Genomic DNA, 115,343 nt, shown 5'->3' with positions numbered 1-115,343 from the left:
TCGATCCACGTCCGGGCCAGTCGATCAATACTGGCGAACCTGAATACGTTATTCCTGATGTGCTGGTCCGTAAAATTGCGACGCGCTGGACGGTAGAACTCAATACCGACAGTCTGCCGCGGCTTAAAATCAACCAGCACTATGCCGCCATGGGCGGTGCTGCGCGTAATGACAGTGACAGTCAGTTTATCCGCAGTAATTTGCAGGAGGCGCGCTGGCTGATCAAAAGTCTGGAAAGTCGCAATGAGACGCTGTTAAAAGTCTCACGCTGCATTGTTGAACAGCAACAGGCCTTTTTTGAGCAGGGCGAAGAGTTTATGCGTCCGATGGTGCTGGCCGATATTGCCCAGGCGGTGGATATGCATGAATCCACGATTTCCCGCGTCACCACGCAAAAATATCTTCACAGCCCGCGTGGCATTTTTGAACTGAAGTATTTTTTCTCCAGTCATGTTAATACTGAAGGAGGAGGCGAAGCCTCATCTACTGCGATACGGGCACTGGTAAAAAAATTAATCTCGGCGGAAAATCCCGCTAAGCCCTTGAGTGACAGTAAACTGACCTCCATGTTATCTGATCAAGGGATCATAGTGGCACGTCGTACCGTTGCAAAATATCGAGAGTCTTTGTCCATACCGCCTTCAAACCAACGTAAGCAGTTGGTTTAACAGAGAGAAGGAAGACCTATGCAGCTGAACCTTACCGGGCAAAATGTTGAAATCACCGAGCCACTGCGTGAATTCGTCACGGCGAAATTTGCCAAACTGGAACACTACTTTGATCATATCAATCAGGTATATGTTGTCCTGAACGTTGAGAAGGTGACACAGGTTGCTGATGCCACATTGCACGTGAACGGGGGCGAGCTGCACGCCACATCGGAAGCGGAAGATATGTATGCGGCAATTGACGGGCTGATTGACAAGCTGGCCCGTCAACTGACCAAATATAAAGACAAGTTAAAAAAACACTAACCTTCACGCTGGCAGGCGCGCCGGGCGCGCAGAGCTGAAAGGATGGGGCGGATTAACCGCCCCGTTTTGTCATCTGTGCCAGCGCCATGATTCCGCTACGTGATTACCGCGTACCGGTTTACTGGCTAAGTGAACTCGCAAGTGAAACGAAAATGAACAATGATTTAACACTGGAACTGAGCACAGTGCTTTCGCCAGACTGCACCCGCAGCAGCGTACACTGCCAAAGCAAAAAACGGGCGCTGGAAATTATCAGTGAACTGGCCGCTAAGCAGCTCAACCTGCCGCATCAAACGCTGTTTGAAGCGATACTGACCCGCGAGCGCATGGGAAGTACCGGTATTGGCAACGGTATTGCCATCCCGCATGGCAAGCTGGAGGAGGATACGTTACGTGCCGTCGGTGTCTTTATCAGCCTTGAGCAACCCATCGCATTTGATGCCGTGGATAATCAGCCTGTCGATCTCCTTTTTGCGCTCCTCGTGCCCGCGGACCAGTGTAAAACTCACTTACATACACTGTCGTTAGTCGCCAAACGGCTGGCGGATAAAACGGTTTGCCGCCGTCTGCGTGCTGCGCAGAGCGATGAAGAGCTGTATGCCATCATTACCGAAGAACAAACAGAGCAATAAAGCGCGTGATTTACCGGCGTGAGCCGGCTTTAAAACGGGAGAGAAGGTCATGGTGCTGATGATCGTCAGCGGTCGGTCAGGCTCAGGAAAATCAGTGGCGCTGCGCGCGCTGGAAGACATGGGTTTTTACTGCGTGGATAACCTGCCGGTCGTGTTGTTGCCTCAGCTGGCAGAATCACTGGTTGAGCGCAATATCTCAGCGGCGGTGAGTATCGATGTGCGTAACATGCCTGAGTCGCCTGAAATTTTTGAAACCGCGCTCAATAATCTGCCTTCCGGATTCTCGCCCCAGTTGCTGTTTCTTGATGCCGACCGCAATACGCTGATCCGCCGTTACAGTGATACGCGTCGCCTCCATCCCCTGTCCAGCAAAAATCTGTCGCTGGAAAGCGCGATTGATGAAGAGAGTGACCTGCTTGAGCCGCTGCGCTCGCGTGCCGATTTGATCATTGATACGTCAGAGATGTCGGTGCATGAACTGGCTGAGATGTTGCGTACCCGCTTACTGGGTAAACGCGAGCGGGAGCTGACTATGGTGTTTGAGTCGTTTGGCTTCAAACATGGTATTCCCATTGATGCGGACTACGTCTTTGACGTGCGTTTCCTGCCCAATCCACACTGGGATCCCAAACTGCGCCCGATGACGGGGCTGGATCGTCCCGTCGCGGCTTTTCTGGATCGTCATACCGAAGTCCATAACTTCATTTATCAGACACGCAGTTATCTGGAACTCTGGCTGCCCATGCTGGAAACGAACAACCGCAGCTATCTCACCGTGGCGATTGGTTGCACCGGTGGCAAACACCGCTCGGTGTATATTGCAGAACAGCTCGCTGATTATTTCCGCTCACGGGGTAAAAATGTACAGTCCCGTCATCGCACACTGGAAAAACGTAAATCATGACCGTCAAGCAAACCGTGGAAATCAGAAACAAGCTGGGCATGCATGCACGCCCCGCCATGAAGCTGTTTGAACTGGTGCAAAGTTTCGATGCCGAAGTGCTGTTACGCAACGAGGCCGGCACAGAAGCCGAAGCCAGCAGCGTTATCGCGTTGCTGATGCTGGATTCCGCCAAGGGCGGCCATATTGAGATCGAAGCCAGCGGCCCCCAGGAAACTGACGCGCTGGCCGCCGTCATTGAACTCTTCGAAGCCGGTTTCGACGAAGAGTAACGTCAGTCCAGATGATTGCGCTGCAGGAAGCCCTCTCCTCCCAGTTGGCGCATCTGTCGGAGTATCCATTGCTGGCGCTGACGCACATAGCCTGACGGCGCGTCGGCACGAAAGCGCAGCGGGTTAGGTAAAACGGCCGCCAGTAACGCCGCTTCTGACATGGTTAAGCGACTGGCAGGCTTGTTGAAAAAACGCCGGGACGCCGCCTCAACACCAAAGGTCCCTTTACCAAACTCCGCGATATTCAGGTAAACCGTTAAGATCCGGCGTTTAGTCCAAACGGTTTCCAGGCCGACCGTCAGACCCGCTTCCAGTCCTTTACGCATCCAGCTACGTCCATCCCACAAAAACAGATTTTTAGCCGTTTGCTGTGACAGCGTTGACGCACCGCGCATCCGGTTATCATCGCTGTCCAGTACAGACTGAATGGCTGCCACATCAAAGCCCCAGTGGTGAGGAAAGTTTTGATCTTCCGACGCGATAACGGCCAGCCTTATCCAGGGCGACATCGCCTGTGTCCCCACCCAATCCGAATGTGAGACATAGCTGAAATCGCCACGCAACCAGGCACCGATTTGGCGTTCAGCCATCACGGCAGAGAAAGGCACCGGGAGAAAGGAAAAAAGTAAAATACCTGCCAGCCACAGCCCTGCCCAAATCAGCAGAATGCGCAGCACAATGCGCTTTACACTCTGCCAAAGCTTCCCTTTATGCTTACTCATACAATCGTCTCATCATTATGTCGTTTTTTAATTAATTTCAGGTGTAATCACCCCTGATGATAAAAAGCGTTCCTGAAAAATTCGCCGTCCGGGCCTGTCACCTTTATGATATGGCAAAGAAAATGCATCTGCGATGCAACAATAGTATGAATGAGTTCAATAAGTTCCCTTAAAAAGGAATCGGTTCCATTTACGAAGTCTCATACCATTCCTTGCAGGGCGATGAGACTAATTCGTGATAATTGCAGCCATCAATGTTTCATAAAACTTATATTTTATTTCGGGCGCGCCTGAACACAAGTTGCAGCAATGCGGCAGGCATTAACGTACTTATGGCATTTCTTCACCGCAATACATTTTTTTTTATTAATATATTTCCCCAAACATTACAAACTTTTCTATTGGTAAAACCTTTTAAGCGCCAGGGCGGATGACGTTTTCCGAAACGTTTTGGACCTTCCTGACCCGATCCTTTCATTATTCTTTATTATCATAAGCTTATAGCCAATTTAGTTCGCATCAGTGACGAATCATTTGTGTTAAGAGGCTTAACACAGGCTTTGTTAACAAATTTGGGTTAAACCCGTACAAAAAACAGAACTTTTGTTCAAAAAACAACCAATGTAACGGTAAAATTGATTCCTTTCTTGACTATGTTGGCAAATTAATGTTTCCTGTATTTAAACGCTGTTCAACATCACAAATTTTAATGAATCTTGTCACAAGCTAATTCGAATTTGATAAGGTGTTGCATGTGTTAACCAATACCCGTTGTTGCCTTGAAAAACACTAAGCATAGCAGCAGCGACTTTTTCCCTGGTGTTGGCGCAGTATTAGCGCACCCCGGCCTCGGCTGGGGTCATTTTTTTTGGATCACCGCTGTTTCTCAGCCACCCACTCGCGCAATATCTGCACATCGTGCCGCCATTCACGCTTCAGCTCTTCCACCCATTCGCCCACGTTATCCCACCAGGCCGGTAATTCTGGGCTTTGAATTTGTTTCGCGATCTGTTGCAGATGCTGCAGACCGACAGAACCCGCCGCTCCCTTAATTTTGTGGCCCTCTTCAGCAATGCCTTTTTCGTCGCGTGCCATCAGGTTGGAGTCCAGTACCTCGAGGTAGCCCGGCATCATCTGTTCGAAGATGGTCAGGCTTTGCGTAATCAGACCGGGTCCCACCAGCTCCAGATACTGTTCAAGCATTGGAATGTCCAGCAAGGTATCGGACTGACGACTGCCCGGCGTCATAACGGCCTGATCATCGTTTCCGGGTTGGTCATCCCAAAACTTTTTGATGATGGCCGTTAGCGCAGGTACGGCAAGCGGTTTACTGAGCACATCGTCCATGCCCGCATCAAAATACTCTTTTTTATCTTTCAATACGTTGGCGGTTAAGGCAACCAGCGGCGGCAAATGCGCATCAGGATACCGTTGACGAATGGCACGCGACACGTCCATGCCGGTCATATCCGGTAACTGAATATCCAGTAGCACCAAATCGAACTCCAGCGGGTCAAACATCTCAAGCGCTGCTTGCCCCGTCATGGCAACGTCAACGCTGCATCCCAGTTTTTCCAGAACCGAGCGTGCCACAATGACGTTCAGCTCAATGTCTTCCACCAACAGCACGTGCAGGGCCGGAAGCGGCAGCGTATCGTCAACGCCTTCATCTTCTACTTCCTCGGCAATACGCGGCGCTTTAATCACCACGGTAAAACAGGAGCCCTGGCCCGGTGCACTACTGACGCTGATATCCCCGCCCATCGCCTGCGCCAGACGGCGGGAGACCGCCAGGCCGATACCGGTTCCGGTTGCCGGTTTGCCGCCATGCTGATCGGTAACCTGATAATACATGGCAAAAATTTTGTCCTGCTCTTCCTCGCGAATGCCCTGCCCGGAATCCTGTACCTCAAAGCGCAGCGTTTCATCCTGTTCATAGGCGATACGCACGATGATTTCACCCTGCTGAGTAAACTTCACGGCATTGCCGATCAGGTTCCACAGGATCTGCCGTAGTCGTGTACCATCCGTTGAGATTTTATGAGGCAGCGGTAACTGCGGGGCCATGACAAACTTCAGGCCTTTTGGCTGCGCCAGCAAGCCAGAGAGATTCTCCAGATCGGCCAGGAAACTGGTGAAATCCAGCGGCTGGTTGTCCAGCTGTACCTTGCGTCGCTCGATTTTGTCCACTTCGATGACGTCGTTAAAGATATTGCCCAGGGTGATGGCAGAGACATGGATGGTTTTCAGGTACTTGAGCTGCTCCTGATTCAGATCGGTATCCAGCAAAATGCGGCTCAGACCGACAATGCCGTTAAGCGGCGTACGAAGCTCGTGGCTGATCGTAGAGATAAAGGTGGTCTTTTCCCGGCTCGCGTTCTCCAGCGCGTCCTGATAGCGTTTACGTTCGGTTATATCGCGGCCAAAGCCCATCAGGCCGCTGCGCTTACCGACCCGGTCATAATAAGGCACTTTACGAATTTCAAAACAGGCTTTCCGCCCATCGGGATACTGCAGCCACTGCTCATAGGTGAGCGAGACGTTATGACGAAAGACTTTTTCATCGGTTTCCAACACTTTAGTCGCCGTGTCATTGTCATAAATATCATGTGGCGTGAGCCCGATAAGCTGTTTTTCACTTTTACCGGTCAGCAGCTCCATGGCGCGGTTACAGCCTGAGAACTGCTTGTCGATATTGCGATAAAAGACCAGATCTGGTGATGCATCCAGAAAAGAGCGCAGGAAAGACGACTGTTGTTCCAGCTCTATTTGCGCCTGCTCGCGCCGCGCCACCTCTTCGCGTAGCTTAGCCATGACCTGCTCACGTGCCTGCTCCGCTTTTTTACGATCGGCAATTTCCTGATTGAGTCGGGAAATGGTCTCTTTCATCTGCTGATTCAGCTCAAGATCGCGCGTACGCATTTCTTCCAGCTTATCCACCAGCCTGGCAAGACGCTGGCGTGACTCTTCCAGCTGATCGACCACCACGGAAAGAAAATAAACCGCCCATGGCGTGATCAACAGACCGAAAAAGACCGATCGCACCATATCAATACTTTCGACATGGCCACGCAGTACCATGGTCACCGCCATCTGCACAATCATGGCCAGCACGACCAGTGCAGACGCCAGCAGCAGCGAAAAACGGATCAGGCCAAGCTTGACCATTAAATCAACATAATATTGCGCCAGCAGGCGAATCTGTTTCATAAACACTCCCTGGGTGAGAACAGCCACATGATAGCGTATTTACGTCACCGTCGTCTTAGTGCATCCGGCGAGATCGCGACCGTCATGCACTTATATGGTGCAAAACGCCGTTGCTTCGCCGACGTTTGCCCCATTATTGCTAAAACCCTTGACTAATTGTGCTAACTCAATGAATCTGTAGGGCAGTCTGCTAAACAGGCGCGCGTATCCAACCTCTTCTTTTCCGTCTGACAAGGCTTTATTGTCACGACGCCCTTTTTTTCATGCATAGTCATTCACATTATTCGAAGTTTTAAGCAACGCGACCTGATTAATTTTACTAATCACATGCCCCTTATTGATTCAAATTTGCTGCTATAAGAAAAACAGATACATCCTGCGCTTCCACTGCCTGTAGCAGCATTTGATGCTGTTTAGTACCCTGTCGCCAGCATACTTCAGCGATTTCACGCCACTGGCACAGTGATAGAGTTCACATTTCCCTCTCAGTCGCTTAATGAAAAACTGACACAATTTAGACACTAAAGCATAATAAATTCATTTGGTTATCGACATAAAGACGTGATTAAACTGTGTCAGGCTCGCTATTTGACCTTGATTCGCTTTCCCGATAAGTTGGAATTCCGCTGAAAGCTTTCATGATGGGCAAGCGTCACGGCATATCTATGCAACATGACGCCCGCATGGTTTGAGTCATCTCCTTTCGAGAACGGAAACACCACGCGCTACACATCCACGGACTTATCCTCCTGCCGATGAAAAGTGCGTAAAACGAAATCGCGCAGGCTGTCAGGCGCGGGAATAAAAGAATGCGCGCTGGGAAGAGTGTTTAACCAGGCTCAGTGCCTGAAACAATGCAGGTAATGTCAAAAGCAGTTTAAGGAGACCCTCAATGTCCACTAAAAAACCTGAATCCTATGGCTTATATAACCCAGCAGCAGGAAGTGACAGCTGTGGTGTAGGTTTCATTACCCGTAAGGACGGCGAGCAGACCCACGACATTCTGCGTATGGCGCACAGTGCACTCTGCACGGTTCCGCACCGTGGTGGCATGTCCGCTGAAGGCGTGGGTGATGGCGCGGGTGTCAACGTCGATCTTTCACTGCACTTTTTCCGTAAAATTACCGGTCAGGCGCTGGAAGCCGGTCGCTTTGGCGTGGGTAACTTCTTTGTTCCTAAAGATGCTGAACTGCGTGCCAATGCGGAGCGCCTGGTAGAAGAGACGCTGCGTCATTTTAATCTGCCGGTGATCATGAAACGCGAAATGCCGCTGGATAACAGCGTGACGCGTCCAGCCGCTGTCCAGTTTCAGTTGCCCATCGTGCAATGGATTTTTGCTGCGCCTCAGGATGTCAGCCACCAGAACGATTTTGAAAAACGGATTTATCGCGCCCTGCTGGCGATTGAGGCAGAGGCCTTTACGAAAAGTGAGTTTGGCGGTTTGTATCCGCTGTCGCTTTCGTCCCGTACCCAGGTATTCAAAGCCCGTCTGAATTCCAATGAGGTCATTCCTTATTTCAAAGATCTGACCGATCCCGATCATCAGGTCCGTGGGCTGTTTTTCCATACCCGCTTCTCAACCAATACCGATCCGCACACCACTATGGCGCAACCTTTCCGGTTAATGGCCCATAACGGTGAGCTGAATACCGATCGTAAAAACCGGATTGCTGAATCCGCGCTGGCCTCTGCGCGTGGAAAAACTATCGTTCGCCCGAAAGGTCAGTCAGACAGTTCCCGTCTTGACCAGAGCATTCACAGCCGCCTGATGGAAGACGATCTCGACTTAATTACCGCCGTGGTGTCGATGATGCCACCTGCATGGGAAAATGACACCGCGCTCTCTCCGGCGGTGCGTGACATGCTGGAATATTTCTCACTCTATGAAGAGAAGAACGACGGCCCTGCGGCGTTGATCTTTGGTAATGGGGAAGTGATTGGCGCACGTCTTGACCGTCTGGGTCTTCGTCCACTGCGTTCGGTAGAAACCGCCGAGTATATTGGTGCCATGTCGGAAGCCGGCCAGATTGCCTTTCCCCCGGAAAGCGTACTGCGCCGTGGTCGTATCGAAGCCGGCGGCATGCTCTATTTTGATCATCGCGAAAAACGCAGCTATACCACGCATGAAGCGCTGGAAAAGCTGGCTGCGGAAAAAGATTACGCTGCACTGCTCGGCAAATCTCGCGTCGATCTCAAGGAGTTGCCTGTCATCCCTGCTGAGAAACAAGGGTCGCCTCTGCGCTATCGCGGCGATCTGAAAACCTATCAGCGCTTTGTGGCTTACTACTATAACCAGGAAAGCTTCAAATTCATGATGGACCCGATGCTGAACACCGGGGCCGAGAAAATCTCTGCTATGGGTTACGGCAACGCGATCAATGGTCTGTCCGATCACGAAGGCGGCATGGCGCACTACTTTTCGCAGCGTTTTGCACAGGTCACTAACCCACCGCTGGACTCCATCCGTGAAGCGGACGGTATGACGCTGCGCGTGGCACTGGGAGCCAAACCGCACCTGGGACGCAGTAAAGGCCGTCAGATTATTGTGCCGACGCCTATTCTGACGCACCTGGACATGCTACAGCTGCGCGAACAGAACGTCGCACCTTATGCCCGTTTTGACATGCTGTACGAACCTGTCACCGGCAAAGACCTGCTCAGCCGTACGGCCAACGCCACTGCGCTGGAGAAGGCGATTGACGATCTGGCTCAGCAGGTCGTGGATTTCGCGCGTTCCCAGGGCGGGATCGCCGTCCTGACCGACCGCCACATCTCGTCCACCCATGCCGCCCTGCCCATGCTGTTGGTGGTTTCTGCGGTGAACCAGCGCCTGGTCCAGGAAGGATTACGTCTTGACGTGTCTCTGGTGGTGGAGAGTGGGCAGATTATCTCGTCGCATCATATTGCCGCGACGCTGGGCTTTGGTGCCTCTGCTGTCTATCCGCTCGGCGTACAGATGCGTGCCGAGGAGAAATTCGGTGAAGGTGAAGAAGGCAATAAAGCCTTTAAACGCTATGCCAAAGCCGCCGAAAAGGCCCTGATGAAGACCATGGGTAAAGTAGGCCTGTGTACCGTTGAAAGCTACAGTAGCGGTGAGTTCTTTGAACCTAACTTCCTTAACACTGACGATCCGGTACTGAAGAAGTATTTCCCGAATATCAAAACGCCTGTTGGTGGCGCGGGCTTTGCCACCATCGCGCAAATGGCAGTGGACTGGCATCAAAGCGCGCTGAAAATTCAGGGCGAATCAGAAGTGCCATTACTGGGGCTGTTTAAAGAGCGCGCAGAGGGCGCAGGCCACTCCTACGGCACCATTGCCGTGCGTACCTTTATTGATATGACGGAAGAGCCGATTCGCTTTGCGGACAAAGCGCGCGAAGAGGACAATTTCATTCGTCTGATGACGCTGGCCCGTTTGGATAATGCGTTTGGCATCAAGCCTGACACGTTCAAGGACAGCAGCTTTGAGCGCATTCCTGATGACGTGATGAATAACTTTGCCATCACAGCCGATTACCGTCAGTTCTCCAGCCTGATGTATGAAGAGCGTAAACGCCGCCCTGCTGCGCTGCGTGACATTCTGGCCTTCCCGGCCGATCTGACGCATATCGACAGCGAAGCGGAATTCCGCCGTAAACTGGGCCGTTATTCGCTGACCAACAACGGATTTGCTACTCGCGGCCTGGAATGCGAGGCCATCGAAGGCAGCCCGAACACCTTTATGCTGCGGCTGACCGATGCCATCGCTGGGCTGAAGCCGGAAAGCGAACGTCTGCTGAATCTGTCACGGGCTCTGAAAGCCCGCTTCAGTGACGAAATCGAATCGGCGGACGTGGTCGCAGGCGGCCTGAAAATCACCGCCGTAGGTAAAGCTGCCGACTATCTGTCGCGCATTTTTACTGCGCTGCCCTCACTGCCGTTAAGCGAAATTCAGCCTGCCTGTGAAATCACTCGTACTTTCGCCTCCGGGGCGATGAGTCACGGCGCGCTGGTGGCACCGGCACATGAAGCTGTCGCACATGGCACCAACATGGTCGGCGGCATGAGCAACTGCGGGGAAGGCGGCGAGCACTATTCCCGTCATGGCACTATCCGTGCGTCCCGTATCAAGCAGCTGGCGTCAGGTCGTTTCGGCGTCTGGGCGGCGTACCTGGCCGATCCGATGCTGGAAGAGCTGGAGATCAAAATTGGTCAGGGTGCAAAACCTGGCGAAGGTGGCCAGTTGCCTGCGGCGAAAGTCACCGTCGAAATCGCGGCGGCACGTGGCGGCACACCGGGCGTTGAGCTGGTCTCGCCACCACCGCACCACGACACCTACTCTATCGAAGATTTGGCCCAGCTGATTCACGACTGCAAAGCGGCGCGTGTTCGCGTCATTGTGAAGCTGGTGTCCTCTGAAGGGATTGGCACCATTGCCGTGGGCGTAGCGAAAGCCGGTGCTGACGTTATTAACGTCGCCGGTAACACGGGCGGTACGGGCGCCGCCTCGGTGACCAGTCTGAAATATACCGGTCGCGTCGCGGAAATCGGCATTGCCGAAGTTCATCAGGCGCTGTGTGCGAACGGCCTGCGCGACAAAGTCCTGCTGCGCTGTTCAGGTGCACAGCAGACAGGCAGCGACGTGGTGAAATCCGCGCTGCTGGGCGGTGACAGCTTTGAATTCGGTACGACTGCGCTGATGATGCTGAAATGCGTGATGGCGAAGAACTGTAACGTCAAATGCCCCGCAGGGTTAACCACGAATGCTGAAGCCTTTGATGGCGATCCGCGTCAGCTCGCACAGTATTTCCTGAATGTGGCACACGAAGTCCGCGAAATCCTGGCGCGTATGGGCCTGCGCTCGCTGCGTGAGGCCCGTGGGCGCGCTGACCTGCTCCATTTGATGGATCACCCGCTGGAAGTCGGCAAGCTGGATCTGCGCGCCATGCTCACCGTGGTGCCAGAGCTGAAAATCGACAAGCCGGTTTATCTGGAAAAAGATTTTGAGCTGGATGATGGCTGGGTGGAAGAACTCAACCAGCAACTGGTGACAGCGGGCAAGACATCGCTGCATTTAGGTCACGACGTCGTCCTGAACAACCGCAATAAAAGCGTGGGCGGTCAGTTGGCGATCGATATCGAGCGCATGCTGAATCATACCCTGACAGCAGAGCAACTGCAGGCGATGCCCTCTGTGCTGCAGGACGATCGCGGTCGTCGCTATCTGGCGCCGGCCACGGTGCATATTACGACCACCGGCTCAGCCGGTCAGTCCTTCGGTGCCTTCTGCAATGACGGCATGCTGATGCAACATCGTGGCACCTGCAACGATGGGGTGGGCAAAGGCCAGTGCGGCGGCGAGCTGGTGGTGTTATCACCGGGCGGCGGCGCACAGGACAGCGATGGCAACGTCCTGATCGGTAACTTTGCTCTGTTTGGCGCAACGGGCGGCCGCCTGTTCGTGCAGGGCCAGGCCGGTGACCGCTTCGCAGTGCGTAACTCTGGCGCCACTGCGGTAGTGGAAGGCGTCGGTGACTTCTGTTGCGAATACATGACCAACGGTGCCGTGTTGAACCTGGGCACCTTTGGTAAAGGCTTCGGTAACGGCATGAGCGGCGGCTTTGCTTACCAGTACGATCCCTACGGCTCCCTGGCTAACCATGCAGCGGGCGATTCCGTTCTGTTTGGTTCCATTGCCGATGCCGATGAGCTGGCACAGATTCATAAGCAGGCCGTGCTGACCATGCTGAACTGGCATCTGGACGCCACGCATTCACCACGTGCGGCCTGGCTGCTGGAGCACTGGGAAACCGAATGTCAGCACTTCGTGTATGTAATGCCGCGCTCTCTGCTGCTGTATCAGGATGGCGGTGAAATCCTGAAGGCGAAATCCCGTAAGGATTTGCTGGAAGAACTCTCAACCGCGCTGGCAGCGCATCAGGTCGCAAAATTCAAAGCCGCGTGGCGTGAGGGCAAAACCATTGCAGACGGTGCCGTACCGGCTTATGGCGCGACAGATACGGTCGAGATGTTTGTATTGCTCAATAACTACACCGTATTGAGCATCGCGCAGCAGCTGGCTCTCGGCAAGTTACCGAAAGGCACCCACGTTGAGGATCCGGCGGTCGAGAAAGCGGTTCGTAATTTACTGATGACAGAGGACTTTTCGCTGGTCAGTAAACTGCAGCGCCATGCGCGGGCAGCTATTGAGAACTACAGCGACAGCGAATTAGCCAGCCTGATCGGTTCAAAACGCATGTCCGATTACAAAGCGGCACTGACGCAACGCAACATCCGTTCCATGGACAGCCTGGCCACCTATGGCTGGATCATGTATCAGGATGCCTGCAACCGTGAAATCCTTGGTCGTCTGCCTGATTTTGAAGAGTTGTTTGCACGTGCGGCATTACCTGAAATTGCGGCGGCGGTAGGGAAACTGGCCTGACAGCCGCGTCTGTAAACTGAACTGTGTTTAATCATGATTACCCGGAGGGTTTCGCGGTACCGGGCGGAGGTCAATCCCGAGCCTCTCTGTGGCAGACGGCCGCTGAGAGGACGGGTTTCGCCATACTCACGGCGGTGCGAAACATGATGGTTAAGAGCGGGATTGAGTAAAGGTATCCATGAAAATTCCATACATTCCTGAAGATGCACCTTTCAATGGTGATCAGAAATACTGGCTGGCGGGCTTTCTGGCTGGCCTGCACTCCCGTTTGCTGGTGTTAGAAGACAAACAGCAACCTGCCGCGGGCAACGCCGCCGCTGCAACGACCCAACTGCACATTCTTTATGGTTCGCAGACCGGTAACGCTGAAGCTCTGGCCCAGTCTGCGGCCAAATCGGCCCGTGCTAAAGGCCTGGTGCCTGTCGTTCAGGCGCTGGGCGATGTGGATCTCGACGTGTTTGCCACAATGCGCCACGTGCTGATCGTCACCTCGACCTACGGTGAAGGTGAAATGCCGGACAATGCCCAGTTATTCTGGGACGCCATCTCCGCCAGTACCGCACCGCGTCTGGAGCAGATGCACTTTGCCGTTCTGGCTATCGGCGACACCGGCTATGACGGTTTCTGCCAGGCCGGTAAATTCCTGGATATGCGCCTGGAACAGCTGGGTGCCAAACGTGTTGTTGATCGTATTGACTGCGATATTGATTATGAAGAGCCTTCGCATGCATGGCTGAACAGCACGATGCCACAGTTCGCCAGCAGCGCAGGCAGCAGCGGCACGGTTCTGGAGAGCGCACCGGAAGCCCCGGTCATCCCCGGCAGCAACAAATCCAATCCCTATGCCGCAGCCCTCATCACCAACAAGCGCCTGTCGAGTGAGCAGTCTGCGAAAGACATTCGCCATTTCGAATTTGATCTGACTGACAGCGGTCTGAAGTACGAAGCGGGCGATGCGCTGGGTGTGATCCCGGTGAACGAACCGTCGCTGGTCAGCCTGCTGCTGACACAGCTGAACGCCGATTATCAGACGCCCGTCCCCGGCTTCGACAGAAGTCTTGGCGATCTGCTGACCTACCAGTTTGAAATTTCTGAGCCTTCACGCAAGCTGATTGAGTGGGTTGGACAGAACACCACGAACCAGGAACTGCGTCACGTACTTCAGCACGATGATAAAGATGCCCTGGGTGTCTGGCTGTGGGGCAAAGATACGCTGGACCTGCTGCAACTTGAGCTGACCCGCAGCCTGAGCGTGCCTGAGTTCGTCGCCCTGCTGCGTCCGCTGCAGCACCGTGCCTACTCCATTTCGTCCAGTTCCAAAGCGCATCCTAACCAGGTTCACCTGACGATTGCGGCTGTGCGCTATCACAGTGGCGGCCGCAACCGTAGCGGAGTCTGTTCAACCTACCTGGCCGAGCGCGTGCGTCGTGGCGAAAAGCCGGCGATCTTTATCTCGCCGAATAAATCTTTCCGGGTCCCGGCCAACGGCAATGCGCCCATGATCATGGTCGGCCCGGGTACCGGCATCGCCCCTTTCCGTGCGTTCCTGCAGGAACGTCAGGTGACCGGTGCGCAAGGCAAAAACTGGCTGTTCTTTGGCGATCAGCATCAGGAGCATGACTTCATTTACCGTGAAGAACTGACGGCCTGGCATGAGAGCGGTTTGCTGACGCGTCTCGATCTGGCGTTCTCACGCGACCAGGACAAAAAAGTCTACGTGCAAAACCGTATGCTGGAACAGGGCGCAGAACTGTACGCCTGGTTGCAGGAAGGTGGGTATTTCTACGTCTGTGGTGATGCCTCACGCATGGCGAAAGACGTGGATAATGCACTGTATGAAATCGTACGCCAGTTTGGTGGTCTGTCCAGCGAGCGCGCGGCGGACTACATCGATCAGTTGAAGAAAGAAAAACGCTACCTGCGCGACGTGTACTAATCTCAGCCGCAGAAAGCAAAAATCCGGGTACGCTGTGCGCCCGGATTTTTTTTCGCTCATCATTCTGACGATCAAAAAAATGCCTGTCGGCTGACAGGCATTCTGAGTTATTTCACCACACGCAGTGCAGGACGACCGCCGCGCGGTGGCGGATCGTCATCAGGTGAGTTGTCGTCATCGCTGGCATCGTCAGGGCGATCGCCATCAATCACTGACATGACCGTCTCTTCCTGATTTTCCGGGAATGCCTGGGATGCCCCTTCATAAGCCGGTTCAGGCTCAAACATGGTCCCCGCACCGTTTTCACGCGCATAGATGGCCAGAATGGCCGCCATCGGCACGTTGACCTGGCGCGGCACGCCACCAAAGCGGGCATTAAACGAGACTTCCTCGTTACCCAGCTCAAGATTGCCTACAGCGCGCGGCGCAATGTTGAGGACGATCTGACCGTCCCGGGCATATTCCAGCGGAACCTGAACGCCCGGCAGGTTGATATCGACCACCAGATGCGGCGTCAGCTGGTTATCCAGGAGCCAGTCATAAAAAGCCCGCAGCAAATAGGGGCGACGGGCCGTAAGTTGCGACATTTCCATAAATCAGCCCCGGGCTTGCAGGCGCATTTCACGTTCAGCTTCAGTCAGTGAAGCAAGGAAGGAGTCACGTTCAAATACGCGGTTCATATAGCCTTTCAGCTCTTTTGAGCCCGATCCCAGCAGATCGATGCCCATTGACGGTAAGCGCCACAGCAGCGGTGCCAGGTAGCAGTCAACCAGGCTGAACTCGTCGCTCATAAAGAAAGGTGAACGTCCAAACAGGGGGGCAATCGCCAGTAACTCTTCACGCAGCTGCTTACGCGCCGCTTCGGCTTCCTGACCGCTGCTGTTCTCGACCTTTCTCATCAGGCTGTACCAGTCTTGCTCGATACGGTGCATCATCAAACGGCTTTCGCCACGCGCAACCGGATAAACCGGCATCAAAGGCGGGTGTGGGAAACGCTCATCAAGGTATTCCATGATGATGCGTGATTCATACAGTGTCAGTTCGCGATCCACCAGCGTCGGCACAGTACGGTACGGATTGAGGTCAATCAGATCCTGCGGCAGGTTATCCATTTCGACCTGCTCGATCTCTACGCTGACACCTTTCTCGGCCAGCACAATACGCACCTGATGGCTAAAAATGTCAGTAGGACCAGAAAACAGCGTCATTACCGAACGTTTGTTGGCAGCGACAGCCATAAAAACCTCCCAGTTTGTTCACAAAAAGTTACTGCGAATGGCCAACCACACGGCGACTCACCTGCTCATAGAACTCGCTCGCAATCCGCGCTAACCACTCCCGACTGATGCCAGGCGCATAACGCGCCAGCTTGCGGGCGCAAAGTGGCAGGGAGTTTACCAGATTTTAGGCAGCTTGTGGGCGGGGGAATGCATTTTTGCGGGTAAAATGCGAACAGCATTGTTGTTTTCTGTGACTGCGCCGCCTGGCATGAAAAGCAAAAAACCCGCCGAAGCGGGTTTTTTGTGCCAACTGTGACTGCCGAAGCAGCAACAATTAACGTTTGGAGAACTGAGGACGACGACGTGCTTTACGCAGGCCGACTTTCTTACGTTCAACCTGACGAGCATCGCGAGTAACGAAGCCTGCTTTACGCAGTTCGCCACGCAGTGACTCATCATACTCCATCAGAGCGCGGGTGATACCATGACGGATCGCGCCTGCCTGACCAGAGATACCACCACCTTTAACGGTGATGTACAGGTCCAGTTTGCCAACCATATCAACCAGTTCCAGAGGCTGACGCACGACCATGCGTGCAGTCTCACGACCGAAATACTGCTCCAGAGAGCGTTGGTTGATGACGATGTTACCGCTACCCGGCTTGATGAAGACGCGTGCGGATGAGCTTTTGCGGCGACCAGTGCCGTAGTTTTGAGTTTCAGCCATTGCCTTTAATCCCGATTAAATGTCAAGAACTTGCGGTTGCTGTGCCGCATGGTTGTGCTCGTTACCTGCGTAAACTTTCAGTTTACGGTACATAGCACGACCCAGCGGGCCCTTCGGCAGCATGCCTTTAACCGCGATCTCAATCACGCGCTCAGGACGGCGAGCAATCATCTCTTCAAAGGTCGCCTGTTTGATACCACCGATGTGACCAGTGTGGTGATAGTAAATCTTGTCAGAACGCTTGTTGCCGGTGACAGCAACTTTCTCAGCGTTCAGAACGACGATGTAATCACCTGTATCAACGTGCGGAGTGTATTCCGCTTTATGCTTACCACGCAGACGGCGTGCCAGTTCAGTCGCCAGGCGACCCAAGGTTTTGCCAGTTGCGTCAACAACATACCAGTCACGTTGGACGGTTTCTGGTTTAGCTGTAAAAGTTTTCATCGAAAAGCTTACCCAAATTAAGTTACACGTTGGTGAAATCCCAAACGCTTAAGTAAACGAATGAGGCTCACACGACCATTTTGACCAGCAAGCCACCCCTTCGGATAGCGTTACCGGCGCGCAGAGGATTTGGGAAAAAAATCCAGTGCCGTAACGTGGGGTCGCAAGATTATAGAGAAGTCGATTACAAAAATCGAACTCTATTTTCATTTATTACCCGGAATCTCAGGGTAAATGCGCCAGCCGCAGATACTCTTCGCTCTGCATTTCCTGCAAACGCGACAGGCAGCGCTGGTATTCAAATTTCAGGCGCGTGCCCTGATAAATTTCGAACAGCGAGGTTTCCGCGGCGACGACCAGTTTGACATGGCGCTCGTAAAACTCATCCACCAGCGCCAGAAAACGCCGCGCCTGATCTTCCGTTTTATAAATCATGACCGGCACATCAAACAGCAGCACGCTGTGAAAGCGGCGCGACAGTTCGATGTAATCGTGCTGGCTGCGCCCTTCCCCACACAGGGTTTTGAAGTCGATTGCCACCACGCCTTCACTGACACCCAGCGTGGGCATTTTGCGATGGTTGATCTCCAGCACCGGTGCGCTGTCGCGTTTTTCCCCTGACAGCGCCTGGAACATGCGATCCATATCGGCGTAGGTTTCTGGCCCTAAAGGAGACTTCCACAGATGCGCCGACGTCAGCGTGCGCAGACGGTAATCAATGCCCGCATCAACGTTCATGACGTCACAATGTTGCTTGATCTGCTCAATGGCCGGCAGGAAACGCGCGCGCTGTAAACCGTTTTTATAGAGGTTATCGGGCGGAATATTCGAGGTGGCGACCAGGCTGATGCCCCGTTCGAACAACGCTTCCATTAACGTGCCCAGCAACATGGCATCCGTAATATCGGACACAAAAAATTCGTCAAAGCACAAAATATCGGTTTCGGCTTTGAAGCGATCGGCGATGATCAGCAGCGGATCGCTGTGCCCCTGCAGTTCGGTCAGCTCTTCGTGCACGCGCAGCATAAAGCGGTGAAAGTGTAAGCGCAGCTTGCGGTTGCCAGGAATAGACTGAAAAAACAGATCCATGACCCAGGTTTTCCCGCGCCCCACGCCGCCCCACATATACAAGCCACGTACCGGCGTTTTGACCTGGGATTTCTCTTTACCCATCAGCTTCGACAGACGACCAAACAACCCCTGCGAGGCAGGTTCAGTCGTCTGCTGGCGGGCGATGAGCCCTTGCTGGATAGCATCTAAGCGGGTGATCGCTTCACGTTGTACATCGTCGGGCTTAAAATCGCCCTGCGATAGCGCCTGCTCATAGCGGGCAAGCGGAGATGAGGTTTGCATGGTTCGCTCAGTGTCCCTGAATGTTGTCTTATTCACACATCGTTTGTCGAAAAAAAGGCCGCTCTACACTAAGGCATGGCGCTCCAGAGTTCCACATCCATAAGATTAACGGGTATAGTGACTATTATTAAGTGGTGCAACGCCCTACGGAACAACGGAAATAACACGGGAGTCATTATGACCTGGGAATACGGGCTAATTGGTTTAGTGGTAGGTATCATTGTCGGCGCAGTAGCTATGCGTTTTGGCAACAGGAAACTGCGCGAGCAGCGCAGCATGCAGTATGAGCTGGATAAAACGAAAGCCGAACTGGCTGATTATCGTGAAGAGCTGACCAACCACTTTGCGCAAAGCGCCGAGCTGCTTGACAACATGGCACGCGATTACCGTCAGCTTTACCAGCATATGGCGAAAGGATCTAATGACCTGCTGCCAAACATGCCTGGCGACAAAAATCCCTTTGCCTGGCAACTGACCGAAGCGGAAGCCGATAACGATCAGGCACCGGTTCAGATGCCACGCGATTACTCAGAAGGCGCTTCCGGTTTACTGCGCGGTGAACGCGCCGTGCGCGACTAAGCGTATCGGGCACAGCCACGCTGTGCCCGCTGTTTTTGCGAACCCCGGCCGCAAACGGCTGTCTCACTGATTTATTCCCCCCACTTTTTGCAGCGAGAGCGTTGTAGCAATGAAAAAACAAGCACGACTGTTAAGCGCGTTAGCCTTGAGTATTGGAATGAGTCTTGCCGCTGCGCCCGGCGCAATGGCGACGCTACCTGCACAGATTCAGGGGCAGCCACTGCCCAGCCTGGCACCGATGCTGGAAAAAGTGTTACCTGCCGTGGTCAGTGTCCATGTTGAAGGCACGCAGTCTGATTCACAGGCCCAGGATATTCCTGAACCCTTAAAGCGTTTCTTTGGCCAACTGCCTGGCGGCGGTCAGTCTCAGCCGCAACCGTTTGAAGGACTGGGTTCCGGCGTCATTATCGACGCCGCGAAGGGCTACGTGTTAACGAACAACCACGTGGTCAACGGCGCCGATAAAATCAATGTCCAGTTGGGCGACGGCAGTGAATATGACGCCAAACTCATCGGTCACGATGAACAAACGGATATTGCCCTGATTCAGATCCAGGGCGCTAAGAACCTGACGCAGATTAAAGTCGCGGATTCCGACCAACTTAAGGTGGGCGATTTTGCCGTCGCTATTGGTAATCCCTTTGGGCTGGGCCAGACGGCTACGTCCGGGATTATTTCGGCACTGGGCCGCAGCGGACTGAATCTTGAGGGGCTGGAGAACTTTATCCAGACGGATGCCGCCATCAACCGCGGTAACTCCGGCGGTGCGCTGGTGAATTTAAACGGCGAACTGATTGGTATTAACACCGCCATCCTCGCCTCCAGCGGCGGTAATATCGGCATTGGCTTTGCGATTCCAAGCGATATGGCAATCAACCTGGCCGATCAGTTGATTAAGTATGGCGAAGTCAAACGCGGTCAGCTTGGCATTAAAGGCACGGAAATGACTGCGGATATGGCCAAGGCGTTTAACGTCGATGCCCAGCGCGGTGCTTTCGTGTCTGAAGTTCTGCCGCAGTCGGCGGCACAGAAAGCCGGTATTAAGTCGGGAGATATCATTGTTTCTGTGAATGATAAACCCATTACCAGTTTTGCTGAGTTGCGCGTAAAAATCGGCACCACGGCACCCGGCGAGAAAGTGAAGCTGGGCCTGCTGCGTGAAGGCAAACCCGTCAGCGTTGAGGTCACTCTTGAGCAGAGTGCTCAGACAACCGCCAACGCACAACTGCTGTCACCGGCTCTTCAGGGTGCCACGCTGAGCGATGGTCAGACGAAAACCGGTGATAAAGGCGTGAAGATTGACGGCATCGAAAAAGGCACGCCGGCTGAACAAGTGGGCCTGCAAAAAGATGATGTGATCATTGGCGTTAACCGCACGCGCGTTCAGAATATTGCCGAAATGCGCAAAGTGCTGGAAGCCAAACCACCAGTGCTGGCGCTGAATGTCGTGCGCGGTCAGGAAAGCATCTATCTGTTATTGAGATAAACCACGCATAATGGCGGACACAAGCACGTGTGTGTCCGCCTCGCGCATGGTATTCTCCCCAACGTTCTCCCCTGACGTGATTTAACACCATGTTTCTTAAACTTTTGCGTTCAGTGGTGTTGGGACTGATTGTTGCGGGCATCTTGCTCGCAGCGTTGCCCGCACTGCGTTTGGGCGGTGCTGCCCTCTATAGTCAAAATGACAGTAACGATGAAACGCCCTTTGGCTTCAATCAAGGGGTGCGCCGCGCTGTGCCTGCCGTGGTCAACGTTTATAACCGCAGTACGCAAGGGAACAATAACCGTGGTATCACCACGCTGGGTTCCGGCGTGATCATGAATGCCAAAGGCTATATTCTGACCAACAAGCACGTCATTAATAATGCCGATCAAATCATCGTCGCCCTGCAGGATGGCCGCTTCTTCGAGGCGACGCTGGTTGGGTCGGATGCGATGACCGATTTAGCGGTGCTGAAAATCACCGCGCCGAATCTGCCGGTGATCCCCATTAATCCCAAACGTGTCGCACACATTGGCGATGTCGTGATGGCCATTGGTAACCCCTATAACCTTGGGCAAACGGTCACGCAGGGCATTATCAGCGCAACGGGTCGGGTCGGGCTGAGCTCGTCAGGCCGCCAGAATTTCCTGCAGACCGATGCCTCCATTAACCAGGGCAACTCCGGTGGCGCGTTAATCAATTCGCTGGGCGAGCTGATGGGAATTAACACCCTGACCTTCGACAAAAGCAGCGACGGTGAAACGCCCGAGGGAATCGGTTTTGCCATTCCCACCGCACTCGCGTCGAAAATCATGGATAAGCTGATTCGCGATGGCCGGGTTATACGTGGCTACATCGGTATCACAGGGCGCGAAGTGCCCCCGCTGCACGGTCAGGGAAACAGTCTGGACAGAGTTCAGGGGATTATCGTCAGCGTCGTTACGCCCGGCGGTCCGGCGGATAAAGCCGGTATTGAGCCTAACGATGTGTTGCTGAGCGTAAACGGAAAACCGGCTATATCGGCACAGGAAACCATGGACCAGGTTGCCGAAATCCGTCCCGGCTCAGTGATTGATGTCCAGGTGCTGCGTAATGATAAGAAGCTGACCCTGCCGGTGACGATTCAGGAGTTTCCGGACAACAGTCAGTAGGCAAAACATTTTGACGGGAACGCCCGTCCCACGGAAAAAAACAGACAAGGCCGCGCGTTGCGCGGCCTTGTCTGTTTCTGGCTCAGGTCAGTAGGCTTCTCAGCGTAAGCTGGCGCGAAGCCTTGACTAGCAGCGGTCTACCGGAAAGGCGATAACCTCACTCAGCGAGTCGGCCTTCAGTGCCAGCATAATCAACCGATCTATGCCCAGCGCTACGCCTGAACAGGCTGGTATGCCATGTTCCAGCGCCGCCAGCAGGTAATGATCAATCGGGTGCTGCGGCAGCCCGCGTGCTGCACGGCGGCGATTATCCTGTTCAAAACGCTGACGCTGTTCACGGCTGTCCGTCAGTTCACGGAAGCCGTTCGCCAGTTCAATGCCCTTGTAATAAACCTCAAAGCGTTCGGCAACGCGATGGTCTTCTGTGCTGATCTCCGCCAGTGCCGCCTGGCTGGCCGGAAAGTGATAGACAAAACAGGGCTTATCCTGACCAATTTTGGGTTCCACGCCCAACATAAACAGCAGCATCAGCAAGGTATCGCGATCCTCTTCCCGATTCGCCAGCTCGCCCTCACCCAGCTTTTCTGCGGCCTCCCGCAATTGCGTTTTATCTGCAGAAAGCGGGTCCAGATCAAGATGACGAATAAACGCCTGCTGATATGAGAGGGATTCCGCGCTGTCGCACTCCAGCACCTGCTGAAGCAAATCGTCCACTTCGTTCATCAGCCGGTACATATCATAATGGGGGCGATACCACTCCAGCATGGTGAATTCAGGATTGTGGTGCCGTCCGGCCTCTTCATTGCGGAAACAACGTCCCATCTGATAAATCGGCCCGCTACCGGCTGCCAGCAGGCGTTTCATATGGTATTCCGGGCTGGTCATCAGCCAGAGGTCGCATCCGTCGGACATGCCGGGGCCGACAAACCGCGTCTGGAAAGGCACCAGATGGATATCGGTGACGGTCGCCTGACTCATGGCTGGCGTATCCACTTCCAGTACGCCACGATCGGCAAAGAAACGACGCACTTCAGCCACAATGCCTGCGCGTTTAATTAAATTGGCAATGGACGCGCCCGGTTGCCAGCTTGCCGTTTCACTCATGGTGATGACTCCTGATACAAATAAGGGTGGGAAGTCTACTCGCAATGGCGGTGCCAGACAATCATGGCGCAAAACTGTCCAATAAACTGGCCGGGTTCTATAATTAACAGGTTAAATAACAAAGGAATCTTTTTATGTCTCCATGGAAAACACTGGTCGCCAGCCTGAGTACCTTCTTGTCCGTTGCCTGCTCAACCACACCGCCGAAGAATGTTACCGTCGTTGAACACTTCGACAGTGAGCGTTATCTCGGTCAATGGTATGAGATTGCCCGGCTGAATCACGGCTTTGAACGCGGTCTTGAACAGGTGACGGCAAACTACAGTCCTCGGGAAGATGGCGGCCTTAAGGTGGTTAACCGCGGCTATAACTCGAAAAAGCAGCGCTGGCAGGAGAGCGTGGGCAAAGCTTACTTTACCGGCGACAAACAGCGCGCCGCGCTCAAAGTTTCTTTCTTTGGCCCCTTTTACGGTGGCTATAACGTTATCGCGCTGGATCCCGACTACCGCTATGCGCTGGTCTGCGGACCTAACCGCCACTATTTATGGATTCTGTCCCGCACGCCGCAGCTGGACAACGACGTGAAGCAAAAGCTGGTACAGCAGGCACGTCAGGCCGGTTTCCCGGTAGATGAGTTGATTTGGGTAAAACAGGGATAGAAGAGAAAATAAAGCCGGTACGAAAGACGTTCGTACCGGTTTTTGGAGCTTACTGCGCGCTACGTTGAATCGCCTGACCGCCTGCTTCAACGTCTTCGCCAACGCCACGCGTGGTATTACAGCCTGACAACAATGCTGATAACATCACCACAGAAAAAATCGCAACAATACTTTTCTTTAACATAAGCCAGTTCCTTTTTTACGTTGCATTAAAAGTACAGCTTTTAAAGCATAGACCGATTACGCCACGCTGCGAGCCTAACCCGCTGAAAAAAGGAAATTCTGCCGTGTTACTTCGCGGCGCGAGAAATAGCCCCACCCAGGTGAGAGACATCCTCGCCAAAACCGTGAAAGGTATTACAGGCGCTCAGTCCAGAAGAGACCAGCAACGCCAGCGCGATAAGTTTTGCCAGTTTTTTCATTGTTGAAACTCACATAAAAAAGGCGCATCACAGGATGCGCCTCTCAGGATTATTTTACGCGTGAAACGTATTCGCCAGAGCGGGTGTCCACTTTCACCACCTCGCCAATCTGAACGAATAAAGGCACTTTAATGACGGCGCCGGTAGACAGCGTGGCAGGCTTGCCGCCTGTACCCGCGGTATCGCCTTTCAGGCCTGGGTCAGTTTCAATCACTTCCGCTTCGATAAAGTTCGGTGGCTGAACTGCAATCGGTTTATCGTTCCACAAGGTTACGATACACTCCGCATTGTCCTGCAACCACTTCTGTACTTCATCCAGCACTTTAGCTTCAACCTGGTACTGCTCAAAGCTTTCCGGGTGCATGAAGTAGTAGAAATCGCCGTCGTTGTAAGAGTACTGCAGCGTCATATCCTTCACGTCTGCGCCTTCGGCAGAATCGGTTGATTTGAAGGTTTTCTCAACGCGTGAACCAGTCAGCAGACGACGCATTTTTACACGTGCAAACGCCTGACCTTTACCCGGCTTAACAAACTCGCTTGATTCGATGGCATAAGGTTCGCCTTCGAACATGATTTTAAGACCGGTACGGAAATCGTTGCTAAGATAAGTCGCCATAAAGGCCCTCTGTAGATATTAACTGGTAATAGCCAAAAAAATGGCACACATTGTAACCCTAAATTCCCCTTCCAGAGAAGATTGGTTGCAGCAACTTGCTGATGTTGTCACTGATCCTCATGAATTACTGCAACTTTTAGCGCTCGATCATCTTCCGGATCTGGCTGCTGGCAGCGATGCACGTCGGCTTTTTGCCCTGCGCGTGCCGCGCGCATTTATCCAGCGGATGAAAAAAGGCGATGCGCAGGATCCCCTTTTGCTTCAGGTATTGACCAGCCGCCAGGAATTCATTGAAGCGCCAGGTTATAGCACCGATCCGTTAGATGAGCAAAACAGCGTGGTGCCGGGATTACTGCACAAATACCAAAACCGGGCCCTGCTGCTGGTCAAAGGTGGCTGCGCCGTGAATTGCCGTTACTGCTTCCGCCGTCATTTTCCTTATCAGGATAATCAGGGCAATAAGCGTAACTGGCAGGCAGCGCTTGATTATATTGCCGATCACCCTGAACTGGATGAGATCATCTTTTCTGGCGGCGATCCGTTAATGGCGAAAGATCATGAACTCGCCTGGCTGATTGAGGCGCTGGCTGCCATTCCCCATCTGAAACGGTTACGCATTCACAGCCGACTGCCGGTGGTGATCCCTGCGCGCATTACGCAGGCGCTCTGTCAGACGCTGGCGGAAACGCGCCTGCAGGTTCTGATGGTCACCCACATCAATCATGCCAACGAGATCGATGACGCCCTCTGCGACGCCATGACGCGCCTTAAGCGCGCTGGCGTAACGCTACTCAATCAGAGCGTGTTACTGCGCGGCGTGAACGATCGGGCGCAATGCCTTGCGGCATTGAGCAACGCACTGTTTGATGCGGGCATTCTGCCCTACTACCTGCACGTACTGGATAAAGTGCAGGGCGCGGCGCATTTCTATGTTTCGGATCAGGACGCGCGTGCCCTGATGCGCGATCTGCTGCCTTTGGTCTCCGGTTATCTGGTACCGAAGCTGGCGCGCGAAATCGGGGGTGAGCCCAGTAAAACCCCCCTGGATCTGCAACTTCGGCAGGAATAATCCGGCCCCGACAAGCCGTGTTTCGGCACTGAAGCAAAGCCTCGCGGAACGGTTGCACTTCAAGCAAATACAGCCTCTTACATTTCATCCACGCATAAAAAAACGACCGGCACGCGGGCCGGTCGTCTCAGAAATCTTGCCAGTTCATTGCCCGATCAGTTAGGGCACTTATAAACCTGGCCGGTCATTTTACTGTCGAGTGGTGCAAACGCTGAAAGCAGGTTTTGTGTCGGGCTGGTCGCACCGTAAATCACGTTACCGCCCATTTCTGCTGCACGGTTACGCAGATCGTTAGCCGCACCACGCAGTGCGCTGGTTTCACCACCGGCTCCGCTTAACCAGTTACTTTGTGAGCCGGTCAGGGTGCCCAGAAGCTGACACTGTTTGCCAGGCTGCTGATCGGTAAAGGTGACGCGCTGACCTGCAGAAGAGAGTTCGGTTGAGCTGCTGCAGCCCGCAAGCAATAACGCGCCAGCCGTCAGACCGAGCAAGAGGTTAATCCGCATTATAATCCCCATTTATTATCATCAGAGTCGGATGGCAGCGTAGCAGAAAAACACGCATTTTTTCTGCACATTCATTGCCCTAATCCGTGCCAACGTAACCGTTGCGCCACTACTTATACCTTTTCCTCAGCAAAAGAAAAACCCCCGACCGTTTCCGATCGGGGGTTCCTGTGACGCAAGGGTCAGGGGGCAATTACATCATGCCGCCCATTCCGCCCATGCCACCCATACCGCCAGCGCCTGCACCTAAATCTGGCGCATCGCTTTTCGGCAGGTCAGTGACCATACATTCGGTGGTGATCATCAGGCCAGCAACCGACGCCGCGTACTGCAGTGCAGAACGGGTCACTTTGGTTGGGTCCAGAATACCGAAGTCGATCATGTTGCCGTATTCTTCAGTCTGCGCGTTGTAACCGTAGTTACCGTCGCCCGCTTTCACGTTGTTGGCAACAACAGAAGGCTCTTCACCGGCGTTAGAAACGATTTGACGCAGCGGAGCTTCCATTGCGCGCAGCGCAACTTTGATACCCACGTTCTGGTCTTCATTCTGGCCACGCAGTTCTGACAGCTGTGCTGCCACACGAACCAGCGCCACACCACCACCAGCAACCACGCCTTCCTCAACCGCAGCACGGGTTGCGTGCAGGGCATCTTCAACGCGCGCTTTCTTCTCTTTCATTTCAACTTCAGTCGCTGCGCCTACTTTCAGTACGGCTACGCCGCCTGCCAGTTTAGCCACACGCTCCTGCAGTTTTTCTTTGTCGTAGTCAGAGGTCGCTTCTTCGATCTGCTGACGAATCTGGGTAACGCGGCCCTGGATGGTGCTTTCTTCACCCACGCCATCGATGATAGTGGTGGTGTCTTTGTTGATAACCACACGCTTCGCCTGACCCAGATCTTCCAGCGCAGCTTTTTCCAGCTCCATGCCGATCTCTTCAGAGATAACGGTACCGCCAGTCAGGATAGCGATATCCTGCAGCATCGCTTTACGACGATCGCCGAAGCCAGGTGCTTTAACCGCAGCCACTTTCACGATACCACGCATGGTGTTCACCACCAGGGTAGCCAGCGCTTCGCCTTCTACGTCTTCCGCGATGATCAGCAGCGGTTTGCCTGCTTTCGCAACGGCTTCCAGCACTGGCAGCATTTCGCGAATGTTAGAAATTTTCTTGTCAGCCAGCAGGATGAACGGGGATTCCAGTTCTACTGCGCCTGTTTCTGGCTTGTTGATGAAGTACGGAGACAGGTAACCGCGGTCGAACTGCATACCTTCAACCACGTCCAGCTCGTCTTGCAGACCGGTGCCTTCTTCAACGGTGATAACGCCTTCTTTACCCACTTTTTCCATCGCCTGCGCGATCAGGGTACCGACGGTTTCATCAGAGTTTGCAGAGATGGTACCCACCTGCGCAATCGCTTTAGAGTCTGAGCAAGGCACAGACAGTTTTTTCAGTTCTTCAACTGCAGCAACAACCGCCTGGTCGATACCGCGCTTCAGATCCATCGGGTTCATGCCCGCCGCAACGGCCTTCAGGCCTTCGGTGATGATGGACTGCGCCAGTACGGTTGCCGTGGTGGTACCGTCGCCCGCCGCATCGTTGGCTTTAGAGGCAACTTCTTTCACCATCTGCGCACCCATGTTTTCGAACTTGTCTTCCAGCTCGATTTCACGCGCAACAGAAACACCATCTTTCGTGATGGTCGGTGCACCAAAAGATTTATCCAGAACTACGTTACGGCCTTTAGGACCCAGGGTAACTTTTACTGCATCTGCCAGTACGTTTACGCCACGCAACATTTTTACGCGTGCGTCATTACCGAATTTTACGTCTTTAGCTGCCATTTCAAATTTCCCTTAAATTCGTTTCGTTCAGTGAATTACGCGTAAAACTTACGCTTCAACAATCGCCAGAATGTCGCTTTCAGAGATGATCAGGACTTCTTCATTGTCGATTTTCTCAGTTTTGGCACCGTAGCCTTCGCTGAAAATCACAACGTCACCCACTTTCACATCCAGCGGCTTCACTTCGCCACTTTCAAGAATACGGCCTTTACCCACAGCCAGCACTTTACCGCGCGTGGATTTGCCTGCAGCAGAACCGGTCAGCACGATGCCACCCGCTGACTTAGCTTCCACTTCTTTACGCTTCACGATTACGCGATCGTGTAATGGACGAATTTTCATTTGATAGCTCTCCTTTGAGAAGTCCAATCATTCATTTTTGGGTTGAATACCGGGCTGTGTGGCTTCCGGCCTCGTGACCAGAGAGATAGGGCCGCGCTTTCCCTCTTTCAAGGGGGGAACCTACAAATTTTTTTTGCCTGATGATGCGACTGATGACTTTTTGAACAAAGGTGGCAAACGGGCGGGCGAACAAACAAAAAGCGCGACCCGACGTCGCGCAGGGTGGGAATTAACGATCCTTAGGATCGTCATGGTGTTCAAGACGATCGGTATCTTTACGTTCGTACTCGCCATCCATGGTATAGCCACTGTCCGGGCCCGCTCCCGGCCCGCGCCAGACGCGCAAATGCGGCATCAGCTTCAGCGTGAGGTGCTTTTGCACCGGTGGCAGCAGCAGAAGCAGCCCCAGCATATCGGTAAAGAAACCAGGCAGCAGCAGCAGGAAACCGGCAATGATCAGCGAAACGCTTTTGATCATCTCCTGTGCCGGGCTTTCATTACGTGCCAGCTTCTCCTGCATCAGCATAAAGTTTTTCATGCCCTGATTTTTGACTAAAGACACGCCAATGCAGGAGGTGAAAACCACCAGCAGCATGGTGAGCAGCACGCCCAGGACGTGTGCAACCTGAATGAAAAGTGAGATCTCAATCCAGGCCAGTACGAAAAAGATCACTAACGGTAACCAGCGCACCGGATTCTCCTGTGAGTCAGGCTGCCCGGTCGTTAACCCGACAGCGTGGAATATGAATGTGAAAAAGGTAAAAAACAGAGATGGTTATTCTGATCGTCAATTTCAACCGCACCCGGCAAATTTTTGCTTACGGGTTATTTTTGTGAGCGATTTCACATATTGTTAACGTAACGCGGCCAGACAGGTGAACTCTGTTCGCGCTTTGCGTCTCTGTCAGAATAGGATCGTGCTCACCTGCCTGAATACGGATAAAATAGCGGTTCTGGCGCTTCCCCACAAAACAAACACATCATCTGCGATGGTTAGCAGTGACAACAAGAAGGTTATCATGGCGAACAACATTCGTATCGAAGAAGACCTGTTAGGCATGCGTGAAGTTCCGGCGGATGCTTACTATGGCGTTCATACTTTGCGTGCGATTGAAAACTTTTACATCAGCAACAGCAAAATCAGTGACATTCCTGAGTTTGTTCGCGGCATGGTGATGGTGAAAAAAGCCGCGGCGATGGCAAACAAAGAGCTACAAACCTTACCGCGTGATATCGCCAACACCATTATTCAGGCCTGCGATGAAGTGCTGAACAACGGTCGCTGCATGGATCAGTTTCCGGTTGATGTTTATCAGGGCGGCGCAGGCACCTCGGTGAATATGAATACCAATGAGGTACTGGCGAATATTGGTCTGGAACTGATGGGGCATCAAAAAGGCGAATATCAGTATCTGAACCCGAACGACCACGTGAATAAATGCCAGTCCACTAACGATGCCTATCCGACGGGTTTTCGTATTGCCGTTTACAGCTCACTGCTGAAACTGCTCGACGGTATCAGTCAGTTAGCGGACGGGTTTCAGCGTAAAGCCGATGAATTCCAGACCATTTTAAAAATGGGCCGTACCCAGCTACAGGATGCGGTGCCGATGACGCTGGGCCAGGAGTTCCATGCCTACAGCGTTCTGCTGAATGAAGAGACGAAAAGCATTTTGCGCACTGGCGAACTGCTGCTGGAAGTGAACCTGGGCGCAACCGCTATCGGTACGCGCCTGAACACGCCGGACGGTTACCAGCAGCTGGCGGTGCAGAAACTGGCGGAAGTCAGCAACCTCGCGGTAGTGCCCGCCGAAGACCTGATCGAAGCCACTTCAGACTGCGGCGCCTATGTCATGGTGCATTCATCACTCAAACGCCTGGCTGTCAAACTGTCGAAGATCTGTAATGACCTGCGCCTGCTTTCTTCCGGTCCACGCGCGGGCCTGAACGAGATTAACCTGCCGGAGCTGCAAGCCGGTTCCTCCATCATGCCTGCCAAAGTGAATCCGGTGGTGCCTGAAGTCGTTAATCAGGTGTGCTTTAAGGTGATTGGTAACGATACGACGGTCACGATGGCGTCGGAAGCCGGCCAGCTTCAGCTCAACGTCATGGAGCCGGTCATCGGTCAGGCGCTGTTTGAATCGATCAGCATTCTGACCAACGCCTGCTATAACCTGCTGGAAAAATGCGTCAACGGTATCACGGCGAACAAAGCGGTCTGCGAAGCCTACGTGTTTAACTCCATTGGGATTGTGACCTATCTGAACCCCTATATCGGCCACCACAATGGTGACATCGTCGGTAAAATTTGCGCCGAAACCGGCAAAAGCGTGCGCGAGGTGGTGCTGGAGCGCGGCCTGCTGACCGAAAGCGAGCTGGATGATATTTTCTCTGTGCAAAACCTGATGTATCCGGTTTACAAGGCGAAACGCTATACCGATGAAAACGAACAGTAAGGCGTAATTGCGCTTACTGGTGTAAAAGGCACATCGTAATCAAAACGATGTGCCTTTTTGTTTGTTAAAAGGATGGGTTTGCTTTTCGGCTCATCATCATTTCGGGAGTGGCACATGTTCCTGGTTGAACTGTTTATCGTGGTACTGGCGATCTGGCTGGGCGCGCGTCTTGGCGGGATCGGGATTGGCTTTGCGGGCGGCATGGGCGTGCTCATCCTGACGCTTGGCTTTGGTATGAAACCAGGTGCCATTCCGTTTGATGTGATTGAAATCATCATGGCGGTCATCGCGGCGATTGCGGCCATGCAGGTTGCTGGCGGCATGGACTACCTGGTCAGCCTTGCCGAACGCCTGCTGCGTCGTCATCCCCGTTATGTCACCTTTCTTGCCCCGCTGGTCACCTATGTGATGACGCTGCTGGCGGGCACCGGTCATACCGCCTTCTCTACCCTGCCGGTCATCGCCGAGGTGGCGAAAGAGCAAGGCGTGCGTCCTTCTCGTCCGCTGTCGATGGCGGTTGTCGCATCTCAGGTTGCCATTACCGCCTCGCCAATCTCGGCGGCGGTCGTCTTCTTTGCCACGCTGCTCGAACCGCGCGGCGTAAGCTATATCATGCTGCTGGCCATAGCCATTCCGGCTACCATGGTTGGGCTGTTTCTTGCCGCGCTGGTCACTAACTTCCTGGGAAAAGAGCTGAAAGATGACGCCGTTTATCAGGCTCGCCTGGCGAAAGGCGACGTGGCCCTGCGTGGGGAAACCGTCTATCACGCCAGACCTGGCGCCAGAAAGTCTGTCCTGCTGTTCCTGGTCGGGATTGCTGCCGTGGTGATCTATGCGACCATTACCAGCGAAAGCGTAAACCTGATCGTCAATCCGCCCCTGCCGCGCAACGAAGCGATTGTGGTATTTATGCTCACTATTGCCACGTTGATTAGTCTGACCTGTAATATTGACAGCGGCGCGATTCTGAGCGCCAGTACGTTTAAATCCGGTATGAGTGCCTGCGTCTGCGTCATGGGCGTAGCCTGGCTCGGCGATACCTTCGTCAAAGCCCATCTGGCGGATATCCAGATGCTGGCGGGGGATACCTTAAAGACCTATCCGTGGATGCTGGCGCTGGTATTGTTCTTTTCTTCGATGCTGCTCTATTCTCAGGCAGCAACCGCGAAAGCCCTGCTGCCTGCGGCGTTAGCCCTTGGCGTCACCCCTTTGACAGCTATCGCTTCTTTTGCTGCCGTGTCAGCGCTGTTTGTGTTACCGACCTATCCCACACTGTTAGCCGCCGTTGAGATGGATGACACTGGCTCGACCCGAATCGGTAAGTTCGTGTTCAACCATGCCTTTATCATTCCCGGCGTGCTGGCCATCACCCTGTCTGTCGTGTTCGGCTTTATTTTTGGTGGGCTGCTGCTGTAGTCCCGGCCGCACAGTGAACGTGCTATCATCGACGCGATTTTCAACAGGAGCCTCATGATGAATGCCGTTGTCATCCTCTGCACCGCCCCTGACCAGGCGTGCGCGCAGCAGCTTGCCACCCAGGCGCTGAAGGCCAGACTGGCCGCCTGTGTCACCCTTTTACCGGGTGCCACCTCGTACTACGTCTGGCAGGGCCAGTTGGAGCAGGCCAGCGAAGTTCAGATGTTACTCAAATGCGATACAGCTCATCAGCAGGCATTGCTCGATCTGCTTAAGCGCTCACATCCTTATGACGTACCAGAACTGCTGGTGCTTCCGGTTCAACATGGAGACAGTGAATACTTGTCATGGCTGCACGCATCGCTCGCTTAATTACCCTGATACTGGCCCTGTTTATCTGCCTGCAGGCGCAGGCTGACCTGTTTGCCCCCAAAACCACCAGCCGCTTTTTGCCCGTCGACCAGGCTTTTGCTTTTGATTTCGACCAACAGGGCGCACAGCTCAATCTGCACTGGAAGGTTAAAGACGGCTACTATCTCTACCGCCAGCAAATCAGGGTCGTCGCCAACAATGCGCGTATCGCGCCTGTGGCCTTGCCAGCGGGTCAGCCACACGAAGATGAATTTTTTGGTAAGAGCGAGATTTATCCGCAGAACCTGAACGTGCCCGTCACGCTGCAACAGGCCGCCAGGGGCAGTACGCTGAGCGTGACGTATCAGGGCTGTGCTGCCGCTGGCTTCTGTTATCCACCTGAAACGCGCAGCATTCCACTCACGCCCGTTGTCGCCAGCGCGGATGCAGACTCAGGGGAGCGCCCGCCCGCCACCGCCAGCCCGCTCCCCTTTTCGCCATTGTGGGCGTTGCTGATTGGTATCGGTGTGGCATTTACGCCCTGCGTCTTACCGATGTATCCCCTGATTTCGGGCATTATTCTTGGCGGTAAGCGTAACAACTCGCTGGGTCGCCTGTTCGCGCTGGCCCTGGTTTATGTGCAAGGAATGGCGCTTACCTATACCTTGCTCGGCGTGACAGTCGCCGCGGCTGGCCTGCGTTTTCAGGCGGCCTTACAGCATCCCTATGTCCTGATCGGTTTATCCGTGCTGTTTGTAGTGCTGGCCATGTCGATGTTTGGCCTGTTTTCGCTACAGTTACCCGCCAGCGTACAAACCCGTCTGACGCTGTGGAGCAACCGTCAGCAGGGCGGCTCACTGCCCGGCGTTTTCCTGATGGGCGCGCTGGCAGGTTTAATTTGTTCCCCCTGCACCACCGCGCCGCTCAGTGCCATCCTGCTCTATATCGCACAGAGCGGTAACCTGCTGGCGGGCGCCGGTACATTGTGGCTGTATGCCATCGGTATGGGCTTACCGCTGATTGCCGTGACGCTGTTCGGTAGCCGCTTCCTGCCTAAAAGCGGCCCCTGGATGCAGACCGTCAAGGAAGGGTTTGGGTTCGTTATTCTCGCGCTGCCGGTTTTCCTGCTGGAACGGGTGCTGGGTGAGCTGTGGGGCGAGCGCTTATGGAGCCTGCTGGGCGTCGCCTTTTTTGCCTGGGCCTTCAGTGTCAGCCTGCGCGCCAGCGGCGGCAAATGGCGCATCGTGCAAATGCTCATGCTGATCGCCGCCCTGATCAGCGCTCGCCCTTTGCAGGACTGGGCGTTTGGCAATGACGCGCCACAGCAAACTGTCGCGCACCTTCCCTTTCAGTCTGTTCAAACGGTTAGCCAGTTAGATCAGGCGCTGCAACACACACAGGGCCGCATGACGATGGTGGATTTGTACGCGGACTGGTGCGTGGCCTGTAAAGAGTTTGAGAAGTACACCTTTAGCGACAGTGCGGTACGTGCCAGTCTTAAGGATGTCCAGCTGTTACAGGCTAATGTCACAGCCAACACGGCCACCGATAATGCGCTGTTGCAGCATCTTCACGTGCTGGGGCTGCCCACGATTTTATTCTTTGATGCTCAGGGAAAAGAAATTCCCGATTCACGTATCACCGGTTTCCTGAAGCCAAAGGATTTTGACGAACATTTGCAGAAACTGCGTGAGTAAACAACACTGGAACCTGGACACAGCCCGTTGACCTGAACGGGCCTGCATCGCAGAGGAGAACGGTTTGCAACGTGAACAGATACTTGACCATGCATTAAACGTGCTTGAACAAAATGGCTTAGCGTCCACCTCGTCGCTGAAAATCCTGGCCGAAGAGATGCGACTCAGCGAGCAGCAACTTGAGCAGTTCTGGGCTGACCGCGACGCACTGCTCTACGACGCATTGCAGTTTCATGCCCAGCAAATCGACAACTGGCGACAAGAGGTATTACAAAACAGCGCACTGCGACCCGAACAGAAGTTAATGGCGCGCTACGAAGGGTTAAATGAGCATGTCACCAAGGGACGCTTTCCCGGCTGCCTGTTTATCGCCGCCTGCAGCTTCTATCCGCATCCCGATCAACCCATTCATCAACTGGCAGAAAAACAGAAGCGCGCCTCCTGGGAATTTACCCACACTATTTTAAATGCGCTGGGTCTGGATAACCCGAGTATGGTGGCTGATCAAATGGAGCTGGTGCTGGAAGGCTGCTTAAGCAAGCTGCTGATCAAGCGCAATGTGCAGGATGTGGATGTCGCTAAACGTCTGGCGGAAGATATATTAAGCATTGCCCTGTGCCGTAAAAATGGCGCACTGGCGTGAGTTTCAACGCCTTTGACTGAAATTCAGGCAATCAGTCACATTTTGCAGGGTTTTTTCATGAAAGCCGTTGACGGCCTGCGGCCTTTACGGTTTAATGCGCCCCGTTGCCCGAATAGCTCAGTCGGTAGAGCAGGGGATTGAAAATCCCCGTGTCCCTGGTTCGATTCCGGGTTCGGGCACCACTCTTCAGAGCCTGTTCGTTAAGAGTTGAGATCCTTAACGGGCAAGACAGAGGGTCCCCTTCAGCCAAAAGTTGGTAAATATGCCTTACCGAACCTTTGTTGAACACGGGACTTTAAAGTCCGGAGGATGTTCCACCATCCTCTGGACTTCTCACATCCATTAAAAACACTCCAGCAACGTATTTACCTGTTCTTCAGCCTCTCTGTCAAGATAATGTAAATAAATACTTCGTATTTTTTCCATATTTCAAATCAGTCAGTTAGATTTGACTTAAGATTAATCTTACGCCACATCCAGCTCCTCAATCACGCTTCTTACCCTCTCAATATCACTTTCCACGTACTGCAGCGTTACCGCCGGTGTCGAATGACCCAGAAGATCCTGTGCCATCTTGAGGTTGCGATCGGGAAGCCTCATCAGGTTCGTCGCTATCGTGTGCCGGAAGCGGTGCGGGCTGACCACGAACCCGCACTCTTTAGAAAGCCGTCTGAAAAAAGCACGGAGTGGCGGATTGTCCATGTTCTCACTGACCTCATTTCTCCGGCCGTCAAACCGTGAGAGGTTGAAAAGCTGATCTTCCATTTTGGCACCCCTTTCAAGTGAAAGGTTATACAGCCTTTCGAGGCGCGGGCGCAGCTGGCTGGTTACCGGAACCCTGTGCTCGCGATGATTTTTTGCACCTTCTGGCCTGAGGCTGATCCAGTTATGAGTGAGATTCACATCGCACAGCCTGATGTGCAGAAGTTGGTTCTGACGCATGCCTGTCCGGCGTAACGCATCCAGCACTGTCAGCCAGAACCAGCATGGCCGGAGAGCATTTTTACGTACCTGACCTACGCCAATGAATTCATCCTGTTCACGGGCCTCCATGATGAGATAGATTTTTTTTATCTGGGCATCTGTCAGCGTTTTTTTCCGCTTAACATCGGGTCTGGCAATGGCCCCGTTAAACGGATTTTCATGGGGAGAGATATACCCCTTATGAATGGCAAAATTGAAAATTGCCCGCATATGAGTCAGTTTATTATTCCAGGTTATTTTGGACAGTTTCTCATCCGCGATGACTTTCCTTCTCCAGGTCAGTACCATATGATTCGTAACCTTTTCAGGAACTATATCCGCCCCTGCAAACTGAACGAATGTTTTTACGACTTTGCGGTAACTCCATTCTGTAGCCTCACGGAGTGATTTACTGAAGAAATAATCATTCAGTAAGTCATCGAATGTTATGTTATCAGACATGGTAACCTCGTTTTTTATTAACCCTGTAATTACTCTTTTTTGGGAAAGAGCCATTTGCTTTCTGAAAGACAGTTTCCTTTCTTTAAAATAATGTCAGACTTAATCATATAGCCCGACAGTTTGGTGAAATGACCGCTTTTATCCGGCGAGTCATATTTATGGTAAGAGTAAAGACCCTTACCATTTCGTGAGTGATGAAGGCCCAGTGATTCAAAGTTTTTCTGCAGCTTGTTTTTTTCGTATTTATTTTCTGGCTGCGAGGAAATAAACCGGAAAAACACATCGGGCGATATCATAAAAATAAATCCGGACAATACATGCAGAAGACTGTCGGACTCATTGACGGTAATTTTTCCAGCCTCCACGCTCTCCCGCAGCCAGTCCAGAAAAACGGTGCCCTCAGAGGGTTCACTGTCGCCCGCCGGCTTCCCGTCTTCCGTTTGCTCCTGCTTCGTTGACTCAGCAGTTTGTCCGGCTGATAAGACGGGTGCCTCCCCTTTAGCCATCAGGTCCAGTACCGAAAGTAAATCCACTCTCTGTTTAATTTCTGAATCTTCCTTTTCATTTTCACTATCTGAACCATACTCAGTCGCTTCGCTCCCGCTGAGGGCAGACTGCAGCGCGGAGCTCAGTACCGGTAACTCAGCTGTTTCTGTTCCGGGAGCGGTCTCCTCTCCGGCTGCCTGTGTGGAAGTATACGTTACCGCTTCGCTTTCAATTGGCTCTGAAACATTTGCTGAAATGATGTGACTCGACAAAAGGACAGGTGCGTTATCTGCTAATTTTGGTGCATTATCAGCATGTTGCATTTCCGGTGCCGGTTTTACAGAAGACGTGCCAGTAATATCTGAAAGACCACCCGTTTCCAGACCCGCCCCCTCCCGCGCCTGCATGATGATGCTGTAAAGCACACCGGCACCGGCACGCTCACCCGACAGAAACTGAAGAAGGCAGCGTGACGCTTCCGGCCACTGGTGAAGCCACAGCATGCCGGTCTCAGGCAGCAGCTTTGCCGCCATGTACTGACCTGTCAGGGCCGGAGCCCGGGCAGTCTTTGCGGGCCGGACCCGCCACGGACTGTCCGGCTTGTGCAGCCCCGGATACCAGATTTTTCCGGACTGCGTCGCGCCTTCCACCTGCGTCAGCCAGGGCAGATGATGAAACAGGCCTGCCCAGAACACCGCGCAGACCCAGCCCGGGGCCTGTGCCGACTGCTCTTCAGGTGTGGCGCCGGGCGGCAGCATCATTCCCCTGACGAGCCTGACCGCCCGCACTGCCACGCCGAGGCTCAGGTCACCAAATCCCCCCGGTGACGAATAGGCACCCTTCCATGCGGCCGGGCAGTCCTGCACACGCTCAAGCATCGTCTGCGCGGGCTTCAGCCACCACGCATCGGTGACGGACTGTGAAAGCGGGCTGTTATCTGCCAGCATTCTGACAAGCCTGCGGCGCTCCTCCGTCTGCATGAGCAAGCTGCCCTCCAGAACCGGGCGAAACGCCACCTCCCTGACGACCGTACCCGCCGGCTGCCCGGCAGGCCTGCTGTTTCCCCGCCCCGTCAGCCACTTCATCACCCGCTCCATCGACACCCACTCTTTATCTGAAATGACGTAACGCTAAGAGACGGGGCGACATTTGCAACGTTAATCCTGGATTCAGCGCAGAGAGATATTCTGCTTGCGTTAATTTTCAGGAACGGATTCAGGATTAACGGCGGACGGCTTTAACCTCCCGTGCTTTTCTTGCGCAACCTTCCTTTAATTAATCTGAACTCACTCATGCAGCAACGTCTGGTAGCGCTGTACCTTCTTCTGTGGCTGACTCTGTCCGGCAGCATCAGCCTTTTTATTTCATCCGGCCGCGATGCATTCTTTTTTATGTGGCTGCTTACGGCTCTATCTCCGCTTCTGCTCAGACCCCTCGACTGGCTGACCCGTCAGCTGTTCAGGAAGCCCTGCATGCTGAGCCGCAAAAAACGCATCACCGTTCATCTGTCCCCCTGGCAGCCCACTGTGGGGCTCACGTCTGAGCGGGTGAACTGGTTCTGGTCAGGGGTGTTTGAGTCAGTTGAAGCCGCATTAGCCGGGGGAAAAACCGTCGTGGTTGCTTCGCACCTTCTGACGCCTGCCCGTGCGGCCAGACTCAGGAACTACCTGCAGGCGCGGGACTGGTCCTACCGCAGCAGGCTGACCAGCGTCCCTTTCAGAGATTCAGCCCGCGCGCTGATGCAGCTGGAAATCCTCTTCCGGCAGTGGCACTGGTGCTGTCCGTCCCGGACCCGGTGGCCGGTGATGCTGCTGAAAAAAACTTCTGAACCGGAAAAATAATTTCGGGTGTTAAGTCACAAAGGGAATGTTCACACTGATTACACACATGTATTCGATCTGAACGATAGAAATATCGCGTTATACAAGACACGGTTTTGCCAGGTAGTGTATTCACACCGAATACAGAAAAGATTAACAAAATATATTCTCATTCAGCCAACACCAGGGCCTTTAAGAAACGCATAAACCTGACAGGGATTCTTTCCCGAGTCGCCTATACTTGATAAAGTCTTTACAGCATTGCGTTCTCAGGGAATAAAGCGAAGTAAAGTTTTCGAGCAGTTAAGGCTGCCGGCGGATGAAATAAGCGCAATCACTTTTAGTAATATATTTTCATGGAAGCTCATGACGGAGGTCGGTCATCGCTGACAAACACCAGTAATACTTCAGACAGGTTATATCTGGTGAAATTGACTGGCTTGATGCGAAGCAACGTCTGAGGGCACGGCGCAAGTCCCTATACCAGCATGGATCGTGATACTGTCTAAACGGATGAAACTTATCTGTCGGAGCGCAGGCATTCCGGCTCAACCTGCCGAGCACTAGCGTGGGCAGTTCTTGAAGTGAACACATGCATCAGCCAGAATTTGACCATGACCATGACCATGACCATGACCATGACCATGACCATGACCATGACCATGACCATGAGCATTTAGGCTGGCTGATCGGATGCGCTGCGCGGCGGCGAGACCCATGGCTACTAAAGTTTGGTGGATCTCGGCAGTGTCGTTCCGTTAGTAGAGAATCATGAACTCCGGGCGGAATTACCCGGTGTCATCATGTATTTTATATCGCGTGCAGATCCCGAGCAGAAGCTTACTTGAGAAGTATAATAAACTTATTATCCTGCTGAATTGTTTTATACTGAAGCGAGTAAATCAAGGAAATCGAATAGGACATTTCATTAAAAAATCCACTAACTCAACTGATTTCATGTATTATTGATAACGATTCGATTTTATAACCCATGGTTTTAATCTCTCCTAAGGATACTGGCTCGTAAAGTTTTTTTGGATAATAATGAAACGGGTTTATCTGCTTTATTTATGTGTGGCAATATATACATTATTTTACTATGGCTAGATAGGTAAACATAGAATATAGCCGCATAAAAAACAAACACTATAAGTGATCCTATCATGACAGCTTTAATTTCGAAGCTGAAATCAAAGTATATTCCATGTGTGAGTGACAAAGCAAAAGAAAGGCCTGACATTAACCATACTAGAAAAAGAATTGCGAGTGTTCCCTTTTTTTCCTTTTTGGGTATGATCTGTCCATTATTGATCTCATAGGCTCCCCTCATACTAAATATTGAGTTGCAATATTTATAATCAAACTTATTATTGATGTAATGTAATATCACTTTTCTTGAAACTATAATGTCGTCGGCAAATCCATAGCCTCTCAATTTCAGATGCTGGCAATGCCTTATAACAGGTTGCTCAGAAAGTCTCTCATTAAAAAGCCACTCAAGCGCTTCAGCTTGTCTCAGCGGCGTCAGTTTAAAATAGTTTTTCTTAAAAAATAATTTTGAAATGTAATAAGGGACTATTTTAATAATGCTTATAACTCCACCTAATAAATCCATTTCATCCTCTCATCATTAATTATGTTGTATTGTTTCTCCGACTAACAGAAAAATTGAATATCATGTGCCATTACTAAATACAAGAAAATTTAATGCGTTTTTTTTCGAAACTTGTCAAGGTCAGCACAACTACTCCCCATTTTCGTCAGAATGAAAGAATCCGGACTGAAATTTTTATCTGGGCGTGGAGGCTGTAAGAGATGAAATCGAAATGTTTTGCACTACCTGATACACATTACCACGATCAACATCCTGTGTTGGCTTCTTCATTTTTAAACTATTCGGGATAGCGCTTACCTCTCATGGCACCTCTCTTAAAGTTATCTGTAATGACTTTGAAGTATCTGTTAAACCCTGATGATTCAAACGGTAAGAAGAGAGATAAGATGTTCGAAATTTAAAACGTTTATCAAGTATGCACTGAAAAAAGTGAGCAGCCTCCATGCTGCCAACATTCTATTCAGCCTGAAAATAGTGGCTTCAACCGTGGGCAGAAATCTATTATAGTTGTGCCAGTACAAGGCGAACGCCATGGCATGTTTTTAAATCTCTGATGCTATCGATGCGCGTCATGATTTGCAATATTTCTGTAATCCGTATCATTTATAATTTTATAAGATAGAACTGTTTATTGAATAAGGATAAAGTATGAGTGAATTTATCTCTGGATATGAGAAAGAATTTCACGATGCGATAGAACGGACGGACTCATGGGGGATGTGTGCACCGTACTTTAAGCCATCGACAAAACGATATATTGATGAAAAGGCACTTCAAAAAATCACTGAATACCTTGAGATTTTCATTGAGGGTCGCGATATAAAACTTATATCTCAACAGTGTTTTGCAGTTAATTTATTTATGCAGAAAAAGTTAGAGAGAATTTTAGGAACGTCTCTCATGTATACGCTAGGATATGTTGAACATAATCATCATAAAGTATTTTACACTCCGGAAGAACAGCTCCGGAAACGACTATCTGCTCCACCGTCATTGCATCCTTCCGACCTTCACGCCTGGCTGACTTCACCTTCTTATGAAATTATCGATCTCACTTTTTTTACAACTTATGGTGTTGCCTGTGATCTTCCCCTCTGTATAGGCGGGGTGGCGGCTCAACATCATTCACTATTTAACGAAGCTTTAATCCACCACCCTCAAATTGTCGGAATCGAATTTTTGGATACGATCGGTGTATGGATGAAATTTGATGAGAGTTAAATCTGAATATTACTGTCTAGTATCCCTAACAACCCGATGTTGAATTTGAGTTCGGTATAGCTGGTTATTAGCAGGCAGATAAATGAATCACCTTGCTCTGGCTGGACTGAAGTGTCCAGAAAATGGGCAGGAAATGACAGGCTAACGATTAAGGTTCGTCGCACGCCAGAGGGAGCTGGCATCTCCGGTCACAAGGCAGGAAGCGTTGTTAAGTCAACCTATATCCCATCTGATCCTAAGCACGTCACTGATGTCTGGGGAAGACGTCTCTTCAGCCAGACTCATGCATCAGCACGTGGTGAAGCTGATTAAGTCTTTTTTCAGGCACCGGAGTATCCGGTGCCTGAAAACTATAAATGAGCACGCTGACTATTCAGAGCACGCTCAGTCAATCCCTGCTGTTCGTACGAGCGTGACCTGCTCCCAGTTGACTCACACAGAATGCTGTTAGCTATGTCCGTAGATCGCTCACAGCGGACGATTGACACAGAATGTCCGCTCCGTGCCAGAAGCGGACCCCGCTAAAGCGGCCTGTACTAAATTGAGGGGCAGCACAATAACAATGCCACCATCTTAATTAACCGCTAAAATTAACTTTCGCTTTTTCTTGAAAAATATTCTTCTATCAAAGGGAGGTAATGGCTTATTGGTCAAATTTTATCCAACATAATGCAGCATAAAAATTAACATCATGTTAAACCATTTATCATCATACAACTCATTGTTTTATATTTAAAAGAATAAAAATTATGCATATTTGTGTTCACATACTGTTGAATACTGTTTAAGGATGGTTAATATAACTCAGAGTTACTTGACGAGGACACTAGTTTGGATTTTAAAAAAAATGACTTTAATGAAATATATAACCAGCCTACACCTGACAGTTACATCTCACAGCTTGGCAGACTGAATTATCGGAATGATGATTTTGTTTATGGTCCGCTTTTAAAGCAAATTGAATTCTATACGAAGCAGCGTGGAGAGTGCAAAATCATTGATGTAGCTTGTAGTTATGGATTCAATGGCAGGATAGCTAAATATAGAGTTCCATACGGTAATTGGGATGAAAAATTATCTCCTTTTACTAACACTATATGTGATGTAATCGGTATTGATGTCTCAGACAGGGCCCTGGCATATGCGTTAAAAGAGAATTATATAGATTATCTCATATGCCAGAATCTCGAAGAGGAAGAACTTAAAGAGGAGAATTTTAATCTTCTGTCAAACACGGATCTAATTGTTGCTTCCGGTGCATTTAGTTATGTTGGTGTTAAAACTTTTTCTAAAATTTACTCCCACCCTGAAAACAAAGCTGATTTTATTGGTTGGCCAACTTGTAGCTTCGATAAGAACGAACTATTGTCTTTTCTTGAAAAAGAATTTGATCGCGTAGAAATTCATCCTGAAGTTTTTCCTATGCGAAATTTTGCGTCAAATCATGAACGTGATTCATACTTTGAAAATTTAAAAATTCACAATCCTGAATATATTAATAAGAGTCATAACGCATTGTCCGTTTTTCAAATTAATGCATATGGTAAAAGATGATGAAAAAAATACTGCCCCCTATTGGAATTAGTCATACTACCCATAGGATAGAAGATTTATACAATGAAAAACTCAAAGGGAAAAGTCAGCTTGTATTTCATCCGGCAGCTCAGCCAAATAGTTACCCTCACTTTGGGACAGTTACTTCGTTAATTAGCACTTTCGCACTTGCTAAAAAGCTTAAAGAAAATTGTGGTACAGAGTCCAAGGTTCTTTTTTGGGAGCTTGAGAACGCACCGAGTGACACGTGCGAAATTGATGGTTCTATTTTCTACAGAACGCTGGGTAAATCTCCTAGTAATAACTATGACTCTAAGTCCGAAAAACATTTGAAAGAATTTCGCAATCTTCTAAAGATTTTTTCTGATATTTCAGGTATTCCATATAACTCTTGGAGTTATAACGACTTCCAGTCTACCCCTGAAGTAAGAGAAATAATTATTAACTTGATTGAGCGGGAAGATGAGTTAGCTACACTTCTCTGCCCTTCAGAAAAGAAATTTAAAGTAAGATTCGCCTGTCCAGTATGCGATTTCGCCGAAAAGACAGGTGGAAAGTATGCAGGTAAAAGTACAGATGGTGGCCGTATTTATGAATGCTCGTGCCCTTTACATGGTAGTTATGAAGGTCTTTTGTCTGTAAACAATACTGATCTTTTCGATATAAATACTCCTGTTAGAGCACTCGCTCGCGAAATTTATTATATATACAAGATGAAAAAGGCTGATGGACAAAACATGATGAGTGATGGTGCTGACTGGGTTCAGTACGCCACCCTAAACATGGAGGCGTTAATACGTTATGGTATTCCAGTAGAAGATCACCCGCTCCGTTTTTTTTCACCAGTAATATTAGATGAGTTTGGCGCAAAATTGGCAAAATCTGCTCAGATAGGTAGTGACCGTTATGCACACCTTCCCAAATATAACGTTGACTCCACCTGTCTTGAGCACACATTTGGAAGTGATATCTACTATCAGCTATGGAAAGAAGTCTCGGGTTGGTTAGAACATCCGCGTAAAGTTTTTAGGAATTACACCGTGAAATATTTCGAGGAATTACTGGGCCACTAATATGAATATATGTGTATTTTGTAGTTCAGGGAATGGTATCAATCCACTTTTGAGTTATGCAGCCTACGAGACAGGTAACCGTCTGGCAAGGCGAGGTGATACAATCATACATGGAGGTTCTCGAAGCGGATTAATGGGAAAGCTTACCGAAGGAGCAGAAGCTGCCGGAGGTAAAGTGATAGGCGTAACTTGTCCACAGGTTCGCCCCTCTGAACCTTTACCAGAGAGTTCACTTGAAATAATAGAAACCGACTCACTTAGCTTGAGAAAAATAGCGATGATAAATATAGCTGATGAGTTTCTCATTCTTCCAGGTGGTTTTGGGACATTGGATGAGACGTGCGAAGTCATCACACAAAAACAGCTAGGGCTGATTAAGCAGGCTGTAAGCTTTATAAATATCAATAATTATTGGGATAAGTTTTTTGAATTTATTAAAATAGCTGAGCGTGAAGAGATGATCATTACTGAAGGAAGAGATACATTCAGAAAATACGCCTCGCTTGATGAGTACTTCACAAAATTATGATTAATTATCTCCTTAATGGTACACTAATACTGCTATTAGGCCTTTTATGGGCATCTGAATCAGTACTTGGTAAGTTACTGTTAACAGATGGGGCAGGTATTTTTGATTTTCCCATAGTTCTGAACTTTGGAACTGTCATCGCCATTCTTATATTGGCATTTTTAAAGAGAAATGTGAGGGTTTTGACAGATGTGAACATTAAGTCCTGCATTTGGTTGCTTAGTACAGCATTGACTTTAGTGTTCTTTCCATACTGCATTCTTTACTTTTCCTTGCAGCAAATGAGTCCTGCCGAAACCTCTCTTATAACAAGCTTAACGCCAGTATTTTCAATGATACTAGGCCTTATGCTCAGACAGATGAGGCTTAGTGCTTTATCTATAGTGGCACTAGTCTCTGGTGTTTTTGGGGCATCTCTATTGATAGTGCCTCAGTTAGATAGTAGCTCTGGCAATGCTTCTTCATTCTATTATGTTATCATGCTTTTAGTGCCACTTTCATACGCGGCTAGCGGCTATTTTCTTAAAGCTTCTTTTCGCGCCGGAATAACGTACAACCAACTCCTTCTTGCTACAAATCTTGTTTCTGGATGCTTGTTTTTAATTTTAAATGACGGATTTCCCAGCAATATACAGATTAGTAGCACAAGTATTTATTTAACAGGTGTTGTATTTAATATTGCGGCAATAGCACTAATGCTTTTTATATCGGGCCGAAGCACACCGTTTTCATTAAGTTTTTCAAATCACGCAACACTTGTTTTTTCTTTTATTTTCTCTGCTTTATTCTTTAACCAAGAAATGAACTTCGCTATATTCTTATCAGTTATCCTTATAGTTTTTAGCTCCGTCCTAACACAGGTAAAAAAATGATGATTCATTTTATTACAGGCAATTCAGAAAAATTCAACGATGCACGGCGACATTTTGATTCCTGTGGAATTAACTTAAAACAGACCATAATGTTTGTTCCTGAGATACAGGCTGAACATGCAAATGAAGTTTGCAAAAAAAAAGCAGAGTATGTATCAGGGAAAATTAATCTCCCCTTTTTTGTGGAAGACAGTAGTTTTCATATTCCTGCCCTAAAAGAGTTTCCTGGGGTTTATGTAAAATATGTTTTAGAAACTCTTGGCACGGAAGGCTTACTCAAAGTAATGAGTGGAATAAAGAATCGTGAATGCTATTTCAGAAGTTGCATTTGCTATTACAATGAAAAAAAAGAAAAGCATGAGTTTACGTTTATCAGAGATAATCTTTATCTCACTGAAAAACCATATAGAAGCATACATGGCTGGTCACAGCTTTGGAATATAATCGGCTTAAGCGATTATGGTAAACATTTTAGTGAACTCAATCCATTGCAGGCTTCAGCACTGGAAGATAAGTGGAGAAAAGAAACTCCTTTCACCCAGCTTACTGATTTTATAAGAGAAGTTAATCAAGATGACGTATAATCAAAAATATATATAAGCCAATAAATTTACAATTTTCAGTTAACACTTACTTTAGCTGAAGCAAACGTCCACTTCTCGCTCATAGCGGACATCTGGGGAGATGGGCTGTCCGCTTCGTGCCAGGAGCGGACGTTGGCGTGTTATGACGATTTCAGGATTACTCATAGAATGGCTTTGTAGTTGAGATTAACGTGATCGGAATATTATTCCGCTGTATCCTGGCTAAATTTTTTTTCATATCACTAACGCAAAATGTTTTGCGTCATTGAAAAGAAGGAATTCGTATAATATGTCTCAAATTAAATTTGAACTGAGTCTTGGAAGCGACATATTACGTGATGGCATGTTTCTGGAATTATCTGTCAGCGAGACATCTCCTTTACGGCAAATTGCTGAAGTTTTCTATTCGGATGTTACACACGAATTCTTTTTGACCTGCTACGAAGAGAATATCCCTCTGGAAGCAGTGGAAAAGCTGATTTCGGAGGCGAGGATATCTCTCCCGCCAGTGAAGCAAGAACAATCCACATAGCACAGACCACATATCAATGTCCGCTCCTAGCTCATAGCGGACCTTCAGCTCAGTCAGCCTGTCCGCACTGACGCTCCTGTAAATGCATACTTCCGTTATCTGCCAGTCGGTACAGGGCTTGTGTGTGACAGGGTACCAACCCCGTACGCTGCAGGTTACGTGACCTGCCCCCAGTATTAGATACAACCTTCAGTTAGTAATGTCGGTGGGTTTTTCTTCATGTTTCCCGTTTCGCCAGCCTGCTGCAAATTCAGATGGCGTCTGATAATTAAGCGATGAATGAGGTCTGGACTCGTTATAGTCCTGCCGCCAGTCATTAATGATTTTCCGGGCATGAAGAACATCGCTGAACCAGTGCTCATTCAGGCATTCATCCCGAAAGCGACCGTTAAAACTCTCAATAAATCCGTTTTGAGTTGGCTTGCCTGGCTGGATTAAACGCAGCTCAACACTATGTTCAAAGGCCCATTGATCCAGCGCGTGGCAGGTAAATTCCGGGCCATGATCGGTTCTTATCGTCGCAGGATATCCACGAAACAGCGCAATGCTGTCCAGAATAAGCACGACCTGAACGCCTGAAATCCCGAAAGCGGCGGTGATCGTTAGACACTCTTTCGTGAAATCATCCACACAGGTCAGGCACTTAATCCGGCGGCCGCTGGCAAGTGCATCCATGACAAAATCCATTGACCATGTCATGTTCGGCGCCTCCGGGCGGAGAAGCGGAAGCCGTTCAGTCGCCAGACCCTTACGTCGGCACCTGCGTTTTACACACAGACCGTTAAGGTGACAGATGCGGTAAACCCGCTTGTGGTTGATGTGAAGGCCCTCCCGGCGCAATAACTGCCAGATCCGTCGGTAACCAAATCGCCGGCGTTCAAGTGCCAGCTCTGTGATGTGTAGAGACAGTTGCGCGTCAGCAGCCGGACGCTGGGCCGAATAACGGCAGGTTGAAAGTGACAGACCGGCCAGACTGCAGGCACGGCGTTGCGACAGACCCATTGCCTCACACATGACCTCCACGGCTTCCCGCTTCTGGTCTGTCGTCAGTACTTTCGCCCCAGAGCCACCTGAAGTGCCTCCTTATCCAGCATGGCTTCGGCGAGTAGCTTCTTGAGGCGGGCGTTCTCCTCTTCAAGCGACTTGAGCCGCTTCACTTCGGGAACTTCCATGCCGCCGAACTTCTTGCGCCAGGAGTAAAAGGTAGCGTCTGAAATAGCATGTTTACGGCAGAGTTCCCGGGCTGAAACCCCGGCTTCTGCCTCGCGGAGAATACTGATGATCTGTTCGTCGGAAAATCGCTTCTTCATGGGGATGTCCTCATGTGGCTTATGAAGACATTACTAACATCACGGTGTATTAATCAACGGGGAGCAGGTCAGTCGGGTCGGTCTGGTTCAGCGCCATGGTGACGGTTCCCTGCTGAGCCAGCGCCTTCAGCATCAACTGCGATCCGGAAAACTTCGCTGCACCGCCGCTTGCTGTATCCAGGATGGAAATACCGGCGCTGCCGGCATTGGTTGGTGCGCCGGCAAATGTGCTGCCAAGTGTTGCGCCAAAGCCGGTAACGCTTTTCACGATAAGACCCCAGTCCAGGCCTCTGTCGACATTACTGGTCTGGGTAACCCGGACAATCTGCACGTTAAGCTGAACCTGCCTGCTCAGGACTTTATTCTGGTAATCGATGTAGCGACCGACACGGTCCAGCACCTCCGGAGTGTCAGTCACGCTGAGCGTGCCCGTGGCGTCGGACAGCCAGTAGCGGCCGCTTTTAGGCGTCAGGATCTGCTCAACAGTTTTGCGGATATCGTTGTACAGGTCACTGTTCATGCCGTAGTCCGTTTTCTGATTCGAGCTCACGTCGCCTTTAGTGCCGCCGGTGCCGCCTTCTGAACCCAGTTGTGTACCTGCACCGGACGTTATCGACGCGGTGCTGTTGACTTTGGTATTGAGGATGGCGAGCTGGAAGGTGCGTGTGTCCTGAATATAAAAATCCACGCGGCCCGCTGAGCGCCTTACGGACAGACCCAGCGTGCTCGCTGCGATGTTAAGCGCCTCCTGCGCATCGCCCTGAAAGCGTGTTCCCTGGAAGAGAAGAGGTTCAGACGACGACATGGCAGTTGGCTGTGCTGGCATGCCCATCTGCGCCAGCGGAACGCGACCATTGTCGTCCGGCGCAGGAAGGCGGCCATTCATCTGGGAAGTGACGATGCCGCCACCTGGCGTCTGCAGCAGCGCAGCGGACACCTCCGGCGATATGTAAACCCGGAACCCACAGATGGCATTAATGCGGCTCGCTATCTGCGGCAGCGTCAGCCCTTCGGGGTTATTCAGAAATACCGGACAGGGCGGCAGCTTTACGCCGTCCGGTGCCGATATCACTGGCTGTATCGGTCTGAGATTGACCCATGGCTTATCCGACCACACCACAGCCGGCTGAGTAATCTCCTGGCGACTCTTCAGCACGCGCTGAGTTGTGTCAGCCTGCGCCTTATTCTCTTTTTCGATGGTTGAGACGTCTCTGACTGAGCACGAAGACAACATCACCGCAGCGGCCAGCAGCGTCAGTTTTAATGGGGTGCGCGACATCCGCTGCTCCTCAGTTAAGGTAAACAATGCTCCCTTCCGTCACGCCGGACGGAAGGGAAAGATTCATGTCGGTGCCGTCGTACATACGCAGCCGGCCACCGGAAACGGTCAGCGCCAGCGCAGAGGATGTCGACTGATTACGGAGCGCGGCATAAACCCCCGGCGTGTCAGCGACCCAGACCCACAGCCTGCCGTTCTGGATGACGCTCTGAATCCGCTCATCAGGGGGCGGCATCATGCCGGTCGCTGCCGGCGAAACGGGTCCGTCACCCACTGAGCGGCCATGCCGCCAGTCGTTCACCGCATCTGCCGTTCGCAGCATGTCGGTGGCAAGCCGCGAGGGCGCGGCCACGGTCACTGACTGCGTGACAACGTCAGAATTACGTCGCTGGGCGTCACTGGCCAACAGCCCGAAGAACATGGCCAGCGCGATTATCGGCAGGGCAAAACCCATTTCAGCGCCCTCCGGGCGTGGGGGTGTCGCTGACGGACACCAGGCACTGAATGCGGTTGGCTTCGGCAAACAGCGGCTTTTCAGCGTGGCGGTATAAGTCAAATACCTGCACCAGAACCGACTCGAAATTGCCGTGAAACACCAAGGGGGCATCGATGCGGTAATCCAGCGCAACGGGCCAGATCAGGACCCAGTTGCCGCCGTTCGCGCAGGGCGCTTTTGCCGTCCAGGCGGTGAGCGCTTCTTTAAGCGTGGTGCCCGGCTCAGCCCGCCAGGTCTGACCCGTGGCAGGCGGCGTTACCGGTGTACCCGTCGAATAAGTGGGTACGATGCGGCTGTCCGCAGCGGGTGCCGGTGTGACAGCCGTGGACGGCTGCTGATGCACGACGGCAGAGGCTTTTGGTGCGGCATTCACTGTAGTCAGGGGGGCAGTTTTGGTTTTGACGGCTGTCGGAGTAATGACGGTATGATTCTGCTGTGCCGTGGTGCGCGCAGCAGCTGCGGTTCCCGCTGAAACTAAAGAGGCTGGCTTTTGAGAATCGGCCGTTAAATTTCCGGAGGTTACTGACGACTGACTCTGCTGCAGTACCGGTGAGGGTACGCTGAGGCTCTGCGGTTTAAGCCCTGAGGGCGTGACCACATCGCCGGTGAAAGGGTTTCTGGCAAGTCCGGATGCAGGTGTCTGAACTGATACGGCTTTAGTCTGCACAACCGGAGCTGCGTATGGCCTGGTGACCGGGGCGCTGACCGCAGGGCGAATGGCCGGAAGACTCGCAGCCGGCGCTGAAAAGCTGCGGTACTGGTCACGGAGCTCGAAGCAGACTTCACGGTTTACTTCGTCCACCTTCAGGCGCCAGGCGGGACCTGCGACAACCTGAAGCGCTTCGCTGAGCTTCAGCGGGCCGATGGTGCGCTGAACGGCGGGCAGCGGACGGCTGAGCAGTTCAGAAAACGCAGCGCTCGTTGCTGAACACAGTGAATAGCCTGACTCCAGCAGCAGATAACGGAATCCCTCGCCGACCGTGCTCACCAGTTGCGCCGGCATGGTGATATCGACAACCTGATTCAGCGGGTCCAGCTGCGCATCGGCAGGGCGGGTGCTGACAAGGGTATAGCGATCGTAGCGCACCACCTCAGGCGAGCGGTTGCGGTAGATATCATCAAACCGGGCCGGCGTGCGGCTGCGGGAATACACCGACGCGGTGTCTGTCGCGGCTGTATTCACACAGCCTGCCAGCATCACAGTGCAGGCAATGATGCCGGCACGTTTAGCGGCCTGTCCGGAAGGTACTGCCATCAGGTTCCACCCCAGGAATAGTCTTAATCAGGACTGCTATTCTGGCTGCGGTATAAAACCGGACAATTCAAAACTCTGACCGGGAAAATAACAAAAAAACGGAGGCCGGTGATGATGTGAAATGGGAATTGATTCGCCGCTTACGCTTGCATTCCGTCACGAGAAAAACCATGCTGTGAGAGTTCTCCGCAAAGAACACTCCACCCTTAGCGATGGAGATTCAGCCGCCTACGGGCGGTTTTTTCCATTTGAATGGCTGAACAGGCACTTAACTCATCACCTCCTGAAGGCAATTAAGATAAAGCCAAAGGTACAGGTCTAAGGCCGTATGTGCTGCTATAAATCAGAGAAACACTGTTTTGCTGATTACCGCCAGGGAGGGCATATAGAAGCCTGGGAACTTAGCGTTTTGATAATCTTACGAATATAGACAGTGCCATTTAAAGTTATAAGTTTCGGGGATTAGGGTGTAGATTAAAAATCAAACAAAAAGAAATGCCGCTCCAGAGCAATACCGCTTGTCCGCCGAAATGGACTTTTACTGCCAGGAAACAGGAAGGTTTACATGTTCAGAAGTGACGAAGAAATGATCAACATTGTTATTGGAGAAGCATTGTTATCACTGCTGGATGATGACGCTGAAGTTTGTAATGAAACGCTTTCGGCCAGGCTAAAGAGGATGCTTAAGACCGAGACCTGCGATAAGCGTCGTCAGGCTATAAAGGATGCCATACGAGAGACCGGGGGGTATTTAAACAGTGCGGTAAACGCGGAGTTTAACATCGCCAGAGTAAACCCTGCTAATGGCAAGAACTTCACAGGACAGCTCAGCTCACAATGACAGCGCTCGACCATTTGCTCGTTTACAGAGCAGGTGATGATTAACATAAGTCAGTTCATCCTGTGCCTCATCATCTTCACAGCCTTTTCACAACTGACCCGCACCGCCCAGTCGCTGGTTTCATGGCTGAGGCGGTTTAACGCGGAAATTATATCTTCTTTCATTATTTTATCTTTTCCGCTGAGTAACTGCCTGGTAACAAAACCTGTCAACTCCAGCGCTTTTTCGTCGGTATCCTCTCTGGAACCCATTAAGCCTCCCTAAGGCAAATAACATTACAGTATAGCATCCTGAGCGAAGCGGCCCGGCAGTGCCTTATCTGTAATGAATGTGTCCGTAAGGTTGATCAACTTAAACCTGTATTTTTGTTTTCTCTGGCATTCCGTCTGCCTCACTGACCAGTGGCGCAGACCAGAAAATTATTCATCATCGCAATGGCCCGCCCCGTGGCAATCAGGTCAGCGGCAAGCAAAAGGTCCTCACGGAGGAGTAACGCCATCACGCCCGGCATCACCATCCGGGCCTGCACGGGCTCAAAGGCCCGGTTCAGGTGAAGCAGGTTGCTGGCAAAGGTGGAGGTCGTCAGGTAATTCCCCTCAGTCAGCTGGTTTACCATGAGGTCCACGCCCTCCTTCAGGGCACGGACTGACTTATACATCTGCACGGCTTCCCGCTGGCTGTCTGCGTCGTGACTTATACCTTAAAGGTCTCCACCATGGTGCGCAGGGCGTGGGCCTGCTCAGACAGGGATTGCGAGGCCGATGAGGACTCCTCAACCAGCGCCGCATTGTTCTGGGTCACGCCGTCCATCTGACTGACGGCAATGCTGACCTGCGAGATACCCTGCATCTGTTCAGAGGACGCCAGGGAAAGCTCGTCCATGGACTCGGCCAGTTCGCCGACCATGCCGACAATTTTCAGGATGCTCTGGCCGGTCGACGAGGCCACAGTGACGCCGCTTTCTACCTGGGTGACGGCCTGCTCAATGAGCACTTTGATGTCGCGCGCTGCCGTGGCGCTGCGCTGAGCCAGCGTGCGTACCTCACCTGCCACCACCGCAAAACCACGTCCGTCTTCTCCCGCCCGCGCCGCTTCCACGGCGGCGTTCAGCGCCAGGATGTTGGTCTGGAAAGCGATACTCTCAATGACGGAGGTGATGTCGCGTACCTTTGTGGCGCTGACGGAAATTTCGTTCATGGTATCCGACATGCGCTTAACGTCGGACTCGCCGCTGCGGGCCAGCTGTGCGGTCTCACGGGCGGACTCTGCAGTCTGCCGGGCCCCCGCCGCGTTACTTTTTACTGTGGCAGAGAGCTGCTCCATACTGGCTGCCGTTTCCTGCAGCGCGGCAGCCTGCTGTTCAGTGCGCGAGGACAGTTCGGTGTTGCCCTGCGAAATCTCATCGGCGGCCAGCGCCACGGAGGCAGATGAATCTTTAATCTGCGACACGAGGCCGCGCAGGTTGGCCTGCATACCGTCCAGCGAGGCCAGCAGGCTGGTCGTGTCATTGCGGCGCAGCGTGACCGGTGCGGTCAGGTCACCGGCGGCAATTGCGGCAGCCAGCGCCTGCGCCTGAACCGGCTCACCGCCCAGCTGGCGCATCAGGCTGCGGCTGACAATCATGCAGCCCGCGACCGCAGTCAGTACGGACAGCAGTACAAGGATAATCAGCACCGTCCTTGCACGTGAGACCGTTTCACCGGTTTCACTGACCGTGTCCACGGTCTGCTGTTTCTGAATGTCGGTGAGCTGGCTCAGGGCACTGAGCAACCTTCGCTGCACCGGACGAACGGTTTTCATAAGGTAGACGGTTGCTTCCTGCTGACGGTTGTCCATACCCATTTTTCCGGCTGCCATCAGCGCCTGTATTGTTCCGTCCTCCATGGCCAGAATGTCATTCAGCACATCCTTACCTTTTGCGCTGACGCTGTGGGACATGCTGTCAACCAGTTGCTCACGCTCGCTGATGTATTTCTGACGACCGTTCTGCAGCCGATCCCATTCGGGCTGCATTTCTTTGGGGTCACTCAGCAGTGCCAGGTTACGTGCTGCAATCGCCATGTCGCGGATATCGCCGCGCATGTCCAGAACAAGCCCAAACCTTTTCATTTTATTGTTTACGGCATCATTCATGCCGCGCTGCGCGTCGGTCAGCGCGTGCAGGGCCACCCCCGTACAGATAACCAGAAGCAGAACCAGTAAACCGAAGCCTATGGCGAGACGTGTGGATACCTTCATTATGTTTTTCCCGATGACTGGTGATTTTCAGGTCTATCGGCTCCGGCAACTGAGTTCTTCACCCCCTTTACAAAATAAATTTAACACGATTTAATTGAGTGCAGCCTTATTGCTTTCGTAACGGTGGGGCATTGCCCAATGCAATCGCTGACGCCCGTGATATTATTTGCCTCCGGTGCCCTGATGTATGTCACTCATCCAGATCGTCTGAGGCTTGCCGGCTATTAACCACAACAGGAATACCGGCATGATTAACAATGATGACCAGCGTGACACTTCGCCTCAGAGTCTGGACCAATTCCTCTGCTTCGCGCTTTACTCCGCCTCACTGGCGATGACACGCCTTTATCACCCTTACCTTAAACCTCTCGGACTGACCTATCCGCAGTATCTGGCACTGCTGGTACTCTGGGAGCGTGACGGCATTACAGTATCTGAGGTGGGGCAGCGCGTTCATCTTGATTCCGGTACGCTCAGCCACCTGCTTAAGCGACTTGAACAGGCGGGTTTCATCAGCCGCACGCGGGATACAGATCATGATGAACGAAGGGTCATTCTCCAGCTCACAGACGCAGGGCGTGAGCTGCAGCAACGGGCAGCCAATGTACCTGCGAAGATCATTGGCGAAATAGGCATTCCTTTTGAGACGCTGGCTGACATTCGCGATGGCGTAATGAACGTTCAGCAGAGACTTATCGGGGCAGTGCCTGGGGCGCGTAAAGCCACAGGCTGAGTCGCTGACATTATCAGCTCCCGCTTTACATTTAATTTTGTATGAGTCCGGGCATTCAGCTTAAAAAATCCCGGCAGCTAAGCCTGCCTCAGGAGAGCAGGGACGGTTTTCAGAGTTCAGGCGGTTGAAGTGAATATCTGAACGGATAATGTGTGGTTTTGTTCAGTGAGTACAAAAATGAAAAACGTTGTATTGAGCATGCTGGCCAAAATTTCGAAGATTGATGCAGGCATGAAGCAGTTAACGGCCCGGGTCGAGGCGCAGTCACTGCTTATAAGTGCACTCGTTCTCGCTGTAAGTAGAGAGGGCGGCGTGACACAGATGATTGAAAGCGCAAACAAGGCCATAAACACCGTGATCGACTCCGCGGAGTGCGATGAACTGCTCAGGTCTGATGCCGCCTTACTGCTCAGTGAGTTTCAGAACCTTCTGGCCATTTCCCGCGCTGTAGACGGTGCGGATGAAGAAATTAATCAGGAAGGTATAGTGATGCTCAAAGGCTTATCCCACTCGCCAGATTAGTATTTATCGAGAAGAAACTGAGCGGGGTTCAGCATCTGTTATTAGTGATCTACGTCTCAGGGTTCAACCTGAAAAAGATCAATTTTTCTTCTCACGCTAAAGTTTTAGCCAGATGAGACGATAAGTTTTTGTAGAAGGTCAGCACCAGGAAATTTTATAATAAAATCAAGTAAGAAAATTAGCTGTGTGTGGGCCTCCCGGCCCCTTTTTTTGCAGCAGAAAATCAATTCATACTCAGATGCGTGCATTGACATTATTCAACTATTTCAAAAATGAATCCGTATTATTTTAAGCGTCCGGAAATTAACAGACAATTTACGAGACTTTTTATCAGGCGTCACTGTCTGGTGACACAGAGTCTGGAATTTTTTTTCATCGCCAAAAAAGCAGAACCCTGAGGCACCGGCAATGACAACCGCGTTTCTGCCCTCTCTTTTGGCAACGTAAAGAGCCTGGTCAGCCAGACGCAACATATCATCAAGACTGTCGCTTTTGGCCCCTAGCGACGCGACCCCTGCCGAGACTGTAATTTGTCCTGCGAACGGAAACCGTGTATCAGTAACAGCCTTACGGATTCGCTCAGCAGTCCTTGCTGCGTCTGAAAGCGTTGTCTGAGGGAGTAAAATAGCAAACCTTCACCACCAAAACGACTAATCAGATCGCGGGTACGACATGTCTGACGCATCAGTGTGGCCAGTTTTACGAGTACTGCGTCTCCGGCATCGTGCCCGAACCTGTCGTTTATTCTTTTAAAATGATCAATATCTATAGTAACAACGCTCTGAGTTATCTCACCATTATGCTTCTCGGCCAGAATATCAAATCCTCGCCTGTTGTTGAGCCTGGTCAGGGGATCGGTCATGGCTTCATCACTGAGTTTCGCAATGCGTTCGGCAACAATTATGCGGTACTCCTGTACTGCTTTTTTCAGACTGTCAGCTTCGTGATACCAGGCCTGTATCGACTGAACCGATGCGAGACGGGCATCATTTCCTGCGCTACGGACCATATCAGCCAGCTTTCCCAACGGAGATGCTATACGCCCGGCCAGAACGGCAACCGTGACTGCTGTCAGGATATTAACGGCCAGCAGAAACCAGAGTGACCCTCTGAGGGCGCGAAACAGAATCTGGCTGACCGTTTCAGAGGTGCCTGACATAAAAATGTTCCAGTTGGTCTGACTCAGACTTGCGTACCCCGTTAGAAACTCCTGACCATGCTTTTCAATGCTAAAATGCCCATAGTCTGTTGTGCTTAATTGTTTTTTTAGTTGCGCACTCAAGTCCATTTTAGTTCCAACCAGTGTCGGGTCGTGGCTCAGGATAATATCGCCATCATTGCTGACAATACTCACAACTGAATTTCGGGAATAGAAATGCTGGCTCAAAATATCGCTGAGCATGCTCTTTTTTTTGAGATAAATGGTGCCGCCAATATATCCAAGATAGTCTCCGTCAGGATTAAAAAGCGGGTGAGAGACAAACACAACATAGTTACCTGCTGCTGAAATATAGGGTTGAGAAATAAAAGGTTTGCGTATTGAAATAGCCTGTTGACTGGCGAGAGAGCTTAGTTTCACACCCAGAAGTTTAAGACTTTCCGGCGATGTGGCAGCAATCACAGCCTGCCGGTTTACTACAACTACTGTGTTAAAAAAGCCGGACTGCCTCCTCAACCGGTTTGTCTCCTTTACGAGAAGACCCTGATCGTTTAGTCCCTTTATTTCAGCCGCGCTCCAGGCAAGCTCATTTGCTGCTGTTTCAAAATAGCGGTCAGTGATGTCAGCGAGTTTACGGGCATAAGCAATGTTATCTTCAAGCAGGCTGTTCTCTATGTTGCTCTTTTGGAACAACAGCAATCCCACCAGAAGAAGAGTTGATGTGAGAAAGACACCTCCGACTGAAAGCAACGTTAGAAGCGTTCGGAGACGTAATTTTCTCAATAACATGGTAATGAAATTCCATTCATAAATTTTAGGATTTCTTCCAGTATCGGGGAGTTTCTCACCGAAGAAAAGCAAATGGATCTGTAGGAAGCGTCTGGAGTTTAAAATTGGGGATAGCCTTTTTGATGCTTAAGAAGCATTCAGACGACGATTCTTTTTTTCTTTCTCAATATGGTGCCAGAGTGGTTTTTATTTTCGTACAATGCTGAACTTTTAACTAACAAATCATGTCTTTACGCACACATCTATTAACATAACGATTTCAGCAACGCCGGCTTCCGATGGTGAGGGATGGTCGGTGCCTGTGGTCAGTTCAGAGCAATAAGCGGACGCTTAATCACGGGCTGGGATTGACAACACAGTTCCGCATCATTAAGACAATATACTTTTTCTTGTCAGCCATAATCGAAGGAAAAAGGGCCTTCACAGGCCCTTTTTTTAATCCGAAATCGGTTAACCCGGTTTTCAGAAACTTTGCCAGTTGTCATTGCCTGCGGTTGTAGCAGCAGGAACCGGACGCAGGGCAGCGGCGGCCGGCACAGGGCGTTCAGCCGGGCGGGTTGCTGCCGGGGATGCTGAGAGCGTAAACGTGTTTACCAACTGGTTGAGCGCTGCGGCCTGCTCCATCAGAGAGCGTGAGGCTGCAGAGGCCTCTTCAACCAGCGCGGCGTTCTGCTGTGTCACGTCGTCCATCTGATTGACGGCCTGATGCACCTGTCCTATCCCCTGAGACTGCTCACTGGCCGCCACGGATATTTCATCCACCAGGTCGGTGACCTGCCGTACGGCATCGTTCATTCTGGACATGTTTTCTCCCACCCCTTCAGCCTGAGCGGAGCCGGCTTCGACGAAGCCCATTGACGACTCGATGAGTTCCTTGATTTCCCGGGCCGAAGACGATGAGCGCTGTGCAAGATTGCGCACTTCACCGGCCACAACGGCAAAACCACGCCCCTGCTCTCCGGCACGGGCCGCTTCAACCGCCGCGTTCAGGGCCAGAATATTGGTCTGGAATGCAATCCCTTCAATCAGTGCGATGATGTCGGTGATTTTCGCTGAGCTTCCTCTGATATCGCCCATTGTGGACAGCAGCGTGCGGACACGACCGGCACTGTCTTCGGAGATTTCATGTGCGTTCTTCGCCAGCTGGCTGGCCAGACGGGTGTTTTCAGCTGTCTGGCGAACGGTTTCACTCAGCTCAGACATGCTTGCAGCGGTCTGCTCCAGAGAGGCGGCCTGCTCCTCGGTGCGCGATGAGAGGTCTTCATTACCCGCTGATATCTGTGCCGACGCAGAGCTGACTGACTGCGCTGACGCCTCAACTTTTGACAGTGACAGAGAGACGTTTTCAACCAGATGGTTGAATGCCCGGGCCGTCATGCCGATTTCATCCCGGCGGGACGCGTCAACCCGGAGTGTCAGGTCAAGCTTTTCACTGGCACTTTCCATTGTTTCACGCATACCGTTCAGCTGACTCCGGATGCCAAAGATGGTTCTGAGTGTGAAGAAAGCGAGAATGATGATGGCCAGCGCTGAACCGCCTGTCAGACTCCATACTGTCGTTTTATAGGTTCTGTCATTTTCTTTACGCAGGCTGTTGCCGATGTCTACGTTGAGCTTCAGCTGCTTCTGATAACCCGCAATCAGCTGACGTGCAGCTTCACCAATGCCGTCATTTCCCTGAAGCGCACCCAGAGCAACCGCATCATTCTGAGCCCGTGAGCCTGCCAGGAATGCCGGAAGCGTGGATTCAATCCGCTTAATGGTGGTGAAGGCCGACTCCGTCATCTTGCGGTCTTCTTCATTCGAAACGTCGTTTTTCAGGTAGTACTCGTTAAGTGAAGTAATGTTGCTGATAACGCCGTTAATTTGCTTCTCAACTTCGGCCTGCCGCCGGGGGTCTGTTGCGCTCTGGTGACGGTAGAGCCAGATAATCAGGGAGTTACTCCCGTCGACCATTTTGCCGAGGTCCAGAACTGACGGAATGGTGTTCTCCTGCACGTACTGAAAGCGGGACTGAAATCCTCCTGCAACGGCCACGATGACCATCGTGACCAGTGCTGCAGAGAGGAGCGAAAAGGTAAGCAGTAGTCGCTGTGTAATCGTCATCTGAATTTTCCGCCATTGTAATTGATTGATATGATTTAAAGTTTTGCATAAATCAAACTTTCAGCATATTTATCGGCAGAAAAAAGAATTTAATTATAAAAAAAGTGAAGCTGTCATTCTGCTGGCATGTAAACGTTCAGAAACTAATGAATTTTCGATTTTTGTCCGGCGACAAATCATCTGAAACGCTGCTGACTCAGTAACTGAAAGCGCGATTCATAAAAAATGTCCGCAGGCGGGCAAAGGAAAGTTAAGCCATCTCACGGCCGACACAATAGTCAGCAGTTGATGAAGTATAGTTGCGTACAGGAAAACGACAGCAACGGTCTGCCGATTGTTCTGAAAGATTAAAACATAGAGCCTGAGCTAAAGACGCGGGAAGATAAGCCGATAAATCTCAGTGATAAATGCCAGTCGCTAACGCTGTTAATAATCAATCTGCATTCCACCTGAGTATTTGGGGCTCCGGCCCCTTTTTTTATCCACAAAGTCCATTAATACCCTGTGCCACTTATGAACTAAGCACGGATTCAGGAACATCCGCTTCTGGCACAGAGCAGACTGTCAGATTAAATTCAGCTGTGCGGCATAACCGAGTCAGGCCGAATCAGCGGAGTCGGTATAAAAAAGCCAGCATAAGCTGGCTATGTTAATCAGTAACGGTGAGGGTCGTCAGTCCTGTTCTGGATAGAATTCCAGGGAAAGGATCTGCCCCATATCCCAGATACAGTCTTCGGGAAACACATCAAGTTGCGTTTCCTGAGCGGCTGAAGAGACAGCATCGGCCCAGACGGTCGCAATCCAGTCTGGATCGGCAAGGGCCACTTTCAGACTCGGCGTACCTTTTATATGCAACGCCAGAGCTTTACGCTGCTCTTTAATGGTACGTTGCCAGCTTGATCCACGACGTCCAGGCTGGAACTTCCATTTGAGAAGATGTGCAAGCAGAACCGCCATACGACTGGCTAATTCACGCTTTTCGCTTTTGCCCACGTCTTCGATCTCCTCGGCGATATTAGCAATATCAATCTCAGAGAAACGACCCGCACGCAGTAAAGCCGCCTGCTCCTGTGCCCAGGCAACAACATCGGCTTCATATCGTGTATTCATGGTTGATCTCCAGTGACATTCCTGATTTATGAATATCATTATAGAATAAAAAAGCGCCAGAAAAAACTGGCGCCGCGAGGGTGTAATTTAATGAATCCTTTACGAAATTGCGTAGATGGCCTTACGACAGACGCCATAGCCGTGTCCGAGGAACGGTATGTCATCGTCAAAGTCCATTGGCGGCTCGTTCGCCGGATTACTCGGAGCCGTTTGTTGTGCCTGAGAGGGCTGAGGCTGTTGTGGCTGCCCCCATCCGTTCTGCTGGCCTGACGGCTTATTGTTTCCACTGGTGTTGGTGCTGCTTTTAGCCCCGCACAGCATCTGCATTGTTCCGTTTACATCAACCACGATTTCGGTCGTATAGCGTTTAGTACCTTCGCTATCCTGCCATTCCCGTGTTCTGAGTTTGCCTTCGATATAGACCTGTGAACCCTTACGCAGGTATTCACCGGCAATTTCAGCCAGCTTTCCAAACAGAACGACACGATGCCATTCGGTTTTTTCCCGGTTTTCACCGGTCTGTTTGTCACGCCAGGTTTCTGAGGTGGCCAGAGAAAGACTGGTCACTGCAGTTCCGTTTGGCATGTAACGAACATCAGGGTCCTGACCGAGGTTGCCGACCAGGATAACTTTGTTGACGCCGCGTGCGGACATAATGAATTCCTCTTAGAAATGGGGTTGAGAGGAACACACCCGCCGGGATGTGTTCCGGCGGTGTGTCCGTGACGCTTAGAAAGATTCCGGATCGTAAGCCTTTTGAGTGGCCGGACCGGTTTCTGGCGTCTGGGAAGCGTTAGGAGCCTTGTAAACAATGTCCTGCCCCTTTTTGATGAACTCGACCTTTATCAGGCGAGCCTTCAGGGAGGGACGTGATTCACCGGCGTGCTCACCGCTTTGCAGGGTAAACACATCGGCTTTCAGGCCACTGAGTACAAATCCAATCAGGACTTTTTCCTCTTCATCAACGGCTTTCTGGCAGCGGTTGATGAGGGAGGTTGCCTCTTTACCCGATACAGTAATGTCGAAGCGGGTATAGGATGCACTGTCAGTTGGTCCGGTCAGGGCATTGATTACGGCGCAGGTAAATTCACCTTTTTGCCCCTCAAGACGACGAATCGAACTGAGGTAGCCGATACCACTGACGTTGAGGTTGAAATACTCTTTCTGATTGTTGCCGGTAGTGGCAGAACCAGCAGAGGCAGCGTTGTTTGAAGCAGGGGTGTTTGCAGTTGCAGTCATGATGTTATCTCCGGAGTAAAACGAAACAGGGTGCGGAGAAACATCAGTCCCGTGCGGGAGAGAGTTTCCCGCAGGGGGTCAGCAGATAACTGCCGACAGGCTGAATTGGTGAAGAGGACCTTAACCTGGTATTCAGGTCCCTGTTTGCAAAGGTTAACAGGTTTGAACCGCCCGAAAGCGCCATCTCTCAGGTTGTGATGGCATTGGCATGTGATTACCCGAAGGCGTCCCTCTCAAATCACCGGAACATTGGCAGTTGTCGGAAGGACAACGTTTAGCCTCTTTATCTTTCACGTACACGCGGCGCTTGTCAATCTGGCCACGTATAAAAATTCATCAGTGCGCGGATAACAAAAAGCGGCACCTCACGGCACCGCCATTGGGGTCTGCACCATCGACCTTTTGTTAACCTGCCTGGGGCAGTTGCTCCGCTGGCGTGTTCAGCTCCCGGCACGGATTTCACGGAGTTTTCGTGCCTTGACGCCTCCCGCACAGGTAGTAGGGGGCGACCAGACTGTACTCCGGCAGCACATGCATTAGATGCTGACGGAGCCCGCAGTCACGGGGTGCGGCTTCAGAGCCGGCGTCACAATAACAAAGGCGCTACCCGCCCGCAATCGGATAAGACGGGTTAATTCTTTTTTGTTTTTGGCGACTTAGCGCGGGCGGGGCTTTTACGCCTGCCAGTATCCAGACTGATGATGCCTTTGCATTCCGGGTAGTGCGTACAGCTGCGGAATTCTCCTTTAGGGCTCCTGCGCAGGGCGGTTTTGCTGCCGCAGAGCGGGCACGGAGGCGAAGGCGGCACCCGGATGCTGATGCGCTGCTGCATTCCCTGACTGACCAGCGTCGAGGTCCAGGCGGTCTGACGCTGCAGAAAGTCGTTCAGGTTCATACGACCGGCGGCCACTTCATCAAGCGCCTGCTCCCAGAGTGCAGTCATACCCGGGTCGGTCAGCTGCGCTGGTAGGGCATCGATGACGTCCGCCCCCAGGTCTGTTGCCAGCAGTTTGCTGCCTTTGAGCGCTATGAAACGGCGGCTCAGCAGCTGCTCGATGATGCCGGCCCGCGTTGCTTCAGTGCCGAGCCCGGCGTTTTCTTTGAGGATTTTACGCAGCTGAAGGTCCGTGACATAAGCAGCGGCGTTCATCATTGCACCAATCAGCGTGTCAAAGCTGTAGTGCGCAGGCGGCTGGGTCATCAGCTGCTTAACCTCCGCGCCGGTAACGCCGCACTGTGACCCTTTGCTGAGCGGTGGCAGGGCTCCTGCGCTCTCTTCGTCATTAACTTTCTTATCCTCTTCATCCTTTGTAAACAGCAGTTTCCAGCCCTTTAAGACTTAAGTGCGGCCAGTTGTGCGGAACAGCTGGCCACCGATATCAAAGGAAATACGCGTTGCGTCCGATTCACTGAGTGGAAGGAACTGGGCAAGGTAGTTGCGGCGGATAAGCAGGTAAACCTGACGCTCAGTCTCAGTCAGGGTGGACAGCTGAACGGCATTGCGTGTGGGGATAATGCCGTGGTGCGCCGTGATTTTTTTATCGTTCCAGATGCGGGAAACAAATCCTCTGTCCAGCTGTGAAAGCAGGGATGCGAACTCAGGTGAGGGGTCAGTCCGCGCCATGGCATCAAACACGGCCGGGATTTCTTCCCGCATTGATTCCGGCATCCAGCCGCAGTCTGTGCGGGGATAGGTCGTGGCTTTGTGCTTTTCATACAGGCTCTGAGCAGTGTCCAGCACCTGCTGTGGCGACATATTCCACATCTTGCCGCAGGCCCGTTGCAGCGTTCCCAGTGAAAAAGCCAGCGGGGCGGCCTCTTTCTCGCGTTTTGTTTCGTACTCCGTCACCGTAGCGACACCCGCCTGCCGGCAGAGCTGCGCCACCTGCTGAGCAATATTCTGGTGAATACAGCGCTTTTCCTCATCCGTATAGACGGCGGCCGGCACCCACGATGCCTGAAAACTGACACCTGAAGCACTGAGCACAGCCTTAACCTGCCAGAAAGGTTTCGGCACGAACGCAGCTATCTCACGGTCGCGACGAACAACCAGTGCCAGCGTGGGCGTCTGTACCCGCCCGACTGAGACCACGCCCTCAAAACCTGCTTCGGCCGCCCGGAGGGTATACAGCCGGGACAGGTTCATGCCGACCAGCCAGTCCGCGCGTGAACGACCCAGCCCGGCATGGTACATCCCGACCGAAGCTTGTCCCGGACGCAGGTCGCTCAGAGCAGCCCGGACGCTGAGCTCGTCCAGGGCCGAGAACCACAGGCGCAGAATTTTCCCCTCCCAGCCGCAGTAGTCCAGCAGTTCGCGGGCGATGACTTCACCTTCGCGATCGGCGTCGGTGGCAATCACCACTTCATCTGCCACCCTGAGCAGTTTCTCAATGACTTTGAACTGATCCTGCGTGTCCTTTTTAACGACAACCTGCCACGCTGAAGGGAGGATTGGCAGCGCAGACAGCGACCAGGGCTTGCCGTACTGCTGGCCATAGACCTCTGGGGGCGCGGTCTCCAGCAGATGGCCTACCGCCCAGGTGACCGTCACGCCGTTTCCCGTTATAAAACCGTCACCGCGTCGGGTCGCGCCCAGTACGGAGGCGAGGTCACGCCCCTGAGAAGGCTTTTCGCACAAGAATAACCGCATCACCGGCCCCCGCTACTGACCGGCTTTATAACGCAGGCGCAGAAGATTCACGCTGGCCTCGTTAATCGGCGGAGAAAATGCCGAGCGTTTCTCACCGAGCAGAACCGCGCGATCGGGTTCACCTGCCGCCTCGCAGGCAATGCGCCATGTCTCGTTATCTTCAGCAGCGTCAAGACGGGTTGCGCCTACTTTTCGATAGCGTAAAACAGAACCATAAATCTCTCTCAGCAGACGGCTTCCGCTCCCCAGCATGTCATAACGTTGACTGCGGGAGATGACACCATAATGGGCGGCCTGCAAAACCCTTTTTGCATACTGATCAAATCCCATCAGTAAAAAAACGCACCGGTAACCGAGGGGGGTGCCACTGAATACCGTCAGATCCAGCGTTTCAGCTGCCTGTGCATCCGTAATACTGACGCCCGCAGGCACGAAACTCATCTGCTTATCCAGTGAGGCGATAAGTTCATTCATCTGCTGACTGGCATGCTCAATCTTTTCTTCAAGGGTCAGCATGGCCATATCAGCCCATGGTTCGTTTTGTTGAGAATCGCGGTTGATTTGTGTGGCACGATGAAGGAACTGGGGCATCCCCATAATCGGCTGCTTTCCCTTTTTACCGTCGTCACGCTTCTCCGCTTTGCGCCCTTCCCATAAACCAATCGCATAATTAGTGTGCAGTTCAATTCGTAGTTCAGACTGCAGCGCACCGGCCCTGTTTTTCTTCTCTGCCATCGTTAATACCTGCATTCAGTTACATTCAGTTAAGATGAACCGGCATCATCCTGAAAGCGCAGTTTTAACAACAGCCTGAAACTCATAATCCCGTTCGCCTAATTACAGGCTGTTCAATTTTTGGCCTTGTTGCGGGGCGCAACAAGGTTGTTTTTTAACCAGTTGCGGGCTTGTCAGGTATGGATCGCCATTAGCATCACCCTGCTGGTTGTTTTTTAATCTTGTTGCGCCCCGCAACAAGGCTGTTTTTTAACCAGTTGTGGGCTTGTCTGGTATGGACCGTCATTAACATTACCCTGCTGGTTGTTTTTTAATCTTGTTGCGCCCCGCAACAAGGTTGTTTTTTAACCAGTTTCGGGCTAATCAGGTTTGGCCCGCCATTAACATTACCCTGTTGGTTGTTTTTTAATCTTGTTGCGCCCCGCAACAAGGTTGTTTTTCATACAATGTTATTATGGCGCCTTGGTAAACTGCTGCCTGATAGCGGCAATGGCCGCATTAACCTGTTCAGCCGACGCCCGGTTCTCAGGCAGCACCGCTACAGCGATGGACGAGGCGGAATACTGTGCAGGCCTGTCTGCAGCATCGCTGACAGGCCCCGATCCTCCCTGGAATGCGTTTGTGCCCGGAGCGTCAGACTGCCGGAATTCGCCCTGTCTGGCGCGTTTCAGCATGGTGAACATCCAGCCGGCAGGATTCGCCAGGCGGCCTTTGCGCAGCTGCGCCTGCAGCAGGCCGCTCAGCCCGGTTGCCACCGACACCGGCAGCGCACAAAACTGCTCGCTGACCATCTGACGGTCTTCACCGCTCAGGCTGGCCAGAAAGCTCTCTGGCAGAACTGGCCGATCAGCAACGTACGTTTCTTTAATCACACTCTGTGTGAAAGAACGTACGTTACGGTTCGAATTTCGAACTCTGTTGTAAGTGACTGTTTTATTACTTAGTTCGGATTCCGTACTCAGTGATTTTTGACCCTGCGCATGACTGAGTTCGGATTCCGAACTCAGTGTTTCAGGGGGTTTTTCAGCAGCTTTCTGACTGAGTTCGTTTTTCGAACCCGGTTGTGCCGCGCCGTTTTTACGCATCATGGCCAGCGGCGTTGACGGAGCATTAAGGCGACTTTCAATCAGCGCCAGGCGGCTATGGCGATGGCGCATACTCTTGTCCAGAAGAATGTCGTTAACAATGGCCAGCGCTGTCATGCGCACGGACTTGTTCTTACTCTGGCAGCTCTGCTCAACCAACGTCAGCCAGCCCGGGTCGAAGGTCTCCGCATCACGGTAGCCCAGCGGTTCATCGTGCTGGGCATAGATGTTGCCGCGCACCCGGCCGCCCTCGTCGCGCACCTTTTTGCACAGGCTTATCCAGCCCGTGAGCCGCAGCATCAGCAGCGTGCGGCTCACCGTTTCCCGCGAGGCCCTGTCGGAATGCGCCGAGGCCAGCTGCGCCTGCAGCTCGTCATAGGTCGGAAACACCGCCCCCTCATTCTGCTGGGCATAAAGGCGTATCATCACCCAGGCGGTTTTATCGAGCGGCGACAGGCGCGTGTCGAGAAATAAACGGCGGGGAAATGCGTCGTGGACGTTGCCCATAAACAGCAGGCCGCTCCGTTCCTGACCGGCATCGCCGTTAACAGCCCTGCGCTCAAGGCTTTTCTCCATACGTGACAGCGTGTGCGCCACAATGCTGTCGGCGGGTAAGTTCATTTTTTGTTCCCCTTTTTTACCTGAGACAGCACAGTGCCGGGATTAACCCGGCACTGTCTGGTCTTCGCTGGTCGTCCGTTACCGGCGTATTTCACGGTTGTACGTCTCATGATCCATCAGCCACCACTGCCGGCCACCGTCCTTACTGAGCATTCGCCAGTATGGGCCGACATCAATTTTGAGGTAGCCATTGAGGGCCAGCCGCCGGAACACCTTTTTACCGCTGCAGACCGCCAGGAACAGCTGCTGAGCCCGGCGGCGCACAGATGGGGAGACCTGCTGACGTCGGGTGAAGTCGCTTAATCTCATCAGGTCTCCTTACGCAGCAAAGGTAAAGAGGCAACCCGCTGTGATGCCTCCCGGCACCACTGGCAGACCTTCGTCCACACGGCGGTCAGCGACAGGCCGTGAAGCTCTGCTGCCAGCATCATCGCCTCCAGCGCCTTGTGCGAGTCCGGCGACTCAAGACCGGCGTTTTTCCACTCGTCCCACAGGAGCGCATCCTGCTCCTCGGTCAGAGACTGCGTCCGGCCCTGACGGCTCTCGATGCCCATCAGCCGGCGACGGCTGCTCACGTCGGAGGGTGACATGCCAAAGTATTTGTCCATCAGCTCCATAGAACCACCCAGCTCAAGGGCGCGGTCGATCATCAGCATACGGGCCTGCTCGTTGCGGGCCTGGTTGAGTATCAGCCAGAAGTTTTCGTGGTTGAATTTGACGTCCAGGACGGATACCTTCGACTGACCGATATAGTGCAGCTCGTCAAGGCTGAGGCCGCTGAGCGCCCGGATTTCCTCAACCGACAGGCCCAGCGATTCGCAGCGGCGGATATTGCCGCTCTTGAGGTCCATCAGCAGCGAGCTCAGAATGCTGGCTGTCGCGCCGGGAAGGTTTTGCTGGTTCACAGACCACCTCCCGCACTGACCTGGCTGGTCAGCTGGATTGCATCAAAGAGCCAGCCCGACAGGCAGGCCCCCAGTAAGAGTGTGTTAATCATTGCGCGTGTCTCCTGCCGTAAGCTGTTTATTAGCCTGCGCCCCTGCCAGGCCGTGGCTGAGTTCGGCCTGACGGCCTGCAAACCATCCCGCCGTGCGTGCCGACATGTCGCCGCGACAACTTTTCGCCTCGCGCGTGACAAGCGCGGAGAAAGCCTGTCCCGAATGCCGCTGCGCCAGCCAGCGCTGCAGCACCTGATTCTCACCGTCAGGCGTACTGAAAGACTGCAGAACCTGCCAGACGCCGGAGACCCAGCCTTCACGAAACTGGTCGGCGCGGCCGCGCAGCGTGCTCCTGAGAATGCGGCGCTTGCGGTAAGTAGACATATGGCTGTCGGTTGCCGCCCGCAGCTTGCGCTGCAGGACGGTATAGATGTAAAGGGCCAGCTCGGGGCGCTCGCCGAAGCCGTAAAAATGAAGTGACCGGCGTATCATGCGCAGTCCGCCCGAATTCACATAGCCGTACCAGCTAAACCAGCACCGGCAGCCCGTGGCCATGCACACCACCGTGGCCAGCGAGTGCATCCAGGCGGGCACTTTCTCGGCGTTGCTGGTCAGCTGTTCGCAGACCGATTCACCTATCTCACTCAGCGTAATCTGGTCGTCATTCAGGCCGTGACGGCGCATGAGGCGCTGGGCCAGCGCAACCGCCCGGGCGGCTTCATGATCGTTGCTGTTCTGCGTCCCCAGCGCCATCAGGCGACGGATACGCCGGGTGAGTTTTGACTTATCTGCCATGATGAGCCCCCCGGTAACCGCCAGCCATGTGTAGGGCCTTTTTCTCCTTCACGTACTGACAGCCGGCGCAGAGTTTCACACCCGGCATCGCACGCTGGCGGCCTGCTGGAATGTCAGCACCGCAGCACTCACAGAACTCGTTTGACGGCTCATTGGCACGGAGCTGCGACCGGGCGGCATCAATGCCGCGCTGAATGAATAAGGCCGTACAGGCCTGTGCCATTTCGTCGTTCAAATCATCAGACATTTTCTCCCCCTTTTGCGGCAAGGCGCTGCAGCTCACGCAGGCGGCGAATGATACGGATAAGGCGCATCATTTTGACCACCATGACGTCGTCAAATACCGGCGTATCAGCCGGTTCCTGTGAACCAAAAAAATTCAGGCAGAACATGAACATGTTGCACTGATGACTGGGCAGACGGCCGGACAGGCCCGCAAGGAACAGGCTGAACTCGCGACTGCCGCCGGATACGGAAAAGCCGGCAGACTCAGGGCTTTTGTCCTCACTGATGTCGCTTACACAGCCCATCCCCTCGGCAATTTCGTAGGCCAGCCGGTAGGCCATATCCTGAAGATGCTCAACATCATCCTGCATAGCCGGGATCAGCCAGATGTCGCTGACGGGTTCAAGGCCGGTTTCGGCAAAGCTCACTGACCCGGTGGATACCGGTGCCGTGTCGTCATGCTCGCTGAACGCAGAAACAAGGGAATGGCTGCCTGAAGAAACCAGATCGGCGGCGTGCTCACTGTTTGTGCTAACGGCATTACCGGTAATAACAGGACGGCCACCAAACAGATCATTATGGATTTCACTTCTGGGCATGCTGCCGACGCTGATGCCAGTGCTGTCAGGCAGCACTGTAAGGCCAACTGGCTCAGGAGCCGGTTCGGGGCGGGTTGAACCCGTGAGGGTGCCTGAGCGCAGGCCAGTGACGGGCGTGACGGCGGTCGGGTCATCCGGCAGAACGGTGACAGGGGGAGCCTTCCCGCCGGAGCCTTCCGACAGGCGAGTGAGCGTCAGCGGCGGCATGGTCGGCGGCTCCCCAAACTGTTCGCGGCGTTTCTGTTCTTTAGGATCGAGCTCAATCAGCCAGCGGTCATAGTTGAGACTGGGGTGTGGCAGAGCCTTCATCAGTTGCCCGATAAACTCATCCCTGAAAACTTCGAGGGAATAACTGTCCGGCTCATCAAATACGCGGCAGGTTTCTCCAAAAACTTCATCGAGAGTAACGCTGGGGTTGACGTCGCCGCAGAAAGATTTCCAGACTTTAAAAGCGGATGATCGCAGGCTGAGCAGAGGCATAACCTGCCCCCGACTCATACCGCTTTCAAGCATTCGTGGCATGTAGGGGTAGAGATAATCAAGCGTGTCTTCCATTCGACTAATGCTTGAACTGTCAATTGGATAACCCTCTCTCCCCAGAATATCTGAAAGCTCACGTAATGTTACGCTACGTGAAAGCTGTTCCTCGTATATAACCCGCGCTTTATGTACGCCTAAGGCTTTATCTATATATGTAAGGTCACCCCTGACCTCATTCTCAGCAAGATGACCTACCAGGCATTTAAGCCGACCCGGCCAGGGTTTAAAGATGGTGTGAACACGATAAAAGCGATCATCCCCCGTCTCTTGCCAGAGTTCACACAGTATTTGATAGCGGGTATTCCCCCCATCGCTGAATATATAGACGCCATCACCGTCCGGATCTAATGTGACTTTAGGTACAGAGTCCAGACCACGCGCGCGTATAGAAGCCTTTATATCCTCGTAACGGGGATTTTTTGCATTTCGGGGGTTGTCTGGATTAGGCCTGAGCTGATCAAGTGTCAGCACCATGGCCATTTCGCTGATCGGTACGTGAGGCGAGGCTGCATTGTCACTCTGCTGTACAGGCGATTTACCCCGCTGTAGCATCGCAGTGCCCAGGTTCAGGTTGCGCACGTTACTCATACAGACCTCCTGGCTTGGACCTGGAGATTTTCGAAGCGGGTGTATCTGCCCTCAAAGCGTAGACGCAGGGTGCCCGTTGGCCCCTGACGCTGCTTGCCGATGATGAGCTCAGCCAGGCCCCTGTCCGGGGAGTTTTCGTTGTAAACCTCGTCACGGTAAACAAAAATGATGACGTCTGCATCCTGCTCTAGGGCACCCGAGTCACGCAGGTCGCCGCAGTTGGGGCGCTTATCGGCCCGGCTTTCCAGTGAACGATTGAGCTGGGACAGCGCCACAACCGGGCAGCCCATCTCTTTGGCCAGCGCCTTCAGCGAACGGGATATCTCTGCGATTTCCTGGGTGCGGTTTTCCTGATCAGGACAACGCATGAGCTGAAGGTAGTCGAGGCCAATGATGGAGGGATTACCGTAGCGTCGGGCATTACGTCGCGCCCGGACGCGAAGCATGGCCGGCGTCAGTCCACTGGTATCATCAATGAGCAGGCGCTCTCTGATATCCCCTGTCAGCACTCCGAAGACGCCTGATACCCGGGCCCAGTCTTCATCGTCCATCATCCCGCTCTTCATTCGGGTCAGGTCAACGTTGCCGAGCGACGACACCATGCGCATCAGGATTTGTTCTTTAGGCTGTTCAAGACTGTATAACTGGCTGCTGGAGTCTGTTTTTTTCATCAGAGAATTCATGATGATATTGATGAGGAACGCCGTTTTACCCATGGAGGGACGCGCGGCGATAAGGACAAGGTCACCCGGCTGAAGACCGCTTGTGAAGGTATCCAGTTCATCAAACCCGGTCGGCGTGCCAGTGATGCCGTCGGGCGTCTGATTACGCCGTTCCAGCTCGACCAGCAGTTTTTCCAGGCCGTCCACCATGGTGACTCCCTGCTGGGGTTCGGCCCGCTCTGCCAGCTGCATGATTTTCTGCTCGGCCGCTTCCATCGCGACGGCGATATCCGCGCCCGGCACGGTGGCAGATTCATGTATCTCACTACCGATGACTGCCAGCTGGCGACCGCGACTGTAACAGGCCACGATGTCGCAGTAGTGCGTGATGTTGGCCACGCTCGGGGTGTTTTTGGCAATCTCGGCCAGATAGGCAAAACCGCCCAGCTGTTCAAGCGAGTCTTTTCCCCGGCTTTCAATACTTTCAGACAGCGTCAGAAGGTCAATTGGCCTGTTTGCTGCAACAAGATGCGACATTGCCTTAAAAATTTCGCGATGAACCTTGTGGTAAAAATCATCCGCGCCGATGCGCAGGACAACTTCATCCCAGCAGTCGTTATCCAGCATCAGGCCGCCAATGACGCTTTGTTCTGCATCCTGTGAATACAGGCCCGGTATATTTCTGCGGTTATCAGACATGAGAACCTCCCAGGTGGAAGGTCACTACGGACAGGCTGGTTACGGAGTTCTCAGGCGAGAATATATCTTTTATTTTCAGAGAACTGACATTAAAGCAAACATACGTAAAGGGTGCCGGACGAACAGTTGCCGGGAGTAAACTCCCCGGGACTGTCTGCACGATTTCAGACCAATGTGGTTGGCGCCGCTGGTCTGAAAATGCGGACAGCATATTCATATCAACAATTTTCAAGGAATTTATATGAACACAAATGCACAAATGCCGTCCGGCATTGATTTTTTTGACTTTCCTGACGATGACGCACTCAAAGAAACCATGTTTCTTATCTACTCGAGTTACTTTTGGGCCATTGCACGGGAACGCTATGAGGGCATGGAATCCCGCCATACGTTGTATCGTCTGCAGTGGCTGGGCGACTGGATTGCAGTAACTAACGGATGGAAAGAGATGAATCCCGGCATCACTCCGCTTAACGCCCTCCACAGTTACCTTATTATCCGCCACAACTTTTCTGCTGCTGAGGCTGCAAGCATGACTGCAGAAGAGATGAATCAGGCTCTTGAGGCTGAATGGAAAATTTATAAAGCCAGTAGTGGTGCCAGAGACTTTCTGCGCCGCGCTGAGAAACGTCTTGACTCGCTTGATGACCCCTTCACAGTCAGGCACTGATACCTGTAGACGGTAAGCAGTGAACTCAGGGGACGTAAAGGTGAACATCATTTCGCGTCCCCTTCTTCTGCAAACGCGTCAAATTTATGCTTCCACTCAGGGAACAGTTCGCAGGCGAGTTTGTGCATAGAATCAAAGGCCGAGTCACTGGTACGGCTGGTCTTCTTCTCCAGACGGTGAACCGGCAACCCACTTGCGTGTCCCTGCTTGTAGACCGTCAGGTCGTAAATCCGGGTCTGCAGCATCGAGATCGCAATCTGCTCCGACTGTGCGCTGTACGCTTTGTCATGAATAATCTGCTCTGCCTGTTTAAGCGTTTCTGCGGCCAGGTTGGTGTAATCCATGCAGTTGACCAGCATACGTATGGCTGGAAGTTTTATGCCAAATGCAGAATACGGCACTAGATCTTCCATCAGGGTAACGGTTCCGCGCATAAATTCGCGTACGTCAGGCAGTACGGGCTTGACCATGCCAATTAGATCCCCTGTTGACGCCAGGATTATCAGCTCTGACATCACCGTTTTAGCACCCTGGGAATCAATCAGAATGACGTCATAGTCATCAAACAGCGGTGCTGAAAGTGCATTGCGCAGACGAACACGTCCGTCCGGGACATTGAGCATGTATGTGGGAAGAAGATTGCGCGGATCGTTTGAAACAATGAGATGAAGATTATCGATTTTCGTCCGGGAAATGATGTTATCGGCCACTGACAGGTTTACGGTCTGCATGAGCAGTTCGTAAAGTCCGCAGGGGGCTTCATAACTCAGGGGAAATATACTGCTGGCGGTTGGCTGAGCGTGGTCACCGTCAATGATGAGCACTTTAAGGCCGGCATCGGCGAGAAATCCGCCAAGATTAGCGGTTTGTGTTGATTTACCCTCACCACCCTTTGTTGATACGACGGGGATGACTTTAACTCTTGATGGAGTAGTGCAACTTATTGATTTTGAATGCATTTAATCTTACCTGTTGTGAAACAGGCTCGATTTAACATATTGATAACTTATGGCCGCGAAATTTAACATTACAACACGGGGATTGAAAATCCCCGTGTCCCTGGTTCGATTCCGGGTTCGGGCACCAAAATTTGAAACCCTCGCTTCGGCGGGGGTTTTTACGTTTTAGCACTCATAATGCGCCTTAGCACCGCAAGAAAGTGAATTTTCTACGTTCATCATGACCAGTCGCCCTTTCTGCATGACAGCCTGCCTGTGATAGCGGTTGCATTCGCCATCTCCTCCTCTGTAGTCATGCGCCCTTTCCTGTATTGGATTCAGAGGCGTTGCCTTTTAACAAGAAAAAGCGATGAAACATTTTTCACTGTTCAGGATTCGCCATGAACGCTTCGACCAGCATCAACATCGGCCTGCTGCTGTTCCCCGCAAAGACGCCTGGCGACACAAAAGCGGCGGCCAGGCTGGGTGATAACCGATTGGCGTAAGCGATGGCTTTCAACTGTGCGACAACAAACGCTGTCACTGCCGCAACCAGAAAGCCACCTGTCACCTGACCCGCATGTCGTTGATTTCCCCCCTGCTCACCGCTTCGTGACGCACGGGCATCGGTAAGAATGAAAAGAACATGCCCATGTTACTTACACTCAGAGAAGCATGTCGGGCTGACATCGTGCTGCTCAGCACGTTGAAGGCGCGTCTCTACGTCGAGCATTTCGGATCCCTCTGGCAATCCAGAGCTGAACTAAATGCGTTTTTTCATGGCGAACATGCAAAGACACCTGGGTGTGATCTTCAGTATGCTGGCGTTATCTGATACGTGGCAGAAACGGAGCGGCCGACGAGACGGATAAGCGTTATGGACAGCAGATATTTTCCGAGGTCGTCAGCACGGCTCGGGCGCGTGGCCATAACTTCCTCTCAGACGTGCTGAGAAGTCACACCTGGGCCTGCCAGTGCTGTGACGCGTCGGGAATAGTGCACCTTAAAGGAAGCGCTTTCATGACAGCGATTCAGCAGGTTGCGCCGGCTATTCCGGGCCTGAAGGTCAATGCATAACCCCATCTTCAGCCTCGCTTTACGTTTGCGCGCGGTCACCTTCGTTATGACGTTCACGATTAGGCTGCGGAATGAATGCAATGCCTGCCCTGCATCGGGGACCGGCACGACAGTGAAAACGCGGCCCCTTTTCAGCATTGCGACATTTGACCCAACGTGGAATAGCAAAATACTGACGCGATAACAGAGCCCCCTCCGGAAATTCACCTCGCCAAAACATGCGCCATTTCCGTCGAGGGCCCGACACTGAATGACAAAGCCGGAAGTTAAAAAAACCGTAATCTGAATAGCATATACAACACCAGATAAGCCACTCTGGCATTCACATTCATGACGTGGTACTTCACTTTCTCGCTTCTGTTTAATAATGCCAGTACGTTTGCCGGATAGCGTTTCTCTTTGATGCGTTTAATGCTTTTCCGGATTTCATTAATGTTAAGCGTGGTGTAATACATGGCGGTAACGATTTGCATATCGAGGGTGAGCTTACGTTTGGTGACACCAGTAGAGAAAAGCGACAAATCCTCGTTTTTATACTTAACAAATAACCTTTCATACAGATCAGTCAGGTAACGCTTACGATCCAGCAATTCTTCATACGGGACGCGTCTTTTCGACAGCGAGTTTTCCACATCATCATAGTGATAAGATGCACTGTCAAAAATAAACAGATTATCGACATAGTAAAGACAGTTGAGATTAAACAGCAGGTCTTCACTCATCGATATCCCTTTAGTGAAGCGGAGCTGGTGATCCTCAAGCAACTTTCTTCTGTAGCACTTGTTATGGAGATAGCCAATGTTATCACTTAACTCAAGCTCATCCAGCACAGCAGGAATAGACTGATGGCCGAAATGGCCATAGGTGGAAAGGCTACCCACGCGCGAGCACCTGAGGTTCCCCACCAGTAAATCAACAGGTTGTGAAACGCTCTGAGAAAGGTGCTGATGAAACACAGCCAGAAAGTCATCATCCACCCAGTCATCGGCATCAACAAAAATAACGTATTCTCCCGTAGCCACTTCCAGGCCTGCATTTCGCGCTGCGCTGACGCCGGCATTACTCTGCGAGATAACGTTAAAATTTTTATAGTGTTTAAATTCATCAAGAACAGAGGCGCAGTTATCTTTGCTGCCATCATTCACCAGGATAACTTCATAATCTTTGCATGTCTGAAGGAGAAGACTTTGCAGGGTACGCATAATCGTCTTTTCAGCATTATAAACAGGTATTATTATACTGAATAAATATTTATCATTCATTTCAAAACCTCGTAACCAGCCCTAATGCCTGCCGCCCTTAAAAAGGCGAAAAAGATAATGAAAATAAAAGCCTTTCCTTTTCCTGATAACCGAAAAGAAAATAAGCATCTAATTATTTATTAACCCACTCTAAGATTATAAAAGCGCGAAATTAAACTGACCGTAAACGGGCATTATTCGGATCATGAAGATACGCTTTCATTTTTATTAAGCGATAATTAAAAAAACGAACAGGCAGGGCACATCCTCCCGCCACATGGCAGGATATTAACGTTACTCACGCGCAGATAAAAAACGCGTTATATTAAAGATGCCGTTCAAGACGTTTTATTTAAATGTCTTCCAACGCATATCTTTAAGAAATATCTGCATCACCGCCCAGAAAAGAGCGAGCGATTGATAAGAAACCACAATTTTCCGGGTTGAATGAATATTTTGTGAATCTTCATCATCGGCTGCCCACGGAAAAAATAGTTTAACAGCGTAAAGGCCATAAACTCAGTAATCACCACACTTATGGCGCCGCCAGTAATGCCGAAGGCTGGCACCAGTGTCACCGTCGTGATCAGACATACCGCCAGCACACAGAACGTTTTTTTGATCAGGTAGCGATAGCCATTGTATTTAATAATGAAGCGATCCATGACGCTACTTAGTACACCAAACATGGCGCCGATGCTTAATAACACCATCGGGGCAATCGCTTCGGTGTAAGCTGCGCCGTAGAAATGCCGGATAAACCAGGGGCCGGTCAGGGCAATACCGCCGATAACGGCCCCCGACACGGCAATGACCATTAGCTGTAACTTCTGCGCGCGGACAATCGCCACATCAGGATCACGTTCGGCAAACAACGCAGGATAAAACGAGGCAAGTAAAGCGTTGGGTAAAAAGACCCAGGCCACCGACAGCGTCATCGCGACAGAAAAGATGCCCGCCTCTTTTAACCCTAAGAACCATGAAACGCTGAGCTGGTTAAGCCGGGTATAAATCGTAATCGCAATCACCGACAGCACCAGGGATCGTCCGGCCTGCAAAATATAACCGCTGTAACGTCGGATATGAGTGAGTCGGGGAAGCGGCGGCTTCTCATGCGTACGTCGTTGGTGCCAGCTAAACACGCAGAGTTTGATCAGGAAAGGAATGAAGGTAGCCAGCACAATGGGAATGGCCAACAATTCCGGTTTGAGCTGGAACCAGGAAATCCCATAACGGATAGCCAGACTGATCAGGAGACCGGTAAGGTTAGCCATCACGTTCAGCTTCGCATTCAACACCGCTTCATTGTAGATATTAACCAGATCGATAGCCGAGAACAGACAAGCCAGTGCCGCCGCGCAGATAAAGACAAACGCTTGCGAGTTCATCTCTTCCCGCATCACCACAATGCCAATGGTAGAGAGCACAGAGTAAAGGCTAAACACCAAAATGACAGCCGGCACCATAAGGCGGATGCCAGAACGGTGATTCTGGGCAATGCGCTTGAGCAGGATGACGTCGCAGCCCATCATCGCCACAGACTGGATAAACTGAAATATCAGCATGGAAATGGCGATCACACCAAACGTGACAGGCCCGACGTACTTAGCGACGAAGGACGTTACAAACATCAGGCCAAATACCGCAACCAGCTTCTCAATGATCATCCATAACGAGTTTTGCAGCTTTTGTTTCACGAACGCGCCCTCAACAGAGTCTGTACGGCATGACGCAGCCCGGACACCAGGCGTGGAGACAGGTAGAAAAGCGTAAAATAAAGGCTCCAGGCGTCTGGGAGCACGCCCGCGGCAATATAGGCACGATAGTTTTGCCGGTAAAGTTCAATATACTGCCTGACGAATGCCGCGCTGAACGTCCCACTATACAGGGCTTTATAGATGTGCGAGGCCGTAACCTTCAGAAATAAGAAGTAGTAATAGCGTTCCTGCGGCCGTAGCAAGACGCGTTTAATCCCTGTAAAAGCCCGGACGTAAGTGAAGTGTTTTTCTTTGAGCGCCGAGCGCGTTGCCGAATCGTGTGACTCAACATAGTGGTAGACGACCCGAGGGCTGAACACGACCTGTCCCTGCGGGGCACCGGACAGGTAGCTGATCACAAACAGCAGATCTTCAAAGTTGAAGATATCTTCCCGAAAGCGTAACTGCTGCTGTTGCACGATCGTCCGGCGGAAAAACTTGTCACAGATACCGTGTTTCGGCGTGTGGTAGAGCAGTTCACCGATCGCCTTATCAGCGCGCAGACTGCGCAGTGCGGTCTCTTCAGGCTCCCCGGACAGCGGCTCGCCGTCATGAGAAAAGGTGCGGGATTCGCCTACGGCCAGAATGACGTCTTCATTCATCAGCCCCAGCCAGGTATCCAGCATACCTGAAGGCAGAAAGTCGTCGGCATCGATGAAAGAGAGGAATGTGCCACGCGCAGCATCCAGACCGCAGTTACGTGCCGATGAAACGCCGCCATTGGGCTTATCTATAATCTCTACGCCAGGATAATTCTGGTATTTTCTCATTAGCTCAAGTGAATTATCACTTGAACCATCATTGACTAAAATAAGCTGGCAATGCTCAGCATGAGGTTGCTGAAGAATACTCTCGACGCAACGTTCAATAAACATCGCGCCGTTATAAACAGGCACGATAAATGACACTAAAGGGGCGTGTTGATCATTAAACATATAACCTCTGGTGTGACATATTTATTAAAGTGTAGCGCAGGGAAAGTGTCGGTTAGTTCCAGCTATTTTTATTCGTAAAAATTTTTCGCTACTCTAAATCACTCATCTGTATGCACATCGCCAATTTTTGTATCAAAATATGTATAGCATGAAACCAGGAAATAAAAGACAGCATAAACATGAGGATGACATCAAAACTAAGAGTATTCTGTAATTTAAAATGGCGTTACTGAACCCTGCAGAAATACAAAGAACCTGCCTGTGATACTCTACTCAGGCGCGGACCGTTTCCGCAATAAGCCACCTTCGCAATGTAAAGCGTAAAGAGAACATTCAGACAATAGCCAGTAAAGTGAAAAATGGAAGACACTTTTCCCGGAAAAAATTAATAAGAACTTCCTTATAAAAATCGACATATCTCAGATGACACATTAATAAAAAACAACGCGTGTCCAGTAAAAATAAATAAATATGCCAGAAGAAACAGAAGTGTTTAATTAACGTTTAACTTTTTGGGGCATATAAAAAATCTCAGCGCCTGAAAATATGCGTGGACTGGCACACCCCGGGGCTGCATGGACTGGCTTTCTGCGGTGAGATTGATTCCGCCCGGGTCGCGGAGAGAATCGCTAAATATGCTTCCGGCATTGCCTCTTCGTTCAACGGCGACCGAGGAAGCCGTGCGATCAGACTGGTAACCTTATCGTCATTGCTTTCCGGCGGCTCCGTCTGTCCACGGTTATCATGGGCAGACGCACGCATCCCCGTCGTCCTCAGTCGCTGGCGTGCCGGTGCTCAGCACATCCCGTACAGCCGCCACATCCTGTCTTACGCGATGAGGTGAGCGGTGCGGAAACCGGCTTCGTGCGCACACGTCCACCTGCGTGGCGCAGCAGGCTAATGACCAGACCGTTAAGCACGACCACACTCATCAGGCACAGCGCGCTAAACCCCGGATGCAGGCGAAAACTGACACTCTGATAAAACAGCGTAGCAACGGAGTACGCAACGTTCAGGCCCCAGAAAAAGGAAAACAACATCCAGTTTTTCCCGGCTTCCCGGGCTATTGCGCCCATCACCGATACGCAGGGAACGTAGAGCAACACAAACAGCAAATAGCTGTACGCTGCGAAGCCGTTGCCGAATTTCGCACTCATCACGCCCATTTGCGTCGCATTGATTGTACTGTCACCTTTACTCGCTTCAATAGGGTTGGCCAGCGCACGCAGGCTGAATGCGCTCTTCAGGCTGTCACCGGTTTCTTTCAGCGCGTCACCTAACTCACCCGACAGCGAAAAGTCCTGCGGGCGAAACGCGCCGCTTTGAACATCTTCGCCGACATAAAGACTGTTCAGCGTACCGACCACGACTTCTTTCGCCATGATGCCTGTCACCAGCCCGACCGTGGCCTGCCAGTTGTCTGATGTCACGCCGACTGGTCGCAGGGCTGGCGTGACGACTTTACTCACAGTAGCCAGCGCAGAATCATTGATATGGTCTACGGTTGCCCCACTAAACGAAAAGTTGCTGAGTAATCCGATCACCATGCTGACCACAATAATGACGCGACCTGCGCGCACGATAAACATCTTTAAACGTTGCCAGGTCTGGATCAGCAGGCTTTTCACATGGGGGCGATGGTAGACCGGCAGCTCCATAAGAAAAGGTGACGCTTCGCCGCGCAGCAGCGTATTTTTCAGGATAAGCCCAGTGACGATGGCCACGATAATGCCCAGCACGTACAGAGAGAAAACCAGGCTGGCGCGCCAGGCGCCAAAAAAGGTGGCGGCGAAAACAGCAAAAATCGCCAGCCGCGCACCGCAGGACATAAAGGGCGCAATTAGCACGGTAAGTAAGCGCTCACGGGGTGTATCCAGCGTGCGCGTGCCCATTACTGAAGGCACGTTGCAGCCAAACCCGACGATAAGCGGTACAAAGGATTTCCCCGGCAAACCCAGCGACTGCATCAGGCGATCAATTACGAACGCTGCACGCGCCATATACCCCGAGTCTTCAAGAAAAGACAGAAACAGGTACATCAGGCCGATCTGGGGCAGAATCGGCAACACCGTGTTAATCCCGGCCCCTATGCCCTGCGCAAGGAAGACCGTTACCCAGTCGGGAAAGTGGCAGGTATAGCCCAGCCACTGCGCGCCATGAATAAACAGCGCCACCGATCCGCTGTCGAACAAAGGCTGGAAGGCTGCACCGATGTTAATTGACAGCACAAACATCAGATACATCACGCCCAGAAAAACCGGTATTCCCAGGAACCGGTTCAGCACAAGGTTGTCCAGCCACTCAGTCAGCGCAGCGGGTGCGGCTTTATTGAGGTTACAGACCGCGGCGCAGAGCGCGTTGATAGCCTGATAACGACAGTTCACCACATGCATTGCCGGATCGCCGCCCGCCGCCTGCCTGATCGCCGGCAGTTGGGGGACGACTGTGGGACAGATGCGCTGACTGTTAATGTCACCCGCCAGCAGCTGTAGCGCCAGCCAGCGCTGCTTTTGCCTGGCGATGTCCGCAGGCATCATCGTTTGCAGGCGCGCGATGGCCGTCTCAATTTCACGAGGATAAACCAGAGGTTGTGGCGGTCTTTCTCCCTGCCAGTCGTCAATGGCGCGTTTAAGCGAGGCGATGCCTTCGCCACGTGTTGACGTCAGCGCCACGACCGGGCACCCCAGCCGGGCTGACAGCGCTGCCCTGTCGATGATGATATTCTGGCTGAGCGCGATATCCTGCATGTTTAACGCCACGATACAGGGCATGCCCAGCTCCAGTAGCTGAAAAGTCAGGAAAAGATGACTCTCCAGGTTTGAGCTGTCTACCACATTAATCACCAGGTCGGCGTGATTCTCAAACAGATACCCACAGGCGATACTTTCATCGATGGCGCTGTCCGCCGAAAGCGTTGTAAGCGAGCGCGTGCCTGGCAGATCAACCAGCCGTACATCCGTTTCAGCCGTAAAGAACTGCCCTTCCTTGCGTTCTACCGTCACGCCCGCCCAGTTCCCTACGCGCTGGCGGGCCCCGGTAAGCTGATTAAATAACGTGGTTTTACCGGTATTCGGGTTGCCGATCAGACCCAGGGTTAATGTTTTCATCAGCGGACTTCTTCCAGCAGAACCGAAGCCAGATCGCGTTGCCGCACCGCCAGACTGAGGCGACGCGTACGGATATGAACGGGATCGCCCAGTGGTGCAGTACGGATAATGTCAATCAGCGTGCCGGGCAGCACGCCCATGGTTAGTAATTTTTGCCGCCAGGCGGGATCAACAGAAGACTGGTAGCCTCTGACACGATAGGTGGTGTGTGTTTTGATTTTCACAGATATATCCCAACCGTTAACAACTAAGGCAGGAATTATACAAATGATAACTATTCTTGTTTCTTGATCTGGATGGGGGTGATGCGCAGGATAACGACAAAAACACGCTGATATGCCATTTCACCCTGACGGCCCGCTCGGGTTAAGGGCCATCCGGAAAGAAGCATTGCGGAAGATTGTCAGAAACGTCCCTCAGCGGCAAACAGGCTGAGCGGCCTCAACAGTGGGAAAATAACAGATGGTGTTGTCATACCTATTTTCAGCCCCCTGTCTGTGAAGCACGGCTTATACAGCGAAGACGGACACAACGTCAGATTGCGGTCACGTATGAGGGCAGCGAAAAATAATAACGCGCAAATGTCTCACCCAAGCCTTCATCTTATTATTGCGCGAAAAAACGTAACTCCCGGTACATTTCTGCATAAACGGATCCTTGATCACCCCGTTTTTGTGACTATGCCAAACCATTAAAAAAACACGCTTTTCCTGAAAGCGTCATTTTATTTTTAAACTAATCGTTATAGATCACATTATTTATGGCGTCACTATTAAGGTAATCCGTTAAATACCGATATACCTGTATCCACGTTTATCAGGTATCGCCGCCATGTTTAAAAACCTTAAAATTACAACGGGCATTATTGCCGTATTGTTTTTGTTCAGTGCGCTGTTAATGCTTACCGGGTCGCTTTTTTATTCGTCTGTCAGCCAGGCGGGACGCAACTTTTCTCACACTGAACAACTGACGCTACAACAACAGCAACTGAGCGACAGTGTGCAGACGCTGATAAAGACGCGTGTCACCGTCAGCCGGGTGGCTATTCGTTTTCTGAAAAACCAGAAGGATCCGGCATCTCTGGCCTCAATTGCCACACTGCTGGACACAGCGAAACAATCTGCTGAAAAAGCCGATAAGTATTTTTCAGCCTACAAAGCCGCCCCGCCCTTACCCGGACAGCATGCGGAACTGACCCAAAACGTTCAGACGGCTTACAGCAAAATGCACGATACCATGCTCGCGTCGGTCGAGTTCCTGCGAAATAACAACTATCAGGCTTACGGCAATCTTGATGCACAGGAAGCGCAGGATCAGCTGGATAAGGCTTATCAGGCCTGGCGGAGCGCTAACTATCAGCTGATGAAGGAAATCGCCGCAGAAAACGATCACAACTACACCAATATGCTGTGGACCTTGCTGATTATCGCAGTTATTGCTCTGGTGACCGTTGCCAGCGTATGGGCTGGCCTGCGGACACTGCTGCTGAAACCTCTGACTCTGGCAACCGACTACATGCGCGCGATCTCTGCCGGGGATCTGACGCGTGAGATCGCCAGCGACAGTCACAATGAAACCGGACGGCTCCTCAGCCAACTGGAAGAGATGCGCAGCGCGCTGGTGGCGACGATTCGTTCTGTCGATGATGCAACCCAGTCCATTTTCACCGGCGCAGCAGAAGTATCGGCCGGCAGCATCGACCTCTCTGCCCGCACCGAGCAACAGGCGGCCGCACTGGAAGAGACGGCAGCCAGCATGGAGCAACTGACCTCGACAGTAAAACTGAACGCGGAAAATGCACAGCAGGCCACCGCGATGGCGAACGATGCCGCTGTGATGGCGTCGCAGGGTGGCCAGATTGTGGCGAAGGTGATTTCCAATATTGAGCAGATCAGTGAAAGTTCTAAACAGATTGCCAGCATCATCGGCATTATCGACAGCATTGCGTTCCAGACGAATATCCTGGCGCTTAACGCTGCGGTCGAAGCCGCGCGCGCAGGCGAACAGGGGCGCGGTTTTGCTGTAGTCGCCGGTGAGGTGCGTTCACTGGCTGGACGCAGTGCAAGCGCGGCGCAGGAGATCCGCACGCTGATTGAACAATCGACGCAGCGTGTCAACAGCGGTTCGACTCATGCCTCCGAAGCGGGTGATGTCATGGGAAGCATTGTGCATTCCGTTAACAGCGTGACCCAGTTGATGGCTGAGATTGCCTCGGCCTCGGCCGAGCAGACACGCGGTATTGAACAGGTGACGAAAGCGGTATCGGAAATGGACGGCGTCACGCAACAAAACGCGGCGCTGGTAGAGGAATCGGCCAGTGCGGCAGCCTCACTGGAAGATCAGGCTACGCAGTTACGTCAGTCGGTCTCCGTGTTTAACACGGGCAGAAAGCCGACCACAGGTCTGGCGACGTCCCGCAGCACAGCTTTGAAAAAACCCGTTATGACGCCTGTGCCTGCCGCACCGTCAGCGGATAACTGGCAGTCATTCTGATCGACTTGCCGCGGAGCGATGCCCTGCTCCGCGGCAAACGGCTTCAGGCGCGGTGGGCCATATCAACGACCTTCGTTTCACTGCCCCAGTCGGCGTCAAACACAGAAGAAACCAGGGCTGGATGAACGCCCGTAACAGCCACATCAACCAGTCCCAACGCCACAAAGGGATCCTCGGTCAACCTGTCGCGAACAGCCTGCTCATCAGAGGCGAGAAACAGCACAACGCCGCCCTGCTGATTTTCCAGCGGTCCGGCCAACACCACCTCGCCCGTCTTGATGTGCTCCATCAGCCAGCTTTTATGACCCGCGCTGTGTTTTTCACGTTCGGCGGCGGCACCACGATAACTCAGCGTAACAATGTAAAGCATAAGGTTCTCCTGTGGATTACAACGCAAGTGACTGGATGAGCGTGCTGGCGGCATTAAACGCGTTGCCGATTTCACGCTGTTGAATGGCTTTCCCTTTTGAAGCCCCTTCTGCACGGATAACATGAATATGCTCAACGCCTAAAAACCGAAAAAAAGCGGCCAGATACCGTTCCTGAAAATCCCACTCTTCAAGGGAACCGCCGTGGTAAAAGCCGCCTCGCGCCGAGGCCACGATCACGGTTCGCCCACCTGACAACCCCACCGGGCCTTGTGCCGTATAACTGAATGTTTTGCCTGCCTGCGCGATCCGGTCCAGCCAGGATTTTAGTTGGGCAGGCACCGAAAAGTTGTACATCGGCGCACCGATGACTATCACATCACTGGCAAGAAACTCCGCCACCAGCAGGTCAGATAAGCGATGCTGTTCTGCTATGTACTCACTGACGTTGTCGTCGTTTCCCGCCCTGAAACCTGCCGCGATGGCCGCGTTAAGAGGACGGATTTCCTCGGCCACGACATCACGGTAAGTCGCCTGAGCAGCGGGGTACTTTGCCAACAGTTTTCTGACGATGTCCGCGGTAAGCTGCCGGGTAACCGACGGCGTCTGGAAAATACTGGCGTCAATATGAAGTAATCTGTTCATGGGATTCCCCTGAGAGTGATGGTGCTATGACGATGGAAGGGTTCTGGCCGCGCGATCGATAAACGCAGCCACCTGTTCAGGATGTGAAACCAGCGATAAATGACTAGATGCGAGACGCTGAACGCGTGCGCCAATATGCGCAGCAATGTCAGACTGGACACGGGGCGGCAGCGCCCGGTCTTGCGTGGTCAACAAATACCAGGTGGGTTTGCTTTTCCATGCCGCTCGCGTCACCTTGTCAGTGAAAGCGCTCGCCGCAACAGGTTGTTGTACCGCAGCCAGTTCGCGCACCCGCGCATCAGGCACGTCGCCGGCCAGCATTTCACCAAACTGTTGGGCATTATCCAGCCAGATCATCCCGTGTTTATCCGGCCTCATTGCCGTCATCGGGGCATGAAGTCGTTGCAACAGCCCGGCAGCAGATTCATTACTGTCGGGCACCAGCGCAGAGAGAAAAACCATGCCCCTTACGCGCGAATCGTTGCCAGCATCAGCCACCACCACACCGCCCCAGGAATGCCCAACCAGCAGCACCGGGCCTTGCTGACGCGCAATGACCGCCTCCGTCGCCTTTACGTCATCCTGCAATGAGGTCAATGGATTCTGAACGGCGGTGACGTGATAACCTTTGTGCTGAAGGCGTGAAATCACCGCCCGCCAGCCTGAGCCGTCAGTAAACGCCCCGTGGACTAAGACGATGTTTTTCACCGTCGCCTGCGCAGCGAGCGGCACATTCAATAACGTCAGCCCCAGCAGCACCGCATGCTTTAATCTTTTCGCCTTACTGCTCTTTCGCCGCATCTCGCCTGTTCCTGTGGCCGTTTTCATGCTGACCATGGTAGATCGGGCGAAAAGAGCGTGTAAGATGGCGAATAAGACAACTAACAGGCAAAACTCGCCATAAGGAGTGACTGGCTATGCGCATAGCGATTGTGGCGCTGGAAGGCAGCCTGCCTTCTGCCGTCAACGGCTTTTGTGACACCTTATGGATTGCGCGCCAGGTGATTGCGTCTCGCCCCGATACTGCGGCGCAACTGACCCGCGCGCCGCTGGAGGTCCAAATCGTAAGTGCTGATGGCCAGCCCGTGCGCGATGCGCAGGGACGATGGCTACATGTCGATGCTGATTTCAGCCAGGCAGAGGCGTCAGATATCGTCCTGGTCGGGGGAATGGCCTTGGGCCGCGATCGGTTTCCGCACCATCCGGAAGCGGTCATACAGGCGGGGACCTGGATAAAAAAAATGTACCATCAGGGTGCCATCGTCGGTGCCGCCTGCGCGGGCTGTCTGGTGCTGGGCGAAGCGGGGCTGCTCAGTCGTCGGCGTTGTACCACCACCTGGTGGCTGTTTCCGACCCTGCGGGAGCGCTATCCGGATGCGCGTCCGGTATGGGGACAAACGCTCGAACAACAGGAAAATATCATTACTACGGGTGGCCCACTCTCGTGGAGCGCGCTCACGTTGCATTTGCTGCACAGGATACTGGGGGCGGACGTGTCCAGACAGGTTGCTGATATGGCCGTTGCCGATGCCCAGCCCGTGTCGCAACGTTTGTATGCGCCGCCCGGGTTTATTAACACTCAGCACCCGTTGCTGATGCGAGCGGAAGAGATTATTCGCTATCAACAGCCAGGCATCACGGCAGAACGGCTGGCCTCTGCGTTACATACCAGCGAACGCACGTTGCACCGTAAAATGAAAATGCTGACCGGCGAAAGTCCTAAGGCGTTTATTACCCGGGTCCGCATTGAAGGTGCCTGTCTTCTTCTGGAGAACCCCACCGTAAGCATCCGTAAGGTGGCCGCCGATTGTGGCTATTCTGACGAAAGCAGCTTTCGCAAAGCGTTTAATCAGGTGATGGCGATGACACCCGCGCGTTATCGACAGTGGATTGCCGCCAGAGCGGCACCCGCAACGCGTTAATCAGCGTAGCGCATGCAGCGCTGCCCAGCTGGCGTCTTTGATTTGGCCGTCTTTAGCAAACAGCAACGGTCCGGTGGCCAGCCCATCGCTTGCCTTCGGCGTCGCCGCCGTCCGGTGGGGCGTGTCCCAGACACCCCACGTGAGCACTGCGTCGACACCGGCTTCCAGCACAAGCGAAAGATAGCTCTTATAGGTGCTGGCGACCGCCATGGCGCGGCGCGCCATCGGCAGGCGGCTGTCATCAACATCCAGTTCGGTGATATACACGGCCAGGCCCAGCGCTTTCACTTCACGAATAAATGTCGCCAGTCCCGGACCAGACGCATACTGCGGACCGGCCTTGAGATGAGACTGAATCCCCAGCGCACCAATGGGGATCTGTCTGTCCTGCAAATTGCGCAGCAGCGCCAGCACAGCGTCGCGTTTTCGTTGTGCGTTGTCATGGTCGCTTTCCAGCCCGTAATCGTTATAGCAAATGACGGCGTGAGGATCGGTCTGATGCAGCGCGTCACAGGCGATATCCAGATAACGCGTCCCCAGACGTTGATACCAGAAACTGTTGCGCCATCCGCCAGGCAAACCGTCAGACAGGTTGATAATCTCGTTCGCCACGTCCCAGCTCTGTATCTGTCCCCGATAGCGCCCCGCGACGGTATGAATATGGTCTCTCAACACTTTTTCCAGCTGCGTGGCATCGCGAATCGCCAGCAGCCAGTCCGGCACCGCACGGTGCCAGCAAAAGGTATGCCCGCGTAGCAGCAGGCCCTGCGCTCTGGCAAAGGCGGCAAGCGTATCCGGGCCAGAAAAATCGTAGCGATTCTGCTCAGGCTGAACGACCACCCACTTCAGCGCGTTTTCCGGAACAATAATATTGGCCTGGCTGGCCACAAACTGCCGGTAATGCGCATCGGACCGCAAACGCTCGGGCCGGACCGCGAACCCAAACAGAAGATGACGCTGCGCAGCTATGCGCTTTAAGGGGGGGAAAGCCGGTTCGGCCGCGAAGGCCGGTATCGGCAATGCGGAACCCAGCAACAGTGCCGCGCTGCGTTTTAAGAACCGACGTCGCGGCGTGGATGTGAAGCCAGACAGATTATGAGGTTTCATCAGTGCCACGTCTCCTGTGACGTTTTTGCCCGATCATCGTGAAGGTCGCATCACACCAGCCCGGTATTCTTATAACCCTAAGCCCTAAGGCCCGTCAGCAACGATTTTGTCCACGTCGGTAAAGCCAGATTTCTGAATGTAAAATCCCTCGCTTTACGGTATCGGGTTTTCTGGCATTCGCGGGGCTGTGTGCCTGCACGTTTCAGGACGGGCGCTGCCGTGCCAGCGGTAAAAGTGACCTTTGCTACCTTGTTATGCCGCACTGGCGGACAAACCGAATGAAAAGCTGTCGATTTACCTTTGCTAAGCTGATAAGTACACCTGATACGTTTAATAAAGGAGAATGCTATGACGCAGCCTAAAACCCGCCCCCTCGGCAACAGCGGCCTCTCTGTGCCGCTTCTGACCTTTGGCGGCAATGTCTTTGGCTGGACGGTAGACGAGAAAACCTCGTTTTCTCTGCTCGACGCGCTGGTGGAAAAAGGCCTGTTCTTTATCGATACCGCCGATGTCTATTCACGCTGGGCGCCCGGCAATCAGGGGGGCGAATCCGAAACCATCATCGGCAAATGGCTGAAGAAAAGCGGTAAACGCGACAGGATAGTGCTGGCGACCAAAGTCGGCATCGAAATGTCACCGGAGAAGCAGGGACTGAAACCTGGGTATATTCGCCAGGCCGTCGAGGACTCGCTGCGCCGTCTGCAAACCGACGTGATCGACCTCTATCAGGCGCATCGCGATGATGAAACCACGCCACTGACCGACACGTTAAGCGCCTTTGACGCTCTGATCAAAGCCGGCAAAGTCCGGGCTATTGGGGCCTCCAACTACAGCGCCGCGCGACTGCAGGAGGCGCTGGACATCAGCAAACAGCATGGGCTGGCGCGTTACGAAACCCTGCAGCCGCTCTACAACCTTTACGACCGTGAAGAATATGAAAGCGAGCTGGAGCAGGTAGCGCGAGAGAATCAGCTTGGCGTGATCAACTACTACGCGCTGGCCAGCGGCTTTCTCAGCGGCAAATATAAAAAACCGCAGGATGCCAGCAAGAGCGCGCGCGGTCAGGGTATTGTAGATAAGTACCTGAATGAACGCGGTAAACGCATTGTTGAAGCGCTGGAAGACGTGGCGGCGTCACATGATGCGTCAGCCACGCAGGTGGCGCTGGCCTGGCTCATCGCGCGCCCGAGTATTACCTCCCCTATCGTCAGCGCGACCTCCTTGTCGCAGCTTGATGAACTGGTCAAAGCCACTGAGTTGACGCTGAGCAAGCAAGAAATTGAAGAGCTGTCCCAGGCCAGCAAGCCATAAATCCCCCAGGGATGCCGCGGCATCCCTTTTACTTTGCCTCGCAATAAATGCCTTTTTAGTTATAAAAATATTCATTCAGCGATAACTGTCACAATTGCGTTAATTCCTTACCACTTTGCAGTTACATACGCACAGATTTGCAAAAATTGACACTTAGTCAGCATTATTCTCTGCCCTGTCTTTTCCTGTCATTTCATAAAGAATAACGCTGATGAATACAAAAAAAGCAGTGCAGTTTATGCCTCGCCTGGCCGCGGGCAGCCTGATGTTTGCGATGCTGAGCGCCTCCGCGCTGGCCGCCGATGCCTTTAGCTATGACTCACCTTACCTGTTTGGCGACTGGGGCGGTAACCGAACGCAGTTAGAAAACTACGGCATTAAGTTAGATGTTAACTACACCATGGAAAGTGCCGCCAATCTGGGTGGCGGAGCTGACAGCCATACCTCGATGCGCTACAGCGACCAGTGGGCGTTTGGTGCCAATTTCGATCTGCAAAAACTCCTCGACTGGCAGGATACGCAGTTCCAGGTCACCATTACCGATCGCAATGGCCGCAACATCTCCGATCAGGTGGCCGATCGCCGCACCGGGATGCTCTCTTCTACCCAGGAGGTGTACGGTCGTGGCCAGACGTGGCGCCTGACGCAGTTCTGGTTAAGCAAAGGCCTGTTCGATAACACGGTCAATCTGAAAGCCGGACGCGTTACCGTCGGCGAAGATTTCGATAACTTCGACAGCAAGTTCCAGAACCTGGCGTTTGGCAGCGGCCAGGCCGGTAACTGGCGCGGCGATCGCTGGTTTAACTGGCCGGTTTCGCAGTGGGGTGGCAGGCTAAAAGTCAACGTTACGCCAGAGGTGTTTTTCCAGGTCGGTTTCTACAATCAAAACCGTGCGAATTACGACCGTGGCGATGGTTTCCGGCTGGATACCAGCAACTCAGAGGGGAATCTGGTGCCGGTCGAGTTAGGCTGGAAACCGACGTTAGGCCCCGACAAGTTGCCGGGTAACTATCGTATCGGCTATTACTACTCGTCCGCAAATGGCGACAACTATGGCAGCTGGCGTGACGGCGCTTACCAGCGCAAAAATCATGCTTACGGCGGCTATGTCCTGTTGCAGCAGCAGTTGACGGCGCAGGGCGGCGATGCCAGCCGGGGTCTGGGCGTGACGGTTCAGGCGGTGATGAACGACCATAAAACCTCGAAAACCGATAACTATCAGTCCGTCAGCTTCACCTGGAAAGGACCGTTCGATGCCCGTCCGCAGGATGAGATTGGCATCGGCGCGGCGCGTATTCACGTCAACAGCGCCTACACGCGTTCGCTGCGTGAACAGAACGACGCCAGCGGGCAGACCGATTTTAACAGCCCGACCTATCTGCCTGTTCAGGACGGTTCGGAGTACAACTACGAAATCTATTACAACGCGCAGCTGACCAAATGGCTGCAACTGCGTCCTAACCTGCAATACGTTGTTGCGCCGGGTGCCGTTAGCGACGTGAAAGATGCCTTTGTCGGCGGAATCAGCGCTAACGTGAATTTCTGATCCGCCCTTCAGACCTGCCCGCAGGGCAGGTCTGCTTTCCCGCCTGCCCTGACGCTTTCATCCCGTACCTGCTCTGTTGATTCGCCTCAGTTTTCCGCAATTTTTTGCAAGCCCTGCCCCACTTCACGCGGTATAACCTCATCCATGTCTTACCACTGCGCATAACGGAAAAACCATGAAAACCTATATCAGCAAAGCGTTCTCAGCCGACCGGGCCTGGGGTGCACTCGACATCGCTAACTTTGATGGCACAACCGTACGGCTTCACTGGACGGATCAACCCTACAAGTGGCACATCAATGACGGTCAGGAAGTTTTTGCGGTGATGGATGGCTGTGTAGAGATGCACTACAAGGAAAACGGAGACATCAGGACAGTGCGCTTGCAGACAGGAGATATTTTTTATGCCAGCGTGGGCACGGAACATGTTGCCCATCCACAGGGCGAAGCGCGCGTACTGGTGATCGAGAAAGCGGGATCGGTCTGACCCCAACCGGCCCTGAGGCACGATGGCTGGCGCACATTTTCCGCGTATACTGAGGCGCAAACACAGCCTTGACGGAGGTTTCGCCTGATGACACCGTTGCCGCCGCTTGCACATCTGGGTCCGCGCATTTGTATCATGGGCCCCTCAAACAGCGGTAAATCTACCCTGGCCGTGGCGATTGCGGAAAAGCAGTCGCTGCCCGTTATTCATCTCGATCAGCTTTATCACCAGCCCAATACCGACTGGCAGCCCAGAGAGCACGCCGTGTTTTTACAGCTTCACCGCGAGGCAATCAGTGCAGAACGCTGGGTTATCGAAGGCAATTATACGCGCTGCCTGCCCGAAAGAATTGCGCGCGCAACAGGCTATATCCTGCTGGATCTCGCAATGCCTGTCAGTTTACTGCGTTATATCCGGCGCTGCTGTGCCACCACGCCGCGTGCCGGGGCGCTGCAAGGCAGCACCGATCACATCAATCTCGCCATGCTCAGGCATATCACCTGGGTGACGCCGGGCAATCGCCGTCGCTATCACCTCCTGTATCAGGGACTTAGTCTGCCCAGGTGCCGTCTGGTAGGTGCAAAAGCGATAAACCGCGCCTGGCAGGAGTGGTGCCTGACGCCCCGTCCTGCGACAGGGATCTTACCCGGCAAAACAGGCCGGTAGCCTTTCCTGCCTGTCTTTTGTATTGTCATGATCCTTACTGGCTCACTCCGGGATCGCAGAATGCACATCACGCTCGCGCAGGATGACCACATTCCCGCCCTGCAACAGATTTATGCTCACCATGTTGTGCATGGCACGGGCAGTTTTGAACTGGATCCGCCTGATGAAGCCGAACTCGCCAGCCGGTTAGAAAAAATCCGTGCCGCCGGACTGCCCTGGTTTGTGGCCATCGAAGACGGCCAGGTTTGCGGTTACTGTTATCTGGGCTTTTATCGTCCGCGCCCGGCTTATCGTTTTACCCTGGAAGATTCCCTTTATATCCATCCGGCTTTTCAGGGGAAAGGTGTGGGTAAACGCCTGCTGGCGCACGCGATTGACTGGGCAGAAAGCCGGGGCTTTCGCCAGATGGTCGGGAATGTGGGCGACAGCGCCAACGTGGCCTCCATCGCTCTGCACCGATCGGCGGGCTTCACCGTGGCCGGTACGTTAACCTCCGTAGGCTACAAACACGGGCGCTGGCTGGACACGGTATTGATGCAGCGGACACTTGGCGCGGGCGACAGTATCCCGCCTGAAAACGGATAACGCAGGATGCGTCCTAGGCGGGCCGCTGCCCAGGGCTCAGGCGGAAGCGCCCAGCTCGTGTGAGATCGCCTGGGCGGTCGCTACCACCTTCGCCATCAGGTTTTTTGCCCCAATCTGTTGCAGCTTGGCCGTCGGCAGCGAGACCGATACCGCATAGGGAACGCGCTGCTGAATATCAAATACCGGCGCGGCGATACAGGTCACGCCCAGCTCGTTCTCTTCGCGATCCATCGCGGTGCGCTGCTGCAGAATATCTCTCAGTTCCTGCTGCATCTCAGGCAAGGTAGTGATGGTGTTTTTTGTCAGTTGCTCAATGCTGTCCTGATGGCTTTGCCAGTAGTGCAGCAGGTACTCTTCACTGCCCCAGGCCAGAAAAATTTTGCCCATCGCCGAGCAATAGAGCGGCATATGCTGCCCGATGTAGGCGCGTGTGCGCATCATGCCGGTGGTGGGTTCCAGTTTATTGATCAATACAACATGATCGTCTTCACGGCTGGAAAAGTTAACCGTTTCGCCCACGTCCAGGTTGAGCTTTTCCAGATGCGGTCCGGCTACGTGGATGATATTGAGCGATGACAGCGCTTTCTGACCGACCGAAATAAATTTGGTCGTCAGGCGATAGCTGCCAGGCGACGGAGCCTGGGTGACATAGCCACTGCTGTGCAGCCCCTGTAACAGGCGGTGCACGGTGCTTTTATTCATGCCGGACAGCTCAGCGAGATGGGCCAGCGGGCAACCGTTCGGGAAATTGCTCAGTAACTCAATCAACTGAAGGCCACGAAACAGACTCTGTGTTCCCAACGGCTTATCGTTTTTATTTTCCTTCGCTTTATCCACTTTACCCACCATCCGCCGATCCTCTCCGTTTCTGACTTCCTGAGCGCACTATCGCATGATGTTAACTCATGGCATAACAACTGGGAATCTTTCGCTTTTTTAGTGTGGCCTGGCGATCGCATTCCGCCTGGCAGGAATTGCGCTGTTCATCACAATTTCAAAACAATATTTTAACTCCATGTTTCTACTGAGGAAATAGTCGCCTCGCTTCTTTGCTTTTCCGCATTTTCAGGGATAGTATTTTTTGGAATAGTATTTCACATGTTGAAATCAGCAAGAGCGCGTCACCACGCTTGCTGCCACTACTCACCAGGCGTCACGGGAGGCTGGAATGCAAACTAACCCGGATAAACCGGTCCTGACACTAAGCCATATCACCAAACGTTTCGGGGGGAACCCTGCCGTCAATGACGTTAGCCTGGATGTCTTTCCGGGCGAAGTGGTCGCGCTGTTAGGTGAAAATGGTGCGGGTAAATCGACGCTGATCAAGGTACTGGCCGGCGTTTATACCAGCGACGAAGGCCAGATAACCTTTAATGGCAACCCCATCCCCTCAGCGGCCGCGCTAAAAACCGCCACCAGCCAGCCTGTCGCCTTTATTCATCAGGATCTGGGGCTGATCGAGTGGATGACGGTGGCGGAAAATATGGCACTGATCATGGGCTTCAACCGTCGCCTGGGCCTGATTAACTGGCGGGCCGTGCGTGAACGGGCACGTTTAGCGCTGGAAGACGTCGGTATTCAGCTCGATCCCGATGCCCGCGTATTTGAACTGTCACGCACGGAAAAATCGCTGCTGGCCATTGCCCGCGCGGTAGCCGTCAACGCGCAAGTACTGGTACTGGACGAACCGACCGCCTCGTTACCCGCCAATGACGTACGGCATCTGTTTAGCGTGATAGAACGCCTGAAAAGTCGCAACGTCGGCATGATTTACGTGACTCACCGTCTGGATGAGGTGATTGAAATTGCCGATCGCATTTGTGTGATGCGGGACGGTAAACGCGTCGCAGAGGGCAACACGGCAGACTACAGGTTGCACGATCTGGTTGAAATGATTGTCGGCGAAGCGCTGGAAAGCAATCAGCGCCTTGTGCTGCCTGAGGGACGTCCGCCCGTGCTGTCACTTAATCAGCTCTGCATCGATGAAGTGGGCCCGGTCTCGTTCAGTCTGCAACCCGGCGAGATGCTGGCGCTGGCCGGCCTGCGTGGTGCCGGTCAGGAGGAGATTGGCCGGATGCTGTTTGGCCTGAAACAGGCTACCCAGGGCCAGGTCATTTTTCGCGACAAGCCCTGCCATTCCCGATCGCCTCGCGAGGCTATGGCGGCAGGCATCTCGTTTGTGGCAGGCGATCGCACCGGTGAAAGTCTGGTTATGTCGATGAGCGTGCGTGAAAACCTGTTTCTCAACCCCTGCGCGAGCGGGCACCGGGTGATGTCCCATTATGGTCGCCGCGCGGAGGTGGGTGCCAGCTGGTGGAAAGTGCAGCTTTTCGACGTGCGCCCTAAAAACGTGGATCTGGATATCAGCGCCCTGTCCGGTGGCAACCAGCAAAAAGTGGTGATGGCCCGCTGGATGCACCTCAATGCCCCGTTGCTGATTCTTGAAGATCCCACTGCGGGCGTCGACGTGGGCGCGCGCGAAGAAATTTATCACCTGCTCAACAAAGCGCTGGCAGACGGCGTGGCAGTGCTGGTGATCTCGAATGACCTGGAGGAAATCGCGCATATCTGTAACCGCGCGCTGGTGTTTAACCGGGGCCAGGTAGTGGGTGAACTGAAAAACGAACAGGTTACTTTTGCTAATTTACTGGAGCTGGCCTCAGCCAGCTCTGCTGCCCCCTTCGCTACCGTCTGAAAAGGCAGTCAGGAGAAACGCTATGTCTAAAACCTCGGTGAAATCTACTGCACTTGAACAACGGATCAGCCTTGCTCAGCATGGTTTTGCGCCGTGGTCGATGCAGGTCGTCACCCGCTACGGATTACTGTTGTTATGTGTGCTGCTGGCGTTACTGTTTTCGGTACTGTCCCCGACTTTCGCATCCCTGCTCACCGTGCAGGCCATTCTGTCCAGTAAGGCCAAAATCGCCCTGCTGGCGCTGGCCGCCACCTTGCCGATGATTGTGGGCAAAATCGACCTGAACGTCGGTTTCGGGATCGTGCTGTGGCACATCCTGGCCATTACGCTTCAGGTGGAATACGGCTTTTCCTGGCAGATGGCGGTGCTGACAGTGCTGGTCTTGTCGGCGCTGTATGGCCTGCTGAACGGCATTCTGGTGGCGCTGGCGGATATCGACAGCTTCGTCGCCACGCTCGGTTCCGGCACGGTGCTGTATGCCATTGCGTTGTGGCACTCCGGCGGTCGCCAGATCGTTGGTGACTTACCGGATGCCTTTAGTGCGCTGCACAGTACCGAAGTGTTTGGCATTCCGATTGGTGCCTTCTATGTGCTGGGCCTGGCGCTGGTATTGTGGCTGATCACTGAGCACACGCCACTGGGAAGGTGCATGTATGCCGTGGGCGGTAACCCCGTCGCCGCGCGCCTCAACGGTATTGCCGTGAATAAATACGTGATCGGCGCGTTTATCGCCTCCAGTGTGATCACCGGCTTCAGTGGGGTGCTGATTGCGGCGGAACAGGGCGTCGGCCAGGCCAGCGTCGGGATGGATTACCTGCTGCCTGCGCTGGTCGGGGCTTTTCTGGGCAGTACCACCATTCGTCCGGGACGGGTAAACGTCTGGGGCACCGTGGTCGGCATCGCTATCCTGGCTATCGGGATTGCCGGTATTCAGCAGTTTGGCGGCGCGTTCTGGGTGGAGCCGCTGTTTAACGGTGCCACGCTGCTGCTGTCGATTACGCTGGCCGGCTACGCTCAGCGCCGCCGTATGTTGAATCAAAAAGCCGTCGTGCGCAGTCAGAGCACGCCGGCGACCACACCTGACTCACAGCAAAAAACCATCACACCAGGGAACTCATTATGAAAAATCCGGTATTTGGTCTTTCTCTCATCGCCATGCTGGTCGCCACCTTACCAGCCCATGCAGACAGCTATCTCGATCAGGCGACAGCGGCCGTGGCCAAAGCGACGGCCAGCGCCACGACCTGGGACGGTCCGACGACCGGGCCAACGCTACAGCCTAAAAAGAAACTGATCTTTATCGCCTCGGATATGAAAAACGGCGGTGTGCAGGGCGTTCAGCAAGGCCTGAGCGAAGCGGCGAAAGTGGCTGGCTGGACGCTGGATACGCTGGACGGCGCAGGCTCTGTCAAAGATCAACTGGCGGCGCTGAATCAGGCGATTGCCCAGCGCCCTGACGGTATCGTTATCGGCGGCTGGAACCCGAACGTCGCCAAAATGCCGCTGAAAAAAGCCCTGCAGCAAAAAATCGTGCTGATGGCCTGGCACGCAGAGCCTCAACCGGGCCCGATTAAGCAGTACGGGATCACCGATAACATTACGTCCGATTCTAATGAGGTTGCCCGTCTGGCGGCGCAGTACGCCATTGTGAAGTCAGGCGGCAAAGCGCAGGTGATTATCTTCACCGACTCGCTGTACAAAATCGCGCTGGATAAAGCCAATGCGATGAAGCAGGAAATTGAGAAGTGCAGCGAGTGTAAAGTCATCGACTTTATTGACACGCCGCTGGCCGATACCTCTAACCGTATGCCGTCGCTGACCTTTAGCCTGTTACAGAAGTACGGTGACCGCTGGCAGTACTCGCTGGCGATTAATGACCTTTATTTTGACTTTATGGCACCCGCGCTGAAAACCGCAGGGAAAGGCGGCAAAAACGCGCCATATAACATCTCGGCAGGCGACGGCTCGGTGTCGGCCTTCCAGCGCATTCGCAATGGTGAAAGCCAGGTCGCGACCGTCGCTGAACCGCTGAAACTGCATGGCTGGCAACTGCTGGATGAGTTCAACCGCGCCTTCGCCGGACAGCCCCCGTCAGGCTATGTCACGCCTGCGCACCTGATTACACCGGAAAATATCAGCCGGGATGGCGGACCGCAGAACCACTACGATCCGGAAAACGGCTATCAGGACCATTACAAAGCTATCTGGGGCGTGAAGTAACGGAGGCCAGCATCATGCAGGTAGAAAAACTGTGCTCCCCTGCCACCTGGGCCGAAGGCCCAGTCTGGTTACCGGCGCTGGATGGGGTGGTATTTAGCGATGTCAAAGGCAACCGTATGTACTGCTGGCAGCGCAATGGCGAGCTGAGTATCTGGCGTCATCATTCTCACTATGCCAATGGCAATGCCCGCGACCATCAGGGACGCGTGGTCAGTTGCGAACACGGTCGCCGGGCTATCAGCCGGACAGAAACAGACGGTACGGTGAACGTGCTGGTGGATAAAGTCGAGGGCAAGCGGTTTAACTCGCCTAACGATCTGGCGATCCGCTCCGACGGCACCATCTGGTTTACCGATCCGCCTTACGGGATCGTCAGCGATCATGAGGGTTACCTGGCTCCCAGCCAGGTGATCGGCTGCTATCTCTACTGTTTTGATCCGGAAAGTGGGCAGCTCAGCATTGCCGCCAGCGATCTGCAGCGGCCAAACGGGCTGGCGTTCTCGCCTGATGAAAGCGTGCTGTACGTGGCGGACATGTCGGTGGTGGATTTCCCGACACTCGGCCGCCATGAGCTGCGCACCTATAAAGTGGACGGTCGCACGTTGTCTGCAGGGCAATTTTTTGCCGATGTCTCACCCGGTTTCCCGGACGGATTTTGTGTGGATGCCAACGGCGATATTTACTGTAGCTGCGCTGACGGCGTGATTATTTTCGACAGCAGCGGAAACCGTAAAGGCAAAATTCCGATTCCTGAAACGGTATCCAACTGCACCTTTGGCGGACCGAATAATGATGAACTTTATATCACAGCCAACACTTCACTCTACCGGGTAACGCTGCGCTAACGCCCCTGCACAGGCAGGGCGAAAAGCAGAGCAAATCAGGTCAGCTGTCTCTCAGCTGACCGGCCTGACTGTGGCCGGAATCGGGCAAAAAAGCCCAAGATCACAGAAGTCAGAATTAATTATATCCTTTTGATTTAAATGAAATAATTTTTGAGTCATTTCTTTGACTCGCTGCATTTTTCCCCATAGCATTTAGTTGAAATAACATTCCACATTATGAAATAAGACGCGGGGAGTATCAGTCAGATGAGAATCAGCTATCAGCAGTTGTATCAGGAGTTTCTTCGCGTACTCCTCAGCCGCAACGTGCCGCAGGCCAAAGCCGAGGCCTGCGCGCACATGTTTACTGAAACCAGTCTTAACGGCGTCTATTCCCATGGCGTTAACCGCTTCCCGCGTTTTATTCAGCAACTGGATGCCGGCCACATTATTCCCGATGCGGATGCGCAAAAAGTCCTGTCGCTGGGTGCGATTGAGCAGTGGGATGCGCAACGCGCCATTGGCAATATCACCGCCCATAGCATGATGGAGCGCGCGATGGCGCTGGCCACGGAACACGGCATTGGGCTGGTGGCCTTACGCAATGCCAATCACTGGATGCGCGGTGGCAGCTATGGCTGGCAGGCGGCGGAAAAGGGCTTTGTCGGCATCTGCTGGACCAACTCCATTGCCGTAATGCCGCCCTGGGGTGCAAAAAGCTGCGCGATCGGCACCAATCCGCTGATTATCGCGGTACCGGGCGAGCCGGTTACGATGGTGGATATGTCCATGTCGATGTTCTCCTACGGCATGCTGGAAGTGAATCGCCTGGCGGGGAAAAGCCTGCCGGTCGATGGCGGCTTTGATGATGAGGGCAACTACACCCGCGATCCGGCCACGCTGGAAAAAAACCGCCGCATTTTACCAATGGGTTACTGGAAAGGCTCAGCGCTGTCTGTGGTGCTGGATATGCTGGCCACCCTGCTCTCTAACGGCGCCTCCGTGACTGAAGTCACTCACGACAACGGCGATGAATTTGGCATTTCTCAGGTGTTTATCGCCATCGACGTCGATCGGCTCATTCCGGGCGAAACCCGCCAGCAAAAACTCGATCGTATTCGCGCATCCATCACCGGTGCGGAACCGGCTGACAGCACACAGGCGATTCGCCTGCCGGGTGACAAATTCCCGCCACTGCGTGAAGAAAACGAACGCCTGGGTATTCCGGTTGATGAGCGCGTCTGGGCGCGCATTCAGGCGCTACAGGAGAAGGCATCATGATTACCGGACACCTTGCCAATACCGATCCCCGTCACTATCCCGCCGCGATTGCTCATGCTCTGGCCTACCTCGCCGGTCATGATCTGGCAAACATGGCCGCCGGCCGTTATCAGGACGAAGAAACCGGCTGGGTCGTACAGGTGTTAGATCTGCACACGGTTCCCGCCGCAGAGAATTACCCGGAGGCGCACCGCTATCACATCGACGTGCAGTATCTGGTGGCAGGCGAAGAAGTGATCGGCGTCGCCACACAACCGCTGGATCTGGCGGTGCATCAGCCTTATGACAGCGAACGCGACATCGTTTTTTATCAACATGCCCCCGATGAAACCCTGGTACGGATGCTGCCCGGCACGTTCGCCGTATTTTTTCCTCAGGATATTCATCGTCCTAACTGCGCGGTCAGTCAGCCCGGTCCGATCCGCAAAGTCGTGGTGAAGATCCCCACGCGCGATCTGGTGTAAGGCAGGGAGGCACGATGAGCATCACCACAAGCGCTGTCAATCATGAAAAGGTCCCTGCACTGCGCTGGCTGCGGATCATTCCGCCGATTCTGATTACCTGCATCATTTCGTATATGGATCGGGTCAACATCGCCTTTGCGATGCCGGGCGGCATGGATGCTGAACTGGGCATCAGCGCCTCGATGGCCGGGCTGGCAGGCGGCATTTTCTTCATTGGCTACCTGTTCCTGCAGGTGCCCGGCGGCAGGCTGGCCGTTTACGGCAACGGTAAACGCTTTATTGGCTGGTCGCTGCTGGCCTGGGCGGTGATTTCCATACTGACCGGCATGGCCACCAGCCAGTATCAGCTGCTGGCGCTGCGCTTTGCGCTGGGAATCGCCGAAGGCGGCATGTTACCGGTGGTGCTGACGATGATCGGCAACTGGTTCCCGGATGCGGAGCGCGGTCGTGCAAATGCCATCGTGATCATGTTTGTGCCGATCGCCGGGATCATCACGGCTCCGCTCTCAGGCTGGATCATTACCGGCTGGGACTGGCGCATGCTGTTCTACGTGGAAGGCGCGTTATCTCTGGTCGTGATGGCCCTGTGGCATTTCACGATCAGTAACCGCCCGCAGGAAGCGAGATGGATTTCGCCAGCCGAAAAACACTATCTCATCACCACGCTGCATAACGAACAGCTGATGATCAAAGGGCAGAACGTGCGCAACGCCTCGCTGATGCGCGTGATGCGCGAACCGGTTATGTGGCGGCTGATTCTGGTCAATTTCTTCTATCAGACCGGCATTTACGGCTACACGCTCTGGCTGCCCACCATCCTGAAAGGACTGACGCACGGTAATGTGGAGCAGGTGGGCTTTCTGGCCATTCTGCCCTACGTCGGGGCGATCGTCGGCATGTTTTTGTTTTCTGTTCTGTCGGACGCGACCGGACGGCGCAAGCTGTTCGTGGCGCTGCCGCTGGCCGGCTTTGCGCTGTGCATGGCGCTGTCGGTGTTACTGAAAGCGCATATCTGGTGGTCCTACGCGGCGCTGGTGGGCTGTGGCGTCTTTATCCAGTCTGCGGCGGGCGTGTTCTGGAGTATTCCGCCGCGCCTGTTTAATGCCGAGGTGGCTGGCGGCGCGCGCGGCCTGATCAACGCGCTGGGCAACCTGGGCGGCTTCTGCGGTCCCTACATGGTGGGCATTCTGATGGCGTTTTACAGCCGGGATGCCGGGGTTTACAGCCTTGCCATTTCACTGGCGATTGCCGCCCTGCTGGCGATGACGTTGCCCGCACGCTGCGATTCCCCTCAACAGGAGGCATTATGAAACGCTGGCTGGGACTGGACTGTGGCGGCACCTTTATTAAAGCCGGGCTGTACGATATACAGGGCCGCGAGCTGGCCGTCGCCCGGCAAAACCTGCCGGTTGTTGTACCGGAACCGGGTTATGCCGAACGCGATATGACGCTGCTGTGGCACCAGGCGGCAGCCGTCATCCGTGAGGTGCTGACCACCAGCGGCGAGGATGCGGCGTCGGTCGCCGGTATGGGCATTTCCGCACAGGGTAAGGGGCTGTTTCTGCTGGACAAACAGCACCGCCCGCTGGGCAACGGCATCCTCTCCTCCGACCGCCGCGCCCTGAGCCTTGTGCAACAGTGGCAACGGGAAGGCTTGCCGCAGAAACTCTATCCGCTGACCCGACAAACGCTGTGGACCGGCCACCCGGTGTCGCTGCTGCGCTGGATCAAGCAGCATCAGCCACAGCGCTATGCGGCGATTGGCAGCGTCATGATGGCCCATGACTATCTGCGTTTCTGTCTGACCGGCGAGCGGGCATGCGAAGAAACCAATATCTCTGAGTCCAATCTGTATGACATGCAGGCAGCCGACTGGTCGCCTGCACTGGCAGAGATGTCAGGTATCCCGGAGATAATATCGGCACTGCCGCCGATTATCGGCCCGACGCAGATTGCGGGCTATGTTACCGCCGGGGCCGCTGCCGAATGCGGTCTGCTGCCCGGTACGCCCGTCGTGGGCGGCCTGTTCGATGTGATGTCAACAGCGCTGTGCGCGGGCCTGAATGATGCGACGCGCCTGAACGCGGTGATGGGAACCTGGTCAGTGACCAGCGGCATTACCGACTGCATCAGCGATGAAGCAGACTATCCCTACGTTTATGGTCGTTATGCCATTGAGGGTCAGTACCTTATCCATGAGGCCAGCCCGACGTCGGCGGCCAATCTGGAATGGTTTTGTGACCAGTGGGGCATTAAGGACTACAGCCAGCTTAATGCGTGGGTAGCAGCGCTGGCCCCCGCCAGCAGCAGTGTGCTGTTTCTGCCTTTCCTGTATGGCACCAATGCCGGCGCCGATCTGCACGGCAGCTTTTTTGGCCTGCAGGCAGGTCACACGCGCGCCCATCTGGTTCAGGCCATCTACGAAGGCGTGGTGTTCTCACATCTGACGCACCTCAACCGTATTCTGCAACGTTTTCCTCAGGTTACCGCCCTGCGTCTGAGCGGTGGGCCTACGCGCTCTGCGCCCTGGATGCAGATGTTTGCCGATGCCAGCGGCCTGACGGTTGAAGTTCCGCAGATCAGTGAGAGCGGCTGTCTGGGCGCGGCGCTGGTGGCATTAACCGGTACCGGGGCTTATGCCTCACTCCAGGCGGCCCAGCAGGCCCTGGCCCCTGACATCGTGTGCTGGCAACCGGACAGCACGTGCTATGACCGCTACCAGCAAAAGTATCAGCGTTATCAACATCTGATTCGCGTCCTGCGCGACGCCCAGGGAGACCTGCCATGAGCCTGCCCTTACTCCAGCTGGCGCTGGATCACACCACGCTGGATGCCGCACTCAGTACCGCCCGGCAACTGCATCCGCATGTCGACATTATCGAAGCCGGTACGCTTTTGTGCCTGAGCTGCGGTGTTGAAGCCGTACGTCATCTGCGCCAGCAGCACCCGGAAAAAACGCTGGTCGCGGATTACAAAGTGGCGGATGCCGGCGGCACCCTGGCGGAGATGGCTTTTGCGGCAGGGGCTAACTGGATGACGGTGATCTGTGCCGCGCCGCTGGCAACCTTTGCCAGCGCGCTGGCGGTTGCGCAGCAGTACCAGGGGGATATTCAGATCGAACTGTTTGGCAACTGGACGCTGGATGATGCCCGGCAGTGGCGAAAGCTGGGTCTGACCCAGGCTATTTATCACCGTGGACGGGACGCACAGGCCAGCGGGCAACAGTGGAATCAGCACGATCTGGATACCATGAAAGCCTTATCAGACCTGGGTTTTGCCCTGTCCGTCACGGGCGGTATCACCCCGGATGACCTTTCTCAGTTTCGCGATATCGATGTGAAGGCGTTTATTGCCGGCCGCGCCCTGAGCGATGGCGAGAACGGCATTGCATGCGCCACCGCATTTCACCAGGCCATTGGCCGCCATTGGGGGACAGTATGAAACGCCTGCACCCGTTAGGGATTTACGAAAAAGCCCTGCCTGCGAATCTCACCTGGCCAGAACGTCTCGCGCTGGCCAAAGCCTGCGGGTTTGATTTTGTGGAAATGTCGGTCGATGAAACCGATGAACGGCTGGACCGGCTGAACTGGAGCAAAGAGCAGCGCCTGTCGCTGGTCAACGCGACCATCGAAACCGGCGTCACCATTCCTTCCCTGTGCCTGTCCGGCCATCGCCGCTTTCCCTTTGGCAGCCACGATCCGGCGATCCGCCAGCGCGCAGACGATCTGATCGATCAGGCCATCCAGCTGGCGAAAGATGTGGGGATCCGCACGATTCAACTGGCGGGCTATGACGTCTACTACGAACCGCATGATGCAGGCACAGTCGCGCGGTTTGCCGAGGGCTTGTCACGCGCAGTGCAGCGCGCAGCAGCGGCGCAGGTGATGCTGGCGGTGGAGATCATGGATACCGAATTCATGAACGCCATCAGCAAGTGGAAAGCCTGGGAACAGCAGCAGGCTTCTCCGTGGTTTTCCGTTTATCCGGATGTGGGCAATCTCAGCGCCTGGGGCAATGACGTGACTGCCGAACTGACGCTGGGCATTGATCGCATCGCCGCCATTCATTTGAAAGATACCCAACCGGTCACCGCCCATTCGCCGGGGCAGTTCCGCGATGTGCCCTTTGGTGAAGGCTGCGTGGATTTCGTTGGCGTGTTTCGCACGCTCAAAGCGCTGAATTATCGCGGATCGTTTCTGATTGAGATGTGGACCGAGAAAGCCGAGGAGCCGGTTGCCGAGATCGTACAGGCACGGCGCTGGATTGAACAGAAAATGCAGGAAGGAGGCTTACTATGAGCATTGCCATGATGAAAGAGCAGGTGCTGGCGGCAAACCTGGCGCTGCCGCGCCACCATCTGGTGACGTTTACCTGGGGCAACGTCAGCGCCGTCGATCGTGCGCAAGGGCTGATGGCGATTAAGCCCTCCGGCGTGGAATACGACGGCATGACGGTAGACGATATTGTGGTACTGGAACTGGCAAGCGGCCGCGTGGTGGAGGGCACGAAAAAGCCTTCATCGGACACGGCCACCCATCTGGCGCTCTATCGGGCCTTTGAGGACATCGGCGGCATTGTGCACACGCATTCGCGTCATGCCACCATCTGGGCGCAGGCGGGCCAGGACCTGCCAGCCTGGGGCACCACGCACGCTGACTACTTCTATGGTGCCATTCCCTGCACCCGACTGATGACGGAGGCCGAAATTACTCACGATTACGAGCACAATACCGGCGAAGTGATTATCGAAACCTTCCGCTCACGCGGCATCAGCCCGACGGCCATTCCCGTCGTGCTGGTTAATGCTCACGGGCCGTTTGCCTGGGGGAAAGACGCAGATAATGCCGTGCATAACGCAGTCGTGCTGGAGGAAATCGCCTATATGGGGATTTTTTCCCGCCAGCTGACGCCTGATATCACCCGAATGCAGCAGCCGTTACTGGATAAACACTTTCTCAGAAAGCATGGAGCAAACGCCTATTACGGCCAGTAATTCTCTTCTTTTTACTCAGCGGGAGCGGTGAAAAATGAAAACAGGGTTTTATCTGACGTCCCCGGCCGATCGGCATTACGGTGCGGCGCTGTGGGCAGGGTTTTGGGGCGGTAACGTCGCCAGTTTTGTCAAATGGGGCACGGAGAATCCGTTTCCGCCCAGAACGCCGGACAGGGCAATTCCCCCCGCCGAGATGCTCCAGGATATGGGAATCAACGTCAGCAACCTGGTCTATCACTATTCCGGTCATGTGGTGAACTGGGGCGTGGCCGGTGTTCATCATATGTTCTCGATTTTCTTTGCCCTGCTCTACTGCGCCCTGGCCGAGATTATCCCGATCATTACGCTGGGTCAGGGCGTGGCGTTCGCCCTGATCATTACCGTGGCATTTCACGCCGTGATCCTGCCCATAAACGGCTGGGCACCGCCCTTATGGCACCTGCCGCTGGCGGAAATTGCCTCGGAAACGCTGGGACATATTCTGTGGATGTGGACGATAGAAATCTTTCGGCGCGCCCTGGGTGGACACGTATCGCCGCGCCGTGCTGCATGAGTCTGTTGCGCATGTAAGTTATCAATTTTGGTTAAGAACCCTCTGAAATCCTGATGGCGCACTTTTCTCCTTGTGCGCCCAACAGCCTCGATCGCCGCGCTTTATTCAGCAAAAATACGCTATCGTTTGGAAATGTATTTTTCTGCCCGATAAACGGCGGTTGACCATTGTTAAGTCATTTTTACAATACGGCCTACGCTTAACCGTATCGGCTCGCCCGCGCGACTGCCGCTAATGAGTCAACCGACAGGCTGTAACATTCATGAAAATCATCTCAATCCAGTATCTGCGCGGCCTTGCTGCGTTACTTGTGGTACTGGCGCACAATTCATCGCTGTTAGAGGGTCACTGGACCCGACACATTCCAGGCGCGCTGGGCGTGGACGTGTTCTTTATTATCAGCGGCTTCATCATGACCTTCATTACCCATCAGTTTAACGAAGCCCCGACCTCATTCATGGTGAAACGCTTTTTCCGCATCTGGCCGGTCTTCTTTGTCGTCTGGCTGTTGTCTTTCGCGGTGGTGTATCACGATCGCTCTCTTCACGATATGTCCTGTGCGCTCTATTTCTGTCTGCAGGATTACAGCAGCGCCGGACCGACGTTTGGATTCAGCGCGTTAGGGCCGCCCTGGACGCTGTCTTACGAGATCCTGTTTTACGCCGTTTTCACCGTAGCGATGTGCATCAACTACCGCTATCGCAGCTACCTTTGTGCACTGATTTTCATCGTCTCCAGTGTGGGATTTCAGCTTTACTACAACGGCAGTTTTGACTTTTCCTCACAGGTTTCGCCGCATCTGACGGTGACGCACTGGTGGCAGGCGTGGATTAAGTTAATCAGTAACACTATCTGTATGGAGTTCATCCTGGGGATGCTGCTGGCAGAATTGCTGGTGAAACGTAAGCTACCGGAACTGGATAACAGAATGCGCCGACTGCTTCAGGCAGGGCTGGTGCTGGCGGTCATTACCGCCCTGATCACAGGACCTCAGCCCTTTGGCCTGCACGGCGGTTTCTGGCTGGCCGCCGCCATCATGATCATGACGGTGATGCTGAGCTACCGTGCCGACACCGGTCACAACCGTACGCTGATTTTCCTGGGGGATATCTCATATTCGCTGTATCTCATCCACTATCCGCTCATGGTACTGCTGATGAACAGCCTGGCAGATAAAGCCTGGACAGATAACCTTATGATTTTCGTACTGTCGGTCAGCGCCAGCGTGGCGCTGGCGTCGGTGATGTTTTTCTACATTGAAAAGCCCGCCATCAAAGCAGGTAAGCGCGTCGCCCGCTGGTTGTCTGCCCCGCTGACGCTGCATCGCAGTTCGTAATCCGGTAAACACAGTGGCCTGAACCGGTCACTGTGTTTGTTGTACTCAACACGCTGCCAGGATAACGGGCGTGAGGCTTGCCCGGCGCAACACCGGGCAAGAATACCGACTCAGAACAGCACGGAGTAGTTCAGACCAAACGTCCGTCCCCGGCCTTTGTACTGATACAGCGACGGTGAACCATAGGTCGGGCTGTAGTACAGCGGCGCGCGCTGGCCCCATACCGTGGTGTAATCACGATCCAGCAGGTTTTCCACGCTGAAGCTCAGCTTGCCGACAGGCAGTTCATAGCTGCCAATGAAATCAACAGTGGTGTAGCCGTTGATGTTGTAGCCCGCGTCGTCGCTGAGATTAAACGAGGTAGTGCTCTGCACCTTCAGGCTCCACGGATCCGGCGACCAGCCAACATAGGCGGTCGCTTTTGACGGGCTGGCGACTTTCACGTCATATTTTCGCCAGCTGCCATCCACTTTGGACTCGGTTTTGAGCACGTTGAAGTTCGCTCCGGTGCTCCAGTCGGTGTCCGGGATAAAGTAATCCACGGCCCCTTCCACCCCGTAAATGCGGCGCTTATCGTCAACCACGCTGATCGTCAGGTCCTGATTCTGCTGCACATTCTTGTCTGACAGCGAGTAATAGGCGCTGAGCTGCGTACGCAGATTATCGCCGGTATAGCGCCAGCCCAGTTCCCATGAATCGACTTTGATGCCCTGCAACTTGCTGGCATCCACATTAACGCTGTTGGTCAGCGGGAGATTGCCGTTAACCGCCCGGCCATAGGTGCCGCGCCCGTAATATTTGCCTGGATCGGGCAGCTCAACGCCCTGCGAGAAGTTAAACCAGGCCTGCTGCCGCGCCGTGATATGCATCAGGATACCGGCGTTATACAGGAAGTTATCGTAATCGGTAGAGCCGCCTGGAATCGCATCGGCGGAGCGCGCGGTACCGTTGGCAATCGCCTGCTGCTGAGCGTAACCGACGAAATCATCCACCTTGTTTTCGGTGTACTGATAGCGCACACCGCCACTCAGCGTAAACGTCTCATTGATGTCGTAGCTGGACTGCAGGAAGGTCGCCAGATTAGTAATGTCATAACCCGGATAACGGCCCGTGGTGTAGATGCTCTGGTTGTTCAGCCCGCCCGAGGCGGCCGACTGGCCCAGATCAAAGAACATCTGGTTGGAACTGAAACGCTCATGATCGGCGTCTACGCCGTAGGTCAGCTGCAGCCCATCGACCGGCTTACTGGTGATCGCCAGCTTACCGCCGTACTGATCGGTGTTTTGCTCTGAGGAGGACAAACTGGTGACGCGTCCGCCGGACACCGTGGGGAACGGATAAAACGCCAGTGACTCGTCCCGGTAGTAAACCTGCCCCACCAGCTCCTGACCAAGAAAATCAGTATTGGAGTACTGCAGGCTGACCAGATGGCGTTCGGTGCCGGGAAGGCGGTCGGAGTTCAGCCCTTTGCGGGTGTACGCGGTGCCTCCGCCCGTTACTGCGGAGAAGTTACGCCCAAGATAGAGGCCATAATCGTCATCGCCCTGACTTTTGTAGTACTGCGTGACCAGCTGCAGTTGCTGGTGGTCATCAATCTCCAGCGTGCCGGTGCCCATAATATCCAGACGATCGGAATACTGCAGGCCCGTCTGGGTATTGTCCATCAGCAGTGAATCGCCCTTGCCATCATACCAGCCGCCAAACTTTTGGTAGGCAACGGACAGGCGTCCGGAGGCACGATCGGTGCCGCCGGAGAGGGCAGCCGCCACGCGTTCATCATGGTCTTTGCTACTGTTGAATCCGGTTTTGGTGCCGGTTTCAAACTCAAACTGGGTCCCTGGCTGGCCTTTTTTGGTCACGATATTGATCAGGCCACCGGTACTGCCGCCGCCGTATAGCGAGGTGGAACCGGAGATCACTTCAATATGATCGATATTAAACGGATCGATGGAATCCAGCTGACGGCTGTCGGTACGCGAGGAGTTAAGGCGTACGCCATCTACCAGCACCACAATAGCGCGACCACGCATGTTCATACCGTAGTTGGTGCGGCCCTGGCTACTGACGTCCAGGCCCGGTACCAGCTGTGCCAGCGCATCTTTAAACTCTTTTCCGCCCTGGACCTGTTGCTCCAGTTCGGCCCCTTCAATCACCCAGGTGGTCTGTGCCATTTCCGCCACGGTGCGGTGCGTACGGCTGGCGGAGACAACCATTTCATTCTCACTGGTTTGCTGTGCCACCGCCGGTGCCATCATGGCTAATAACAGCGGATTAAGCAGCCAGATATTTTTGTTTTTAGTCTTCATCGTCGTTCCTGCATGCGAGGTTAAGGTTTACCCCAAGGACTCGGTATAGTTTTGAGTGGATGCAGCACCCTGCTGCGGTTTTTCCCGGCTCGCGCTGCGCCACTGAATCAGGGCAGGCGGCGTGCTGAGATCGAACAAATCACGCCCCAGCGCGCGATTCAGAATACGGGCGGAACGCCAGGCCATCAGGCTGAGTTGCGGTTCAGCGATGCCGTGCGTTTGCATACTGGCGTTGACCGCAAAGATGTTAGTGTCCCTGGGTCCGTTCCACTCCAGCGTGAAATCTTCGCGCACGCTGAACGTGCACTCGTCTTTCATGGTCAGGCGGCTCATCAACGGTGACAGTAGCTCGGGCAACGCCGGGCGATAACCGGTGGCAAAAATCACCACATCGCACTCAATCAGGTCATAACCCTGATCGAGCTGATGCTGTAACTGCACCTGCCAGCATTGCTGATGGCGGGTCAGTTCCACCACCGAGCGGCTGGGAAGCAGATGCGCATTGCGCGGCTGTCCCAGCACCTCAAAGCGATGATACAGCTCGCGATAAATCGTCAGCAGCGACGTTGCCGTAATGCCATCCGAAGTCATCTTTTGCTCATCCAGCATGGTCTGGCGCGCCTTCTCACTCAGGCCGACAAAGCTGGATACGTACTCAGGGGTGAAATATTCATTGGCAAAGGCCGCTTCATCCAGCGCGTTAAAGTTATTGCGGCGCGACACCCAACTGACATTCGCCGGTTCACCCCACTCTCCCCGGAAGGCGTTCAGGAACAGATCGGCACCGCTCTGCCCTCCGCCGATTACGGCAACGCGTTTGCCGCGCAGATCGGGCTTGCGCAGGCTCATCTCACTGGCGTGGAAACAGGTCGCACTGATGCGGTTGACGCACGGCGGCAGATAGGGTTGTTTACCAATACCAAGACAAATATTGCGTGCGTAGCGCTCACCGTCATGGCTGTGAATCACGAAACGCTGTTTCGTGTCGTCAAACTCGATGCGCTCCACCGTGTGATTAAAGTGCAGGTTATCCATGCCCTCGGCGGCCCAGCGCAGATAGTCAGAAAACTCATCCCGCGATACGGTTCGCAGCTCTGCCGTCATAAAGCGGTAGAATTTCTTACGCTTCACAAGGTAGTTCACAAAGCTGAACGGGCTGGTGGGCGCAACTGCCGAGACCAGATCCTTTAAGAACGAGGTCTGCATATGGCAGTCCGGCACCAGCATGCCGGGATGCCAGGCAAAATCCGGCCGACTGTCTAAAAACGCACTGGTAAAACCCTCGGCTTCGTGTGCCAGCGCCGCGATACTCAGGTTGAACGGGCCAATACCGATGCCAATAAAATCAACAGTGTTTGTCATGATTCAGTCCTTGGTGACCAGCCACAGCGGGTTTTGCAGATTTTCCAGGTAAGTGGGCAACATACGGCTCCCGCCATCCTGATCGGGCCAGGTGAGCTTTACCGGGTTCAGCACGACGCGAATGATTTGTGGCTTGAAGAGGGAGAAAAGCGCAAAGCGCGCCGACAGCTGCGGGTGCGCCTGCATGTAATCGCTCAACACTGCGGCAAGCAGTTGGTAAAAGCGCCGCTCGGGTACGCCAAGGCGCGCCATCAACGGCGAAATAAAACGCAGAACCGTAACAAAATGTCCGGTTTGCAGGTCATGAATCAAATAGTCCGCGCTCAGGCGGGCCGTGACATCACGGACCGCCTGAGGCAGAGAGGCCATCTCGGGAAAATCGTCCTTCACCAGCCGCATGTCGCCCTGAAAATCCTTCAGCAGGACGCGCTGCGGAATACTGTCTTTCATCGCCAGGGTAATATTTTGTCCGTGCGCGATCAGCGCCACGCCGTAACGGCACAGCAGGTGATACAGCGGCACGACGACCACGCGAAACATCTGACTGAGCCAGGCCTCGGCGCTCAGGCCCGAGCGGGCAATGTAGGCACCGATAAGCGGCTGTCCCTGCTCATCGCACTCCATCAACGTCGCCATCAGAATCGGCGTTTCGTCCTGATGCAGCCAGCGCGCAGGATTTTCGCGCCAGATCACGCCCAGCATTTCCTGGTAGCGATAGGGGGCTTCGGCCAGCGCGGCGTAACCTTGATGAGCGACATAGCCTGCGGCCGGTTCGCCCAAAATCACCGCCCCGCTTTGCTGCAACGTTGCATCAGTGGCAAAGATATGTTGTAACCAGCGCGAGGCCAGCGGGCCCGCCGCGATGTATTTGCCAGGAATGCCGCGATAGCAGGAGGTGTTGTAGATCGTCAGCGGCAGTTTGATATCCAGTCCGCCCTGACGGCTGGCGTTGGTCAGCGTGCGCAGTGACTGCTGTGCCAGCCACCGATCGCCAAACTCGCCCAGCGAGACCATTTTGCCAGTGGCCAGATCCGCGACAAAATCGAGTGCGATTTTTTGCTGCCATTGCCAGGGATGAACCGGTAACGGCAGCCAGCTGTCGTCCAGTCCCTGTGCCTGCCAGGCCTCGGTGAACCGGGCGTATTCGCCGTCATCCATCGCGGCATGCAGCAGTTGCTGGATGTCCAGCGCGCTGTCGCAGCGCCAGACCAGATGCTCACGCTGAACCGCCAGCCAGTGCAGGCGGAACGTGTTCAGGTATTCCGGGGCGTAGCGCGCCAGTGCCGCCAGTCCCCAGCCGCGTCGGCCTTTGTTGAAGACAAATTTGGGATGGCCGCTGAGCAGGCACTGCAGGCGGTCGGCATCCAGATCGATAAGCGCGTCCGCGCTCATTCCCTGACGCGCCTGCATAAGCTGAAGATCGCCGCGCAAGGTGGCGTAGAGATCCTGCATATGCTCCGCTACCGTGGCATCGCTCATCGACAGCACCGGCTGTAACTGGCAGAGCAGGGTCTGGGCCAGTACCGGCGTATCCGCACAACGCAGGCTTTGCGCATCGATCCATAGCCAGCCCCAGATGCCGCGCTCGGCGGTGAAGTGCCACTCAGCGCCCGGCAGGCTGATGCAGTAACGGTTATCGCCCTGCGCCTGGGCCTGAAAGACCTGCTCGTACTCCAGCTCGGCCAGCATTTTCGCCACCAGCTGACGGTTCACGGTTTCCCATGCGTGCGAATTCATCACAGGCCCACCTCGCTGAAGAAGCGGGCACGCTGGGTCATCACCAGGCGAGAGCGCTTGTGAGGGAAGTCGAACTCTTTAACGGTGGCATAGCCCGCAGGTGCCAGATGACGGAACAGGCGCTGATTATCAGCGCGTGGCTCCAGCACCAGGCGCTGGGTGTGCGGGTTATCCAGGAACAGGTAGTGGCTGATACCGCGCAGCCAGCTCTGTACATAGTGCGGTCCGCGCCACTGCGATTCGCCCACCAGCAGGTGCAGGCCGCGGTCATACGGCTGCCAGCTGTAGTGGCGTCCGATACGGTCTTCGGCGGCCCAGTAGATTTCAAAGTAGCTGAAAGGCGCATCATCAAAACAGCCAATCAGCGGAAAGGCATAGCTGCTGGTGAGCTGGCGTTGCAGGTAGGCGGTCTGCACCGCCAGCGATCCGCTCTGCTCCCAAAAATAATCCACGCGCGGATCGTTCATCCAGCGGGTGAACATCTCGGCATCCCGCGCAGGATCGGCCACGCGGAAACTCAGCGTCCGGCGCACGCGCGGATCGTAACGGCGATAGACTTCGCCTTGAGGACGCGGCGGACGCTGGGGGAAGTAAATCTCACGTTCGGCATCAAAGACCATCTCGCCGGACGCCTGCTGAGGCGGCGTGGACAGCCACAGCGGCAGTTGCCAGAACGCCTCGCGGTGCACGATATCGCTTTTCAGCGCGGCAAACAGGGCCAGCGCCTGCGGCTCTTCCCGCCATTCGGCATAGGGCAACACAATGGCGGAAAGCGACGGAGCCGCGATAAACATCTGATCCAGCGCATCACGCAACCAGCCTTCGGCAAGCGGGCCGGTATAATGCAGGACCGCACTGTTGTCCTGTCCCCAGCCCAGATTCAGGGCCTTACCAGACTTCTCGCAGCGCAAACCGTGGCCGCTGTGAACAATCGTTGCCTGAGACATTTAGCGCTCCTGGGAGAGAAGGGGATTGGTGAAGTTGAAGTAGATTACCGACGGATCGACGATGGTGTTTTCATTGTGATCGTGCAGGTAACAGAAGAAGTTGCCTTTCACATTCCAGTGCGGACTTTCCAGCACGTAATCGAGACAGTCCGTGTGCGTGACCTCGCAACGCAGCGCAGACAGCGCATCACGTACGCGCGCCATCAGGTGCGTTTCGCTGTCCATGCCCGCCGCGCCCAGTGCCGCCGTGACCGCAAATGTGGAATTCACTAACAGGTAATAGGGGAAATAGCGCAGCAGCTGTTCGCGGCTAAAGACGTTTTCTGCCTGCGCTTCGCTAATCTCATCCAGCCAGCCTGCGGCGTGCGGCATAAAGGCGCTGCCCTGGCAATCGCGATAGATCAGGCCAACCGGCAGGTCTTGTGCCATTTCCACCAGGATATTTTGCTGATGCGCTAACAGCACCAGTCCGTAATCGGCTTCGGCCGTAAACAGCGGTTTCAGCACCTGCTGGCAGTATGCGTCCACCCAGGCATGGGCGGCCTGTTGTTCGCTGATACGCAGGCGCTGGCTCAGGCGCTTAACCGCCGCCGTCAGCAGTGCGTCGCCGCCGTCCGGCGCGGACTGCGTCAGGGAAACCAGCACGTTGGTCTGACTCTGCGGCTGGTCGACAATCAGGTTTTCACGCAGTGCGAACAGGCTCTCTTCCCTGATCGTGCCCTGCATATCACGCAGCCCGGCCCAGCCGTCTTCCTGCATCACACGAAACGTCGGGAAACGCGCCTGCATCGCCTGCCAGCGCGCGGTCTGCGCCAGCCGCGCCAGCCGCATGCCGCGTTTGACTTCTTTCACCGATAAAGTGCGGACGGAGTTAGTGAGTCGCACGCTCAGCGAGAACTTGATCATGTCACGACTGGTCGCGCAATAGAGCGAGCGTGATGACGTGGTGGGCAGCCAGGATGTTCCCGCCTCACCCAGATCCTGTAGCAGCCCTTTATCCATCAGTTGCTGACACCAGCTCTGCTGCAGCAAATAGTCCGCCTGCCAGGGATGCAGCGGGAATAACCACCGCTGGTCCGTCAGCGCATGCAGCAGCTGCGGTGCGTTCTCGACCGCAAAACGCGTCAGGCGCTGCTGTAAGTTCAGTTTCAGGCTGTCGCCCGCCAGGTAGTCTTTATCCACCGCGAACCAGCGCAGCGGAAAATGCGGGGCAAAATCGGGCAGGTAGCGTCTGGCCTGCTGCGGCGTGAAAGGTTCGTGCGATTTGGGGGCAGGATGGAAAGCGTGCCCGACCAGCAGCGCCTGTTCGGCCTCGGCAAAATTGAGTGCGTTTTCGCGCAGGCCGCACCAGTCATGACGGGACGCCGCCGCTTCGCGGGTGTGGGCATGACTTTGCATTACGCGCTGGTAAAACGCCTCGCAGCCTGCGACGGGCAGCGCGTGCTGGTGTTGTAACTTATCGACAATCAGCCTGGCGACGGTTTCAAACGCCACCGGTTGGCTGCCACGCTGCGTCACCAGCCGGGCCGGAAAGACAAAACGGTGGTGCTGCGTCGGAGAAAAGTAAGCCACCTTAAAGTGTAAGGTCTGCTGTTCATCCAACGGGATCGTCAGTTCGGCGGGGTCACCCTGGCTCAACTGCCAGTCCCTGGTTTCACGGATCAGGGCGTTCAGGAAGCATTGTGCCGCC

General features: G+C 53.5%; 103 protein-coding genes, 2 tRNA genes and 2 pseudogenes (2 of these 107 only partly in view). 51 read left to right on the top strand and 56 right to left on the bottom strand.

The window, feature by feature from the left end:
• From rpoN to npr, 5 genes are all read left to right on the top strand, one after another.
• On the top strand, positions 1-668 hold the 3' portion of the coding sequence (rpoN, locus tag G5574_RS15725; RefSeq protein ID WP_039338897.1) for an RNA polymerase factor sigma-54. It extends 769 nt beyond the left edge of the window; the window shows 668 of its 1,437 coding nt (coding positions 770-1,437); the start codon falls outside the window, past its left edge; it ends in the stop codon at positions 666-668.
• A gap of 18 nt (positions 669-686) precedes the next feature.
• Positions 687-974 (top strand): ribosome hibernation promoting factor, encoded by a 288-nt coding sequence (gene hpf, locus G5574_RS15720; RefSeq protein ID WP_006121733.1) that lies wholly within the window; start codon positions 687-689, stop codon positions 972-974.
• 152 nt (positions 975-1,126) lie between these two features.
• Positions 1,127-1,606: a PTS IIA-like nitrogen regulatory protein PtsN gene (gene ptsN, locus G5574_RS15715; RefSeq protein WP_033739256.1), complete on the top strand. Its 480-nt coding sequence runs from the start codon at positions 1,127-1,129 to the stop codon at positions 1,604-1,606.
• Positions 1,607-1,655: 49 nt separating this feature from the next.
• Positions 1,656-2,510, top strand: coding sequence for an RNase adapter RapZ (gene rapZ / locus G5574_RS15710; RefSeq protein ID WP_006121731.1), 855 nt, complete (start codon positions 1,656-1,658; stop codon positions 2,508-2,510).
• On the top strand, positions 2,507-2,779 hold the full coding sequence (npr, locus tag G5574_RS15705) for a PTS phosphocarrier protein NPr (RefSeq protein WP_006121730.1): 273 nt from the start codon (positions 2,507-2,509) through the stop codon (positions 2,777-2,779). Before rapZ ends, npr begins: the two co-directional genes overlap by 4 nt.
• Before the next feature lie 2 nt (positions 2,780-2,781).
• Here npr and mtgA read toward each other — a convergent pair whose 3' ends face one another.
• Together mtgA and arcB are read right to left on the bottom strand one after the other, a co-directional pair.
• Positions 2,782-3,501, bottom strand: a complete 720-nt coding sequence (mtgA, locus tag G5574_RS15700) for a monofunctional biosynthetic peptidoglycan transglycosylase (RefSeq protein WP_164482861.1) — start codon at positions 3,499-3,501, stop codon at positions 2,782-2,784.
• Between the two features lie 873 nt (positions 3,502-4,374).
• Positions 4,375-6,711: an aerobic respiration two-component sensor histidine kinase ArcB gene (gene arcB, locus G5574_RS15695; protein ID WP_033739163.1), complete on the bottom strand. Its 2,337-nt coding sequence runs from the start codon at positions 6,709-6,711 to the stop codon at positions 4,375-4,377.
• 892 nt (positions 6,712-7,603) lie between these two features.
• Here arcB and G5574_RS15690 point away from each other — a divergent pair.
• Complete coding sequence (locus G5574_RS15690) at positions 7,604-13,135, top strand: glutamate synthase-related protein (protein ID WP_164482860.1); 5,532 nt, start codon at positions 7,604-7,606, stop codon at positions 13,133-13,135.
• 178 nt (positions 13,136-13,313) lie between these two features.
• Positions 13,314-15,071, top strand: a complete 1,758-nt coding sequence (locus tag G5574_RS15685; RefSeq protein ID WP_006121726.1) for a sulfite reductase subunit alpha — start codon at positions 13,314-13,316, stop codon at positions 15,069-15,071.
• Between the two features lie 107 nt (positions 15,072-15,178).
• On the opposite strand, the gene sspB is transcribed toward G5574_RS15685, so the two are convergent.
• From sspB to zapE, 5 genes are all read right to left on the bottom strand, one after another.
• Positions 15,179-15,664: a ClpXP protease specificity-enhancing factor gene (sspB, locus tag G5574_RS15680; protein ID WP_006121725.1), complete on the bottom strand. Its 486-nt coding sequence runs from the start codon at positions 15,662-15,664 to the stop codon at positions 15,179-15,181.
• A gap of 3 nt (positions 15,665-15,667) precedes the next feature.
• Positions 15,668-16,309 (bottom strand): stringent starvation protein SspA, encoded by a 642-nt coding sequence (sspA, locus tag G5574_RS15675; RefSeq protein WP_033739161.1) that lies wholly within the window; start codon positions 16,307-16,309, stop codon positions 15,668-15,670.
• A 316-nt stretch (positions 16,310-16,625) separates the two neighbouring features.
• Positions 16,626-17,018 carry a 30S ribosomal protein S9 gene (gene rpsI / locus G5574_RS15670; RefSeq protein WP_006121723.1) on the bottom strand — a complete coding sequence of 131 codons (393 nt, stop codon included), beginning with the start codon at positions 17,016-17,018 and terminating at the stop codon, positions 16,626-16,628.
• Between the two features lie 15 nt (positions 17,019-17,033).
• On the bottom strand, positions 17,034-17,462 hold the full coding sequence (gene rplM, locus G5574_RS15665) for a 50S ribosomal protein L13 (protein ID WP_164482859.1): 429 nt from the start codon (positions 17,460-17,462) through the stop codon (positions 17,034-17,036).
• Positions 17,463-17,687: 225 nt separating this feature from the next.
• Complete coding sequence (gene zapE, locus G5574_RS15660; protein ID WP_058702619.1) at positions 17,688-18,815, bottom strand: cell division protein ZapE; 1,128 nt, start codon at positions 18,813-18,815, stop codon at positions 17,688-17,690.
• Positions 18,816-18,992: 177 nt separating this feature from the next.
• Between zapE and zapG the strand changes: the two genes are divergently transcribed.
• The 3 genes from zapG to degS all read left to right on the top strand — a co-directional run bounded on the left by zapG (position 18,993) and on the right by degS (position 22,031).
• On the top strand, positions 18,993-19,394 hold the full coding sequence (gene zapG, locus G5574_RS15655) for a Z-ring associated protein ZapG (RefSeq protein ID WP_006121720.1): 402 nt from the start codon (positions 18,993-18,995) through the stop codon (positions 19,392-19,394).
• 109 nt (positions 19,395-19,503) lie between these two features.
• Complete coding sequence (gene degQ, locus G5574_RS15650) at positions 19,504-20,880, top strand: serine endoprotease DegQ (protein WP_164482858.1); 1,377 nt, start codon at positions 19,504-19,506, stop codon at positions 20,878-20,880.
• Positions 20,881-20,969: 89 nt separating this feature from the next.
• A complete protein-coding gene (gene degS / locus G5574_RS15645) occupies positions 20,970-22,031 on the top strand; it encodes an outer membrane-stress sensor serine endopeptidase DegS (RefSeq protein ID WP_033739158.1) in 1,062 nt (353 codons plus the stop codon).
• Positions 22,032-22,157: 126 nt separating this feature from the next.
• On the opposite strand, the gene epmA is transcribed toward degS, so the two are convergent.
• Positions 22,158-23,135: an elongation factor P--(R)-beta-lysine ligase gene (gene epmA, locus G5574_RS15640; RefSeq protein WP_164482857.1), complete on the bottom strand. Its 978-nt coding sequence runs from the start codon at positions 23,133-23,135 to the stop codon at positions 22,158-22,160.
• 134 nt (positions 23,136-23,269) lie between these two features.
• Here epmA and G5574_RS15635 point away from each other — a divergent pair, with 134 nt between their 5' ends.
• A complete protein-coding gene (locus G5574_RS15635) occupies positions 23,270-23,794 on the top strand; it encodes a lipocalin family protein (protein WP_058707931.1) in 525 nt (174 codons plus the stop codon).
• A 49-nt stretch (positions 23,795-23,843) separates the two neighbouring features.
• Here the strand turns inward: G5574_RS15635 and G5574_RS15630 are convergent, their stop codons facing one another.
• The 3 genes from G5574_RS15630 to efp all read right to left on the bottom strand — a co-directional run bounded on the left by G5574_RS15630 (position 23,844) and on the right by efp (position 24,832).
• Positions 23,844-23,978 (bottom strand): entericidin A/B family lipoprotein, encoded by a 135-nt coding sequence (locus tag G5574_RS15630; RefSeq protein ID WP_006121715.1) that lies wholly within the window; start codon positions 23,976-23,978, stop codon positions 23,844-23,846.
• A gap of 106 nt (positions 23,979-24,084) precedes the next feature.
• Positions 24,085-24,216: an entericidin A/B family lipoprotein gene (locus tag G5574_RS15625; RefSeq protein WP_006121714.1), complete on the bottom strand. Its 132-nt coding sequence runs from the start codon at positions 24,214-24,216 to the stop codon at positions 24,085-24,087.
• Positions 24,217-24,265: 49 nt separating this feature from the next.
• The gene (gene efp, locus G5574_RS15620) at positions 24,266-24,832 is read right to left on the bottom strand and encodes an elongation factor P (RefSeq protein WP_006121713.1); all 567 of its coding nucleotides are present in this window, start codon (positions 24,830-24,832) and stop codon (positions 24,266-24,268) included.
• 40 nt (positions 24,833-24,872) lie between these two features.
• Between efp and epmB the strand changes: the two genes are divergently transcribed.
• A complete protein-coding gene (epmB, locus tag G5574_RS15615) occupies positions 24,873-25,901 on the top strand; it encodes an EF-P beta-lysylation protein EpmB (RefSeq protein WP_033739151.1) in 1,029 nt (342 codons plus the stop codon).
• Positions 25,902-26,056: 155 nt separating this feature from the next.
• Here the strand turns inward: epmB and G5574_RS15610 are convergent, their stop codons facing one another.
• From G5574_RS15610 to G5574_RS15595, 4 genes are all read right to left on the bottom strand, one after another.
• Positions 26,057-26,407 (bottom strand): DUF4156 domain-containing protein, encoded by a 351-nt coding sequence (locus G5574_RS15610; RefSeq protein ID WP_006121711.1) that lies wholly within the window; start codon positions 26,405-26,407, stop codon positions 26,057-26,059.
• A gap of 193 nt (positions 26,408-26,600) precedes the next feature.
• On the bottom strand, positions 26,601-28,250 hold the full coding sequence (gene groL / locus G5574_RS15605; protein ID WP_006121710.1) for a chaperonin GroEL: 1,650 nt from the start codon (positions 28,248-28,250) through the stop codon (positions 26,601-26,603).
• Positions 28,251-28,298: 48 nt separating this feature from the next.
• Positions 28,299-28,592: a co-chaperone GroES gene (locus G5574_RS15600; RefSeq protein WP_164482856.1), complete on the bottom strand. Its 294-nt coding sequence runs from the start codon at positions 28,590-28,592 to the stop codon at positions 28,299-28,301.
• Between the two features lie 229 nt (positions 28,593-28,821).
• Positions 28,822-29,283: an FxsA family protein gene (locus G5574_RS15595; RefSeq protein WP_006121708.1), complete on the bottom strand. Its 462-nt coding sequence runs from the start codon at positions 29,281-29,283 to the stop codon at positions 28,822-28,824.
• A gap of 328 nt (positions 29,284-29,611) precedes the next feature.
• Here G5574_RS15595 and aspA point away from each other — a divergent pair, with 328 nt between their 5' ends.
• From aspA to G5574_RS15565, 6 genes are all read left to right on the top strand, one after another.
• Entirely contained in the window at positions 29,612-31,048 is a 1,437-nt protein-coding gene (aspA, locus tag G5574_RS15590; RefSeq protein ID WP_033739147.1) for an aspartate ammonia-lyase, read from the top strand.
• A 114-nt stretch (positions 31,049-31,162) separates the two neighbouring features.
• Positions 31,163-32,464, top strand: a complete 1,302-nt coding sequence (locus tag G5574_RS15585) for an anaerobic C4-dicarboxylate transporter (RefSeq protein WP_110267952.1) — start codon at positions 31,163-31,165, stop codon at positions 32,462-32,464.
• A gap of 57 nt (positions 32,465-32,521) precedes the next feature.
• The gene (gene cutA / locus G5574_RS15580; RefSeq protein ID WP_006121705.1) at positions 32,522-32,836 is read left to right on the top strand and encodes a divalent cation tolerance protein CutA; all 315 of its coding nucleotides are present in this window, start codon (positions 32,522-32,524) and stop codon (positions 32,834-32,836) included.
• A complete protein-coding gene (locus G5574_RS15575; protein ID WP_164482855.1) occupies positions 32,812-34,512 on the top strand; it encodes a protein-disulfide reductase DsbD in 1,701 nt (566 codons plus the stop codon). Before cutA ends, G5574_RS15575 begins: the two co-directional genes overlap by 25 nt.
• Before the next feature lie 64 nt (positions 34,513-34,576).
• Positions 34,577-35,155 carry a division control transcriptional repressor DicD gene (dicD, locus tag G5574_RS15570; RefSeq protein ID WP_033739141.1) on the top strand — a complete coding sequence of 193 codons (579 nt, stop codon included), beginning with the start codon at positions 34,577-34,579 and terminating at the stop codon, positions 35,153-35,155.
• A gap of 106 nt (positions 35,156-35,261) precedes the next feature.
• Positions 35,262-35,337: transfer RNA gene (locus G5574_RS15565), tRNA-Phe, on the top strand.
• Between the two features lie 283 nt (positions 35,338-35,620).
• Here the strand turns inward: G5574_RS15565 and G5574_RS15560 are convergent.
• Together G5574_RS15560 and G5574_RS15555 are read right to left on the bottom strand one after the other, a co-directional pair.
• Positions 35,621-36,580, bottom strand: coding sequence for a tyrosine-type recombinase/integrase (locus tag G5574_RS15560; RefSeq protein ID WP_164482854.1), 960 nt, complete (start codon positions 36,578-36,580; stop codon positions 35,621-35,623).
• Positions 36,581-36,609: 29 nt separating this feature from the next.
• On the bottom strand, positions 36,610-38,163 hold the full coding sequence (locus G5574_RS15555) for a conjugal transfer nickase/helicase domain-containing protein (protein WP_164483245.1): 1,554 nt from the start codon (positions 38,161-38,163) through the stop codon (positions 36,610-36,612).
• Positions 38,164-38,538: 375 nt separating this feature from the next.
• Between G5574_RS15555 and G5574_RS15550 the strand changes: the two genes are divergently transcribed.
• Positions 38,539-38,907 carry a pili assembly chaperone gene (locus tag G5574_RS15550; protein WP_244964638.1) on the top strand — a complete coding sequence of 123 codons (369 nt, stop codon included), beginning with the start codon at positions 38,539-38,541 and terminating at the stop codon, positions 38,905-38,907.
• A gap of 976 nt (positions 38,908-39,883) precedes the next feature.
• Here the strand turns inward: G5574_RS15550 and G5574_RS15540 are convergent.
• A complete protein-coding gene (locus G5574_RS15540) occupies positions 39,884-40,501 on the bottom strand; it encodes a hypothetical protein (RefSeq protein ID WP_164482852.1) in 618 nt (205 codons plus the stop codon).
• A gap of 648 nt (positions 40,502-41,149) precedes the next feature.
• Between G5574_RS15540 and G5574_RS23730 the strand changes: the two genes are divergently transcribed.
• The 7 genes from G5574_RS23730 (at position 41,150) to G5574_RS15505 (ending at position 46,866) form a co-directional block, all read left to right on the top strand.
• On the top strand, positions 41,150-41,722 hold the full coding sequence (locus G5574_RS23730; RefSeq protein WP_244964637.1) for a hypothetical protein: 573 nt from the start codon (positions 41,150-41,152) through the stop codon (positions 41,720-41,722).
• Positions 41,723-42,553: 831 nt separating this feature from the next.
• Positions 42,554-43,276, top strand: coding sequence for a class I SAM-dependent methyltransferase (locus G5574_RS15530; protein ID WP_164482851.1), 723 nt, complete (start codon positions 42,554-42,556; stop codon positions 43,274-43,276).
• Positions 43,273-44,349, top strand: coding sequence for a hypothetical protein (locus G5574_RS15525; protein WP_164482850.1), 1,077 nt, complete (start codon positions 43,273-43,275; stop codon positions 44,347-44,349). Before G5574_RS15530 ends, G5574_RS15525 begins: the two co-directional genes overlap by 4 nt.
• A gap of 1 nt (position 44,350) precedes the next feature.
• Complete coding sequence (locus tag G5574_RS15520) at positions 44,351-44,878, top strand: LOG family protein (protein WP_164482849.1); 528 nt, start codon at positions 44,351-44,353, stop codon at positions 44,876-44,878.
• A complete protein-coding gene (locus tag G5574_RS15515) occupies positions 44,875-45,750 on the top strand; it encodes a DMT family transporter (RefSeq protein ID WP_164482848.1) in 876 nt (291 codons plus the stop codon). The genes G5574_RS15520 and G5574_RS15515 overlap by 4 nt, the downstream gene beginning before the upstream one ends.
• The gene (locus G5574_RS15510) at positions 45,747-46,334 is read left to right on the top strand and encodes a non-canonical purine NTP pyrophosphatase (protein WP_164482847.1); all 588 of its coding nucleotides are present in this window, start codon (positions 45,747-45,749) and stop codon (positions 46,332-46,334) included. The genes G5574_RS15515 and G5574_RS15510 overlap by 4 nt, the downstream gene beginning before the upstream one ends.
• A gap of 289 nt (positions 46,335-46,623) precedes the next feature.
• Positions 46,624-46,866 (top strand): hypothetical protein, encoded by a 243-nt coding sequence (locus G5574_RS15505; protein ID WP_164482846.1) that lies wholly within the window; start codon positions 46,624-46,626, stop codon positions 46,864-46,866.
• Between the two features lie 189 nt (positions 46,867-47,055).
• Here the strand turns inward: G5574_RS15505 and G5574_RS15500 are convergent.
• The 4 genes from G5574_RS15500 to pilL2 all read right to left on the bottom strand — a co-directional run bounded on the left by G5574_RS15500 (position 47,056) and on the right by pilL2 (position 51,206).
• Positions 47,056-48,176, bottom strand: a protein-coding gene (locus G5574_RS15500; protein ID WP_164482845.1) for an IS3 family transposase whose coding sequence is annotated in 2 segments (ribosomal slippage) — positions 47,056-47,918 and positions 47,918-48,176 — 1,122 coding nt in all. Because the reading frame shifts where the segments join, the coding sequence is not laid out codon by codon here.
• A gap of 49 nt (positions 48,177-48,225) precedes the next feature.
• The gene (locus G5574_RS15495) at positions 48,226-49,455 is read right to left on the bottom strand and encodes a secretin N-terminal domain-containing protein (RefSeq protein ID WP_244964636.1); all 1,230 of its coding nucleotides are present in this window, start codon (positions 49,453-49,455) and stop codon (positions 48,226-48,228) included.
• A gap of 10 nt (positions 49,456-49,465) precedes the next feature.
• Complete coding sequence (gene pilM, locus G5574_RS15490) at positions 49,466-49,909, bottom strand: type IV pilus biogenesis protein PilM (RefSeq protein WP_164482844.1); 444 nt, start codon at positions 49,907-49,909, stop codon at positions 49,466-49,468.
• A 1-nt stretch (position 49,910) separates the two neighbouring features.
• On the bottom strand, positions 49,911-51,206 hold the full coding sequence (gene pilL2 / locus G5574_RS15485; protein ID WP_164482843.1) for a PFGI-1 class ICE element type IV pilus protein PilL2: 1,296 nt from the start codon (positions 51,204-51,206) through the stop codon (positions 49,911-49,913).
• A gap of 565 nt (positions 51,207-51,771) precedes the next feature.
• Between pilL2 and G5574_RS15480 the strand changes: the two genes are divergently transcribed.
• Positions 51,772-52,047 (top strand): hypothetical protein, encoded by a 276-nt coding sequence (locus tag G5574_RS15480; RefSeq protein WP_164482842.1) that lies wholly within the window; start codon positions 51,772-51,774, stop codon positions 52,045-52,047.
• Positions 52,048-52,097: 50 nt separating this feature from the next.
• Here the strand turns inward: G5574_RS15480 and G5574_RS15475 are convergent, their stop codons facing one another.
• From G5574_RS15475 to G5574_RS15465, 3 genes are all read right to left on the bottom strand, one after another.
• The gene (locus tag G5574_RS15475) at positions 52,098-52,298 is read right to left on the bottom strand and encodes a hypothetical protein (protein ID WP_164482841.1); all 201 of its coding nucleotides are present in this window, start codon (positions 52,296-52,298) and stop codon (positions 52,098-52,100) included.
• A gap of 140 nt (positions 52,299-52,438) precedes the next feature.
• Positions 52,439-52,705: a hypothetical protein gene (locus tag G5574_RS15470; protein WP_164482840.1), complete on the bottom strand. Its 267-nt coding sequence runs from the start codon at positions 52,703-52,705 to the stop codon at positions 52,439-52,441.
• 35 nt (positions 52,706-52,740) lie between these two features.
• Entirely contained in the window at positions 52,741-54,285 is a 1,545-nt protein-coding gene (locus tag G5574_RS15465; protein ID WP_164482839.1) for a methyl-accepting chemotaxis protein, read from the bottom strand.
• 247 nt (positions 54,286-54,532) lie between these two features.
• Between G5574_RS15465 and G5574_RS15460 the strand changes: the two genes are divergently transcribed.
• Together G5574_RS15460 and iraP are read left to right on the top strand one after the other, a co-directional pair.
• Positions 54,533-55,018, top strand: a complete 486-nt coding sequence (locus G5574_RS15460; RefSeq protein WP_164482838.1) for a MarR family winged helix-turn-helix transcriptional regulator — start codon at positions 54,533-54,535, stop codon at positions 55,016-55,018.
• A 177-nt stretch (positions 55,019-55,195) separates the two neighbouring features.
• Entirely contained in the window at positions 55,196-55,540 is a 345-nt protein-coding gene (gene iraP / locus G5574_RS15455) for an anti-adapter protein IraP (RefSeq protein ID WP_164482837.1), read from the top strand.
• A 389-nt stretch (positions 55,541-55,929) separates the two neighbouring features.
• On the opposite strand, the pseudogene G5574_RS15450 reads toward iraP, so the two are convergent.
• From G5574_RS15450 to dnaB-PI, 14 genes and pseudogenes are all read right to left on the bottom strand, one after another.
• Positions 55,930-57,488 (bottom strand): annotated as a pseudogene (locus G5574_RS15450) (sensor domain-containing diguanylate cyclase); the annotation flags it as partial.
• A gap of 462 nt (positions 57,489-57,950) precedes the next feature.
• Complete coding sequence (locus G5574_RS15445) at positions 57,951-59,594, bottom strand: methyl-accepting chemotaxis protein (RefSeq protein ID WP_164482836.1); 1,644 nt, start codon at positions 59,592-59,594, stop codon at positions 57,951-57,953.
• Positions 59,595-60,266: 672 nt separating this feature from the next.
• Entirely contained in the window at positions 60,267-60,704 is a 438-nt protein-coding gene (locus G5574_RS15440) for a DUF29 domain-containing protein (RefSeq protein WP_014606856.1), read from the bottom strand.
• Positions 60,705-60,803: 99 nt separating this feature from the next.
• Positions 60,804-61,358 carry a single-stranded DNA-binding protein gene (locus G5574_RS15435; RefSeq protein WP_164482835.1) on the bottom strand — a complete coding sequence of 185 codons (555 nt, stop codon included), beginning with the start codon at positions 61,356-61,358 and terminating at the stop codon, positions 60,804-60,806.
• 75 nt (positions 61,359-61,433) lie between these two features.
• On the bottom strand, positions 61,434-61,943 hold the full coding sequence (locus G5574_RS15430; RefSeq protein WP_164482834.1) for an STY4534 family ICE replication protein: 510 nt from the start codon (positions 61,941-61,943) through the stop codon (positions 61,434-61,436).
• 631 nt (positions 61,944-62,574) lie between these two features.
• Positions 62,575-64,593 (bottom strand): annotated as a pseudogene (locus G5574_RS15425) (DNA topoisomerase III).
• A gap of 12 nt (positions 64,594-64,605) precedes the next feature.
• A complete protein-coding gene (locus G5574_RS15420; RefSeq protein WP_164482833.1) occupies positions 64,606-65,328 on the bottom strand; it encodes a PFL_4669 family integrating conjugative element protein in 723 nt (240 codons plus the stop codon).
• A 452-nt stretch (positions 65,329-65,780) separates the two neighbouring features.
• Positions 65,781-67,034: an STY4528 family pathogenicity island replication protein gene (locus G5574_RS15415; protein ID WP_164482832.1), complete on the bottom strand. Its 1,254-nt coding sequence runs from the start codon at positions 67,032-67,034 to the stop codon at positions 65,781-65,783.
• Positions 67,035-67,112: 78 nt separating this feature from the next.
• Complete coding sequence (locus G5574_RS15410; protein ID WP_164482831.1) at positions 67,113-67,343, bottom strand: ParE family toxin-like protein; 231 nt, start codon at positions 67,341-67,343, stop codon at positions 67,113-67,115.
• Complete coding sequence (locus G5574_RS15405; RefSeq protein ID WP_164482830.1) at positions 67,343-67,939, bottom strand: DUF2857 domain-containing protein; 597 nt, start codon at positions 67,937-67,939, stop codon at positions 67,343-67,345. The genes G5574_RS15410 and G5574_RS15405 overlap by 1 nt, the downstream gene beginning before the upstream one ends.
• Before the next feature lie 84 nt (positions 67,940-68,023).
• Positions 68,024-68,767, bottom strand: coding sequence for a DUF2786 domain-containing protein (locus G5574_RS15400; protein ID WP_164482829.1), 744 nt, complete (start codon positions 68,765-68,767; stop codon positions 68,024-68,026).
• Positions 68,757-69,014: a TraR/DksA C4-type zinc finger protein gene (locus tag G5574_RS15395; RefSeq protein WP_164482828.1), complete on the bottom strand. Its 258-nt coding sequence runs from the start codon at positions 69,012-69,014 to the stop codon at positions 68,757-68,759. The genes G5574_RS15400 and G5574_RS15395 overlap by 11 nt, the downstream gene beginning before the upstream one ends.
• Positions 69,007-70,719 (bottom strand): ParB family protein, encoded by a 1,713-nt coding sequence (locus G5574_RS15390; protein ID WP_164482827.1) that lies wholly within the window; start codon positions 70,717-70,719, stop codon positions 69,007-69,009. Before G5574_RS15390 ends, G5574_RS15395 begins: the two co-directional genes overlap by 8 nt.
• Positions 70,716-72,080: an SPI-7-type island replicative DNA helicase gene (dnaB-PI, locus tag G5574_RS15385; RefSeq protein WP_164482826.1), complete on the bottom strand. Its 1,365-nt coding sequence runs from the start codon at positions 72,078-72,080 to the stop codon at positions 70,716-70,718. Before dnaB-PI ends, G5574_RS15390 begins: the two co-directional genes overlap by 4 nt.
• A gap of 241 nt (positions 72,081-72,321) precedes the next feature.
• Between dnaB-PI and G5574_RS15380 the strand changes: the two genes are divergently transcribed.
• Entirely contained in the window at positions 72,322-72,750 is a 429-nt protein-coding gene (locus G5574_RS15380; protein ID WP_164482825.1) for a hypothetical protein, read from the top strand.
• Between the two features lie 47 nt (positions 72,751-72,797).
• Here the strand turns inward: G5574_RS15380 and G5574_RS15375 are convergent, their stop codons facing one another.
• Positions 72,798-73,709, bottom strand: coding sequence for a ParA family protein (locus tag G5574_RS15375; RefSeq protein WP_164482824.1), 912 nt, complete (start codon positions 73,707-73,709; stop codon positions 72,798-72,800).
• Between the two features lie 52 nt (positions 73,710-73,761).
• Between G5574_RS15375 and G5574_RS15370 the strand changes: the two genes are divergently transcribed.
• Positions 73,762-73,836 (top strand) — tRNA-OTHER (locus G5574_RS15370).
• 234 nt (positions 73,837-74,070) lie between these two features.
• On the opposite strand, the gene G5574_RS15365 is transcribed toward G5574_RS15370, so the two are convergent.
• The 6 genes from G5574_RS15365 to G5574_RS15340 all read right to left on the bottom strand — a co-directional run bounded on the left by G5574_RS15365 (position 74,071) and on the right by G5574_RS15340 (position 82,029).
• Positions 74,071-74,259 (bottom strand): hypothetical protein, encoded by a 189-nt coding sequence (locus tag G5574_RS15365; protein WP_033739138.1) that lies wholly within the window; start codon positions 74,257-74,259, stop codon positions 74,071-74,073.
• A gap of 772 nt (positions 74,260-75,031) precedes the next feature.
• Complete coding sequence (locus tag G5574_RS15360; RefSeq protein ID WP_033739135.1) at positions 75,032-76,027, bottom strand: glycosyltransferase; 996 nt, start codon at positions 76,025-76,027, stop codon at positions 75,032-75,034.
• Positions 76,028-76,398: 371 nt separating this feature from the next.
• On the bottom strand, positions 76,399-77,703 hold the full coding sequence (locus G5574_RS15355) for an oligosaccharide flippase family protein (RefSeq protein ID WP_033739133.1): 1,305 nt from the start codon (positions 77,701-77,703) through the stop codon (positions 76,399-76,401).
• Positions 77,700-78,698: a glycosyltransferase family 2 protein gene (locus G5574_RS15350; protein ID WP_164482823.1), complete on the bottom strand. Its 999-nt coding sequence runs from the start codon at positions 78,696-78,698 to the stop codon at positions 77,700-77,702. Before G5574_RS15350 ends, G5574_RS15355 begins: the two co-directional genes overlap by 4 nt.
• Before the next feature lie 773 nt (positions 78,699-79,471).
• A complete protein-coding gene (gene feoB, locus G5574_RS15345; RefSeq protein ID WP_164482822.1) occupies positions 79,472-81,805 on the bottom strand; it encodes a Fe(2+) transporter permease subunit FeoB in 2,334 nt (777 codons plus the stop codon).
• The gene (locus tag G5574_RS15340) at positions 81,805-82,029 is read right to left on the bottom strand and encodes a FeoA domain-containing protein (protein WP_033739127.1); all 225 of its coding nucleotides are present in this window, start codon (positions 82,027-82,029) and stop codon (positions 81,805-81,807) included. The genes feoB and G5574_RS15340 overlap by 1 nt, the downstream gene beginning before the upstream one ends.
• Before the next feature lie 607 nt (positions 82,030-82,636).
• On the opposite strand from G5574_RS15340, the gene G5574_RS15335 reads away from it, so the two are divergent.
• A complete protein-coding gene (locus G5574_RS15335) occupies positions 82,637-84,298 on the top strand; it encodes a methyl-accepting chemotaxis protein (RefSeq protein ID WP_164482821.1) in 1,662 nt (553 codons plus the stop codon).
• A 43-nt stretch (positions 84,299-84,341) separates the two neighbouring features.
• On the opposite strand, the gene G5574_RS15330 is transcribed toward G5574_RS15335, so the two are convergent.
• From G5574_RS15330 to G5574_RS15320, 3 genes are read right to left on the bottom strand one after another with little or no spacing between them, the layout of a single operon-like run.
• A complete protein-coding gene (locus G5574_RS15330; protein ID WP_054688363.1) occupies positions 84,342-84,668 on the bottom strand; it encodes a YciI family protein in 327 nt (108 codons plus the stop codon).
• 16 nt (positions 84,669-84,684) lie between these two features.
• The gene (locus tag G5574_RS15325) at positions 84,685-85,311 is read right to left on the bottom strand and encodes an FMN-dependent NADH-azoreductase (protein WP_164482820.1); all 627 of its coding nucleotides are present in this window, start codon (positions 85,309-85,311) and stop codon (positions 84,685-84,687) included.
• Between the two features lie 24 nt (positions 85,312-85,335).
• On the bottom strand, positions 85,336-86,112 hold the full coding sequence (locus tag G5574_RS15320; protein WP_033739121.1) for an alpha/beta fold hydrolase: 777 nt from the start codon (positions 86,110-86,112) through the stop codon (positions 85,336-85,338).
• A 116-nt stretch (positions 86,113-86,228) separates the two neighbouring features.
• On the opposite strand from G5574_RS15320, the gene G5574_RS15315 reads away from it, so the two are divergent.
• Positions 86,229-87,233, top strand: coding sequence for a GlxA family transcriptional regulator (locus G5574_RS15315; protein ID WP_058707854.1), 1,005 nt, complete (start codon positions 86,229-86,231; stop codon positions 87,231-87,233).
• On the opposite strand, the gene G5574_RS15310 is transcribed toward G5574_RS15315, so the two are convergent.
• Positions 87,234-88,340: an endo-1,4-beta-xylanase gene (locus G5574_RS15310; protein ID WP_216850762.1), complete on the bottom strand. Its 1,107-nt coding sequence runs from the start codon at positions 88,338-88,340 to the stop codon at positions 87,234-87,236.
• A gap of 348 nt (positions 88,341-88,688) precedes the next feature.
• On the opposite strand from G5574_RS15310, the gene G5574_RS15305 reads away from it, so the two are divergent.
• The 5 genes from G5574_RS15305 (at position 88,689) to G5574_RS15285 (ending at position 92,935) form a co-directional block, all read left to right on the top strand.
• A complete protein-coding gene (locus tag G5574_RS15305; protein ID WP_058702367.1) occupies positions 88,689-89,651 on the top strand; it encodes an aldo/keto reductase in 963 nt (320 codons plus the stop codon).
• A gap of 211 nt (positions 89,652-89,862) precedes the next feature.
• The gene (locus G5574_RS15300) at positions 89,863-91,197 is read left to right on the top strand and encodes a carbohydrate porin (RefSeq protein ID WP_164482819.1); all 1,335 of its coding nucleotides are present in this window, start codon (positions 89,863-89,865) and stop codon (positions 91,195-91,197) included.
• A gap of 175 nt (positions 91,198-91,372) precedes the next feature.
• Positions 91,373-91,684, top strand: coding sequence for a cupin domain-containing protein (locus G5574_RS15295; RefSeq protein ID WP_006121617.1), 312 nt, complete (start codon positions 91,373-91,375; stop codon positions 91,682-91,684).
• 87 nt (positions 91,685-91,771) lie between these two features.
• Positions 91,772-92,350 (top strand): P-loop NTPase family protein, encoded by a 579-nt coding sequence (locus G5574_RS15290; RefSeq protein WP_164482818.1) that lies wholly within the window; start codon positions 91,772-91,774, stop codon positions 92,348-92,350.
• 60 nt (positions 92,351-92,410) lie between these two features.
• Complete coding sequence (locus tag G5574_RS15285) at positions 92,411-92,935, top strand: GNAT family N-acetyltransferase (RefSeq protein ID WP_054688377.1); 525 nt, start codon at positions 92,411-92,413, stop codon at positions 92,933-92,935.
• Positions 92,936-92,971: 36 nt separating this feature from the next.
• On the opposite strand, the gene G5574_RS15280 is transcribed toward G5574_RS15285, so the two are convergent.
• Positions 92,972-93,784 (bottom strand): IclR family transcriptional regulator, encoded by an 813-nt coding sequence (locus tag G5574_RS15280; RefSeq protein ID WP_006121620.1) that lies wholly within the window; start codon positions 93,782-93,784, stop codon positions 92,972-92,974.
• A gap of 319 nt (positions 93,785-94,103) precedes the next feature.
• Here G5574_RS15280 and G5574_RS15275 point away from each other — a divergent pair, with 319 nt between their 5' ends.
• The 13 genes from G5574_RS15275 to G5574_RS15215 all read left to right on the top strand — a co-directional run bounded on the left by G5574_RS15275 (position 94,104) and on the right by G5574_RS15215 (position 107,301).
• The gene (locus tag G5574_RS15275; protein ID WP_006121621.1) at positions 94,104-95,630 is read left to right on the top strand and encodes a sugar ABC transporter ATP-binding protein; all 1,527 of its coding nucleotides are present in this window, start codon (positions 94,104-94,106) and stop codon (positions 95,628-95,630) included.
• 22 nt (positions 95,631-95,652) lie between these two features.
• The gene (locus tag G5574_RS15270) at positions 95,653-96,753 is read left to right on the top strand and encodes an ABC transporter permease (protein ID WP_039339009.1); all 1,101 of its coding nucleotides are present in this window, start codon (positions 95,653-95,655) and stop codon (positions 96,751-96,753) included.
• Complete coding sequence (locus G5574_RS15265) at positions 96,750-97,850, top strand: ABC transporter substrate-binding protein (RefSeq protein WP_033739103.1); 1,101 nt, start codon at positions 96,750-96,752, stop codon at positions 97,848-97,850. Before G5574_RS15270 ends, G5574_RS15265 begins: the two co-directional genes overlap by 4 nt.
• Positions 97,851-97,864: 14 nt before the next feature.
• On the top strand, positions 97,865-98,695 hold the full coding sequence (locus G5574_RS15260; RefSeq protein ID WP_006121624.1) for an SMP-30/gluconolactonase/LRE family protein: 831 nt from the start codon (positions 97,865-97,867) through the stop codon (positions 98,693-98,695).
• A 246-nt stretch (positions 98,696-98,941) separates the two neighbouring features.
• Entirely contained in the window at positions 98,942-99,955 is a 1,014-nt protein-coding gene (yiaK, locus tag G5574_RS15255) for a 3-dehydro-L-gulonate 2-dehydrogenase (protein WP_006121625.1), read from the top strand.
• Positions 99,952-100,419: a NanQ anomerase/TabA/YiaL family protein gene (locus G5574_RS15250; RefSeq protein ID WP_054634626.1), complete on the top strand. Its 468-nt coding sequence runs from the start codon at positions 99,952-99,954 to the stop codon at positions 100,417-100,419. The genes yiaK and G5574_RS15250 overlap by 4 nt, the downstream gene beginning before the upstream one ends.
• A gap of 14 nt (positions 100,420-100,433) precedes the next feature.
• Positions 100,434-101,729 carry an MFS transporter gene (locus tag G5574_RS15245; RefSeq protein ID WP_058707848.1) on the top strand — a complete coding sequence of 432 codons (1,296 nt, stop codon included), beginning with the start codon at positions 100,434-100,436 and terminating at the stop codon, positions 101,727-101,729.
• Positions 101,726-103,207: an FGGY-family carbohydrate kinase gene (locus tag G5574_RS15240; protein WP_039339013.1), complete on the top strand. Its 1,482-nt coding sequence runs from the start codon at positions 101,726-101,728 to the stop codon at positions 103,205-103,207. Before G5574_RS15245 ends, G5574_RS15240 begins: the two co-directional genes overlap by 4 nt.
• Complete coding sequence (gene ulaD / locus G5574_RS15235) at positions 103,204-103,860, top strand: 3-keto-L-gulonate-6-phosphate decarboxylase UlaD (RefSeq protein ID WP_039339014.1); 657 nt, start codon at positions 103,204-103,206, stop codon at positions 103,858-103,860. Before G5574_RS15240 ends, ulaD begins: the two co-directional genes overlap by 4 nt.
• Entirely contained in the window at positions 103,857-104,717 is an 861-nt protein-coding gene (locus tag G5574_RS15230; protein ID WP_006121631.1) for an L-ribulose-5-phosphate 3-epimerase, read from the top strand. Before ulaD ends, G5574_RS15230 begins: the two co-directional genes overlap by 4 nt.
• On the top strand, positions 104,714-105,412 hold the full coding sequence (araD, locus tag G5574_RS15225; RefSeq protein ID WP_164482817.1) for an L-ribulose-5-phosphate 4-epimerase: 699 nt from the start codon (positions 104,714-104,716) through the stop codon (positions 105,410-105,412). The genes G5574_RS15230 and araD overlap by 4 nt, the downstream gene beginning before the upstream one ends.
• A 34-nt stretch (positions 105,413-105,446) precedes the next feature.
• Positions 105,447-105,965 (top strand): YagU family protein, encoded by a 519-nt coding sequence (locus tag G5574_RS15220; RefSeq protein ID WP_058707847.1) that lies wholly within the window; start codon positions 105,447-105,449, stop codon positions 105,963-105,965.
• A gap of 262 nt (positions 105,966-106,227) precedes the next feature.
• The gene (locus G5574_RS15215) at positions 106,228-107,301 is read left to right on the top strand and encodes an acyltransferase family protein (protein WP_164482816.1); all 1,074 of its coding nucleotides are present in this window, start codon (positions 106,228-106,230) and stop codon (positions 107,299-107,301) included.
• Positions 107,302-107,411: 110 nt separating this feature from the next.
• Here G5574_RS15215 and iutA read toward each other — a convergent pair whose 3' ends face one another.
• The 5 genes in view from iutA to iucA are tightly spaced (at most 27 nt apart) and all read right to left on the bottom strand, a layout consistent with a single transcriptional unit that may run on beyond the window.
• Complete coding sequence (iutA, locus tag G5574_RS15210; RefSeq protein WP_039339017.1) at positions 107,412-109,607, bottom strand: ferric aerobactin receptor IutA; 2,196 nt, start codon at positions 109,605-109,607, stop codon at positions 107,412-107,414.
• Positions 109,608-109,634: 27 nt separating this feature from the next.
• On the bottom strand, positions 109,635-110,969 hold the full coding sequence (iucD, locus tag G5574_RS15205) for an NADPH-dependent L-lysine N(6)-monooxygenase (RefSeq protein WP_164482815.1): 1,335 nt from the start codon (positions 110,967-110,969) through the stop codon (positions 109,635-109,637).
• Positions 110,970-110,972: 3 nt separating this feature from the next.
• The gene (gene iucC / locus G5574_RS15200; RefSeq protein ID WP_164482814.1) at positions 110,973-112,706 is read right to left on the bottom strand and encodes an aerobactin synthase IucC; all 1,734 of its coding nucleotides are present in this window, start codon (positions 112,704-112,706) and stop codon (positions 110,973-110,975) included.
• Positions 112,706-113,653 (bottom strand): GNAT family N-acetyltransferase, encoded by a 948-nt coding sequence (gene iucB, locus G5574_RS15195; protein WP_164482813.1) that lies wholly within the window; start codon positions 113,651-113,653, stop codon positions 112,706-112,708. Before iucB ends, iucC begins: the two co-directional genes overlap by 1 nt.
• On the bottom strand, positions 113,654-115,343 hold the 3' portion of the coding sequence (gene iucA, locus G5574_RS15190; RefSeq protein ID WP_164482812.1) for an aerobactin synthase IucA. 35 nt of this gene lie beyond the right edge of the window; the window shows 1,690 of its 1,725 coding nt (coding positions 36-1,725); its start codon lies beyond the right edge, outside the window — the gene reads right to left on this strand; its stop codon occupies positions 113,654-113,656.

The organism is Pantoea stewartii (assembly GCF_011044475.1).
GTDB lineage: Bacteria > Pseudomonadota > Gammaproteobacteria > Enterobacterales > Enterobacteriaceae > Pantoea > Pantoea stewartii.
Note: the sequence above shows the minus strand (reverse complement) of the source record. Positions and strands in the feature narration are given on the sequence as shown.

What these genes read in the sequence shown, in the direction of transcription:
- G5574_RS15320 (WP_033739121.1), bottom strand. Translation starts at nt 86,112, where the DNA reads ATGCGGCGAAAGAGCAGTAAGGCGAAAAGATTAAAGCATGCGGTGCTG.
- G5574_RS15390 (WP_164482827.1), bottom strand. Translation starts at nt 70,719, where the DNA reads ATGAGTAACGTGCGCAACCTGAACCTGGGCACTGCGATGCTACAGCGG.
- G5574_RS23730 (WP_244964637.1), top strand. Translation starts at nt 41,150, where the DNA reads ATGAGTGAATTTATCTCTGGATATGAGAAAGAATTTCACGATGCGATA.
- rapZ (WP_006121731.1), top strand. Translation starts at nt 1,656, where the DNA reads ATGGTGCTGATGATCGTCAGCGGTCGGTCAGGCTCAGGAAAATCAGTG.
- zapG (WP_006121720.1), top strand. Translation starts at nt 18,993, where the DNA reads ATGACCTGGGAATACGGGCTAATTGGTTTAGTGGTAGGTATCATTGTC.
- rpsI (WP_006121723.1), bottom strand. Translation starts at nt 17,018, where the DNA reads ATGGCTGAAACTCAAAACTACGGCACTGGTCGCCGCAAAAGCTCATCC.
- ulaD (WP_039339014.1), top strand. Translation starts at nt 103,204, where the DNA reads ATGAGCCTGCCCTTACTCCAGCTGGCGCTGGATCACACCACGCTGGAT.
- G5574_RS15245 (WP_058707848.1), top strand. Translation starts at nt 100,434, where the DNA reads ATGAGCATCACCACAAGCGCTGTCAATCATGAAAAGGTCCCTGCACTG.
- G5574_RS15305 (WP_058702367.1), top strand. Translation starts at nt 88,689, where the DNA reads ATGACGCAGCCTAAAACCCGCCCCCTCGGCAACAGCGGCCTCTCTGTG.
- G5574_RS15550 (WP_244964638.1), top strand. Translation starts at nt 38,539, where the DNA reads ATGCTGAGCCGCAAAAAACGCATCACCGTTCATCTGTCCCCCTGGCAG.
- G5574_RS15315 (WP_058707854.1), top strand. Translation starts at nt 86,229, where the DNA reads ATGCGCATAGCGATTGTGGCGCTGGAAGGCAGCCTGCCTTCTGCCGTC.
- feoB (WP_164482822.1), bottom strand. Translation starts at nt 81,805, where the DNA reads ATGAAAACATTAACCCTGGGTCTGATCGGCAACCCGAATACCGGTAAA.
- G5574_RS15375 (WP_164482824.1), bottom strand. Translation starts at nt 73,709, where the DNA reads ATGCATTCAAAATCAATAAGTTGCACTACTCCATCAAGAGTTAAAGTC.
- G5574_RS15250 (WP_054634626.1), top strand. Translation starts at nt 99,952, where the DNA reads ATGATTACCGGACACCTTGCCAATACCGATCCCCGTCACTATCCCGCC.
- G5574_RS15410 (WP_164482831.1), bottom strand. Translation starts at nt 67,343, where the DNA reads ATGAGATTAAGCGACTTCACCCGACGTCAGCAGGTCTCCCCATCTGTG.
- mtgA (WP_164482861.1), bottom strand. Translation starts at nt 3,501, where the DNA reads ATGAGTAAGCATAAAGGGAAGCTTTGGCAGAGTGTAAAGCGCATTGTG.
- iraP (WP_164482837.1), top strand. Translation starts at nt 55,196, where the DNA reads ATGAAAAACGTTGTATTGAGCATGCTGGCCAAAATTTCGAAGATTGAT.
- G5574_RS15215 (WP_164482816.1), top strand. Translation starts at nt 106,228, where the DNA reads ATGAAAATCATCTCAATCCAGTATCTGCGCGGCCTTGCTGCGTTACTT.
- G5574_RS15290 (WP_164482818.1), top strand. Translation starts at nt 91,772, where the DNA reads ATGACACCGTTGCCGCCGCTTGCACATCTGGGTCCGCGCATTTGTATC.
- G5574_RS15435 (WP_164482835.1), bottom strand. Translation starts at nt 61,358, where the DNA reads ATGTCCGCACGCGGCGTCAACAAAGTTATCCTGGTCGGCAACCTCGGT.
- efp (WP_006121713.1), bottom strand. Translation starts at nt 24,832, where the DNA reads ATGGCGACTTATCTTAGCAACGATTTCCGTACCGGTCTTAAAATCATG.
- G5574_RS15400 (WP_164482829.1), bottom strand. Translation starts at nt 68,767, where the DNA reads ATGGCAGATAAGTCAAAACTCACCCGGCGTATCCGTCGCCTGATGGCG.
- G5574_RS15230 (WP_006121631.1), top strand. Translation starts at nt 103,857, where the DNA reads ATGAAACGCCTGCACCCGTTAGGGATTTACGAAAAAGCCCTGCCTGCG.
- G5574_RS15285 (WP_054688377.1), top strand. Translation starts at nt 92,411, where the DNA reads ATGCACATCACGCTCGCGCAGGATGACCACATTCCCGCCCTGCAACAG.
- rplM (WP_164482859.1), bottom strand. Translation starts at nt 17,462, where the DNA reads ATGAAAACTTTTACAGCTAAACCAGAAACCGTCCAACGTGACTGGTAT.
- G5574_RS15295 (WP_006121617.1), top strand. Translation starts at nt 91,373, where the DNA reads ATGAAAACCTATATCAGCAAAGCGTTCTCAGCCGACCGGGCCTGGGGT.
- G5574_RS15270 (WP_039339009.1), top strand. Translation starts at nt 95,653, where the DNA reads ATGTCTAAAACCTCGGTGAAATCTACTGCACTTGAACAACGGATCAGC.
- G5574_RS15300 (WP_164482819.1), top strand. Translation starts at nt 89,863, where the DNA reads ATGAATACAAAAAAAGCAGTGCAGTTTATGCCTCGCCTGGCCGCGGGC.
- iutA (WP_039339017.1), bottom strand. Translation starts at nt 109,607, where the DNA reads ATGAAGACTAAAAACAAAAATATCTGGCTGCTTAATCCGCTGTTATTA.
- pilL2 (WP_164482843.1), bottom strand. Translation starts at nt 51,206, where the DNA reads ATGGCAGTACCTTCCGGACAGGCCGCTAAACGTGCCGGCATCATTGCC.
- zapE (WP_058702619.1), bottom strand. Translation starts at nt 18,815, where the DNA reads ATGCAAACCTCATCTCCGCTTGCCCGCTATGAGCAGGCGCTATCGCAG.
- G5574_RS15275 (WP_006121621.1), top strand. Translation starts at nt 94,104, where the DNA reads ATGCAAACTAACCCGGATAAACCGGTCCTGACACTAAGCCATATCACC.
- G5574_RS15525 (WP_164482850.1), top strand. Translation starts at nt 43,273, where the DNA reads ATGATGAAAAAAATACTGCCCCCTATTGGAATTAGTCATACTACCCAT.
- pilM (WP_164482844.1), bottom strand. Translation starts at nt 49,909, where the DNA reads ATGGGTTTTGCCCTGCCGATAATCGCGCTGGCCATGTTCTTCGGGCTG.
- npr (WP_006121730.1), top strand. Translation starts at nt 2,507, where the DNA reads ATGACCGTCAAGCAAACCGTGGAAATCAGAAACAAGCTGGGCATGCAT.
- G5574_RS15380 (WP_164482825.1), top strand. Translation starts at nt 72,322, where the DNA reads ATGAACACAAATGCACAAATGCCGTCCGGCATTGATTTTTTTGACTTT.
- epmA (WP_164482857.1), bottom strand. Translation starts at nt 23,135, where the DNA reads ATGAGTGAAACGGCAAGCTGGCAACCGGGCGCGTCCATTGCCAATTTA.
- G5574_RS15575 (WP_164482855.1), top strand. Translation starts at nt 32,812, where the DNA reads ATGGCTGCACGCATCGCTCGCTTAATTACCCTGATACTGGCCCTGTTT.
- G5574_RS15495 (WP_244964636.1), bottom strand. Translation starts at nt 49,455, where the DNA reads ATGTCGCGCACCCCATTAAAACTGACGCTGCTGGCCGCTGCGGTGATG.
- cutA (WP_006121705.1), top strand. Translation starts at nt 32,522, where the DNA reads ATGAATGCCGTTGTCATCCTCTGCACCGCCCCTGACCAGGCGTGCGCG.
- G5574_RS15415 (WP_164482832.1), bottom strand. Translation starts at nt 67,034, where the DNA reads ATGAACTTACCCGCCGACAGCATTGTGGCGCACACGCTGTCACGTATG.
- G5574_RS15690 (WP_164482860.1), top strand. Translation starts at nt 7,604, where the DNA reads ATGTCCACTAAAAAACCTGAATCCTATGGCTTATATAACCCAGCAGCA.
- G5574_RS15395 (WP_164482828.1), bottom strand. Translation starts at nt 69,014, where the DNA reads ATGTCTGATGATTTGAACGACGAAATGGCACAGGCCTGTACGGCCTTA.
- degS (WP_033739158.1), top strand. Translation starts at nt 20,970, where the DNA reads ATGTTTCTTAAACTTTTGCGTTCAGTGGTGTTGGGACTGATTGTTGCG.
- G5574_RS15280 (WP_006121620.1), bottom strand. Translation starts at nt 93,784, where the DNA reads ATGGTGGGTAAAGTGGATAAAGCGAAGGAAAATAAAAACGATAAGCCG.
- G5574_RS15310 (WP_216850762.1), bottom strand. Translation starts at nt 88,340, where the DNA reads ATGAAACCTCATAATCTGTCTGGCTTCACATCCACGCCGCGACGTCGG.
- G5574_RS15630 (WP_006121715.1), bottom strand. Translation starts at nt 23,978, where the DNA reads ATGTTAAAGAAAAGTATTGTTGCGATTTTTTCTGTGGTGATGTTATCA.
- G5574_RS15470 (WP_164482840.1), bottom strand. Translation starts at nt 52,705, where the DNA reads ATGTATAAGTCAGTCCGTGCCCTGAAGGAGGGCGTGGACCTCATGGTA.
- G5574_RS15540 (WP_164482852.1), bottom strand. Translation starts at nt 40,501, where the DNA reads ATGGATTTATTAGGTGGAGTTATAAGCATTATTAAAATAGTCCCTTAT.
- groL (WP_006121710.1), bottom strand. Translation starts at nt 28,250, where the DNA reads ATGGCAGCTAAAGACGTAAAATTCGGTAATGACGCACGCGTAAAAATG.
- yiaK (WP_006121625.1), top strand. Translation starts at nt 98,942, where the DNA reads ATGAGAATCAGCTATCAGCAGTTGTATCAGGAGTTTCTTCGCGTACTC.
- G5574_RS15430 (WP_164482834.1), bottom strand. Translation starts at nt 61,943, where the DNA reads ATGACTGCAACTGCAAACACCCCTGCTTCAAACAACGCTGCCTCTGCT.
- G5574_RS15335 (WP_164482821.1), top strand. Translation starts at nt 82,637, where the DNA reads ATGTTTAAAAACCTTAAAATTACAACGGGCATTATTGCCGTATTGTTT.
- G5574_RS15685 (WP_006121726.1), top strand. Translation starts at nt 13,314, where the DNA reads ATGAAAATTCCATACATTCCTGAAGATGCACCTTTCAATGGTGATCAG.
- G5574_RS15265 (WP_033739103.1), top strand. Translation starts at nt 96,750, where the DNA reads ATGAAAAATCCGGTATTTGGTCTTTCTCTCATCGCCATGCTGGTCGCC.
- epmB (WP_033739151.1), top strand. Translation starts at nt 24,873, where the DNA reads ATGGCACACATTGTAACCCTAAATTCCCCTTCCAGAGAAGATTGGTTG.
- G5574_RS15515 (WP_164482848.1), top strand. Translation starts at nt 44,875, where the DNA reads ATGATTAATTATCTCCTTAATGGTACACTAATACTGCTATTAGGCCTT.
- G5574_RS15585 (WP_110267952.1), top strand. Translation starts at nt 31,163, where the DNA reads ATGTTCCTGGTTGAACTGTTTATCGTGGTACTGGCGATCTGGCTGGGC.
- G5574_RS15555 (WP_164483245.1), bottom strand. Translation starts at nt 38,163, where the DNA reads ATGGAGCGGGTGATGAAGTGGCTGACGGGGCGGGGAAACAGCAGGCCT.
- G5574_RS15510 (WP_164482847.1), top strand. Translation starts at nt 45,747, where the DNA reads ATGATGATTCATTTTATTACAGGCAATTCAGAAAAATTCAACGATGCA.
- hpf (WP_006121733.1), top strand. Translation starts at nt 687, where the DNA reads ATGCAGCTGAACCTTACCGGGCAAAATGTTGAAATCACCGAGCCACTG.
- iucB (WP_164482813.1), bottom strand. Translation starts at nt 113,653, where the DNA reads ATGTCTCAGGCAACGATTGTTCACAGCGGCCACGGTTTGCGCTGCGAG.
- G5574_RS15440 (WP_014606856.1), bottom strand. Translation starts at nt 60,704, where the DNA reads ATGAATACACGATATGAAGCCGATGTTGTTGCCTGGGCACAGGAGCAG.
- sspA (WP_033739161.1), bottom strand. Translation starts at nt 16,309, where the DNA reads ATGGCTGTCGCTGCCAACAAACGTTCGGTAATGACGCTGTTTTCTGGT.
- G5574_RS15560 (WP_164482854.1), bottom strand. Translation starts at nt 36,580, where the DNA reads ATGTCTGATAACATAACATTCGATGACTTACTGAATGATTATTTCTTC.
- iucD (WP_164482815.1), bottom strand. Translation starts at nt 110,969, where the DNA reads ATGACAAACACTGTTGATTTTATTGGCATCGGTATTGGCCCGTTCAAC.
- iucC (WP_164482814.1), bottom strand. Translation starts at nt 112,706, where the DNA reads ATGAATTCGCACGCATGGGAAACCGTGAACCGTCAGCTGGTGGCGAAA.
- G5574_RS15445 (WP_164482836.1), bottom strand. Translation starts at nt 59,594, where the DNA reads ATGACGATTACACAGCGACTACTGCTTACCTTTTCGCTCCTCTCTGCA.
- G5574_RS15325 (WP_164482820.1), bottom strand. Translation starts at nt 85,311, where the DNA reads ATGAACAGATTACTTCATATTGACGCCAGTATTTTCCAGACGCCGTCG.
- G5574_RS15240 (WP_039339013.1), top strand. Translation starts at nt 101,726, where the DNA reads ATGAAACGCTGGCTGGGACTGGACTGTGGCGGCACCTTTATTAAAGCC.
- G5574_RS15360 (WP_033739135.1), bottom strand. Translation starts at nt 76,027, where the DNA reads ATGAATGATAAATATTTATTCAGTATAATAATACCTGTTTATAATGCT.
- G5574_RS15420 (WP_164482833.1), bottom strand. Translation starts at nt 65,328, where the DNA reads ATGGCAGAGAAGAAAAACAGGGCCGGTGCGCTGCAGTCTGAACTACGA.
- arcB (WP_033739163.1), bottom strand. Translation starts at nt 6,711, where the DNA reads ATGAAACAGATTCGCCTGCTGGCGCAATATTATGTTGATTTAATGGTC.
- G5574_RS15220 (WP_058707847.1), top strand. Translation starts at nt 105,447, where the DNA reads ATGAAAACAGGGTTTTATCTGACGTCCCCGGCCGATCGGCATTACGGT.
- G5574_RS15330 (WP_054688363.1), bottom strand. Translation starts at nt 84,668, where the DNA reads ATGCTTTACATTGTTACGCTGAGTTATCGTGGTGCCGCCGCCGAACGT.
- G5574_RS15625 (WP_006121714.1), bottom strand. Translation starts at nt 24,216, where the DNA reads ATGAAAAAACTGGCAAAACTTATCGCGCTGGCGTTGCTGGTCTCTTCT.
- G5574_RS15460 (WP_164482838.1), top strand. Translation starts at nt 54,533, where the DNA reads ATGATTAACAATGATGACCAGCGTGACACTTCGCCTCAGAGTCTGGAC.
- G5574_RS15260 (WP_006121624.1), top strand. Translation starts at nt 97,865, where the DNA reads ATGCAGGTAGAAAAACTGTGCTCCCCTGCCACCTGGGCCGAAGGCCCA.
- G5574_RS15610 (WP_006121711.1), bottom strand. Translation starts at nt 26,407, where the DNA reads ATGCGGATTAACCTCTTGCTCGGTCTGACGGCTGGCGCGTTATTGCTT.
- ptsN (WP_033739256.1), top strand. Translation starts at nt 1,127, where the DNA reads ATGAACAATGATTTAACACTGGAACTGAGCACAGTGCTTTCGCCAGAC.
- dnaB-PI (WP_164482826.1), bottom strand. Translation starts at nt 72,080, where the DNA reads ATGTCTGATAACCGCAGAAATATACCGGGCCTGTATTCACAGGATGCA.
- G5574_RS15350 (WP_164482823.1), bottom strand. Translation starts at nt 78,698, where the DNA reads ATGTTTAATGATCAACACGCCCCTTTAGTGTCATTTATCGTGCCTGTT.
- araD (WP_164482817.1), top strand. Translation starts at nt 104,714, where the DNA reads ATGAGCATTGCCATGATGAAAGAGCAGGTGCTGGCGGCAAACCTGGCG.
- G5574_RS15520 (WP_164482849.1), top strand. Translation starts at nt 44,351, where the DNA reads ATGAATATATGTGTATTTTGTAGTTCAGGGAATGGTATCAATCCACTT.
- G5574_RS15635 (WP_058707931.1), top strand. Translation starts at nt 23,270, where the DNA reads ATGTCTCCATGGAAAACACTGGTCGCCAGCCTGAGTACCTTCTTGTCC.
- aspA (WP_033739147.1), top strand. Translation starts at nt 29,612, where the DNA reads ATGGCGAACAACATTCGTATCGAAGAAGACCTGTTAGGCATGCGTGAA.
- G5574_RS15600 (WP_164482856.1), bottom strand. Translation starts at nt 28,592, where the DNA reads ATGAAAATTCGTCCATTACACGATCGCGTAATCGTGAAGCGTAAAGAA.
- G5574_RS15475 (WP_164482841.1), bottom strand. Translation starts at nt 52,298, where the DNA reads ATGGGTTCCAGAGAGGATACCGACGAAAAAGCGCTGGAGTTGACAGGT.
- sspB (WP_006121725.1), bottom strand. Translation starts at nt 15,664, where the DNA reads ATGGAAATGTCGCAACTTACGGCCCGTCGCCCCTATTTGCTGCGGGCT.
- G5574_RS15505 (WP_164482846.1), top strand. Translation starts at nt 46,624, where the DNA reads ATGTCTCAAATTAAATTTGAACTGAGTCTTGGAAGCGACATATTACGT.
- G5574_RS15465 (WP_164482839.1), bottom strand. Translation starts at nt 54,285, where the DNA reads ATGAAGGTATCCACACGTCTCGCCATAGGCTTCGGTTTACTGGTTCTG.
- G5574_RS15480 (WP_164482842.1), top strand. Translation starts at nt 51,772, where the DNA reads ATGTTCAGAAGTGACGAAGAAATGATCAACATTGTTATTGGAGAAGCA.
- degQ (WP_164482858.1), top strand. Translation starts at nt 19,504, where the DNA reads ATGAAAAAACAAGCACGACTGTTAAGCGCGTTAGCCTTGAGTATTGGA.